Source organism: Saccharothrix sp. NBAS 001, from assembly GCF_056640475.1.
This window is the reverse complement of the sequence record NZ_CM153251.1, coordinates 3084577-3199919: the sequence shown is the minus strand read 5'-3', so window position 1 is coordinate 3199919 and position 115343 is coordinate 3084577. Positions and strand designations below refer to the sequence as shown.

General features: G+C 74.4%; 97 protein-coding genes (1 of these 97 running past the window's edge). 57 read left to right on the top strand and 40 right to left on the bottom strand.

The window, feature by feature from the left end; translation table 11 throughout:
* Positions 1 to 15: 15 nt before the first annotated feature.
* Entirely contained in the window at positions 16 to 1188 is a 1173-nt protein-coding gene (locus tag AC0HI0_RS13480) for an MFS transporter (protein ID WP_480932676.1), read from the bottom strand.
* A gap of 264 nt (positions 1189 to 1452) precedes the next feature.
* On the opposite strand from AC0HI0_RS13480, the gene AC0HI0_RS13475 reads away from it, so the two are divergent.
* Positions 1453 to 2598 (top strand): ROK family transcriptional regulator, encoded by a 1146-nt coding sequence (locus tag AC0HI0_RS13475; protein ID WP_480932675.1) that lies wholly within the window; start codon positions 1453 to 1455, stop codon positions 2596 to 2598.
* Positions 2599 to 2601: 3 nt separating this feature from the next.
* Here AC0HI0_RS13475 and AC0HI0_RS13470 read toward each other — a convergent pair whose 3' ends face one another.
* Positions 2602 to 3705: a cytochrome P450 family protein gene (locus AC0HI0_RS13470; RefSeq protein WP_480932674.1), complete on the bottom strand. Its 1104-nt coding sequence runs from the start codon at positions 3703 to 3705 to the stop codon at positions 2602 to 2604.
* Between the two features lie 99 nt (positions 3706 to 3804).
* Between AC0HI0_RS13470 and AC0HI0_RS13465 the strand changes: the two genes are divergently transcribed.
* The 8 genes from AC0HI0_RS13465 to AC0HI0_RS13430 all read left to right on the top strand — a co-directional run bounded on the left by AC0HI0_RS13465 (position 3805) and on the right by AC0HI0_RS13430 (position 12789).
* Complete coding sequence (locus AC0HI0_RS13465) at positions 3805 to 4299, top strand: MarR family winged helix-turn-helix transcriptional regulator (protein ID WP_480932673.1); 495 nt, start codon at positions 3805 to 3807, stop codon at positions 4297 to 4299.
* Positions 4300 to 4329: 30 nt separating this feature from the next.
* Positions 4330 to 5160 carry a class I SAM-dependent methyltransferase gene (locus AC0HI0_RS13460; protein ID WP_480932672.1) on the top strand — a complete coding sequence of 277 codons (831 nt, stop codon included), beginning with the start codon at positions 4330 to 4332 and terminating at the stop codon, positions 5158 to 5160.
* A 188-nt stretch (positions 5161 to 5348) separates the two neighbouring features.
* Entirely contained in the window at positions 5349 to 6674 is a 1326-nt protein-coding gene (locus tag AC0HI0_RS13455) for a purine-cytosine permease family protein (RefSeq protein WP_480932671.1), read from the top strand.
* 31 nt (positions 6675 to 6705) lie between these two features.
* Positions 6706 to 8280: a hydantoinase/oxoprolinase N-terminal domain-containing protein gene (locus AC0HI0_RS13450; protein ID WP_480932670.1), complete on the top strand. Its 1575-nt coding sequence runs from the start codon at positions 6706 to 6708 to the stop codon at positions 8278 to 8280.
* A gap of 3 nt (positions 8281 to 8283) precedes the next feature.
* Entirely contained in the window at positions 8284 to 9354 is a 1071-nt protein-coding gene (locus AC0HI0_RS13445) for a DUF917 domain-containing protein (RefSeq protein ID WP_480932669.1), read from the top strand.
* A gap of 17 nt (positions 9355 to 9371) precedes the next feature.
* Positions 9372 to 10091 (top strand): SDR family oxidoreductase, encoded by a 720-nt coding sequence (locus AC0HI0_RS13440; protein ID WP_480932668.1) that lies wholly within the window; start codon positions 9372 to 9374, stop codon positions 10089 to 10091.
* A gap of 11 nt (positions 10092 to 10102) precedes the next feature.
* On the top strand, positions 10103 to 11176 hold the full coding sequence (locus tag AC0HI0_RS13435; protein ID WP_480932667.1) for a DUF917 domain-containing protein: 1074 nt from the start codon (positions 10103 to 10105) through the stop codon (positions 11174 to 11176).
* Positions 11173 to 12789 carry a helix-turn-helix domain-containing protein gene (locus AC0HI0_RS13430; protein WP_480932666.1) on the top strand — a complete coding sequence of 539 codons (1617 nt, stop codon included), beginning with the start codon at positions 11173 to 11175 and terminating at the stop codon, positions 12787 to 12789. Before AC0HI0_RS13435 ends, AC0HI0_RS13430 begins: the two co-directional genes overlap by 4 nt.
* Before the next feature lie 979 nt (positions 12790 to 13768).
* Here the strand turns inward: AC0HI0_RS13430 and AC0HI0_RS13425 are convergent.
* The 5 genes from AC0HI0_RS13425 to AC0HI0_RS13405 all read right to left on the bottom strand — a co-directional run bounded on the left by AC0HI0_RS13425 (position 13769) and on the right by AC0HI0_RS13405 (position 20238).
* On the bottom strand, positions 13769 to 14167 hold the full coding sequence (locus tag AC0HI0_RS13425) for a restriction endonuclease (RefSeq protein ID WP_480932665.1): 399 nt from the start codon (positions 14165 to 14167) through the stop codon (positions 13769 to 13771).
* On the bottom strand, positions 14079 to 15293 hold the full coding sequence (locus tag AC0HI0_RS13420; protein WP_480932664.1) for a PLP-dependent cysteine synthase family protein: 1215 nt from the start codon (positions 15291 to 15293) through the stop codon (positions 14079 to 14081). The genes AC0HI0_RS13425 and AC0HI0_RS13420 overlap by 89 nt, the downstream gene beginning before the upstream one ends.
* Positions 15290 to 17062: an ABC transporter ATP-binding protein gene (locus tag AC0HI0_RS13415; RefSeq protein WP_480932663.1), complete on the bottom strand. Its 1773-nt coding sequence runs from the start codon at positions 17060 to 17062 to the stop codon at positions 15290 to 15292. The genes AC0HI0_RS13420 and AC0HI0_RS13415 overlap by 4 nt, the downstream gene beginning before the upstream one ends.
* Positions 17063 to 17248: 186 nt before the next feature.
* A complete protein-coding gene (locus AC0HI0_RS13410) occupies positions 17249 to 19561 on the bottom strand; it encodes an FtsX-like permease family protein (RefSeq protein ID WP_480932662.1) in 2313 nt (770 codons plus the stop codon).
* Positions 19558 to 20238 (bottom strand): ABC transporter ATP-binding protein, encoded by a 681-nt coding sequence (locus tag AC0HI0_RS13405; RefSeq protein ID WP_480932661.1) that lies wholly within the window; start codon positions 20236 to 20238, stop codon positions 19558 to 19560. Before AC0HI0_RS13405 ends, AC0HI0_RS13410 begins: the two co-directional genes overlap by 4 nt.
* A 206-nt stretch (positions 20239 to 20444) precedes the next feature.
* On the opposite strand from AC0HI0_RS13405, the gene AC0HI0_RS13400 reads away from it, so the two are divergent.
* Together AC0HI0_RS13400 and AC0HI0_RS13395 are read left to right on the top strand one after the other, a co-directional pair.
* Complete coding sequence (locus AC0HI0_RS13400) at positions 20445 to 21701, top strand: sensor histidine kinase (protein ID WP_480932660.1); 1257 nt, start codon at positions 20445 to 20447, stop codon at positions 21699 to 21701.
* Complete coding sequence (locus AC0HI0_RS13395; RefSeq protein WP_480932659.1) at positions 21698 to 22354, top strand: response regulator; 657 nt, start codon at positions 21698 to 21700, stop codon at positions 22352 to 22354. Before AC0HI0_RS13400 ends, AC0HI0_RS13395 begins: the two co-directional genes overlap by 4 nt.
* Here AC0HI0_RS13395 and AC0HI0_RS13390 read toward each other — a convergent pair.
* The 5 genes from AC0HI0_RS13390 to AC0HI0_RS13370 all read right to left on the bottom strand — a co-directional run bounded on the left by AC0HI0_RS13390 (position 22332) and on the right by AC0HI0_RS13370 (position 25168).
* The gene (locus AC0HI0_RS13390; protein ID WP_480932658.1) at positions 22332 to 22877 is read right to left on the bottom strand and encodes an AAA family ATPase; all 546 of its coding nucleotides are present in this window, start codon (positions 22875 to 22877) and stop codon (positions 22332 to 22334) included. The two genes, AC0HI0_RS13395 and AC0HI0_RS13390, sit on opposite strands and share 23 nt — an antisense overlap.
* A 69-nt stretch (positions 22878 to 22946) precedes the next feature.
* Positions 22947 to 23153 carry a DUF4287 domain-containing protein gene (locus AC0HI0_RS13385; RefSeq protein WP_480932657.1) on the bottom strand — a complete coding sequence of 69 codons (207 nt, stop codon included), beginning with the start codon at positions 23151 to 23153 and terminating at the stop codon, positions 22947 to 22949.
* Positions 23150 to 23965 (bottom strand): siderophore-interacting protein, encoded by an 816-nt coding sequence (locus AC0HI0_RS13380; protein WP_480932656.1) that lies wholly within the window; start codon positions 23963 to 23965, stop codon positions 23150 to 23152. The genes AC0HI0_RS13385 and AC0HI0_RS13380 overlap by 4 nt, the downstream gene beginning before the upstream one ends.
* Before the next feature lie 129 nt (positions 23966 to 24094).
* Positions 24095 to 24664 (bottom strand): hypothetical protein, encoded by a 570-nt coding sequence (locus AC0HI0_RS13375; RefSeq protein WP_480932655.1) that lies wholly within the window; start codon positions 24662 to 24664, stop codon positions 24095 to 24097.
* 96 nt (positions 24665 to 24760) lie between these two features.
* The gene (locus AC0HI0_RS13370; protein ID WP_480932654.1) at positions 24761 to 25168 is read right to left on the bottom strand and encodes an MmcQ/YjbR family DNA-binding protein; all 408 of its coding nucleotides are present in this window, start codon (positions 25166 to 25168) and stop codon (positions 24761 to 24763) included.
* Positions 25169 to 25420: 252 nt separating this feature from the next.
* Here AC0HI0_RS13370 and AC0HI0_RS13365 point away from each other — a divergent pair, with 252 nt between their 5' ends.
* Positions 25421 to 26539 carry a hypothetical protein gene (locus tag AC0HI0_RS13365; RefSeq protein WP_480932653.1) on the top strand — a complete coding sequence of 373 codons (1119 nt, stop codon included), beginning with the start codon at positions 25421 to 25423 and terminating at the stop codon, positions 26537 to 26539.
* Between the two features lie 3 nt (positions 26540 to 26542).
* On the opposite strand, the gene AC0HI0_RS13360 is transcribed toward AC0HI0_RS13365, so the two are convergent.
* Positions 26543 to 27712 carry a Fic family protein gene (locus AC0HI0_RS13360; RefSeq protein ID WP_480932652.1) on the bottom strand — a complete coding sequence of 390 codons (1170 nt, stop codon included), beginning with the start codon at positions 27710 to 27712 and terminating at the stop codon, positions 26543 to 26545.
* Positions 27713 to 28422: 710 nt separating this feature from the next.
* Between AC0HI0_RS13360 and AC0HI0_RS13355 the strand changes: the two genes are divergently transcribed.
* The 29 genes from AC0HI0_RS13355 (at position 28423) to AC0HI0_RS13215 (ending at position 66543) form a co-directional block, all read left to right on the top strand.
* Positions 28423 to 29271: a DUF4132 domain-containing protein gene (locus AC0HI0_RS13355; RefSeq protein ID WP_480932651.1), complete on the top strand. Its 849-nt coding sequence runs from the start codon at positions 28423 to 28425 to the stop codon at positions 29269 to 29271.
* A complete protein-coding gene (locus AC0HI0_RS13350) occupies positions 29268 to 34070 on the top strand; it encodes a hypothetical protein (RefSeq protein WP_480932650.1) in 4803 nt (1600 codons plus the stop codon). Before AC0HI0_RS13355 ends, AC0HI0_RS13350 begins: the two co-directional genes overlap by 4 nt.
* Positions 34067 to 35209, top strand: a complete 1143-nt coding sequence (locus tag AC0HI0_RS13345) for an ATP-binding protein (RefSeq protein ID WP_480932649.1) — start codon at positions 34067 to 34069, stop codon at positions 35207 to 35209. Before AC0HI0_RS13350 ends, AC0HI0_RS13345 begins: the two co-directional genes overlap by 4 nt.
* Positions 35190 to 38861: a DUF5682 family protein gene (locus AC0HI0_RS13340; protein ID WP_480932648.1), complete on the top strand. Its 3672-nt coding sequence runs from the start codon at positions 35190 to 35192 to the stop codon at positions 38859 to 38861. Before AC0HI0_RS13345 ends, AC0HI0_RS13340 begins: the two co-directional genes overlap by 20 nt.
* Positions 38858 to 40735, top strand: coding sequence for a hypothetical protein (locus tag AC0HI0_RS13335; RefSeq protein ID WP_480932647.1), 1878 nt, complete (start codon positions 38858 to 38860; stop codon positions 40733 to 40735). The genes AC0HI0_RS13340 and AC0HI0_RS13335 overlap by 4 nt, the downstream gene beginning before the upstream one ends.
* A gap of 616 nt (positions 40736 to 41351) precedes the next feature.
* A complete protein-coding gene (locus AC0HI0_RS13330) occupies positions 41352 to 42602 on the top strand; it encodes a putative glycoside hydrolase family 15 protein (protein WP_480932646.1) in 1251 nt (416 codons plus the stop codon).
* Between the two features lie 49 nt (positions 42603 to 42651).
* Positions 42652 to 43608: a VOC family protein gene (locus AC0HI0_RS13325; protein ID WP_480932645.1), complete on the top strand. Its 957-nt coding sequence runs from the start codon at positions 42652 to 42654 to the stop codon at positions 43606 to 43608.
* Positions 43609 to 43876: 268 nt separating this feature from the next.
* Positions 43877 to 45097 (top strand): helix-turn-helix transcriptional regulator, encoded by a 1221-nt coding sequence (locus AC0HI0_RS13320; protein ID WP_480932644.1) that lies wholly within the window; start codon positions 43877 to 43879, stop codon positions 45095 to 45097.
* Between the two features lie 291 nt (positions 45098 to 45388).
* The gene (locus tag AC0HI0_RS13315) at positions 45389 to 45883 is read left to right on the top strand and encodes a nuclear transport factor 2 family protein (RefSeq protein ID WP_480932643.1); all 495 of its coding nucleotides are present in this window, start codon (positions 45389 to 45391) and stop codon (positions 45881 to 45883) included.
* Between the two features lie 128 nt (positions 45884 to 46011).
* Complete coding sequence (locus AC0HI0_RS13310) at positions 46012 to 46446, top strand: hypothetical protein (RefSeq protein ID WP_480932642.1); 435 nt, start codon at positions 46012 to 46014, stop codon at positions 46444 to 46446.
* Positions 46447 to 46577: 131 nt separating this feature from the next.
* Complete coding sequence (locus AC0HI0_RS13305; protein WP_480932641.1) at positions 46578 to 48308, top strand: acetyl/propionyl/methylcrotonyl-CoA carboxylase subunit alpha; 1731 nt, start codon at positions 46578 to 46580, stop codon at positions 48306 to 48308.
* A gap of 35 nt (positions 48309 to 48343) precedes the next feature.
* Complete coding sequence (locus AC0HI0_RS13300; protein WP_480932640.1) at positions 48344 to 49795, top strand: FAD-dependent monooxygenase; 1452 nt, start codon at positions 48344 to 48346, stop codon at positions 49793 to 49795.
* Positions 49796 to 49810: 15 nt separating this feature from the next.
* The gene (locus AC0HI0_RS13295) at positions 49811 to 50137 is read left to right on the top strand and encodes a TcmI family type II polyketide cyclase (RefSeq protein ID WP_480932639.1); all 327 of its coding nucleotides are present in this window, start codon (positions 49811 to 49813) and stop codon (positions 50135 to 50137) included.
* Positions 50134 to 51402, top strand: a complete 1269-nt coding sequence (locus tag AC0HI0_RS13290; protein WP_480932638.1) for a beta-ketoacyl-[acyl-carrier-protein] synthase family protein — start codon at positions 50134 to 50136, stop codon at positions 51400 to 51402. The genes AC0HI0_RS13295 and AC0HI0_RS13290 overlap by 4 nt, the downstream gene beginning before the upstream one ends.
* A complete protein-coding gene (locus tag AC0HI0_RS13285; protein WP_480932637.1) occupies positions 51399 to 52610 on the top strand; it encodes a ketosynthase chain-length factor in 1212 nt (403 codons plus the stop codon). The genes AC0HI0_RS13290 and AC0HI0_RS13285 overlap by 4 nt, the downstream gene beginning before the upstream one ends.
* A gap of 19 nt (positions 52611 to 52629) precedes the next feature.
* Positions 52630 to 52893, top strand: a complete 264-nt coding sequence (locus tag AC0HI0_RS13280; protein ID WP_480932636.1) for an acyl carrier protein — start codon at positions 52630 to 52632, stop codon at positions 52891 to 52893.
* Positions 52894 to 52912: 19 nt separating this feature from the next.
* Positions 52913 to 53695: an SDR family NAD(P)-dependent oxidoreductase gene (locus AC0HI0_RS13275; RefSeq protein ID WP_480932635.1), complete on the top strand. Its 783-nt coding sequence runs from the start codon at positions 52913 to 52915 to the stop codon at positions 53693 to 53695.
* 26 nt (positions 53696 to 53721) lie between these two features.
* Positions 53722 to 54669, top strand: a complete 948-nt coding sequence (locus AC0HI0_RS13270; RefSeq protein ID WP_480932634.1) for an aromatase/cyclase — start codon at positions 53722 to 53724, stop codon at positions 54667 to 54669.
* Positions 54670 to 54673: 4 nt separating this feature from the next.
* A complete protein-coding gene (locus AC0HI0_RS13265; RefSeq protein WP_480932633.1) occupies positions 54674 to 56584 on the top strand; it encodes an SDR family oxidoreductase in 1911 nt (636 codons plus the stop codon).
* 34 nt (positions 56585 to 56618) lie between these two features.
* Positions 56619 to 58190, top strand: coding sequence for an acyl-CoA carboxylase subunit beta (locus tag AC0HI0_RS13260; RefSeq protein WP_480932632.1), 1572 nt, complete (start codon positions 56619 to 56621; stop codon positions 58188 to 58190).
* Positions 58187 to 58381, top strand: a complete 195-nt coding sequence (locus tag AC0HI0_RS13255) for an acyl-CoA carboxylase epsilon subunit (protein ID WP_480932631.1) — start codon at positions 58187 to 58189, stop codon at positions 58379 to 58381. Before AC0HI0_RS13260 ends, AC0HI0_RS13255 begins: the two co-directional genes overlap by 4 nt.
* A gap of 13 nt (positions 58382 to 58394) precedes the next feature.
* Complete coding sequence (locus AC0HI0_RS13250; protein WP_480932630.1) at positions 58395 to 59381, top strand: LLM class flavin-dependent oxidoreductase; 987 nt, start codon at positions 58395 to 58397, stop codon at positions 59379 to 59381.
* Positions 59374 to 60540 carry an MFS transporter gene (locus tag AC0HI0_RS13245; RefSeq protein WP_480932629.1) on the top strand — a complete coding sequence of 389 codons (1167 nt, stop codon included), beginning with the start codon at positions 59374 to 59376 and terminating at the stop codon, positions 60538 to 60540. Before AC0HI0_RS13250 ends, AC0HI0_RS13245 begins: the two co-directional genes overlap by 8 nt.
* The gene (locus AC0HI0_RS13240) at positions 60537 to 61121 is read left to right on the top strand and encodes an NADPH-dependent FMN reductase (protein ID WP_480932628.1); all 585 of its coding nucleotides are present in this window, start codon (positions 60537 to 60539) and stop codon (positions 61119 to 61121) included. Before AC0HI0_RS13245 ends, AC0HI0_RS13240 begins: the two co-directional genes overlap by 4 nt.
* A gap of 18 nt (positions 61122 to 61139) precedes the next feature.
* Complete coding sequence (locus AC0HI0_RS13235; RefSeq protein WP_480932627.1) at positions 61140 to 61988, top strand: TIGR03621 family F420-dependent LLM class oxidoreductase; 849 nt, start codon at positions 61140 to 61142, stop codon at positions 61986 to 61988.
* A gap of 64 nt (positions 61989 to 62052) precedes the next feature.
* Positions 62053 to 62880: an SDR family NAD(P)-dependent oxidoreductase gene (locus AC0HI0_RS13230; protein ID WP_480932626.1), complete on the top strand. Its 828-nt coding sequence runs from the start codon at positions 62053 to 62055 to the stop codon at positions 62878 to 62880.
* 104 nt (positions 62881 to 62984) lie between these two features.
* Positions 62985 to 63782 carry an SDR family NAD(P)-dependent oxidoreductase gene (locus tag AC0HI0_RS13225; RefSeq protein WP_480932625.1) on the top strand — a complete coding sequence of 266 codons (798 nt, stop codon included), beginning with the start codon at positions 62985 to 62987 and terminating at the stop codon, positions 63780 to 63782.
* A gap of 101 nt (positions 63783 to 63883) precedes the next feature.
* Positions 63884 to 64942, top strand: coding sequence for a methyltransferase (locus AC0HI0_RS13220; RefSeq protein WP_480932624.1), 1059 nt, complete (start codon positions 63884 to 63886; stop codon positions 64940 to 64942).
* Between the two features lie 149 nt (positions 64943 to 65091).
* Positions 65092 to 66543 (top strand): LuxR C-terminal-related transcriptional regulator, encoded by a 1452-nt coding sequence (locus AC0HI0_RS13215; RefSeq protein ID WP_480932623.1) that lies wholly within the window; start codon positions 65092 to 65094, stop codon positions 66541 to 66543.
* Here the strand turns inward: AC0HI0_RS13215 and AC0HI0_RS13210 are convergent.
* From AC0HI0_RS13210 to AC0HI0_RS13195, 4 genes are all read right to left on the bottom strand, one after another.
* Positions 66515 to 67525 carry an AraC-like ligand-binding domain-containing protein gene (locus AC0HI0_RS13210; protein ID WP_480932622.1) on the bottom strand — a complete coding sequence of 337 codons (1011 nt, stop codon included), beginning with the start codon at positions 67523 to 67525 and terminating at the stop codon, positions 66515 to 66517. The two genes, AC0HI0_RS13215 and AC0HI0_RS13210, sit on opposite strands and share 29 nt — an antisense overlap.
* 203 nt (positions 67526 to 67728) lie before the next feature.
* Positions 67729 to 69891, bottom strand: coding sequence for a hypothetical protein (locus AC0HI0_RS13205; RefSeq protein ID WP_480932621.1), 2163 nt, complete (start codon positions 69889 to 69891; stop codon positions 67729 to 67731).
* Complete coding sequence (locus AC0HI0_RS13200; RefSeq protein ID WP_480932620.1) at positions 69888 to 70304, bottom strand: GtrA family protein; 417 nt, start codon at positions 70302 to 70304, stop codon at positions 69888 to 69890. The genes AC0HI0_RS13205 and AC0HI0_RS13200 overlap by 4 nt, the downstream gene beginning before the upstream one ends.
* A complete protein-coding gene (locus tag AC0HI0_RS13195; protein WP_480932619.1) occupies positions 70301 to 71326 on the bottom strand; it encodes a glycosyltransferase family 2 protein in 1026 nt (341 codons plus the stop codon). Before AC0HI0_RS13195 ends, AC0HI0_RS13200 begins: the two co-directional genes overlap by 4 nt.
* Positions 71327 to 71500: 174 nt before the next feature.
* Here AC0HI0_RS13195 and AC0HI0_RS13190 point away from each other — a divergent pair, with 174 nt between their 5' ends.
* Complete coding sequence (locus AC0HI0_RS13190; RefSeq protein ID WP_480932618.1) at positions 71501 to 73360, top strand: PIG-L family deacetylase; 1860 nt, start codon at positions 71501 to 71503, stop codon at positions 73358 to 73360.
* Between the two features lie 97 nt (positions 73361 to 73457).
* Here the strand turns inward: AC0HI0_RS13190 and thpD are convergent, their stop codons facing one another.
* From thpD to AC0HI0_RS13160, 6 genes are read right to left on the bottom strand one after another with little or no spacing between them, the layout of a single operon-like run.
* A complete protein-coding gene (thpD, locus tag AC0HI0_RS13185) occupies positions 73458 to 74357 on the bottom strand; it encodes an ectoine hydroxylase (protein ID WP_480932617.1) in 900 nt (299 codons plus the stop codon).
* A 32-nt stretch (positions 74358 to 74389) separates the two neighbouring features.
* Positions 74390 to 75862 carry an MFS transporter gene (locus AC0HI0_RS13180; RefSeq protein ID WP_480932616.1) on the bottom strand — a complete coding sequence of 491 codons (1473 nt, stop codon included), beginning with the start codon at positions 75860 to 75862 and terminating at the stop codon, positions 74390 to 74392.
* A 41-nt stretch (positions 75863 to 75903) separates the two neighbouring features.
* Entirely contained in the window at positions 75904 to 77235 is a 1332-nt protein-coding gene (locus tag AC0HI0_RS13175) for an ATP-grasp domain-containing protein (protein WP_480932615.1), read from the bottom strand.
* Positions 77232 to 78092 (bottom strand): creatininase family protein, encoded by an 861-nt coding sequence (locus AC0HI0_RS13170; RefSeq protein WP_480932614.1) that lies wholly within the window; start codon positions 78090 to 78092, stop codon positions 77232 to 77234. Before AC0HI0_RS13170 ends, AC0HI0_RS13175 begins: the two co-directional genes overlap by 4 nt.
* Entirely contained in the window at positions 78089 to 78952 is an 864-nt protein-coding gene (locus AC0HI0_RS13165) for a beta/alpha barrel domain-containing protein (RefSeq protein ID WP_480932613.1), read from the bottom strand. The genes AC0HI0_RS13170 and AC0HI0_RS13165 overlap by 4 nt, the downstream gene beginning before the upstream one ends.
* Before the next feature lie 15 nt (positions 78953 to 78967).
* Positions 78968 to 79492, bottom strand: coding sequence for a nucleoside 2-deoxyribosyltransferase (locus AC0HI0_RS13160; protein ID WP_480932612.1), 525 nt, complete (start codon positions 79490 to 79492; stop codon positions 78968 to 78970).
* A 590-nt stretch (positions 79493 to 80082) separates the two neighbouring features.
* Here AC0HI0_RS13160 and AC0HI0_RS13155 point away from each other — a divergent pair.
* Positions 80083 to 80457 carry an ectoine synthase gene (locus AC0HI0_RS13155; protein WP_480932611.1) on the top strand — a complete coding sequence of 125 codons (375 nt, stop codon included), beginning with the start codon at positions 80083 to 80085 and terminating at the stop codon, positions 80455 to 80457.
* Positions 80458 to 80545: 88 nt separating this feature from the next.
* Here the strand turns inward: AC0HI0_RS13155 and AC0HI0_RS13150 are convergent, their stop codons facing one another.
* Entirely contained in the window at positions 80546 to 81061 is a 516-nt protein-coding gene (locus AC0HI0_RS13150) for an NUDIX hydrolase (RefSeq protein WP_480932610.1), read from the bottom strand.
* Between the two features lie 74 nt (positions 81062 to 81135).
* A complete protein-coding gene (locus AC0HI0_RS13145; RefSeq protein ID WP_480932609.1) occupies positions 81136 to 81690 on the bottom strand; it encodes a hypothetical protein in 555 nt (184 codons plus the stop codon).
* Positions 81691 to 82478: 788 nt separating this feature from the next.
* Here AC0HI0_RS13145 and AC0HI0_RS13140 point away from each other — a divergent pair.
* On the top strand, positions 82479 to 83525 hold the full coding sequence (locus AC0HI0_RS13140; protein ID WP_480932608.1) for a streptomycin biosynthesis protein: 1047 nt from the start codon (positions 82479 to 82481) through the stop codon (positions 83523 to 83525).
* Between the two features lie 259 nt (positions 83526 to 83784).
* On the opposite strand, the gene AC0HI0_RS13135 is transcribed toward AC0HI0_RS13140, so the two are convergent.
* Complete coding sequence (locus tag AC0HI0_RS13135; protein WP_480932607.1) at positions 83785 to 84603, bottom strand: TIGR02569 family protein; 819 nt, start codon at positions 84601 to 84603, stop codon at positions 83785 to 83787.
* A gap of 173 nt (positions 84604 to 84776) precedes the next feature.
* Between AC0HI0_RS13135 and ligD the strand changes: the two genes are divergently transcribed.
* A complete protein-coding gene (gene ligD, locus AC0HI0_RS13130; protein WP_480932606.1) occupies positions 84777 to 86828 on the top strand; it encodes a DNA ligase D in 2052 nt (683 codons plus the stop codon).
* A 65-nt stretch (positions 86829 to 86893) separates the two neighbouring features.
* Here the strand turns inward: ligD and AC0HI0_RS13125 are convergent, their stop codons facing one another.
* The 5 genes from AC0HI0_RS13125 to AC0HI0_RS13105 form a co-directional block, all read right to left on the bottom strand.
* On the bottom strand, positions 86894 to 89614 hold the full coding sequence (locus AC0HI0_RS13125) for an ABC transporter substrate-binding protein (protein ID WP_480932605.1): 2721 nt from the start codon (positions 89612 to 89614) through the stop codon (positions 86894 to 86896).
* Positions 89615 to 90577: 963 nt separating this feature from the next.
* Positions 90578 to 91042 (bottom strand): cupin domain-containing protein, encoded by a 465-nt coding sequence (locus AC0HI0_RS13120; protein ID WP_480932604.1) that lies wholly within the window; start codon positions 91040 to 91042, stop codon positions 90578 to 90580.
* Between the two features lie 176 nt (positions 91043 to 91218).
* Complete coding sequence (locus tag AC0HI0_RS13115; protein WP_480932603.1) at positions 91219 to 91503, bottom strand: hypothetical protein; 285 nt, start codon at positions 91501 to 91503, stop codon at positions 91219 to 91221.
* A gap of 95 nt (positions 91504 to 91598) precedes the next feature.
* Positions 91599 to 91748 carry a hypothetical protein gene (locus AC0HI0_RS13110; protein WP_480932602.1) on the bottom strand — a complete coding sequence of 50 codons (150 nt, stop codon included), beginning with the start codon at positions 91746 to 91748 and terminating at the stop codon, positions 91599 to 91601.
* A gap of 444 nt (positions 91749 to 92192) precedes the next feature.
* Positions 92193 to 94793 (bottom strand): CHAT domain-containing protein, encoded by a 2601-nt coding sequence (locus AC0HI0_RS13105; RefSeq protein ID WP_480932601.1) that lies wholly within the window; start codon positions 94791 to 94793, stop codon positions 92193 to 92195.
* 100 nt (positions 94794 to 94893) lie between these two features.
* Here AC0HI0_RS13105 and AC0HI0_RS13100 point away from each other — a divergent pair, with 100 nt between their 5' ends.
* The 3 genes from AC0HI0_RS13100 (at position 94894) to AC0HI0_RS13090 (ending at position 97589) form a co-directional block, all read left to right on the top strand.
* Positions 94894 to 96063, top strand: a complete 1170-nt coding sequence (locus AC0HI0_RS13100; RefSeq protein ID WP_480932600.1) for a S8 family peptidase — start codon at positions 94894 to 94896, stop codon at positions 96061 to 96063.
* Positions 96064 to 96085: 22 nt separating this feature from the next.
* Positions 96086 to 96499, top strand: coding sequence for a hypothetical protein (locus AC0HI0_RS13095; protein ID WP_480932599.1), 414 nt, complete (start codon positions 96086 to 96088; stop codon positions 96497 to 96499).
* Between the two features lie 109 nt (positions 96500 to 96608).
* On the top strand, positions 96609 to 97589 hold the full coding sequence (locus tag AC0HI0_RS13090) for a pirin family protein (RefSeq protein ID WP_480932598.1): 981 nt from the start codon (positions 96609 to 96611) through the stop codon (positions 97587 to 97589).
* A 46-nt stretch (positions 97590 to 97635) separates the two neighbouring features.
* On the opposite strand, the gene AC0HI0_RS13085 is transcribed toward AC0HI0_RS13090, so the two are convergent.
* On the bottom strand, positions 97636 to 99255 hold the full coding sequence (locus AC0HI0_RS13085) for a sulfatase-like hydrolase/transferase (protein ID WP_480932597.1): 1620 nt from the start codon (positions 99253 to 99255) through the stop codon (positions 97636 to 97638).
* Positions 99256 to 99332: 77 nt separating this feature from the next.
* Between AC0HI0_RS13085 and AC0HI0_RS13080 the strand changes: the two genes are divergently transcribed.
* On the top strand, positions 99333 to 100013 hold the full coding sequence (locus AC0HI0_RS13080; protein WP_480932596.1) for a RibD family protein: 681 nt from the start codon (positions 99333 to 99335) through the stop codon (positions 100011 to 100013).
* Here the strand turns inward: AC0HI0_RS13080 and AC0HI0_RS13075 are convergent.
* Together AC0HI0_RS13075 and AC0HI0_RS13070 are read right to left on the bottom strand one after the other, a co-directional pair.
* Positions 99986 to 100402: a DoxX family protein gene (locus tag AC0HI0_RS13075; RefSeq protein ID WP_480932595.1), complete on the bottom strand. Its 417-nt coding sequence runs from the start codon at positions 100400 to 100402 to the stop codon at positions 99986 to 99988. The two genes, AC0HI0_RS13080 and AC0HI0_RS13075, sit on opposite strands and share 28 nt — an antisense overlap.
* A complete protein-coding gene (locus AC0HI0_RS13070) occupies positions 100395 to 101144 on the bottom strand; it encodes a CDP-alcohol phosphatidyltransferase family protein (RefSeq protein ID WP_480932594.1) in 750 nt (249 codons plus the stop codon). The genes AC0HI0_RS13075 and AC0HI0_RS13070 overlap by 8 nt, the downstream gene beginning before the upstream one ends.
* Positions 101145 to 101181: 37 nt before the next feature.
* On the opposite strand from AC0HI0_RS13070, the gene AC0HI0_RS13065 reads away from it, so the two are divergent.
* Both AC0HI0_RS13065 and AC0HI0_RS13060 read left to right on the top strand, forming a co-directional pair.
* A complete protein-coding gene (locus AC0HI0_RS13065; protein ID WP_480932593.1) occupies positions 101182 to 102162 on the top strand; it encodes a zinc-dependent alcohol dehydrogenase in 981 nt (326 codons plus the stop codon).
* Positions 102152 to 102841: a creatininase family protein gene (locus tag AC0HI0_RS13060; RefSeq protein ID WP_480932592.1), complete on the top strand. Its 690-nt coding sequence runs from the start codon at positions 102152 to 102154 to the stop codon at positions 102839 to 102841. Before AC0HI0_RS13065 ends, AC0HI0_RS13060 begins: the two co-directional genes overlap by 11 nt.
* Here AC0HI0_RS13060 and AC0HI0_RS13055 read toward each other — a convergent pair.
* From AC0HI0_RS13055 to AC0HI0_RS13040, 4 genes are read right to left on the bottom strand one after another with little or no spacing between them, the layout of a single operon-like run.
* Positions 102770 to 103714, bottom strand: coding sequence for a lysylphosphatidylglycerol synthase transmembrane domain-containing protein (locus AC0HI0_RS13055; RefSeq protein WP_480932591.1), 945 nt, complete (start codon positions 103712 to 103714; stop codon positions 102770 to 102772). The two genes, AC0HI0_RS13060 and AC0HI0_RS13055, sit on opposite strands and share 72 nt — an antisense overlap.
* A complete protein-coding gene (locus tag AC0HI0_RS13050; protein WP_480932590.1) occupies positions 103711 to 104487 on the bottom strand; it encodes a class I SAM-dependent methyltransferase in 777 nt (258 codons plus the stop codon). The genes AC0HI0_RS13055 and AC0HI0_RS13050 overlap by 4 nt, the downstream gene beginning before the upstream one ends.
* Positions 104484 to 105482 (bottom strand): glycosyltransferase family 4 protein, encoded by a 999-nt coding sequence (locus tag AC0HI0_RS13045; RefSeq protein ID WP_480932589.1) that lies wholly within the window; start codon positions 105480 to 105482, stop codon positions 104484 to 104486. The genes AC0HI0_RS13050 and AC0HI0_RS13045 overlap by 4 nt, the downstream gene beginning before the upstream one ends.
* Complete coding sequence (locus AC0HI0_RS13040; protein ID WP_480934298.1) at positions 105479 to 105877, bottom strand: 6-pyruvoyl trahydropterin synthase family protein; 399 nt, start codon at positions 105875 to 105877, stop codon at positions 105479 to 105481. The genes AC0HI0_RS13045 and AC0HI0_RS13040 overlap by 4 nt, the downstream gene beginning before the upstream one ends.
* A gap of 87 nt (positions 105878 to 105964) precedes the next feature.
* Between AC0HI0_RS13040 and AC0HI0_RS13035 the strand changes: the two genes are divergently transcribed.
* Together AC0HI0_RS13035 and AC0HI0_RS13030 are read left to right on the top strand one after the other, a co-directional pair.
* Positions 105965 to 106609 (top strand): GTP cyclohydrolase II, encoded by a 645-nt coding sequence (locus AC0HI0_RS13035; protein WP_480932588.1) that lies wholly within the window; start codon positions 105965 to 105967, stop codon positions 106607 to 106609.
* Positions 106610 to 106816: 207 nt separating this feature from the next.
* On the top strand, positions 106817 to 107260 hold the full coding sequence (locus AC0HI0_RS13030; RefSeq protein ID WP_480932587.1) for an NUDIX domain-containing protein: 444 nt from the start codon (positions 106817 to 106819) through the stop codon (positions 107258 to 107260).
* 16 nt (positions 107261 to 107276) lie between these two features.
* Here AC0HI0_RS13030 and AC0HI0_RS13025 read toward each other — a convergent pair whose 3' ends face one another.
* On the bottom strand, positions 107277 to 107942 hold the full coding sequence (locus AC0HI0_RS13025) for a FadR/GntR family transcriptional regulator (RefSeq protein WP_480932586.1): 666 nt from the start codon (positions 107940 to 107942) through the stop codon (positions 107277 to 107279).
* Positions 107943 to 108044: 102 nt separating this feature from the next.
* On the bottom strand, positions 108045 to 108440 hold the full coding sequence (locus tag AC0HI0_RS13020; protein ID WP_480932585.1) for a BlaI/MecI/CopY family transcriptional regulator: 396 nt from the start codon (positions 108438 to 108440) through the stop codon (positions 108045 to 108047).
* Between the two features lie 80 nt (positions 108441 to 108520).
* Between AC0HI0_RS13020 and AC0HI0_RS13015 the strand changes: the two genes are divergently transcribed.
* From AC0HI0_RS13015 to AC0HI0_RS13000, 4 genes are all read left to right on the top strand, one after another.
* Positions 108521 to 109459, top strand: coding sequence for a M56 family metallopeptidase (locus AC0HI0_RS13015; protein WP_480932584.1), 939 nt, complete (start codon positions 108521 to 108523; stop codon positions 109457 to 109459).
* Between the two features lie 396 nt (positions 109460 to 109855).
* On the top strand, positions 109856 to 110086 hold the full coding sequence (locus AC0HI0_RS13010) for an MbtH family protein (protein ID WP_480932583.1): 231 nt from the start codon (positions 109856 to 109858) through the stop codon (positions 110084 to 110086).
* Between the two features lie 5 nt (positions 110087 to 110091).
* Positions 110092 to 114885, top strand: coding sequence for a salicylate synthase (locus AC0HI0_RS13005; RefSeq protein WP_480934297.1), 4794 nt, complete (start codon positions 110092 to 110094; stop codon positions 114883 to 114885).
* On the top strand, positions 114882 to 115343 hold the start of the coding sequence (locus AC0HI0_RS13000) for a (2,3-dihydroxybenzoyl)adenylate synthase (RefSeq protein ID WP_480932582.1). Its footprint extends 1146 nt past the window's final position; the window shows 462 of its 1608 coding nt (coding positions 1-462); the start codon lies at positions 114882 to 114884; its stop codon lies off the right edge, out of view. Before AC0HI0_RS13005 ends, AC0HI0_RS13000 begins: the two co-directional genes overlap by 4 nt.

Sequence of the window (115343 nt, the reverse complement as noted above, 5' to 3'; positions counted from 1 at the left end):
AGCGGTGTCGCGCGGTCATTTCGCCCCGTTCGCCGGGCGCAGCACGCCGGCGAACGCGACCAGGCCGCACGCCAGCGCGGTGACCACGATGAACGACACGGTCAGCGAGGTCGCCTGGGCGATCCCGCCGATCAGCGACGGGGCGACCAGGCTGGAGGTGTAGGTGACGGTCGCGACGCCCGCGATCGCCCGGCTCGGGTTGGCCCCGCTGCGGCCGGCGGCGGCGAACGCCAGCGGCACCACGACCGCGATGCCCAGCCCCAGCAGGCCGAAGCCGCCGATCGCGGGCAGCGGGCCCGGTGCCAGGACCACCAGCACGCCGCCCGCCGCGGCGACCAGCCCGCCGAGCCGGACTGCGCGCACCGCGCCGATCCGGTCGACCACGGCGTCGCCCGCGATCCGGGCCACCGCCATGGTCAGCGCGAACCCGGTGGTCGAGGCCGCCGCCACGCCGGCCGAGGTGCCCAGCACGTCGCGCAGGTAGACCGCCGACCAGTCCAGGCTCGCGCCCTCGGCGAACACCGCGCAGAACCCGACCGCGCCGATCAGCAGCGCGGACTTCGGCGGCAGGGTGAACCTCGGCGGCGGCTCCTCGTCGTGCGCGGGGCGCACGTCGAGCACGCGCCGGGTCGCCACGAGCCCGGCGGCGGTCAGCACCAGGGCCGCGACCAGGTGGTGCAGCGGGGCGGGCACCTCGAAGTGCGCGGCGGCGGTGCCGGCGGCCGAGCCGAGCAGCGCGCCGACGCTCCACATCCCGTGCAGGCCGGACATGATCGAGCGGCCCAGCCGCTGCTCGACCTCCACGCCGATGGCGTTCATCGTCACGTCGGAGGTGCCCGCGCACGCGCCGAACACGAACAGCGCCGCGCACAGCGTGAGCAGGTTCGGGGCCAGCGCGGGCAAGGTCAGCGCCAGCGTCCACAGCGCGAGCAGGCCGCGCAGCGTCGCCTTGCTGCCGAACCGGTGGCCGAGCCGGGCGGCGAACGGCATGACCAGCGCCGAGCCGATCGCCGGGAACGCCAGCGCGAGCCCCAGTTGGCCCGCGCCGAGCGAGGCGTGCTCCTGGATCCACGGGACCCGCGTGGCGAACGACCCGAGCACCGCGCCGTGCACCAGGAACACCGCCGCGATCGCGAACCTGGCGCGCCGCACGGTCGGTGCGTCGCCCTCCACCACTGTCTCGCCCACGTGCCCACCCTCCCCGAGTGCCGACTTCCCGTCCCCGGCGGCGTCGCGTGCCCGTGGCCGTGACGCCGCGCCGCCGGTCGCCGCCGGCCCGCTGCCTGCCGGATACCCGCTGACCGATCCCTCGACCGGGCGACTTCCGGTCGCCCGGACCGCCGTGGCCGGTTTCGCGGTGCCGGGCGGGTGGCCGGGCGACGGTTGCCGAAATTATCAGGAAGGTTTCCTGAAAGAAAGGGTGTCGGGTTCCGGTCTGCGAAGATCCCCGGTATGCCCGCATCACCGAGCGCCGCTCGTGCGATCAACGACCGGGAGGCGCTGCGCCTCCTGCGGTCCGGCCCGTTGACGGCCGGCGACCTCACCCGGCTCACCGGCCTGTCCCGCCCGACCATCGCCGACCTGGTCCGCCGCCTCGGCGACGCGGGCCTGGTCACCGTGGTCGGCGAGGCCGACGTGCGGCGGCGCGGCCCGAACGCCCAGCTCTACGGCATCGTCCGGACCCGCGCGCACGTGGCCGCGCTGGACGTCCGCACGCACAGCGTGTCCGTCGTGGTGGCCGACCTGCTCGGCGAGGTGCTGGCCGAGGCGTCGACCCCGATCGGCCCGGCGACGACGACCGAGCACGCGGTGGCCCGGACGCTCACCCTGCTCACCGACACCGCGTTCGAGGCGGGCGCGCCGACGCTGCACTCGGTGGGCATCGGCGTGCCGGGCGTGGTCGACCCGCGCACCGGCGGGCTGCGCGGCACCGCCGGCCTGCCCCGCTGGCACGGCGAGGTGCTGGCCGAGCTGCGCGCCCGCCTCGACGGCCGGCTGCTGGTGGAGAACGAGACCAGCGTGGCCGCGGTCGCCGAGCACCGCCTGGGCGCGACCCGCGACCTCGACACGTTCGCCCTGCTCTGGCTCGGCCACGGCACGGGCGCGGCGCTGGTGGTCGGCGGCGGCCTGCACCGGGGCGCGTCCGGCGGGGCGGGCGAACTCGGCTTCCTGCCGGTACCCGGCCGGCCGTGGCCGACCGGCGGCGGGTTCCACGGCCTGGCCTCCTCCTCGGCGATCGCGGAGCTGGCGGCCGGACACGGGATCGTGCCGTCGTCGGCGGACCTGGCGGGCGCGGCGGCGGTGCGCGAGGCGGTCGCGGCCGGTGCGGCCGGGTTCCTGGACGCCCTCGCCGACCGGGTAGCGGTGGGCGCGGCGTCGATCGCGGCCGTCCTCGACCCGGGGTGCGTGGTGCTGGGGGGCGAGGTCGGCCGCGCGGGCGGCGAGGAGCTGGCGTCCCGGGTGGCCGACCGGCTGGCGGCGGCCTCACCCGTCACGACCGAGGTGCGGCCGAGCGCTTTGGGCGGTGAGGCGGTGCTGCGCGGTGCGCTGCTGGCGGCGTGCGAGTCGGCGCAGGAGGACGTGTTCGTCACCGCCTGACCTCTACCTCCTCCCGGTCCGGCCCCGCTCCAGCACCACGGGGAGCGCGGTGAGCCGGCTGCCCATGATCCCGCCGGGGCCGGTGTGCCGGAGTTCGGCCGGCGGCACGGCCAGGCGCGCCTGCGGGTAGTCCTCGCGCAGCACGGCGACGACCGCGCGCAGTTCCAGCAGCGCGAGCTGGGCGCCGACGCAGAAGTGGGGGCCCGCGCCGAAGGTCAGGTCGTCGGCGCGGGCCGGGTCGGCGTTGACCGCCGCGATGTCGACCAGCACGGGGGAGCGCGCGGGCAGGTGCTCGCCGGCCAGGTCGAGCGCGGTGGTGGTGAAGCGCCACAGCGAGTACGGGGCGGGCGGGTGCCGGCGCAGGACGTCCCGGACGAAGTCGGCTTCGGCGGCGGCGGAGGGCCGCTCGGCGAGCGCGTGCGCGACGGTGGACCCCAGCGCCGCGTCGGTGGTGAGCTGACCGGCGAAGATCAGGCTGAACAGGTGGTAGCGCAGTTCGGCCCGGGTGGTGCCGGGCGGGACGCGGTCGCGCAGCCCGGCGGCCAGGCCGGCCCCGTCCACCCCGTGGTCGGCGACGGCTTCGAGTTCGGCGATCGCGACCGCCGGGTCGCCCTGGACCAGCAGCCGGCACGCGGCGGCGGCCCGGTCGACCTGCACCAGGGGGATGCCGAGCAGGTCGAGCAGCACGGTCAGCGGGTAGCGGGTGGTGAACTCGGCCATCAGGTCGACCTCGCGGGGCAGCTCGGCGAGCAGCCGGCGGGCGGTGGCGTGGACGCGGTCGGCGTTCTCCGCCACGCGTTTCGCGCTCAGCAGCGGGGCGTGGGCGCGGCGCAGGCGGGCGTGCTCGGGGCCGTCGAGCGTGGTCAGGGACGGTTGTTCGGCGGCGGTCCGCTCCAGCCCGGCCCGGCGCGGGTCCCACGGCGCGGCGGCCGGGTCTTTGACGATGCGCGGGTCCGCGAGCACCTCGCGGGCCAGTTCGGCGTCGGTGACGATCCAGACCGGCCCGCCGGCCGGTGCTTCGGCGCGGACGACGGGCCCGGCGTGCGGCCCGGGGCGGTCCGGACCGGTCCCGGTGAGGCGGCGGTCGGTGGCGGCGAAGTGGCGCACGAGAACTCCCCCAAGTTGGCTTCATGCTGAAGTGGCTTCACTGTGAAGCTAGATTGAGGGTCGGTAGGTTGTCAACGCACGCGATCAAGGGGAGTGGCGATGGACGAGGCCGGCGAGCGCGCCGCGCGACTGCTGGACGGGCTGCGGTCGTTCGGCGCGAACTACACCGAGTTCACCGGCCGGTTCGCGCACTGGCTCGGCCTGCACTCCACCGACGCCACCGCACTCGCCGAGATCCTCTACGCCGAGGACCAGGGCACCCCGCTGACCCCGACCAGGCTCAGCGAACGCCTGTCGCTGACCACCGGGGCGACCACCAACCTGCTCAACCGGCTGGAGAAGCTCGGCCACGTCGTGCGCACCCGCGAGCACACCGACCGGCGCGTGGTCACCCTGCGCAGCAGCCCCGACATCGAGGCGCCCGCCCGCCGGTTCTTCGGCCCGCTCGCCGGCCACCTCGACGCCCTGGTCGCCCAGTGCCCACCCGGCCAGCTGGACCTGGTCGAGGACTTCCTGGACCGCCTGCGCGACACCATGCGCACCGCGCTGGCCGACCCGCCGCCGCAGCGCCCGACGCCCGGCGCGACGCCGTAGCGGGGCGAGGGGTTGCGCTAGCGTGGCAGCATGACCGGCACGGGTGGAGTTCCTGCGGGCCAAGCGTTCCTGCGCGCCTACCACGACCGGACGCCCGGCACGATGGCGAGCAGCGTCCTGGCGAACCCGGCGGCCGACGGGCGCACCAGCTACCAGGTCGTGGCCGACCACGTGGCCGGCGCCCGGCGGGTGCTCGACCTGGGCTGCGCCGACGGCACGCTGCTCGCGCTGCTGCCCGGCGCGGACCTGCTGGCCGGGATCGACCTGTCCGAGGGCGAGCTGGCCCTGGCGCGCCGGCGGCCCGGACTGGCCGACGCCGACCTGCGCGTCGGACGCGCCCAGGAGCTGCCGTTCGCGGACGGCTCGTTCGACGCGGTCGTGTCGCACCTCGCGCTCATGCTGATGTCCGACGTCGACCGGGTCGTCGCCGAGGCGGCCCGGGTGCTGGTGCCGGGCGGGCGGCTCGCGGTCGCGGTCGGCGTCGGCCCGGTCCCGGGCGGCGTGCTCGACCTGTTCCTGTCACTGGCCCGGCCGTACTTCGCGGCGGTGCCGCCGGAGCGGCGGGTCCCGCCCCTGGGCGACCGGCGCGCCCGCAGCCGCGAAGGGCTCGACGGGCTGCTGACCGGCGTCGGTTTCGCGCCGGTCTCCTGGCAGGAGGTCGACCTGGAGCTGACCGGCACCCCCGAACAGCTCTGGGCCGCCGCCGTGCCGAGCTACTACGACATGACGACCCTGGACGACGCGCAGCTCACGCGGCTGCACGACGAGTTCGTCGGCCGGGTCGCCGCCCTGGCCGAGACCGGTCCGCCCGCCGGCGGCGCACGCGTCGGCGTGGCCACGACCCGGCTCGCCACGCCCTGACCCCCGACCCGGGCACCTTCCGCCACACCGGGTGACGGCCGCTCCCGCGTGCGGTGAACGCGCGCCCGCCGACTGTGCACAGTCCACAGCCGGCGGACCCCACCTGTGCTCTCTGCACACTGACGCGGCCACGAACTGCTCTTACGGTTACCGGCTAATCGCTCCTCCCGCAGATCAAGGGGGTTGGCATGGCCTCGTCCGTCGCTGTCGACGACTACGCGTCGACCAGGGTGCCCCGGCACGCCCGCTACCCGTGGTGGTCGATCGCCGTGCAGCGGTTCGGCCAGATGTCCGCGCTCAGCCAGTTCCTGCTCGGCTCGACCCTCGGCTTCGGCATGTCCTTCGGTGACGCCTTCCTCGCCCTCACCCTGGGCGCGGTCATCCTGGAGGTCGTCGCCGTGTTCGTCGGGATCATCGGCGTCCGCGAAGGACTGTCCACCTCGGTGCTCACCCGCTGGACCGGGTTCGGCCGCGCCGGGTCGGCGGTGATCGGGCTGGCCATCGGGATCAGCCTGATCGGGTGGTTCGGCATCCAGACCGCCGTGTCGGCGCGCGGGCTGTCCGCCCTGGTCGGTGGACTGCCCGAATGGGGTTGGGCACTGGTGTTCGGGCTGGTCGTCACCGCGATCGTGCTGCGCGGCTTCCACTCGATGGCGTGGACCGCCTACCTGACCGTGCCCGCGTTCCTGGTGCTGGTCGGCTGGTCGGTGATCAGCGAGCTGTCCCGGCACGACCTGGGCGCGCTGGCGACCTCCGCGCCGCCGGGCCCGCAGCTGAGCCTGCTGCAGGGCACCACGCTGGTCGCCGGCGGGTTCATCGTCGGCGCGCTGATCACCCCGGACATGACCCGGTTCAACCGCTCCGCGCGGGACGTGGTCAAGCAGACCCTGGTCGGCGTCACGCTCGGCGAGTACGTCATCGGCCTGTCCGGGGTGCTGCTCGCGCACGCCGTCGGCACCGCCGACGTCACCCTGATCGTCACCTCGTCGGTCGGCTGGGTCGGCGTGCTGGTCGTGGTCGCCGGCACCCTCAAGATCAACGACTGGAACCTGTACTCGTCCGGCCTGGGCCTGGTCAACTTCGTCGGCACGGTGTTCGGCAGGCACGTCGACCGGGGCCTGGCCACCGCCCTGGTCGGCCTGGTCGGCAGCGTGCTCGCGGCGGCCGGGATCCTCGACGGGTTCACCGAGTTCCTGATCGTGCTCGGCGTCGCGTTCCCGCCGATCGCCGGGATCATGGTCGCCGAGTACTTCGTCGTCCGGCGCTGGCGCGGCGACCTCGACGCCGCCCGCGCCGCCGGCACCCTGCCGCCCGAAGCGCCGCTGTGGGTGCCCGCGACGCTGGTCGTCTGGGTCGCCTCGGCCCTGGTCGGCCGGTTCGTCGAAGTCGGCCTGGGCAGCGTGAACTCGCTGGTGGTCGCCTTCGTGCTCTACGTCGTCGCGGGCCGGCTCGGCCTGGTGCGCGGGATCGGCCGCAGCCGCACCGACGACGCGCCGCCCGCACCCACGCACTGATCCGCAACCCGCAGAAACCGGAGGCCCGCCCGTGCGCATCGGCATCGACGTCGGCGGCACGAACACCGACGCCGTCCTTCTGGCCGGCACCCCCGGCGACACCCCCGGCGACACCGCCGTGCTCGCCGCCGTCAAGACCGGCACCACCCCCGACGTCACCTCCGGCATCGTCGCCGCGATCGACGGGCTGCACCGGCAGCACCCGTTCGACCCGGCCGCCGTGCGCGCCGTGATGATCGGCACCACCCACTTCATCAACGCCCTGGTCGAAGCCCGCCGGCTGGCCCCGACCGCGGCCGTCCGGCTCAGCCTGCCCGCCGGCTCCTCCCTGCCGCCCATGGTCGACTGGCCCGACCGGCTGGTCACCGCCATCAGCGGACGCGGCTACCCGGTGCACGGCGGCCACGAGTTCGACGGCCGCCACATCGCCGAACTCGACGAGGCCGAACTGCGCGCGGCCGCCGACGACATGGGCCGCGCCGGCATCCGCAGCGTCGCCATCACCTCGGTGTTCTCCCCGGTCAACGCCGAGTTCGAGATCCGCGCGGCGGAGATCATCGCCGCCGAGCTGCCCGACGTGGCCATCTCGCTGTCCCACGAGATCGGCCGGATCGGCCTGCTGGAACGGGAGAACGCCACCATCGTCAACGCCGCCCTGCGCGAACTGGCGGCCGGCATCGTGGACGGGCTCGCGGCCTCGGTCGCCGGCGCGGGCATCACCGCGCCGCTCTACCTCAGCCAGAACGACGGCACCCTGATGGACGTCGACTTCGCCCGCCGCTACCCGGTCGCCACGTTCGCGTCCGGGCCCACCAACTCGATGCGCGGCGCGGCCGTGCTGTCGGGCCTGGACACCTGCGCGGTGGTCGACGTCGGCGGCACCACCAGCGACGTCGGCGTGCTCAACCAGGGGTTCCCGCGCGAGGCCACCACCGAGGTCAGCGTCGCCGGCATCCGCACCAACTTCCGGATGCCCGACGTGCTCTCGGTCGGCGTCGGCGGCGGCAGCCTGGTGCGCGGCGGGCCCGCGCGGGTCACCGTCGGCCCCGACTCGGTCGGCTACCAGCTCACCGCGAAAGCCCTGGTGTTCGGCGGCGACACGCTCACCGCCACCGACCTCGCGGTCGCCGCCGGACGCGCCGACATCGGCGACAAGAGCCTGGTCGCGCACCTGGACCCCGACCTCGTCCGGGCCGCGCTGGAGCGGATCGCCGCCGACACGGCCGACGCCGTCGAGCGGATGCGGACCTCCGCCGAGCCGCTGCCGGTCGTCGCGGTCGGCGGCGGGTCGATCCTGCTGCCCGACGAGTTCCCCGGCGTCGGCGCGGTCCGCCGGCCGGACCACCACGCGGTGGCCAACGCGATCGGCGCGGCCATCGCCCAGGTCGGCGGCGAGGTCGACCGGGTGTACGCGATCGAACCCGGCCGCCGCGACGCCGTCGTGGACGAGGCCAAGCAGGAAGCGGTGGACCGCGCCGTCGCGGCCGGCGCCCGACCGTCCACAGTGGACATCGTCGACTTCGACGAGGTCCCGATCCCCTACCTGCCGGGCAACGCCACCCGGATCCGGGTCAAGGCGGTCGGCGACCTCCAGATGGGGAGCTGAGACATGCGGGAGATCACCGAAACCGACCTGGCCGACCTCGCGCGCGGAGCGGCCGTCCTGGGCACGGGCGGCGGCGGCGACCCGTACATCGGCCGGCTGCTGGCCGCCTCGGCGGTCCGCGCCCACGGCCCCGTGCCCCTGGTCACGCTGGACGACCTGCCCGACGACGCCACCGTGCTGCCGGTCGCGATGATGGGCGCACCCACCGTGATGGTGGAAAAACTGCCGTCCACCGACGAGATCGCCACCGCCGCCCGGACCCTCGCCGGCTACCTCGGCCGCGAACTCACCCACATCGCCTGCGCCGAAGCCGGCGGCGTCAACTCGCTGATCCCGGTCGCCGCCGCCGCGCAACTCGGCCTGCCGCTGCTGGACGCCGACGGCATGGGCCGGGCGTTCCCGGAGATCCAGATGGTCCTGCCCACCCTCTACGGGGTGCGCGCCACCCCGATGGCCATCGCCGACGACAAGGGCAACAAAGGCGTCCTGGACACCGTCGACAACCTCTGGGCCGAACGGCTCGCCCGCAGCGCCACCATCGACATGGGGTGCTCGGCGATGATCGCCTCGTTCGCCATGACCGGCCGCCAGGCCCGCGAGGCGCTCGTGCCCGCAACCCTGTCGCTGTGCGTCGAACTCGGCGAACTCGTCCGCACCGCACGCGCCGCCCACGCCGACCCCGTCGCCGCCCTGGTGACCCGGCTCGGCGGGCGCGAGCTGTTCTCCGGCAAGGTGGTCGACGTGCGCCGGCGCACCGCCTCCGGGTTCGCGCGCGGCGACGCCCGACTGTCCGGAATGGACGGTGACGCCGGGTCGTCACTGGTGCTCAGGTTCCAGAACGAACACCTGGTCGCCGAGCGCGACGGCGTCGTCCAGGTGTCCGTACCCGACCTGATCTGCGTGCTGGACCGCGAATCCGGCGAGGCGGTGACCACCGAGAGCCTCCGGTTCGGGCAGCGCGTCGCGGTGATCGCCGCGCCCGCCGACCCGCGCTGGCACACCCCCGAGGGCCTGGCCCTGGCCGGCCCCCGCTACTTCGGCTACGACCACGACCCGGTCCGGGTCACGGCGTGAACCACCCAGGAGGACAGATGGGCACGCTCGACGGCCGGACCGTCGTCGTCATCGGCGGCGGTACCGGCATCGGCCTCGAAGTGGCCCGGCGCTCCGTCGCGGCCGGCGCGCGAGTCGTGCTCGGCGGGCGCACCGAGACCACCCTCGCCGCCGCCACCCGCGAACTCGGCGTCGCCGCGCGCCACCACGTCGTCGACACCGGCGACCAAGCCTCGCTCGCCGCGTTCTTCGCCGAGGTGAACCAGGTCGACCACCTGTTCACCACCGCCGCGACCTACCGGGTCGGGCCGATGCTCGCGCTCACCGACGAAGACGCGGAAAGCCCGTTCACCTCCAAGTTCTGGGGCCAGTACTACGCGGTCAAGCACGCCGCGCCGAAACTCGCCCAGGACGGCTCGATCGTGCTCATGGCCGGCGCGGCGAGCGTCCGGCCACCCGCCGCCGCACCCGCGTACGTGGCGTGCAACGCCGCCGTCGAAGGACTCGGCCGGGGCCTGGCCGTCGAACTCGCACCGGTCCGGGTGAACGTCATCTCACCCGGCACCACCGCCGGCAACCTGTGGTCCCAGCGGCCCGAAGAGGCGCGCGCGGCGGCGTTCGGGCAGTACGAGCGGGACACCCTGCTGCACCGGGTCGGCACCGAGGCCGAGGTGGCCGACGCCGTCCTCTACCTGTTCGGCAACCGCTACACCACCGGCTCGACCCTCTACCCGGACGGCGGCTACGCCCTGCGCTGACCACTTCCGCCGTGCACCTGCCCGACCCCGGCCCGCGCCGGACCGACCCGGACTCGCCGGACATGGGCGAGACTGTCCACATGCGCATCGACCGGGACGACGTCGCCGCGCTGGAACTGGGCGCCACCCTGCTCGGCTCCGGCGGCGGCGGCGACACCGTGTGGGCGGCCACCGTGCTGCGCCGACGGCTCGCGGCCGGCCGCCGCCTCACCGTCACCCCGCCCGACGACCTGCCGCCGGACACCCCGGTCGTGCCCGTCGGCGTCGTCGGCGCGACCGCCGTGCTGTCCGAGAAACCACCCGGCGGCGAGGAGTTCCGCACCGCCGTGGCGGCCGTCGAGCGGTGGACCGGCGACCGCGCGGGCGCGCTGATGACCATCGAGATCGGCGGCCTCAACGGACTGCTCCCGCTGCTCGCCGCCGACGACCTCGACCTGCCCTACGTCGACGCCGACCTCGCCGGGCGCGGCCTGCCCCGGCTCGACCAGCTCACCACGGCCGCCGCCGGGCGCGGCGTCGCGCCCGCCGCGCTCGCCGCACCCGGCGGACAGGTCCTGGTGCTCGCCGGCGGCTCGCCGTCGGACGTCGAACGCGCCGTACGCGGGTTCCTGACCGTGATCGGCGGGTGGGCGGTGCTCGCCCTGCACCCGATCCGCGCGGCCGAACTGCCCGCGTGCGCGGTCGTCGGCAGCGTCGGCGGCGCGCTGGACCTCGGCCGGCGGGCGGACGCCGGAGACGTCCTCGCCACCGGCCGCGTGGTCGAAGTCGCCCGCCGGCACGGACCGGGCTTCGGCCGGGGCAGCGTCACCGTCCGGGACCACGGGACCGGCGCGTTGCTGCGCCTGGAGATGGAGAACGAGTACCTGCTGGCGTTGCGCGACGGCGCGCCCGTCGCGGGCACGCCCGACGTGCTGACCGTGCGCGACCGCCGGACCGGCGCGCCGATCTCGTGCTACCACGTGCGGCAAGGCGCGGAGGTCGTCGTGGCGCGGCTGGCCGGGCCCGCGTTCTGGCACGACCCCCGGCACCTGCCGGTGGTCGAGCCCAGGGCGTTCGGCATCGACAGCGACCCGGTGCCCGCGTGACCACCGTGCGCGGGCTGCTGGCCCTGCCGGAATGGGCCGGAACCACCCTGCTGGCCGGTGGCGAGGGCGTCGAGCGGCAGGTGCGGTCGGTGCGCCCGGCGCTCGACCTCACCCCCGACCACCCGATCGCGCCCGGTGAACTCGTCGTCCTGGCCCGGCCGCCGGCACCGGGGGACTGGCGGATCGACGCCCTGCTCCGCCGCATCGCCGACGCGGCCGGCGCGGGCGTCCTCCTGTCCGGCCCCGACACCCCGCTGCACGCCACCCGCCTGCTGGCCGACCGGCTGGGCGTCCCCCTGCTGTCCACCCGGTCCGAACCGCTGGACCTCCTGGTGGCCGCCCGCCTGACCCTGGCCGCCCCGGACCTGGCCCGCGCCGAGCTGGTCCTGGCCGTGCAGCGGGCCCTGGACTCGCGGCTGCGCACGCCGGAGGAGATCGTCACGACCCTGCAAGACCGGCTCGACGTGCCGGTAGCCCTCCTGGACGACCGGGGCGACCCGCTGGCCGGTGCCCCGATCGCCGCGCCCGTGCGCGTGCACGAGCCGGTCCCGCAACGCATCGACGCCCCGGACACCGTCCTGCTGGCCCACCCCGTCCTGTTGCCCCACCCGTCGCCGCCGGCGCACCCGACCCTGCCTCCCCACCCGAACCTGCCTCCCCACCCGAACGCCCCGGCGCACCCGAACCTCCCGGCACACCCACCCCACCCCGCCGCACCGCCCCGACCCCGCCCGAGCCTCTGGCTGGTCGCCGAGCTGCGCGGCGCGGCCACCGCCCGCGCCGACGTCATACCGCCCGCACTGGCGCTGGCGTCCGGCGCGGTCCAACGGTGGCTGCTGGCCAACCGCCTGGAACTCGAACGCGACGCGCGATCCCGGACCGCCCTCCTGGGCGACCTCCTCCGCCTGGACGGCGAGCCCACCGCCGACCTGCGTCGCCGAACCGCCGACGCCGGCTGGCCGTTGGGCGGGTGGCACGTCGGCATCCGGATCGGCGTACCGTCCACAGTGGACACGGTGGCGCGTCGCCCCGACGTGGCAACCGCCCTGCGCGCCGCCGGGGTCGAAGCCGTGGTCGTGGAACACGGCGACGGCTGGACCGCCTGGACCACGTTCGACCAGGAACCCACCGCAGCCCGCGTGCGCGCCCTGGGCGTCAGCCTGCGCGCGGCACAACGCGACCTGCGCCGAACCGTGCACGCGCACATGGGCGTCGGCCGGCCACACGCACGTTCCGACGGCCTCGCGAAAACCGTCGGCGAGGCCACCGACGCCGCCCACCTGGCCGCGACCCGCACCGAAGGCGGCAACTTCCTGCACGTCGACCAGTTGGGCATGGCCCAACTCCTGCTGGAATGGACCCGCACCGACACGTTCGAACCCGCCGCCCGCGCACTGCTGGCCGGCCTGTCGCCAGAGGCGGTGCGGACCCTGGCCACCTACCTGGACGCCGAGTCCTCCATCGCCGAGACAGCCGCAACCCTCGGCGTCCACCGCAACACCGTGGCATCCCGCATCGCACGAATCGAACAGGACCTGGGCGTCGACCTCTCACATCGCGACGAGCGCCTGGCCCTCCACCTGGCCTGCCGAACCGTGCTGCCACCCACCTGACCCCGGTCCACGCCTGCGCCCACCACGCTGCTCCGCATCCCTGGCCCCGCATCGTTGGCCCACATGCCTGGCCCCACACCCCTCAGCGCCGGATCTCGCGCCGACGCTGCGCCCGCTCACATACCCTGCCGCACCCTCGTCACAGCCTCGACCGCCGTCACCGGAGACCATCACCCACGACCATCACCCACGACCATCACCCACGACCATCACCCGCGACCGCCGACCGCGACCGCCGACCGCGACCCCGGTGGGGCCGCCCGGTGGGGACTGACGGCCCGGACTGATTGGCGGGGACTGACAGCCAGGACCGCCTTCGCGATCGCCTGGCGCGCACCTGCCCAGCGGCGTGCCGTGCGAGCGGCTGCGCCGTGCTATGCGGGCGACCGCGCACTGCGGCGCGCGGCGTGGTGAGCCCCGGCGCGCTCCCGCCGTGCCTGGTGCCTGGTGTGCGCCGCCGTGTGCGCGTTCGGAGCGGGATCGCATTGCTGTGGCTTGGGCATCGTGGTTCGCGGGGTGGTTCGCGGGTTTGGACCGCTGGCACCTCGGAGTTGTAGGTCGCCAGAGTCGCCTCCGTGCCTATTTAGGCTCATGCTTTGAACCCGTGATCAGGTTGTCATGAAATCGCTTCTTCACCTGATTCGGCGACAACCTGCGAAGAAAGCAGGGGGCGAGTGGCCGATGGGGGACAGTCTAGCCGATGGGTCCGTTCCGGCGCGGCAATCCGTTCTGGTCGGGAGTTTCGCGCTTGGCCGTTATCGGGGAATGTCGAGGCGTCGGTCCGGAGCGGCTCGGGTCGGTCTGCGGTAGCTGTGGGTGGGTTGCTGGCGCTGTTCGGTTGTCGGCGTCGAATGGGGTGTTGGTGCGGGATCTGCGGGGTGCAATAGCCCGGAGCCCGGAGCGGGAGGCTGGGGAGCGGGAGGCTGGGGAGCGGAGGCGGGGGAGCGGAGGCGGGGGAGCGGAGGCGGGGGAGCGGGGTTTAAGGTCGGGGGAGGGGTACAGGTGGTAGGCCGGTGGTGGGTGGCGCGGTTCCGGTTCTGGCCCATTCGGCTAGTTGGGTGCGATCGATCAGGGTTATGCCGGTTGCGTCGGCTATTTCGCGCGCCGGTTTGGTGTAGGTCGTCGTGGTGATGATCAGGGCGTGGTGGGCACCGTGCACGGCTCGGGCGGTGCCGGCGAAGCGTTGTACGTCCGGACTGCTTACTTTTGCGGTTTCCGGGTTGTAGCGTTTGCATTGCACGACTATTCGGGCACCCGAGGGGCTTCTCGCGACCACGTCCGCGCCCGCGTCACCCGACCGGCCGACTACGTGCACGTCCCTGCAACCCGATCGGCGCAGTAAGCGAGCTGTCCAGTGTTCGAACTCGGGGCCGGTCATACCGTCCGTCACCGTGATCAGGCGGTCTCGTTCGGCCTGGAGACGTCGTTGTGCCGCACGATCGCGCCACCACCAGATGCCGCCGGCGGTGCCGACCGACGCCAGCAGGCCGGCGCCCACGGCGAACGGGACGGGGTGTTCGGCGACCAACCTCGGCAGTTGCGCCAGCACGATGATCGCGACCGCGATCCCGGCCACGGCCCACCCGGATACCCGCTTCTTCTTCCGACGTCCCATCGCGCAGCACGACCGGCCCTGCCGGTCCCGTCCGGTGCAGCAGTTGGCACGCTCCCCACAGCGCGGCACCGGTCGACGGGCCGGCCCGCAGGCCCGCCGCCGCCAGGTGCCGCATCGCCGCGACGGCGGCCGCGTCCGGCACCGGGATCACCAGGTCGACCACCGAGGGGTCGAACGGGGGCTCGATCCGGGGCCGCCCGATGCCCTCGACGCGGGACGGCATCCCGGTGCCGTAGTCGGGGCTGTCGGTGACCCAGCCGGGGAAGTAGGCCGAGTTCTCCGGGTCGACCACGGCCACCCGGGTGGCGGCTCCGAGCCGCCGCAGGTGCCGGCCGACCACGCGGGAACTCGCGCCGGTGCCGACGCCGAGCACGATCCACGCGGGCTCGGGCACCTCGCGCAGGATCTCGACCACCAGCTCCGACGGCTCGTGCGCGTCGGTCGCGGGTCCGAGCCGGTTCAGGTGGTCGAGGTAGTGGCCGCCTGCGGCCAGGTCGCGGGCCCGGTCGTACACCGCGAGTGGCGGGTCCACCGGGACGCACACGCCGCCGTGCTCCTCGATCCGGGCCCGCTTGGCGGCCGGGGTGCGCGCGGGCACGACGGCGGTGAACGGCAACCCGAGCAGGCGGGCGAAGTAGGCCTCGGCCACGGCGATGTTGCCGCTGGCCGCGTCGACGAGCGGGGTGCTCTCGGTGATCAGGCCGCGTGCCGGCCCGTCGAGGAACAGGCTGCGCGCGAACCCGTGCTTGATGCTGCCGGTCGGCCGGGCCGACTCGTCCTTGACGAACAGCCCGTCCACCAGCGCCGGGACCAGCGGGGTCGCCGTGCCGGCCGCCTGTTCGGCGGTCAGCGCGGCGACCGCGCGGCCGGGCCCGTCCGCGTCGCTCACGTGACGGCGTCGGTCAGCTTGTCGTCGTCGGCGAGGAAGCCGCCCGACTGGTGGTGCCACAGGCGGGAGTACGGGCCGCGTGCGCGCAGCAGTTCGTCGTGCGTGCCCTGTTCCAGCACGCGGCCTTCGTCGAGCACGATCAGCCGGTCCATGCGCACGACGGTGCTCAACCGGTGGGCGACGACGAGCGCGGTGCGGTCCTCCATCAGCCGCCACAGGGCTTCCTGGACCAGGACCTCGTTCTCCGAGTCCAGCGCGCTGGTCGCCTCGTCGAGCAGCAGGATCGGGGCGTCGCGCAGGATCGCGCGGGCCAGGGCCACCCGCTGCCGCTGGCCGCCGGACAGCTTCACGCCGCGCTCGCCGACCAGGGTGTCGAAGCCGTCGGGCAGGTCGTCGGCGAAGTCCGCGACGTGCGCGGCTTCGGCGGCGCGCCGGATGTCGGCCTCGGTCGCGCCGGGGCGGGCGAACGCGATGTTCTCGCGCAGCGTCCGGTGGAACATGGCGGGTTCCTGGGGCACGTAGGCGATCAGGCTGCGCAGGTCTTCCTGGCGCAGGCCCGCGATGTCCTGGCCGCCGACCAGGATGCGGCCGCCGTCGACGTCCATGAGCCGCAGCAGCAGGCGGGTGAGCGTGGTCTTGCCGCCGCCGGAGCGGCCGACCAGGCCGACCCGGTGGCCGCTGGGGATGTCGAGTTCCAGGCCGTCGAACAGCGGGCGGCCGGCGCTGTGCGCGAAGGTGACCCGGTCGAACCGGACGTCGGCGCCCTTGGGCCGCAACGGCTCCGGCGTCGGCGGGTCGAGCACCGTGGGCGGCTCCAGCAGCAGTTCGGTGAACTGGGCGGCTTCGGTGAGCGAGCTTTCCAGCCGGCGGTAGACCTGGTTGAACTCGAACATGATCCGGGTGGCGTTGGAGAAGTAGGCGAAGGTGACCATGATCGCCTCGACGCCCAGCCGGCCGTCGCTCAGGCCGACCGCGACCAGCAGGCCCAGCGCGTTGGTGAGCACCGACATGGGCGCGACCACCGTGTCGATGCGCAGGTTGCCGTAGTCCCAGGACCGCAGCATCAGCGTGCGCTGCTCGGCGACGCGGGCCCGGTGCTCGGCGGCCTCGCGGCGTTCGGCGGCGAACGCGCGGACGGTCTCCATGTTGGTCAGGGTGTCGGCGACGTGGCCGGACACCCGGGCGATGGCGGCCTCCCGGTCGTCCACCAGTTTCTGCCGGCGGCGCACGAGCGGCGCGATGACCAGGCCGGTGATCGCGATCAGGCCGACCAGGATCGCGACCAGCAGCGGGTCGTACTGCCACAGCACCACCGAGGCGAACGCGAGCGGCACGACGTTCGCGATCACCGAGAACGCCAGGGTGTCGACGAACTCCTCGAACCGGGACGAGAAGCTGAGCACGCGTTTGGTCAGCGAGCCGGCGAAGTTGTCGTGGAAGAACGCCGCGTCCTTGGCCAGCAGTTCTTCCATGCCGTCCACGCACAGCCGCTCGATGCCCCGGCCGTCGGTGCGGTTGAGGCAGTGCAGGCCGATCCGCCACAGGACTTCGGCGAGCAGCAGCAGCCCGGCGAAGCCGAGCACGTAGGGCAGGACGGTCGCCAGGTCGCCGGACGCGCCGCCGGCCAGCGCGCCGACCAGGGAGGCGACCACCAGCGGGGCGAGGTAGAGCATCGCGGTGTTGCCCAGCGCGGGCAGCAGCAGGCCGGGGACGGAGGTGCGCCGCTGGCGCGCCAACTCCCGGCTGTAGCGGCGCAGCGCCAGCAGCATCGCCTTCCTGCGGGTAGGGGATCCTCGATCGGCGCCGGAGATTCCGGGCACGGCCATCTGTCGCCCTCCAGGACGTGTCAGCGGCTGTTACCCGTACATGCTGCCCCAGCGACGGCGCGCGCGGCGATCGAATATCCGGCGAGTCCTTTGTGGACGGTGCCGGGCGGGGGTGCCCGGCACCGTCGTTCACTCGGCGCGCAGCGCGTTCGCGGTGCGGGTGCGCGCGGCCCACCCGGCGGGCAGCAGCGACCCGAGGACCGCGATCAGCAGGCCGCCGAGCACGAACAGCGCGAGTTCGGCCGGCTGGTAGGCCGCGTAGGCCGAGGCCGGCAGCGCGGTGCCCGCGCCCTCGCCCATGGCGGGCAGGATCGCCTCGTGCAGGGCCACCCCGACCGGCACGCCGATCGCCCCGCCGACGAGCCCGGCAGGCACGACCGAGCACACCACCAGCGCCACGGTCTGCCGGGGCGTCATGCCCAGTGCCTTGTGGACACCGAGGTCGCGCACCCGTTCGCGGGTGTCGAGCACCACCGTGTTGAGCACGCCCAGCCCGGCGACCACGACCAGCATCGTGGTCAGGATCGCGGTGAGCCCGCCGATCAGGGCCAGCGTGTCGCTGAACCCGGTGTCGCGGCCCGGCCGGGCCGCGGAGCCCAGCGGCTCCAGCGCGGCGTTGAGCCCGTCGAGGTAGGCGGTCGGGTCGGTGCCCGGGCGGGTGGCGATGTGGTAGCTGGTGGGTGCGAGGTCGGTGAACGCCGCCGCGTCGGCGAGGAGCTGGTGGCCGTCGTTGCGGGTGTCGAACACCTCGCCGACGATCCGGAACTCCAGCGCCCGGCCCCGGTCCTCGACCGTCAGGGTGTCGCCGAGCCGTTTGCCGGTGGCGAACAGCATCGTGGACGGCACGACGGCTTCGCCCGGCCCGTGGAACCACGTCCCGGAGATCAGCTGGTAGCCGCTGTGCGAGGTGTCGCCGGAGAACCCGAGCGCCACCACCGCCCCGGGCACCCCCGGTACGGACGTGCGGGTGCGGCCGATGCCGTAGTAGGCCGCCGTGCCGGGCTGCGCGTCGATCGCGGACGCCACCGCGACGGCGTCCACCTGCCGCGCGCTCGCCGGCGGGGTGCCGCCCGGCGCGCGGGGTTCGGGCGGGGGAGCCAGTCCCGCGGGGCCGCGTCCGCCGATCACGGCGTCCGCCGCGTCGGGGGTGCGGGCGGTCTGCACCGCGCTCAGCGACGTCCCGAGCCCGATCGCGAAGGTGACCGCCGTCGTCCCGAACACCACCGCCGCGACCAGGCCCGCGGCGCGCGCGGGCCGGGCGAACGGGCGGGTCAGGCCCAGGCCGACCGGGCGGGGCAGCGGCAGCCGCGCGAACAGCCGGGCGGCGCGGCGGCCCCGGCCCGGCCGGGGCGTGCGGCCGACCGCGATCGCGTCGACGGTGCGCAGCCGCCCGGCCCGCCACGCCGCCGCCAGCCCGGCCGCCGCGACCACGCCCAGCGCGCCGGCCACCACCACGGCGTCCACCAGGGGGTCGACCGGCCGCACCGGCGCGCCCAGCGCCTCGGCGGCGTCCGCCAGCACCGGGATCGCCAGCAGGTTCCCGGCGACCAGGCCGAGCGCGGTGCCGGCCGCCGCCGGGATCAGCGCCTGCGCCAGGTAGGCCCACACGACCTGCGCCGGGGTGAACCCGAGCGCTTTGAGGATCCCGATCCGGCGGGTGCCCGACGCGACCGCGCCCGCCACCACGTTGCCGACCACCAGCACCGACATCACCAGCCCGAGCACCCCGAAGGCGACCAGGAACGGCACGAACACGGCCGCCTCGCGCACCACCTCCAGCCGCACCACCAGCCACGACCGGGCCTCCGCCACCCCGGGCCCGGCGGCCTTGATCGCGGCGATCCCGGCGTCGACCCGGTCGGTGGTGTCGGCGGCGGCGAGCCGGTAGAGCACCTGGTAGCCCTCGGGCGAGGGCAGCGCGGCCGGCAGCACCCACGCCTCGGCGGACCGGCCGACCGAGCGCGCCACGCCGACCACGGTCAGCGTGGCGCCCAGCTCGGGGAACCCGATCCGCCTGCCCAGCAGGAACTCCGCGCCCGCACCCCCGGCGGCCAGCACGATCTCGCCGGGCCCGGACACCCACCGCCCGGCCGACACGGTGACCGCGTCCACCGGTCCGCCGGGGTCGGCGCGGCCCACCAGCGCCAGCGGCGCGCTGTCCACGCCGACCGCCTCGGGCGTGGCGGTCGTGGTCGGGAACGGGCCGGCCGTCGCGGTCACCCCCGGCACCGCCGGGACGCGGGGTTCGGTCGAGTAGCGGGCGGTGACGTGCGCGCCGCGCTGCTCGACGAACGACGTGTCGAACGGTTCGCCGGCCGCCACCAGCAGCGACCCGCCGAGCACGGACGCCGTCACCGCCATCGTCGTGGCCAGACCGATCACCGCCACCTGCACGCGCCGCCGCCCCACCCCGGAGCGCACCACGCGGCCCAGCGCGCTCATCGGGCGTCCTCCTCGGTGACGTGCCCGTCCACGATCCGGATCGTGCGGTTCGTGCACGACTTGGCCAGCTCCAGGTCGTGGGTGACCACGACCAGCGTCTGGCCCTCGGCGTTCAGCCCGGACAGCAGGGCGCCGACGTCCTCGCCGGACGCCGAGTCCAGCGCCCCGGTCGGCTCGTCGGCCAGCAGCAGCGCCGGCCGGTTCACCAGGGCGCGGGCCACCGCGACCCGCTGCCGCTCGCCGCCGGACAGCCGGCCCGGGTAGGCGTCGGCGTGCCGGTCCACGCCCAGCGCCGCGAGCAGTTCCGCCGAGCGCCGCCGCGCCCGGGCGCGGGAGGTGCCCGCGAGCTGGGCGGGCAGCGCCACGTTGTCCGCCACGGTCAGGTCGTCGAGCAGGTTGAAGAACTGGAACACCAGCCCGACCCGGGCCCGCCGGTAGCGGGCGGCGGCGGCCTCGCCCAGCCGGTCGACCCGCACCCCGTCGACGGTCACCGTGCCCTCGTCCGGCCGGTCCAGGCCCGCGATCAGGTTGAGCAGGGTCGACTTGCCGCTGCCGGACGGCCCGAGCACCGCGACGGCCTCGCCCGGCCGGACGGTCAGCGACGCCCCGTGCAGGGCGGGTGGTCCGCCGTCGTACCTGCGGCTCACGTCGCGCAGTTCGATCACCGGCGTGGTCATGCGTTTCTCCCGTGGTCCGAGCCGTTGGTGGGCGCGGTCGAAGCTAGGAGCGGGACGGGTCGGGCCGCGTCGGTCGGCGGAGCGGTTTCCGCTACCGCACGGGGATGACGGCCGGCGTTGTCATCCCTGCGGCGTAGTCCGGGGGAGCGGCCGAACCGCCTGCGGTGCCGATGCCCGGTGGTGCCGGGGTCGGTGAGAATGGCCCGGTGCAGAGGTGGCTGGTGGACCGGGCGGCGGCCGGGTGGACGGCGCTGTCCCGGGCGTCCGGGCCGCAGCCCCGGCCGACCACCCGCAACCGGGTGTTCGACGTGCTGTTCGCGCTGCTCGTCGCCGTGCTGTCGATCGAGTACGCGGTCAGCGGCGTGGACGTGCCCGAGCCCGGTTTCCCGCAGCCGCCCCTGATCGGGTTCCCGCTGCTGCTGCCCGAGCACGCGGAGGAACCCGTCGGGCCGGTGCTGATCGCGCTGGTCGCGTCGGTGTCGCTGACCGCGCGCCGGCGCTACCCGCTGGCCGTGCTGTGGATCGTGACCGCGATGACCGTGCTCGCTTCCGGCGACGAGGCCCGGCTGACCTTCTACGCCGTCGTGATCGCCGTCTACAGCGCCGCCGTCTACTCGCCTTACCGGGTGGCGACGCTGCTCGGCGTGGTCGCGGCGGCGGTGGCGGCGAACGCGCTCGGCGACTCGCGGCTGCCGGCCGTGCCCCAGCAGTACGTCGCGCTGCTGATCGTGGTGCCGATCGCGTTCGCCGCGAACGGGATGCGCACCTGGAAGCTGCGCACCGACGAAGGGCTGGCGCAGATGTCGGCGCTGGAGCAGGAGCAGGCCGAGGCGCTGCGCCGCGCGGTCGAGCACGAACGCGCCCGGATCGCCCGCGAACTGCACGACGTGGTGACCCACAACGTGAGCGTGATGGTCATCCAGGCGGGCGCGGCCCGCAAGGTCATGGCCGCCGACCCAGACCAGGCCCGGGAGGCGCTGCTCGCGGTCGAGGCCGGCGGGCGGGCGGCGATGTCCGAGCTGCGGCACGTGATGGGCCTGCTCACCTCCGCCGACGAGGCGGCCGACCCGCTGGCCCCGCAGCCGGGCCTGGACCAGGTGGCGGCGCTGGTGGAACGGGTGCGCGGCACCGGCGTGCCGGTGCGGGTGGCGGTCGTCGGCACGCCGCGCGCCCTGCCGTCCGGGATCGAGCTGACCGCCTACCGGGTGGTGCAGGAAGCGTTGACCAACACCGTGAAGCACGCGGCCGGCGCGTCCGCGTCGGTGCTCGTGGAGTACCGGCCCGACCGGCTGAAGGTGGAGGTCACCGACACCGGGGGCGGTCCCGGCGGGCCCGCCGGCAGCGGCCGGGGCCTGATCGGGCTGCGCGAACGGCTCAGCGTCTACGGTGGCACCCTGCGGGCCGGACCGCCGGCCGCGGGCGGGTTCCGGGTCACCGCACTGATCCCCCTGGAGGCGTCGTGACCCGCGTGGTGATCGCGGACGACCAACTGCTGGTGCGCACCGGTTTCCGGATGATCCTCACCGCGGACGGCCTCGACGTCGTCGGCGAGGCGACCAACGGCGCGCAGGCCGTGGACGCGGTCCGCCGCACACGGCCCGACGTGGTGCTGATGGACATCCGGATGCCCGAGCTGGACGGCCTGGAGGCGACCCGCCGCATCCTCACCGGAGCGCCGGGGGAGCCCCGGGTGGTCATCCTGACCACGTTCGACCTGGACCACTACGTGTACGCGGCGCTGTCGGCGGGCGCGAGCGGGTTCCTGCTCAAGGACGTGACGCCGGAGCACCTGGTTGCCGCTATCCGCATGGTCCGCGCCGGTGACGCCCTGCTCGCGCCGACCATCACCCGGCGGCTCGTGGAGCGCTTCGCGCACCGCGACTCCGGGGTCGTGCACCGGGACCTGGCCTCGCTCACGCCGCGCGAACTGGAGGTGCTGCGGCTGCTGGCGCAGGGGTTGAGCAACGCGGAACTGGCCGCGCGGCTGCACCTGTCCGAGGCGACGGTGAAGACGCACGTCGCCCGGATCCTGGCCAAGCTCGACCTGCGCGACCGGGTGCAGGCGGTGATCGTCGCCTACGAGACCGGCCTGGTCACCCCGACCGGTGCGGCGTGAGGGCGCCGCCGGCCGCCGCCACGACCAGGGCGGCGCGTTCGGCCACCGGGCCCGGCGGGACCTCGACCAGGTCGAAGCCGAGTTCGCGGTAGGCGCGTTCGTGGACGCGCTCGAACTCCACCGCGTCCTGGTAGCTGATCCGGCGGGCGGCGGTGGGCACGACGAACCCCTGGGTGCGGACGAAGAACACGGTCCGGTGGTAGACGCCGGCCGTGACGACCCGGTCGAGTTCGGCGGTCAGCAGCGGGGTCGGCGGGCGGCCGAGGAAGCGGCTCAGGGCCAGCGTGCAGACCGGGGAGCGGTCGAAGAAGGCGTCCGCCGGGCGTTCGCGGCGGGCCTGCAGCTCCAGCACGCGGTCGATGAACCCGTCGTCCTGCCAGGGCTGCGCACAGCCCTCGGCCTGGCGCAGGGCGATCACGTCGGTGGCCGCCTCCTCCACCACGCGGTGGCCGTCGACCTCCAGCCGCCGCAGGACCGCGGTCTTGCCGGAGCCCGGCGTGCCGGTCAGGACGTGCCTGGGCACCGCGCCTCCCCCTCCCCGGATCCCGCCGGCCTCGACGGGATCCGCCCCCGGTCCACCGCTACCGGCCGGTCACGCGCCTTCGGCGAGCGTGTGGGCGACCAGGGCGTTGGCGTGGCCGTGGCCCAGGCCGTGCTCGGACTTCAGCCACGCGACCAGTTCCATGTGCTTGGTCAGCGGCGAGGACCGGATCAGCTCCCGCCAGTGCGCGATCGGCTCGCCGTACTTCTTCTCGATCGACGGGAAGTAGCTCGCCGGGCCCTTGACCGGTTCGCTCACGCCCGGCCCTCCTGCTCCTGCTCGACCTGCCGGTTCCAGTCGGTCTTGGTCGACTGCCACCCGTCCTCGTCCTTGCCCAGCCGCCAGTAGCCCGAGATGGACAGCTGGTCGCGCTCCAGCCCGCGGTCGATCCGCAGGTGGCCGCGCAGGCCCTTGACCATGTTCGCCTCGCCGTGCACGAACACGTGCGCCCGGCCGGGCGGGAACTCCAGCTCGCGCACCGCCGCCACCACGGCCTCGCCGCGCGGGCCGCCGGCGCGGTGCAGCCACACCACGTCGAAGGGCGCGTCCTGCTCGTCGGCCGGGCCCTCGACCTCGGCGAACACCCGCACCACGGCGTCGGCGGGCAGCGCGTCCAGGGCCGCGGCGATGGCGGGCCACGCGCTCTCGTCACCGGCCAGCAGGTGCCAGTCCGCGGTCGGGTCCGGCGCGTAGCCACCGCCGGGGCCGGAGAAGTGCAGCACGTCGCCGGGCTGGGCCTTCTTGGCCCACGGCCCCGCCACACCCGAGTCACCGTGCGTGACGAAGTCGATCCACAGTTCGCGGGCCTGTTCATCCCAACGGCGGATCGTGTACGTGCGGGTGCGCGGCCACTGCTCGCGCGGCATCGTCTCGCGGATCGCCGTCGGGTCGAACGGCTCGGGGTAGGCCACGTCCTCCTGCGGGAACTGGAGCTTGACGTAGCTGTCGGTGAACGGACCCACCGCCAGCTCGGCCAACCCGTCCCCGCCGAGCACGACCCGCACCATGTCGGGTGAGATCTGCTCGGTCCGCAGCACGCGACCGCTCTTCGCCCGGGATCGCTCGGCCATCGGTTCTCCTGCTCTGTGCGTCACAACACTCCCGGTGCCCACCGTACGTGTCGGCGTCCACCGTCCGGCGTAGCGGCCGCCGTTTTCCGGCACCGCCCGGTACCCGGCCGTGAGTCTACGGCCGTAGCCTCACCGGTCGCGGTGCTCGGCGGCCGTGCCGTCGCGGACCCACCCGCGCACCTCGGCGAGGTGCGCGGCGCCGAGACCGCGACCCGGGTCGACCGCGCAGAGCAGCGTCGGCGCCGTCCGCCCCGCCTCGAACTCCACCCGGGCGTCGGTCCAGCCGTCCAGCTCGTCGTCCAGCCACGCCGGCGGCCGGTCGCCCGCGAACGCCGGCCACTTCCAGCCCCCGTCCGCCCGCCACCCCTGGCCGGGCACGAGGTCGCGCTCCGGGAACTCGACCACCGGCAGCTCGGGCAGGCCGAGCACCGGGCCGACCAGCTCGTTGGCCAGGTGCATCCACGTGGTGGCCCACGCCGGCTCCAGCCCGGTCTCCTCGGCCGGCGCGCGCAGCATCGGCCCGTGCTCCGGGTTGAGCCACACCCGCAGCCCCCGGTGCTCGCGGGCGGCCTTGCCCGAGTACCAGCGGCCGTTCGCGGTGTGCCGGAACGTCCGGTAGCCCGGCGGGCGTCGATGCGGTCTCGCGGCGTACGGGTTCAACGGGCCGTCCACGTCCAGCAGCAGCAGTCCGCGGGTCATCCGCCCCACCTCCTCGTAGATCGGATCGTCGCGTCGCGGGCCGCGCCGCGTCGACCCGATTTCGACCCGGGGGACGTCGAGCAGGCGGACGGGTGGTCAGGCCGGCCGGTCGACCCGGTCGGCGAGCCTCTTCGGCGCGGACGCGCAGAAGCTCTCCACGAGCAGCTCGCCGACCTCGTCCCAGTCGGTGTCGGCGTCGAGGAGCAGCCCGACGACGTGCGCCGACCACCGGGGCTTGAAGAAGGGGTGCGGAGCGACGCTCAACGCGACCAGTTCCGGCCCGGCGGCGCGGAAGGTCAACACGCTACCCGAGTCCACCCCCGACGCCTCGGCGTAGGACGCGGGTTTGCCGCCGTCGACCTCCAGCAGGTGCGCGAAGCCCCGCTTGCCGACCCGCCACCGGGTGCCCCGCCAGGCCCGCTCCTCGCACACCTCCGGCAGCGCCAGGCACCGCGCCCGCACCTGCGCCAGGATCTCCTCCGGCACGTCCGGGTAGTCCGCCACGTGATCCCCCCGTCATCGCCCGCCGATCATCCCACCCGGCGGCCTCCCGGCGGGCGCCGACGCCGTGACCGGGTAGCCCGGATGGCTGAAGTTCGGGCCTCGACGGGCCGGCGGGCCGATCGGAGCCGCTGGTCACGGCCGGTGCGGGTGCGGGGCCGGCGGATCGGCGCACCACGGGTCGTCGGAAGGCTGCATGATCGGGCCGGATGGCGGATCGGAAGGCGGCACGGGACGGCTGGGGAGTGGTTGCGGGTGGGTCGAGGGTCGGACGGTCCGGCGGTCCGGGGCGATCTGCTGCGCGCGTTCCAGGTCCTCGGGACGGACGTGCTGCCGGTGCGGGTGCTGGCGGTCGCGGCCGATGTCGACCTGTGGCGGATCGACGGGGTGCTGGCCCGCCTCGCGGCGGCGGAGCCGCGCGGCGCGCTGCGGGCGGTCGGCGACGGCCGGTTCGCGGTGCGGCCCGCGCCGGCCCTGGTCGCCCGGCCGGGGGAGGACCGCGCGGTGCGGGTGGCCCGGCGGATCGGCGACGACTTCCTGGTCGCGCTGGACACCTGTCGCGAGGCCCTCGGGGGCGCCCTGCGCGGGTTCGACCACGAACCGGCCCGGCTGGTGCTGCCCGCCGTCGGGTTCGTCGGCCGGGCCGCCGCCTCGGCGTGGTTCGCCGCGCACCGCGACCTGCTCGCGGCCGCGGTCCGGGCGTGCGGCCGGTCGGGCCGCCACGACCTGGCGGTGGCGGTGGCCGCCCGGGTCTGGGCGCTGCCGGCGCCGGAGGGCGACCTGGCGTGGGCGCACGAGGTGTCCCGGTGGGGCGCGGACTCGGCGATCGAGACCCGCCGGCCGGAAACCCTGGCCGGGCTGCTCGCGGCGGCGGCGCGGTGGTTCGCGGACGCGGGCGACTTCGTCACCGCCGAACTGCACGGGATCCGCGAGTCGCGGACCCGCAGGCGGATCGGCGCGCCGTTCGGGATCGCCGACGCGCTGTGGCGGCGGGCCGGGATCTACCGGCGCTGGGGTCGGCCGCACTTCGCGTTGGACTGCTACCGCGAACTCGCGGCGGACTACCTGGAGCAGGGCGACCGGCAGGGTTCGGCCCGGGTGTCCGCGGCGACCGGCGTGACGCTGCTGGAGTCCCGCCGGCCGGAAGCCGCGACCGAGCAGTTCGAGCAGGCGCTGCGGCTCTACGACGGCCTTCCCGGCGCTCCGCCGCTCGAACGGTCCTCGGTGCTGGAGCACTTCGGGCGCGCGCTGTGGGCGTTGGGGGAGCACGCGGTGGCGCTGCGGCGGCTGGACCAGGCGTTGAGCCTGCTGGTCGACGTGGACGAGTCCGCCGCCGAGCGGATCCGCCGATTACGCGCCGACCTGAAGCGCTGACGGTCACCCGAACACCGCGCCGTCGCGTTCGGACTGCTCGACCGGCCGTTCCGTGGTGAGCAGCCGGACCACCGGCCGGCACACGAAGACCTTGTTGTACAGCCGGTCGTCCAGGCTGGTGAGGACGCCGAGTTCGACCAGCCGGCGGGTGACCTGGGTGGCCGTCTTGACGGTGATCCCGTACCGGTCGACCAGCGTCCGGTGGGTCAGCATCGGCGTGGTCACCAGGTCGCCCGCGACCCGGTGGAGGCTCGGCGGCTTCGGCGCGACGGCCAGGTGCGCGCGCCGCAGCCGGTCCAGCTCGTCCACCAGGCTGACCTGGGCGAGCGCCTGCGCGCGCAGGCCGTCGGCGTAGAACCGGATCCACTCGTGCAGCGGCCCGCCGTGCACCACCGCCCGGATCCGCTCGTGGTACTCGTGGTGGTGCGTGTCGAGCCAGAACGACATGGGCAGGATCTGGTCGCGCAGCAGTCCCGTGCGCACCATCTCCAGCGAGCTGAACAGCCGTGCCACGTGCCCGTTGGCCTCGGGGTAGGGCTGGAGCAGTTCCAGGTGCAGGTGGGCGAGGGCGATCCGGGCCACGCGGGACAGCGGGCCCGGCGCGCGCACGCCGTCGGCCCACGCGGCCAGCGCGGCCCGCAGCGGCGCGCCCGGCGGGGTGGTGAGCAGGTAGGCGTCGTCGGCGGTGCGCCCGCCCAGCCAGCCCTGGTGCCGGCGCAGCCCGGTCGAGTGCGAGCGGGTGAGGATGGCGCTGATCTCGCCGAGCAGCACCGGGTCGATCGGCGCGCCCGCGGCGACCCGTTCGGTGCCGTGCGCGGAGGCGAGGATGAACCGGCCGATCGGGTACCGGCCGAGCAGTTCGGCCAGGGCGGCGCGGTCGTCGGGCGCGCGGCGGGCCAGCAGGTGGAACATCAGCGCTTCCACGAGGTCGGCGTCCTCGCCGGCCAGCGCGCCGGAGCTGCGCGCGTCGCGGATGCGACCGCACAGCACGAGGGTGGAGCGGTCCGCGACCCGTTGCGCGCTCTCGTTGAGGCTGCCCAACGCGTGCTCGGCCTCGGCCAGCGCACGGTGCGTGCGGGTGGGCAGCAGGAGGTCGGTGGGTATGGGGTTGGGGAGGTAGGCGCGCATCCCCCGCAGGGCTTTGGGGAGCGTCGTGGGGTCCGCGGGTGCCACCCAGGTTCCGTGTACGGGTGGTGCGTTGTCCATCCGCGCAGAATGGCCTATGCGGGGCGACCGCATCAAATTCCGGAATGGGTGTCCGGAGATCGGGCAAGTGGTTGGTGGGCGTGCATTTGCACGTGCAGGTGCACATGCGTTTACCGGTGGTCGGGATTCACGCTGGTGGCGCGGGTGCGAGTGACGGGTCACCTCGGTCGGCTGGATGGAATGCTTGGCGATCTTGACTGGTGAGGGCTGGTTCCCGGGGTCGGTCCGGGGCTCATTCGCGATCTTCGGCGGCTGCGGTTCACTCGGTCGGGCGGAGCCTGTCTCAATTCGTCCGGGAGATTCTCCCGGCAGCCGGTCCGCAATGGTTTCCGCAAAGCTGCGGAAAGATCGGAATTGTCGATTCAGGACACAAAGGGAACGGGTCGGACGTCCCGGGATTCCATTCGCGCGGCGGAATCGGCGGCCCCTCGTGCGGTGTCTCGGCGTGGGCGGGCGCGCCAGGCGCGGGCCGCCGAAGTCGGCCACGCCGCCGGAGATCGCGGCGGTTCCCGACGAAACCGTTCGCCCCGTGGGTGCGTCGAACCCGCGCGCGGCGCTGCCGCGAGCCCCGCCGGTGATCACGGCGGGGTTGCGAAACGGCTGGTACGCGGCTTTTGTCGGTGCTCGTCGTTAGCCTCCGCGCATCAACTCGATCACGACATCTCGCAGGAGGAAACGTGGGCTGGCTGGACGCCGCGTCCGGGTACCAGGTGCGGCTTGGGGAGGGTGGACGCGTCCAGGCCCGCAACGGCAAGGGCAAACTGCTGTCCTCGGTGCCCGCGTCCATCAAGGACGATCCGCAAGTGGTGCAGCTGCGCCAACTCGTGGAGTGGCTGGCGCGGCACGAGGCGGAGTGCCTGTCCGCTGTGGACGGCTGGATGGTGCGGTCGCTGCCCGTGCCCTCCGCGCTGATCGCCGAGGTGTGGCCGGACGAGGCGTGGGCCGCGGCGCTGCGCGACCTGGTGGTCGTGGCCGACGGCGAGGTCGGGTTCCTGCGCGACGCGGACACCGAGCGCGGCCTGGGTGTGGTCACTTTGGACGGTGACACCGTGCGGCTGCGGCCGGCGGCGGTGTCCATTCCGCACCCGGTGCTGTTGGAGGACCTGGAGGAGCTGCGCGAGTTCGGCGCGGAGCTGGGCGTCGAGCAGAAGGCGCAGCAGCTGTTCCGGCAGACCTTCCCGCGCCGGCCGCACGCGGCGGGCAAGACCTCTGTGGACGATTTCTCCGGCGGCAAGTTCGAGCAGCTCAACCACGCGCTGGGCCGGTGCCGCACGCTCGGCTACCCGGTGCGCGGCGGCGAGGCGGTCTACTCGGCGTTCGAGGGCGGCCGGGTGGTCGAGGCGCGGTACTGGATCGGCTCGGACTACCCCGAGGGCGAGAGCTGGACCGGGGAGCTGCACTGGACCCTGGACAACGGGGTCGGCCTGCCCCTGTCGGAGGTCGGACCGGTCGCCTGGTCCGAGGGAATGCGCATGGCCTCGGCGATCCACGCCGGGCGCGTCGTCGAGGAAGTGGTGGCCCAGTGAGCGAGCACGACGAGAAGGCGCTCATCGGCGCGGGCGCGGTGCTGCCGGGCACGACCGCGGAGGGCGAGGACCGCGACACGATCACCGCCCGCCGGTACCGGCACTCCGCCCTGCAGGACCGGGTCGTGGTCCGCCTGGTGCCCGCCGTCCTCGGCCGCGCCGAGGACTTGACCTGCGAGTACCTCGGGTTCGACGCGCCGGAGCAGGTGGCCGGGGTGGGCACCGGCCGGCGCGAGGCGCTGGGCTTCCCGGCCTGGGCGCTGGTCAACGACCCGGCCAACGCCCACCACGCGCTCAACCTGGTCAAGGACGTCGAGCGGCTGGCCCGCACCGCGAAGTCCCGGGCCGGCGCGGCCAAGGACGGCTTCACCGCGCTGGGCGAGATGCTCGGCCGCTCCGCGCCGCACTTCCTGCCCACGTTCTACGAGCAGGCCGGCCGGATCTTCCTCCAGCACGGCAACGACACCTACGCCGCGAGCATGTTCGGCAAGGCGCGCGAGGCGGAGGAGGTGCACGACCTGGCGGTCGACCCGGAGCGCATCCGCGAGGTGTTCCTGGAGTTCGCGTTCGCCGGCGCGCTGACCGCCAAGGCGCTGTCCGCGCACTCCAAGGGCCTGGCCCGCAAGTACGAGCCGGGCCCGGCGTACGAGCTGTTCGTGACGCTGTGCGTGGAGCGCACCCGAGGCGGCCTGCCCCCGTACACCGGGATGCCCGAAGACCTGCGCCGGCTGGCCAAGGCCGCGAAGCGCGACCTGAAGGAAGAGGACGAGCGGCTGCTGCGCGCGGTGCTGGACAGCGCCTCGGTCAGCCGCGCGGGCGTGGCGTTCTGGAAGTCCTACCGGGAATCCCTGGTGGGGCTGGCGAAGCGGGACGAGGAAATCCGGGCCCGCCTGCTGACCTTCGTGCCCGCGTCGGTCTCCGCGCTGGACACCTGGATCGGCATCCTGACCGCGTGCGGCGCCGACCGCGACCTGATCGAGCCCGGCAGCGCGGTGGACGCCGCGCAGTGGCTCGCGTCGGTGATCTCGGTCCGCGACAGCGGCTGGCGCGCGACCGGCCGGTCGAAGGTCGTGCTGGACCTGGTCGAAGCGATGGCGCCCCGGCTGGCCGCCGACGGCGTGCCGGTGCGCGCCCTGGTCGGCTGGCGTCAGGACGAGCTGGACCTGCTGGACCTGCTGGTGGCGCACCGCGTGCCGATCAAGCCGGTCGACCGCGCCGAGGTCACCATGAACGTGTCGGACTGGCTGTCCGACGAGGGCGAGGGCGTGCGCGACCTCGCGGCGCTCGCCCAGGACGAGTTCCTCGGCCGGGGCCTGGGCAACGGCCTGGTCGACTACTTCCGCAACACCGCGCGCAAGGGCGTCGTCTCCGTCGAGGTGCTCGCCGCCACGGTGTCCGTGCCCGGCCTGCGCGTCGCGCTGCGCGACTGGATCACCCGCAAGACCGGGCAGTCCGCCGCCGGCCTGCCCGCGCTGGGCGACCACCTGAACGCGCTGACCGTGGTCCGGCTGCCCGAGGCGTTCGCCGACGTGCCCGAGGCCGCCGACGCGGTGGCCGCGACCGACGTCGCCGCCGCCCTGCACCACACGCTGCGCACCGGCCTGCTCGACGAGCTGGGCTGGCCCGCGCTGGAGGAGGCGGTCGCCCGCCTGTCGGCCGGGCAGCCGGTGAAGGACGAGGACACCGGGATGGCCGGCGAGGGCTGGCCCGCGCTGGTGCTGCGGCGCGGCGAGACGTTCGTGGTGGCCGGTCCGGACGGGGTGCTCGCCGAGCACGTCGCGCGCATCCCGGCCGACGACCGGCACTCCTGGGGCTACAGCCCCAACGCCGGGTGGTTCGACGGGAAGCTGCTGGTCCGCTGGCACGGCGAGGACGCCGGCCGGGCGTACTGGAGCGACGCGCCCGACCACGTCTTCGACCCGGACCCCGGGACGAGCCCGTACTACCGGCGCGACCTCGACGTGCCGTCGATCGGCCTGCCCGACGGGTCCCGGTTCGCCGGGCGGCGGGCCGTGCGGCCGGGCGACACCCAGGCCCGCCAGGGGCACCGGGCCTTCGGCGACGGCACGTCGCTGTGGACCTACCTCTACCGCGACAACGAGTGGCGCTGGGGCGAGGTCGACCCGGCGACCGGCGAGGTCGGCCGCTCCAGCCTGCCCCGGTTCCTGGAGGACTTCGCCGCCGACGGCGCGAAGCTCGAACTCGGGCGGTGCGACCTGCGCCCGGCCGTCGCGGCGACGCAGGGCAGCCCGCTCGGCGCGGCCGACGGGCTGCACGGCTGGCGGGTGCGCCGGGAGGCCGACGGCTCCTGGCTGGGGGAGGGTGTCGACGGTCGCCGGGTCCGGCTGCCCAAGGGCGCGCGCCGGCCGTCCGGCGTGCTCGACCTGCCGGGTGGCCGGCTGGTGCTCGACGCCGACGACGAGACGGTGAACCTGCTCGACGACGAGGGCGTCCTGCTCGGCACGGTCCGGGTCGGCAACCGGCACGAGAAGTACGCCGCGGGCACGCCGATGGTGCCGCCGCTGCACTGGTGGCACCTGCTGCGGCCGCGTGACGAGGCCGGTTCCGCCGCGCTGCGCGCCGTGACGCGCAAGGCCGTGGACAAGATGCTCGAAGCGGCCCTGGCCGAGGACGGCGAGAAGCCGAGCCGCCGCAAGCGGCTGCTCGCGCTGGTCCGCGGCGAGCGCGACGACCTGGCGGCCGCCGTCGCCTCGGCGCTGCCCGGCCTGACCGACCCCGCGCTGCTCGCGGGCGTGCTGGACGTGGTCCGGCGGGCCGCCGGGCTGCTGCGCGGGTACCGGGGCTACGCCGAGATCGCGCAGGGCGCGCGCCGGGTCGACACGTCGATCTTCACCCCGGCCGGGCCGGCGGTGAGCGAGGACGACGTGGCCGCCGCGCTGAACTGGTTCGGCGACCGGCGGTCCAGCCGCACCACCCTGCGCACCGCGCTGCCCGAACTGCTCGCCGCGCTGGCCTCGGCGGCGGCGCAGCCGAAGCCCCAGGGCAGCGCGCTGCCCGAGGCGGGCAACACCGACTGGTTCGGCCTGCTGCCGGTGCTGGGCGCGGTCGCGCACCGCGCGGCGTCCCCGCTCACCCCGGACGAGGTCCGCGCGGCGGCGGCGCTGGTGCTGCGGTCGGTCGCGGACAGCGGCCTGGTCGACGGCACCGGCCACTGGCGCACGGTCGGCGTGCTCGTGCCGGACGGCGAGGCGAAGCCCGTCAACCGGGTCACCCCGGTCAAGGACGGGTTCGTCGCGGTGTTCGCCGAGCAGTGGCGGCGCGACGCGCCCAACCGCTACGACGGCGTGCAGTTCACCCGCACCCCCGGCACGTTCGACCTGCCGCGCAAGTGGCAGGTCGAGTACGCCGAGGAGATCCGCCCGGCGTTCGGCCGGGACCGGGTCGACCGGTTCCTGGCGGTGCTGGCCGAACGCGGCCCCGCGCCGTGGCGCCCCGAGTCGGTGCCGGTGCTGGCCTCGGCGACCGGGCTGGGCACCGCCGAGTCGGTCGTGCTGCTGGCCGGCATGGTCGGCATCGACCGGTGGGACGCCTCCTACCTGAGCACCGCGCACCGCAAGCTGCTCGACCTGTCGGCGGCCGGCGCGAAGACGGCCAAGGAGCGGCTGGGCCCGCTGCACGGCGACTTCCGCCGCCGCCTGCTGGCCGCCTCGGTGCCCGCCGACCCGGCCGACCTGTGGACCACCGGCCCGGACGCGGCGGCGGTCGCCGAGGTGTGGGTGGCCGAGAAGGGCCGGCGCGACCCGACCCCGGACGACGTGCTGGCCGACGCGGCGAAACTGCTGCCGCAGTCCACCTCGGGCGAGTACGTGACCGGCGTGCTCAACCCGACCACCACGGCGTGGCTCACCGAGGACGCCGACATGCGGGTCAAGGGCACCGCCCTGGAGACCCGCAACTGGTCCGGCTTCACCGAGTCGACGCTGAAGGCGGTGCCGGACGTCCTGCTGTGGCTGGCCCACCGGCTGCCGGCGGGCTCGCCGCTGCGGGCCAACCTGCCCGGGGCGCTGGCGCTGGCCCGGCAGCGGGTGGCCGACCCGGGGTTCGCGATCGACCTGGGCGGCTGGGTCTCGCACGAGTCGCTGCACGCGCTGCTCGGGGTGGACCTGCCCGTCGTGGACGCGGCCGCCGACCACAAGGGCTGGCTGCACCTGCTCGGCACCTACGAGGGGTACTGCCGGGTGGTGGTGCGTCCGGGCCTGGTCGGGCCGGAGGACCGCGACGTGTTCGCCGCCCTGGTCGAGATCACCAACTCGCAGGACGTCGGCCGGGCGCTGGACCTGCTCGCCGACGAGGGCGTGGCCGCCGCCTGCGCGGTGCCGCCCACCGGCGACCCGGAGGCCTACCACCAGGTGCCGGCCCAGGAGCTGGTCGCCGAGGTGGCCGGGAAGACCGGCCTCGGCGAGGACGCCGCCGCGCTCTACCTCCAGCTGCTGTCGCTGCCCGACCCGACCGACGCGAACGTGGCCCGGTGGACCGGCTGGAAGCCCGCGCGGCTGCGCAAGGCGCGGGCCGAGCTGGCCGAGACCGACCTGGTGCTGACCGCGAAGCGGGCCCGCGCGGGCCGCTCGCTGTTCCTGCCCGGCGGGTGGCTCCCGCTGCCCGGCCCGCACCTGCCGCTGGAGTCGTGGAAGGCGCCGATGTTCGGCTTCACCCGCCACCCGGCCGGCGTCGTGGTGCCCCGGGAACCCGTCGCCGACCTGTTCGCCCGTGCCTGGCGGCGCGTGCTCGACGGCGACGCGCCCGCCTACGAAGAGCTCAAGACCGGAGGACGCAGGTGACCGCCGCACGGCAGATCGACCCGGCCGAGGACGCGCACGCCGAGGAGCTGGCGTTCCTGGCCGCCTACGACGACGGCCGCAAGCCGCCCGGCTGGCGGCTCACCCCGCGCGCGGTCGTCATGTTCATCACCGGCAGCGGGGGCGACGCGCTGGCGCTGCCCGCGCCGGTGGCGGGCCTGCCGACCCGGCTGGTGATCGGCGCCAAGTTCGTCGGGGAGCGCGCGCTGGTGGAGCGCGCGGTGGTGACCCTGGCGGGCGAGCGCGGCCTGCTGCTGGTCGGTGAGCCCGGCACGGCGAAGTCGATGCTGTCCGAGCTGCTCGCCGCCGCCGTGTGCGGCAGCAGCCAGCTCGTGGTGCAGGGCACCGCCGGCACGACGGAGGACCAGCTGCGCTACGGCTGGAACTACGCCATGCTGCTCGCCGAGGGGCCGAGCCCACGGGCACTGGTCCCCTCGCCCGTGCTGACCGCGATGCGGACCGGCGGGGTGGTGCGCGTGGAAGAGGTCACCCGCTGCCTGCCGGAGGTGCAGGACGCCCTGGTGTCCATCCTGTCCGACCGGCGGATCGCGGTGCCGGAGCTGTCCGGCACGGACGGGGCGACGGTGCACGCCGCGCCGGGCTTCACCGTGATCGCGACGGCGAACCTGCGCGACCGGGGCGTGTCGGAGATGTCGGCCGCCCTCAAGCGCCGGTTCAACTTCGAGGCGGTCGGCCCCATCGGCGACCTGGCCGCCGAGACCGACCTGGTCCGGCGCCAGGCGACGGCGGCGCTGGACCGCGTCCAAGCGCCGTTCGCGGTGGACGACGTGGTGCTGGAGGTGCTGGTCACGGCGTTCCGCGACCTGCGCAACGGGGTGTCCGAGGAGGGCTGGGCGGTCGAGCGGCCGTCCACCGTGATGAGCACCGCCGAGGCGGTCTCGGTGGCGACCTCGCTGGGCCTGGCGGACGCCTACTTCCCCGGCGACCGCGACCCGTTGTCGCTGCTGCCCGGCCACCTGCTGGGCGTGGTCCGCAAGGACGACCCCGGCGACGCGGCCCGGCTGCTGGGCTACTGGGACGGCGCGGTGCGCCGGCGCGCCGAGTCCGGCGCGCGCACCTGGCGACGGCTGTGGGAACTCCGTGACGTCCTCGACGCCTGACCCCGCCCCGGCCCACGACGGCCTGCGGGCCGCCGACGCGAACCCCGCGTCGGCGGCCCGCCCGCCCGCGCGCGATCCCGCGCCGGCGGTGTCCGCCACCGCCGACGGCCCGGCGTCCGGGTCGTTCGTCGGCGGTGCGCCGCAAGACGACCTGGCGGTCGCCGAACGGCTCGCCGGCCACCGCGAGCCGTTCCTGATCGGCGTGCGGCACCACTCGCCGGCGCTGGCCGCCGTGATGCCCGAACTGCTCGCCGCGGCCGATCCCGAGGTGCTGCTGATCGAGCTTCCCGAGGAACTCGGCGAGTGGCTGCCGCACCTCGCGGACCCGCGGCTCACCGCGCCGGTCGCGCTGTCCGGGGCCCGCAAGGACGGCGGGAGCCTGGCGTTCTACCCGTTCGCCGACTTCTCGCCCGAACTCGCCGCGATCCGCTGGGCCTACCGCAACGGCGTCGAGGTCCGCCCGTGCGACCTGCCGCTCGCGGCCCGCGCCGGCGGCCACCAGGGCTCCGGCCCGGGTGCCTCGCCGCTGGCCGACGCCCTGCGCCGGGCGGTCACCGGGCGCGACGGCGACGACCTGTGGGACCGCCTGGTGGAGGCGTCCGCCCCCGGGCAGGCCGCCGAGGCGGTCCGGCGGGCGGCGCTGCTGGTCGGCTGGGCGCTGCGCCGCGACGCGTCCGGCGGCTCCGGCGTGGACCCGTACGACCTGCGGCGCGAGGAGTGGATGAGGCGCGCCGTGGCCCGTGCGGACGGCCGCCGGGTCGCCGCCGTGGTCGGCTCGTTCCACGCGGCCGCGCTGCTGGAGGGCCCGGCCGCGCCGGAGGACCCGCCGGCCGACGACGGCGTGGTGACCTCCCTCGTGCCGTACGGCTTCGCGCTGCTGGACGAGCGGTCCGGCTACCCGGCGGGCATCCGCGACCCGGAGTGGCAGCAGGCGGTCCTGGAGGCGGGGGGCGATCCGGCCGCGGTCGAGGTCGCCGCCGCGTCGGTGATCGTCCGGATCTGCTCGCGGGTGCGCGAACTGGGCCACCCGGCCGGTCCCGGCGAGGCCCGCGAGGCGCTGCGGCTGGCCGTCGACCTGGCCCGGCTGCGGGGGCTGCCCGCGCCGGGGCGCGGCGAGGTGGTGGAGGCGGTGCAGAGCGTGCTGACCCACGCCGAACCGCTCGGGCGCGGCCGGGTCGTCGCCCGCGCCGCCGGCGACGTGCTGGTCGGCCGGCGGTCGGGCGCGCTCGCGCCGGGCACACCGCGTTCCGGCCTGGCCCCGGCGGTCGAGGCGCTGCTGGCCGAACTCCGGCTGCCCGGCCCGGACGCGCGGGAACCGGCGGTGCTCCGCCTGGACCCGCTGCGCTCGGACCTGGACGCGCGCCGCGAGATCACCCTGCGGCGCCTGGGTGTGCTCGGTGTTCCCTACGCCGAGCGGACCGCGACCACGGGCGTCGGCGGCGGTGACGCGCTGACCACCCGCTGGACCGCGACGTGGACCCCGTCGACGGCCGCCACGCTGCCGGTGGCCGGGCTGTGGGGCGCGACGCTCCCGCAGGCCGCCCTCGGGCGGCTGCGGGCCCGGCGCGCGGACCGCGAGCGGGCCGGCGGCCACACGCCGGCGGACGTGCTGGCCGACCTGGCGGACGCCGCCGCGTGCGGCCTGCCCGAACTGGTCGGCGAGGTGCTGGCGGACGTCGGGACGGTGCTGCCGTCCGCCGGGACGCTGCGCGACCTGCTCGCGGGCCTGGACCTGCTGGACCGGCTGCGCGCGGGCCACGTGCCCGGCACCCCCTCCGGCGTGCTCGACGAGCACCCGCTGCTCGCCCGGGAGCTGGAGACGGCGGCCGTCGCCCAGGTGGCGGGTCTGGCGGGCTCCGAGGACCCGGCGGACGCGCACGCCCTGGTCGAGCTGGGCCAGCGGCACGACGCGCACGGCACCGGCATCCGGCTGTCGGCGACCTTGCGGCAGCTGGCCGACGAGGGCGTGCCGATGATCGCGGGCGCGGCGGGAGCGGCGCGGGTCCTGCTCGGGCTCACGACACCCGCCGAGCTGGGCGAGCGCATCGCGTCCTGGATCGACACCGCCACCACGCCGGAACGCCGGCTGGTGCTCCGACAGGGCCTGACCGGCGTGCTGGCGGCGGCGACCCCGCTGCTGGAGACGACCGAAGCCCTGGAGCCGCTGTTGACCCGGGTGGAAGCGCTGGGGGACAAGGACTTCCTGCAACGCCTGCCCGCGTTGCGGGGAGCGTTCACCTCCGTCGGCCCGGCCGCGCGGGCGCGCGTCCTGGCGGTGGTCGAGCAGCGCACCGGCGACCGGGTGGACGCCGCCGGAGCCCCGGACCCGGAGCTGCTCGCCGGCTGGCTGGACGCCGAGCAGGCGGCCGCGGAAGCACTGCGCCACCACAACCTCGCCCGTCCCGCGCTGTCCACACCGGACGGTGCACTCGCGGAACCCGGACCGACACCTCCCGCACCGGCTGCTCCCGGACCGACAGCGCCGGAACCGACAGCGCCGGAACCGACAGCGCCGGAACCGGCTGCGGTCGCGGACGGCGTTCCCGACCCCGGTTCGCTGACCACCGCCGTGCGCTGGCGGCTGGTCCTCGGCGCGCGTGGCGACCGGCCGGCCGGGGGAGCGCGGTACGCCGCCGCCCTGGACGAGCTGTACGGCCGCGACCGGGGCGAGGGCGCGGCGGCCGGCGGCGGTCTCGGCGCGGACCTGTCCTCGCCGTTCCCGGACGTCCGGGAGTGGTCGGACGAACTGGTCGCGCTGTTCGGGGACCGGGTCCGGGAAGAGGTCCTGGCCGCGGCGGCCGAGGGCGGCCGGCTGGAGGCCGCGCTGGAGATCGACGCGGCGTCGGTGCGCCCGTCGGTGGACCTGCTGCGCACCGTCCTGTCGCTGGCCGGCGGGCTGTCCGAGCACGCGCTGGCCCGGCTGCGGCCGCTGGTGCAACGCCTGGTCCGGGAACTCACCGCGCAGCTGGCCGTCCGGGTGCGCCCGGCGCTGACCGGCATCCAGCTGCCGGTGCCGACCCGTCGGCCCGGCGGGAAGCTCGACCTGCCGCGCACCTTGCGGGCCAACCTGGCCACGGCCCGCCGCGACCAGGACGGGCGCGTGCTGGTCGTGCCCGAGCGCCCGGTGTTCCGCACCAGGGGCAAGCGGTCCATGGACTGGCGGCTCGTGCTCGTGGTGGACGTGTCGGGCTCGATGGAGGCCTCGACGGTCTGGTCGGCGCTCACCGCCGCGGTCTTCGCCGGGGTGCCGTCGCTGTCGACGCACTTCCTGGCGTTCTCCACGGAGGTGGTCGACCTCAGCGACCGGGTGGCCGATCCGCTGTCGCTGCTGCTGGAGGTGCGGGTCGGCGGTGGCACGCACATCGCGGGCGCGCTGCGGCACGCCCGCTCGATGGTGACCGTGCCGGAACGGACGATGGTCGTGCTGGTCAGCGACTTCGAGGAGGGAGGGCCGGTGTCGTCGCTGGTCGGTCAGGTGCGCGAACTGGTGGCGTCCGGGGTGACCGTGCTGGGCTGCGCGAGCCTGGACGACAAGGGCATCGCGCGGTACTCGACGGCCGTGGCGGGCGCGCTGGTGGCGGCCGGGATGCCGGTGGCCGCGCTGAGCCCGTCGGAACTGGCCCGCTGGGTGGGGGAGAAGGTGCGCGGATGACCCTGCCCCCGGTGGCCCCCGCCGTGGTGGCCGACGTGCTCGACGCGCTCCCGCCCCGGCTGCGCAAGCGGATCGACGCCGCGCTGGACAAGGCGGCGGCGTGGGAGGTGACGTCGTCGGACGGCTCGGCCCGCGCCGAACTGGACGCCGACACCACCCTGACCTGGACCCTCGTCGGCGGGGCGCTGGTCGACCCCGACGGCCTGGTGTGCAGCTGCCTGCTCGCGCCCCGGTGCCTGCACCGCGGCGTGGCGGTGGCGGCGGCTCCCATCGCCGACGCCCCGCCTGTGGACGACCCGACCGCCGACGACCCGACCGCCGACGGCCAGACCGGCGGACCGGCGACGACGGGCGGCGCGACAGCGCCGGCCGGCGCACCCGGCACGGCGGACGTCGACGCCGCCGGTTCGACATCGCCCCGCCCGGTGGGCGGCGGTGCCGGATCGGCGGGCGGGGTGGCCGACGCCCTGCCCGAATCGCCGGTCGCGGTGGTGGCCGGCGAACGCGCCGCCGCCACGGCGCTGTGGGAGGCGTGCGCGACCGTCCTGCGGGCGGGGGCGCAGGGCAGCGGCGCGGTGGTGCGGGCCGAACTGCTGCGGGCCGTGCACACCGCGCGGGTGGCCGGCCTGCACCGGGCGTCGGCGGCCGGGCTGCGCATCGCCTCGGCGCTGGCCGGGGCGCGGTCGGGCGATTCGACGTTCGACCGCGAGGTGCTCACCGCAGAACTGGTCGACCTGCTGCTGCTGTGCCACGACCTGCGCACCTGCCCGGAAGCGACGTCCGAACTGCGCGGCACGGCCCGCCGCGAGTACCGCCCGGTCGGCTCGCTGCGGCTGTACGGGCTGTGCACCGAGGCGGTGGTCACCACCTCCGGCTACAGCGGCGTGGTCACGCACCTGGTGGACGACTCGGGCGGCCTGTGGACCGTCCCGGCGATCATGCCGGGCGGACCGGAACGCGTGACGGCCGCCGCGGGCGGTCCGGTGGCGGTCGGCGAGTCCGGGCTCAGCCACCGCGAACTGGGGCGGGTGGGCCTGCTGCTGTCCGGCGGCACGGCCTCCGCCGACCGCAGGCTGGGCGCGGGCAAGGCGGTGCGCGCGGTGCGGGCGTCGGGTGCGGCGTGGGACGCCGACCCGCTGTCCCGGCTGTGGGCCGAGCCGGTGGCCGAGCAGGTGGCCCGCGCGTTCCACGCCGGCACCCGCCCGGACACCCACCGCCCGGCGGGCGCGGACCTGCTGTTCGTCGAGGGCGCGGTGCTCGGCGCGGCGGGCACCGCGCTGCGCGTGGCGACCGGGTCCGGGACGCTCGACCTGGTCGGTGCCGACGACCGGGCGCGGGAGAACCTGCGGGTGCTGGCCGACTCGGCCGGGGTCGACCTGCGGTTCGTGGCCCGGCTGCGGCCGGACCACCCGGGCACGGCGGTGGCGCTGGCCGTCGCCGGCGACCTGGTGCTGCCCGCCGACCTGCACGGGCACGTCGACCTGGGGCTGGACCGGCTGCAACGCTCGCACGTCGCGGGCGGCGCGCGGGACCTGCCGCCGCGCCCCGAGCCGGCCGACCGGGTGCCCCCGCCGCTGCGTCCGCTGGAGAACGTGCTGCACCGGGTGACCCTGGGCGGTCGGGCGGTGGCGGCGGTCGCGTCGGCGTCGCGCGAGGTCACCACGTTGTCCCGCAACGGTCTCACCACCACCGCCGAACTCCTGGCCGATCTCGCGCTGTCCTCCCGGGACCGCGAGCGCGACGTGTTCGGCCGGGTGGTGCGGGACGCGGGCGACGCGTTCCCGACCGCGTGGCTGCGGGCGGGCCTGCACGTCCGCGAGTTCACCCGCACCGTGGCGCGGCGGGCGTGGTTGGACGCGGTGGGCCAGGTCTAGCCGGAAGGACCCCGGGGTTCCTCCCCGCCCGATCACCGGGCGGGGAGGAACCCCGGGGCGTCCCGTCCGGTGCCGACGCGCCATTCACGCGGCCGTTCCCGCCTTGCCATGCATATTCGCCCTCGCGGCCAAGTCGTGGGCCGCTCTCGGTATCACCGTCAGTGGGCCGAACGCGGTAGTCCGGCGCTTGTCGCGCAATCCCCGGTCAACTCCGGGTAGCCCGCCCCGGTGCGCGGCCGATCGGCTCCGGAGTTCGCGCACCCCGTCGCACCAGGTGTTGTTCCGAGTCGGGCCGCCCGGTCCGGCCGGTCGCGGGTTCAAACCGCTTTCCCGGCGATTGTCCACTGAAGTGGGAACCGCTTCCGCATTGCCGCGCGGGCGGTTCCGGGGAAGTCCACCCGGGTATCCGTTCTACTGTGGACAAGGCGGGTCCAGTGCGCCGGGGTGTGAGGATCGACACGCGCCCATGCCCTCTGACCTGCGTCATCAGCAAAGGCGCACAGAGTCTCACGTTCGCCGCGGGTGGTCGCGGAAATCGTGTGGCGAGCGTTCGGCGAGGTGAACCATGACCAATATCCGATCCGAGGCAGTGGGCGGGCGACGGACCCGTGGGCGGATGACCGGAGTGCTCGCGGTGGTGTGCGTCACGGCCGCGCTGCTGGTCGCCCCCGGGTCGACCGCGAATGCGGTGGATACTCCCGGCATGGACGACCCAGCGGGCAGCTATACCGGAGTCGGGGAGGCGCAGTCGTTCTGGCTGCACCTCAACAGCACGCCGGTCGGCGATTCGATGCTGGCCACCGAGGCCAAGCGGCACAAGTACGTGGTGCTCAACGCCTGGGAAGGCGGCATCCTCAAGAAGCTCAAGGCGAGCAATCCGGACGTCCAGGTGTACGTCTACAAGGACCTCTCCTCGACCCGCAGCTACGCGTGCAAGAACGGCGTGGACGACAAGTACCTGCCCGCCGGGGTCGGCTACTGCGCCGCCGACGACGACCACCCCGACTGGTTCCTGCTCGGGCCGGGCGGCAAGCGCCTGGAGTACGGCGGGTACGCCGGGCACTGGCAGATGGACGTCGGCAACACCTCCTACCAGAACGCCTGGGCCGCCAACGTGATCGCCGACGCCCGGGTGACCGGGTTCGACGGCGTGTTCATGGACAACGCGCTGTTCCCGTGCGACGCCTACCACTCCGGCGTGTGCCCGACGAAGTACCCGACGAACGCGAAGTTCCAGAGCGCCTACAAGTCGATGCTGTCCAACATGAAGGCCCGCTTCGCCGCGGCGAACCTGACGACGGTCGCGAACCTCTCCAACGCCCGCCTGTACAACGGCGCGTGGGACGCCTACATGCAGCACCTCGACGGCGGCTTCGACGAGTGGTGGCTGGCCTTCGACAACAAGAACCTGCTGCCCGAGTACGACCAGGGCTGGAGCCGCCAGGTCGCGGAGATCTCCGCCAACGAGGCCAACGGCAAGATCACCCTGGTCCAGCCGCACTTCGGCCCCGGCCAGGACAAGCCGCAGCGCTACGCGATGGCCAGCTACTTCATGGCGGTGGGCGATCAGGCCGCGATCTCCGAGATGGAGACCACGGACGACTACGGCGACCCCACCGCGCGCAGCGTCATGTACGACTGGGACCTGGGCACCGCGTCCAGCGCGTACCGACAGGTGTCGCCCAACGTGTTCCGCCGCGACTTCACCTGTGGCACGGTGATCGTCAACGCCAACACCGACAAGGTCGGCCCGGCGCGGGTCAAGCTCGGCGCGACCTACCTCGACGAGCGCGGCGCGCGGGTGTCCTCGGTGACGCTGGCGGGCACGTCGGGGACGATCCTGCGCAAGTCCTGCGCGCAGTCCTGATCCTGCCGGTCGCGGCACGCGCGGGCGGTGTCGGGATACGTTGGCGAGCATGGGTTCCGACATCACCGGCCTGCACCACGTCGGGCACGTCGTCCGGGACATGGCCGTGGCGCTGGAGCTGTACCGGCGCCTCGGTTTCGCCGTGCCGCCGCCCGCGTACCCGGCGATGGCGCCGCACGAGGGCGCCGCGCCCGTGCCGTTCGGGGCGGCCAACGCGCACGCCGACTTCGCCCGCGATTTCGTGGAGGTGGCGACCGTCCTGGGCGAGGGCGCGCGCGTTCCCGCCGACGCGGAACTGGTCGAGCTGCACGCCCCGCCGGACGTGCTGCCCGTGCTGCTCGACCGGATCGCCGCGACCGGCGCGGCCCTCGCGGTGTGCCTGGAGCGGTTCGAGGGCCTGCACGTGCTGATGTTCTCCTCCTCGGACGTCGACGGCACCGCCGCGCGCCTGGGCGAGGCGGGCGTGCGGCACGGCGGCGTGCACACCGTGCGCCGCCCGGTGCGGCCGGGCGTGGTGGAAACCGTGCGGTACCTGGAGATCGACGGGGACCGGCCGGGGCTGGAGGCCGAGGGCCGCGTCGGCGTGGTGGCCGACCTCGACCCGCGGATCCAGCGTTCCCGCGTGCCGGAGCACCCCAACGGCGCGGTGGCGCTGCTGGAGGCCGTGCTGTGCGCCCCCGCCGCGGAGCTGGCCGAGGTGGAGCGGCGGTACACCCGCTACCTCGACGTCGAGCCGGTGCGCGCCGGCGCGGCCCGGGTGTTCCCGCTCGGCCCGGCCCGGCTCACCCTGGTCGCGGACACCGACGCCGACCGGTGGCCGGCCGGCGAACGGCCGGTGGCGTCGCCGGCGCTGGTGGCGTTCACGGTCGGCGTGGTCGACCGATCGGTCACCGCGCGCCACCTCCGAGCGCACGGAATTCCTTTCGTGCTAGCCGATTCGGGTGACCTGGTGGTGCCGGCCGAGTCCGCGCTCGGTGTCGCGGTGTGCTTTCGCGGGCCGGCCTGAGAGCGAGACCACACGGCCCGGTCGAACCGGCGGAGAACCGGCCCTAGCAGGTCCCGGCCGCGCTCCCACCAAGCGGTCGCGGACCGGCGGGGCGCTGGAAGTTGGGGTCGGATGGACCTACGGTGAGCAATAGGGGGCCGACTGAGGGTGACCGATCGGGTGAGTGGCCGGCTCGACCCGGGAGCGGCGCGGCCGGCCGTCCAGACTGGTACGAGGGGGGAGCGGAATGGGTGATCCGGGGGTACGGCTACCGCCGTCGGCGGGAGGCGTGGCAGCGCCGTTCGAGGCCATCCTGCCCCTGGCGCGAAGTCGGCGGCACACCGTCGTCGAGGCCCGCCCGCCGACGCGGTGCGCCGCCGAGCAGGCGGTGTGCCTGCTGCTGGCGGGCCGGGACTGGGTGGGCGCGGTCCGGTGCGCGGAGGAGGCGCTGGAGGACGACGTGTGCCGGCACGACGAGCTGTGCGTCGCGCGGGCGTTGTCGACGTTGATCTACGGCGGCGAGCTGGTGACCGCCGACGAGTACAGCCTGGGGCTCGCCGACCGGCCGGAGACCGCCGACGTGGTCGCGCTGCTGCGCGCCCGGCTGGCCCGGCAGTGCGGCGACGTCGACCGGGCGCACGACCTGCTCGTCGCGGTGGCCGCCTCGGACGCGGCGTTCGCGATCCGGGTCGTCGCGGCCGGCTGGGCGGTCGAGCTGCTGGCCGAGTCCGGCGAGGTGGACCGGGCACGGGCGCTGGCGGCCGAGTACGACCTCGACGGGGAGCTGGCCACCGGTCTGGCGTGCCGCCCGGTGCTGCTGGCCGCGCGCGGCGCGCTGGCGGCGGCGTCGGGCCGGTTCGCCGACGCGGTCGCGGACTACCTGGCGTGCGGGCACGAGCTGACCGACCGGGGCGTGGCGAACCCGGCGGTGCTGCCGTGGCGCAGCGAGGCGGCGCTGGGGGCGTTCGCCACCGGGCAGCGGGGGCTGGCGTCCACGCTGGCCCGGCAGGAGTACGCGGCGGCGGTGGCGTGGGGCGAGTCGCGGACCGTGGGGCGGGCGCTGTCGGCGGTGGCGATCGTCGACCCGGACGGCCAGCAGGTCGAGCTGCTCGGCGAGGCGGGCGAACTGCTGGAACTCGCGCAGGCGTGGCCCGAACTGGCCCGGGTCGACTACGAACTGGGCGTCCGGCTGGCCGCGCGCGGCGACGTGGCGGCGGCCCGCAAGCGGCTGGACCAGGCCCGCGCGCTGGCCCGCCGGGTCGGTGCCGCGGACCAGGTCGCGCGGGCGGAACGGGCGCTGGTCGGCCTCGCGCCACCGCGCCGCCCGACGCTGACCCGGCAACAGGCCCGGATCGCCCGGCTGGCCAACGCCGGCTACTCCAACAAGGAGATCGCCGCGAAACTGTTCCTGGCGCTGCGCACCGTGGAGTTCCACCTTTCCAGCGCCTACGACAAGCTCGGTATCACCGGGCGGGAGGAACTGCGCACCGCGCTCGCGGACTGCGCCTGAACAGCTCGGACACCGACGGGACGAGCCCGCGGCTTCGGGGTCGCGCAATACCGCGACGACCCCGTCGCCGCGGGTTCGCCGCTTTTCCGGGGCGGTCGCGTGGCCTGCGCCACAACGGCGCGACTGCGGTTTGCGGGTCACCCGTAGGTTCCCGGCCCGACCCTTGTCGCCGGCGGAGCGACCGTGCCAGCATCGGTGTCGGGGAAAGCGGTGGGGGCCCTTCTCCGGGAATCCATTCCACCGCAGCGCGAAATCGGTGTTCTCCGCAAAAATCGGATGAAGGGGGCGGCTGTGTCCGATGAACCGGATCTGGCCACTCAGGTGCGACTGCTCACCCGCCGGGTGGGCGAGCTGGAGGACGTGCGGGCGCTCAACGCCCTGCGGTACGGGCTGCCCCGACTGGTCAACGACGACGCCTGGGAGCGCATCGGCGCGCTGTTCACCGAGGACGCCCACCTCGACTACGGCGAGGTCGGCAAGGCGGACGGCCGGGAGGCGATCACCGCGTACTTCGCCGGCCTGCCCGCGCGGATCGAGGCGGACAGCCCGGTCGCCTCGGGCGTGCTGGTCAAGCAGTTCGTGCACGGCCACGACGTCGAGGTGCGGGGGGACCGGGCGACCGGCGTCTGCTACTTCGAGGAGAAGGTGGTCTTCGACCGGGAGAGCCACCTGGTGGCCGGGAAGTTCGACGACGAGTACGCCCGGGTCGACGGCCGCTGGCTGTTCGCCCGGATCACCCTCACCACGTTCTGGGTGATCCCGTACGACAAGGGCCACACCCGCTAGACCTCGCCGGTCGGGCGCCGCACCTCGACCGGGCGCATTCCACGGGACGCAGTCCACTGGGCGCATTCCACTGGGCGAATTCCATTGGGTGCATTCCACTGGGCAGAATTTCCACTGGGGGAAAACCGATGCTCCAGCAGAACACCACCAAGCGGATCGGCTACTGGCTGCTCCTGCTCCACCAGGGCTTCGACGCGGCCACCACGCGGGCGCTGCGCGAGGTCGGGCTCGACCGCCGGCAGTGGCAGGTGCTGCACGCGATCAGCATCGGCGTGCCGACCGTGGCCGAGGTGGACGAGGCGTTCCGGCCGTTCCTGGTGGCCGACCGCGAACAGTCCTACCGGCCGGTCGTGGAGGATTTCGCGGCCCGCGGCTGGGTCGAACTCGACGGGGACGCGATCACCCGCACCGCGGCGGGCGCGACCGCGCACGAGAACGCCGAAGCACTGGTCAACGCGCACGCCGGCAAACAGCTGCGCGGAATCACCCAGGAAGAGTTCCTGGCCGCGAACGACGTGCTGCGCCGGATCGCCGAAAACCTGGCGGAGAACGAACCCGGCTGATCTTCCGACGGTCACGCGCCACCGGCTCGGGTCGAGCCGGTCGATCGGCCACGCGGTGAACGCGTGCGCCGGCCGGTTGCGGCCGTCCTGGTGGGAATTGTCTTTCTCGGGCGTCAGATGGGGGTTCTGCCGTGCGAAAAGTACTGATCGCCAATCGTGGCGAAATCGCGGTGCGGGTGGTCCGCGCGTGCCGCGACGAGGGCATCGCGAGCGTCGCGGTCTACGCCGACCCGGACCGGGACGCGCCGCACGTGCGGCTGGCGGACGAGGCGTTCGCGTTGGGCGGTGACACGCCCGCGACGAGTTATCTCGACGTGGGCAAGGTGTTGGCGGCGGCTCGGGCGGCGGGTGCGGACGCGGTGCACCCCGGCTACGGGTTCCTGTCCGAGAACGCGGGGTTCGCCCAGGCCGTGCTGGACGCGGGCCTGATCTGGATCGGGCCGCCCCCGGACGCCGTCCGCGCGCTCGGCGACAAGGTGGAGGCCCGCCGGATCGCCCGCGCGGCGGGCGCGCCGCTGGTGGCCGGCACGCCCGAGCCGGTGGCGGGCGCGGCGGAGGCGGGCGCGTTCGCCGCCGCGCACGGCCTGCCGATCGCGATCAAGGCCGCGTTCGGCGGCGGCGGACGCGGTCTGAAGGTCGCCCGCACGGCCGAGGAGATCCCGGAGTTGTTCGACAGCGCGGTGCGGGAGGCGACGGCGGCGTTCGGGCGGGGCGAGTGCTTCGTGGAGCGCTACCTGGACCGGCCTCGGCACGTGGAGACGCAGTGCCTGGCGGACCGGTACGGGACGGTCGTGGTCGTGTCCACAAGGGACTGCTCGCTCCAGCGGCGGCACCAGAAGCTGGTCGAGGAGGCGCCCGCGCCGTTCCTCACCGAGGAGCAGAACGCCGAACTCTACCGGGCGTCCAAGGAGATCCTGGCGCGCGCCGGGTACGTGGGCGCGGGCACCTGCGAGTTCCTGGTGGCCGAGGACGGCACCATCTCGTTCCTGGAGGTCAACACCCGGCTCCAGGTCGAGCACCCGGTCACCGAGGAGGTCACCGGCATCGACCTGGTGCGCGAGCAGTTCCGGATCGCCCGGGGGGAACGGCTGGACTACCCGGACCCGGTGCCGCGCGGGCACTCGGTCGAGTTCCGGATCAACAGCGAGGACCCCGGCCGGGGCTTCCTGCCCGCGCCGGGCACGGTCACCGCGTTCGACCCGCCGTCGGGCCCGGGGATCCGGCTGGACGCGGGCGTGGCCGCCGGCACGGTGGTCGGCGCGGCCTGGGACTCGTTGCTGGCCAAGCTGATCGTCACCGGCGCGACCCGCGAGCAGGCGCTGCGCCGGGCCGCCCGCGCGCTCGCCGAGTTCCGGGTGGACGGGGTGCCCACCACGATCCCGTTCCACCGCGCGGCGGTGGCCGACCCGGCCTTCGCCGAGGACTTCACCGTCCACACGCGCTGGATCGAGACCGGGTTCGACAACCGCGTCCCGCCCTACGAGGACGCGACCGCGCCGACCGCCGAGCCGCCGCGCGAGACCGTCGTGGTGGAGATCGACCGGCGACGCCTGGAGATCTCGCTGCCCGCCGCGGTGCCCGCGCCGCGCGGCGGGGTCGCCACGGCGGTGCGCAAACCGCGTGCCGCCCGGCGGGCCGCGCCGAGCGGCGAGCACCTGGTGTCGCCGATGCAGGGCACCGTCGTGAAGGTCGCGGTCGAGGAGGGGCAGCACGTCGACATCGGCGACCCGGTGGTCGTCGTGGAGGCGATGAAGATGGAACAGCCCCTGGTCGCGCACCGGGCGGGCCGGGTCCGCGAGCTGGCCGCCGAGGTGGGCGCGGCCGTCGCGGCCGGTGCCGCGCTCTGCCGCATCGCCGACTGAGCGGTGCGGTCCACGAACTGCCCGGGGAGGGACTGATGGACGCTTCGGTGATCGTCGTGGGGGCAGGCCCCGCCGGTCTCGTGCTGGCCGGCGAACTGCGCCTGGCCGGGATCGACGTGATCGTGCTGGACCGGCTGCCCGAGCGGACCGGCGAGTCGCGCGGCATCGGGTTCACCATCCGCACCGCGGAGGTGTTCGACCAACGCGGCCTGCTGCCGAGGTTCGGGGAGATCGAGACCGGGACGTTCGGGCACTTCGGCGGCATCCCGCTGGACTTGGGCGTGCTGGGCACGGTCCGCGAGTCGGCCAAGACCGTGCCGCAGTCCGCCACCGAGGCCGTGCTGGAGGGCTGGGCGCACGGGCTGGGCGTGGACGTCCGGCGCGGCGTGGAGTTCGTCGGGTTCACCGAGGACGCCGACGGGGTGACCGTCACCGTGGCGGGCACCAGCCGCTCGCTGCGGGCCCGCTACCTGGTCGGCTGCGACGGCGGCCGCAGCACCGTGCGCAAGCTCGCCGGGTTCGACTTCCCCGGCACCGACGCCACCACCGAGCTGTTCCTGGCCGACGTGCGCGGGGTGGAGATCGAGCCGAGGATGATCGGCGAGCAGGTGCCCGGCGGGATGGTGATGGCCGCCCGGCTGCCCGACGGGACGCACCGGATCATCGTCGGCGAACGCGGCACGCCGCCGCGCCGCCGGTCCGGCCCGCCGGCGTTCGCCGAGGTCGCCGACATCTGGAAGCGGCTCACCGACACCGACATCTCGCACGCCGAACCGGTGTGGGTGAGCGCGTTCGGCGACGCCGCCCGCCTGGTGACCGAGTACCGGCGCGGCCGGGTGCTGCTCGCGGGCGACGCCGCCCACGTGCACCTGCCCGCCGGCGGGCAGGGCATGAACACCGGCATCCAGGACTCGGTGAACCTGGGCTGGAAGCTCGCCGCCGTGCTGCGCGGCACCGCGCCGCCGTCGCTGCTGGACAGCTACCACGAGGAGCGGCACGCGGTCGGCGAGGCGCTGCTGGCCAACACCCGCGCGCAGAGCGCGTTCATCCTGGGTGGCGCGGAGGTCGCGCCGGTCCGCGCGGTGCTGGCCGAGCTGCTGCGCTACCCGGAGGTGCAGGCGCACCTGGCCGCCCGGGTGAGCGGCCTGGACATCCGCTACGACGTGGGCGGCGGCGCGAACCCGCTGCTCGGCCTGCGGATGCCGCACCTGGAACTGACCCGCGGCGGCCACCGCACGCACAGCGCCGCGCTGCTGCGGTCCGGCCGCGGTGTCCTGCTCGACCTGGGGGACAACGCAGTCCTGCGCCGCCGGGCGGCGCCCTGGTCGGACCGGATCGACATCGTCACGGCGACCCCGCTGTCGACGCCCGCCGGGGACACCTCGGCGGTGCTGATCCGGCCCGACGGCCACGTGGCCTGGGCCGCGCCCGGAAGCCACCACGACCTGCCGTCGGCCCTGGACCGCTGGTTCGGGCCGGCCGGCTGACCTGACGGAGACAGCATGCACAGCACCCTGATCGTGGCCCGAATGCGGCCGGAGTCGGCGGAGGACGTCGCCGCCCTGTTCCACGCGTTCGACCAGTCCGAGATGCCGCACCGGATGGGCACCCGCCGGCGGCAGCTCTTCTCCTACCGGGGCCTGTACTTCCACCTGCAGGACTTCGACGGGGACAACGGCGGCGAGCTGATCGAGGAGGCCAAGACCGATCCGCGGTTCGTCGCGATCAGCCAGGACCTCAAGCCGTTCATCGACGCCTACGACCCGCAGACCTGGCGCTCGCCCGCCGACGCGATGGCGAGCCGGTTCTACCACTGGAGCACACCGTGACCCGTCGCGTGGTGATCACCGGGGTGGGCGTGACCGCGCCCGGCACACCCGGTGTGAAGAGCTTCTGGGACCTGCTGACCGCCGGGCGCACCGCGACCCGCCGCATCTCGTTCTTCGACCCCTCGCCGTTCCGCTCGCAGGTGGCGGCCGAGGTCGACTTCGACGCCGAGGCGCACGGCCTGACCCCGCAGGAGATCCGGCGGATGGACCGGGCCGCCCAGTTCGCGGTGGTCACCGCGCGGGAGGCGATCGAGGACAGCGGCCTGGAGTTCCAGGTGCTGGACCCGGGCCGGGTCGGCGTGACGATCGGCAGCGCGGTCGGCGCGACCACCGGGCTCGACCGCGAGTACCGGACGGTCAGCGACGGCGGCCGGCTCGACCTCGTGGACCACGAGTACGCCGTGCCGCACCTCTACAACTACCTGGTGCCCAGCTCGTTCGCGACCGAGGTGGCGTGGGCGGTGGGCGCGGAAGGGCCCAGCACGGTCGTGTCCACCGGCTGCACGTCCGGCCTGGACGCGATCGGGTACGCGGCCGACGTGATCCGGGACGGCGCGGCGGACGTGATGGTCGCGGGTGCGACCGACGCGCCGATCTCGCCGATCACCGTGGCCTGCTTCGACGCCATCAAGGCCACCACCCCGCGCAACGACGACCCGGAGCACGCCTCGCGCCCGTTCGACGCCTCCCGCAACGGGTTCGTGATGGGCGAGGGCGCGGCGGTGTTCGTGCTGGAGGAGCTGGAGAGCGCCCGCCGGCGCGGTGCCAAGGTCTACGCCGAGGTGGCGGGCTACGCGACCCGCTCCAACGCGTTCCACATGACCGGGCTGCGGCCGGACGGCCGGGAGATGGCCGAGGCGATCCGGGTGGCGCTGGCCGAGGCCCGGCTCGACCCCGACCAGGTCGACTACGTCAACGCGCACGGCTCGGGCACCAAGCAGAACGACCGCCACGAGACCGCCGCGTTCAAGCGCGCGCTCGGCGAGCACGCCTACCGCGTGCCGGTCAGCTCGATCAAGTCCATGGTGGGCCACTCGCTGGGCGCGATCGGTTCCATCGAGGTGGCCGCGTCGGTGCTGGCCATGCAGCACGACGTGGTGCCGCCGACGGCCAACCTGCACACCCCCGACCCGGAGTGCGACCTGGACTACGTGCCGCTGGTCGCGCGGGACTGGAAGACCGACGCGGTGCTGTCGGTGGGCAGCGGGTTCGGCGGGTTCCAGAGCGCGGTCGTGCTGGCCGACCCCGAGCGGGGCGACCGGTGACCCGGGTCGTGGTGACCGGGCTGGGCGTCACCGCCCCGACCGGCCTGGGCGTCGAGCGGTACTGGGCGAACACCCTGGCCGGGGTGAGCGGGCTGGGCCGGATCACCCGGTTCGACCCGTCGCGGTACCCGGCCCGGCTGGCGGGCGAGATCCACGACTTCGCCGCCGAGGACCTGCTGCCGGGCCGGCTGCTGCCGCAGACCGACCGGATGACCCGGATCGCGCTGGTCGGCGCGGACTGGGCGTTCGCCGACGCCGACCTGGTGCCGGCCGACCTGCCGGACTACGACGTCGGCGTGATCACCGCGAGCCACTCCGGCGGGTTCGAGTTCGGCCAGAACGAGCTGAAGGCGTTGTGGAGCAAGGGCGGCCAGTACGTCAGCGCCTACCAGTCCTTCGCCTGGTTCTACGCGGTCAACAGCGGCCAGATCTCCATCCGCAACGGGCTGCGCGGCCCGAGCAGCGTGGTCGTCTCCGACCAGGCGGGCGGTCTGGACGCGGTGGCGCAGGCCCGCCGGCAGATCCGCAAGGGCACCTCGGTGGTGCTGGCGGGCGCGGTCGACGCGTCGATCTGCCCGTGGGGCTGGGTGGCGCAGCTGGCGGGCGGGCGGCTCAGCGAGCAGGACGACCCGACGCGGGCCTACCTGCCGTTCGACGACCACGCCGCCGGGCACGTCCCCGGCGAGGGCGGCGCGCTGCTGGTGCTGGAGGACGCGGAGCACGCCCGTGCGCGGGGTACCCGGGTCTACGGCGAGATCGCCGGCCACGCGTCCACGGTGGACCCCGCGCCGGGCAGCGGCCGCGCGCCCACGCTGCGCAAGGCGATCGAGCTGGCGCTGGCCGACGCGGACGCGACACCCGACGAGATCGGCGTGGTGTTCGCCGACGCGGCGGCCGTGCCGGAACTGGACCGGGCCGAGGCGGAGGCGGTCGCCGAGGTGTTCGGGCCGCGCGCGGTCCCGGTGACCGCGCCGAAGACCGCCACCGGCCGGCTGTACTCGGGGGCCGCGCCGCTGGACCTGTCCGCCGCGCTGCTGGCCATCCGGGACGGCGTGATCCCGCCGACCGTCCACACCTCCGCTTCCGAACGCTACGAACTCGACCTGGTGACCGGCGCGCCGCGCCGCGCGGAGCTGTCCGCCGCGCTCGTGGTGGCCCGGGGCCAAGGCGGCTTCAACTCGGCGATGGTCGTGCGCGCCGCGCGCTGACCCACACGAAAGGACGACCATGTCGGTCGAATTCACCATCGAAGACCTCAAGCGGATCCTCCGCGAGGGCGCGGGCGCCGACGAGGGCGTCGACCTCGACGGCGACATCGCCGCCGCCGACTTCGAGGAGCTGGGCTACGAGTCGCTGGCGCTGCTGGAGACCGGCGGCCGGATCGAGCGCGAGTACGGCATCACGCTCGACGAGGAGGCGCTGGCCGAGGCCCGCACCCCCGCCGCGCTGGTGGACCTCGTCAACGCACACCTCGCCGCGCACGCGGTCTGAACTCACCGGGGGAGTGGACATGACCAACGACGGCAGGGTTGCCCTGGTCACCGGGGCGACCAGCGGTATCGGCCTGGCTTCGGCCCGGCAGCTCGGCGCGCAGGGGCACCGGGTGTTCCTCTGCGCCCGGGGCGAGGAGGCGCTGGAGCGCACCGTCGAAGACCTCCGGGGCGAGGGCCTGGACGTCGACGGGATCACCGGTGACGTGCGGGAGAAGGACGACATCGCCAACGTCGTCCAGTCCGCGGTGGACCGGTTCGGTCCGGTGGACGTGCTGGTCAACAACGCGGGTCGCAGCGGTGGCGGGGTCACCGCCGACATCGCCGACGACCTGTGGCTCGACGTCATCGCCACCAACCTCACCAGCGTCTTCCTGGTCACCCGCGAGGTGCTCAACGCGGGCGGGATGCGGGCCAAGGAACGCGGCCGGATCATCAACATCGCGTCGACGGCGGGCAAGCAGGGTGTGGTGCTGGGTGCGCCGTACTCGGCGTCGAAGCACGGTGTCGTGGGGTTCACCAAGGCGTTGGGCAACGAGTTGGCGCCGACCGGGATCACGGTGAACGCGGTGTGCCCGGGTTATGTGGAAACGCCGATGGCGCAGCGGGTCCGGCAGGGGTACGCGGCGGCCTACGACACCACCGAGGACGCGATCCTGGAGAAGTTCCAGGCGAAGATCCCGCTCGGCCGCTACTCCACGCCCGACGAGGTCGCCGGCCTGGTCGGCTACCTGGCCTCGGACATCGCCGGTTCGATCACCGCGCAGGCGCTCAACGTCTGCGGCGGCCTGGGCAACTTCTGACCCCCGACTCTCGTGAGGAGACCCGCATGACCGGCCACCCCGTCCGCGAGGTCGAGCACGGCATCACCGTGCAGGCCGCGCCCGAGGACGTCTACCGGCTGCTGGCCGAGGTGGAGAACTGGCCGCGCCTGTTCCCGCCCTCGGTCTACGTCGACTACCTGGAGCGCGACGGCGACCACGAGCGGATCCGGATCTGGGCCACCGCCAACGGCGAGCCGAAGAACTGGGCGTCGCGGCGCGTGCTCGACCCGGCGAACCTGCGCATCACCTTCACCCAGGAGGTGTCCGCGCCGCCGATCGCCGAGATGAGCGGCACGTGGATCATCGAACCGCTGGGCCAGGACGAGACCCGGCTGCGGCTGCTGCACACCTACCGCGCGATCGACGACGACCCCGAGGGGCTGGCGTGGATCGACGAGGCGGTGGACCGCAACAGCAACGCCGAGCTGCCCTCGTTGAAGGCCAACGTGGAGCTGGCCACCCGGACCGCCGAACTCACGCTGTCCTTTGTGGACAGCGTGCGGATCGACGGCTCGGCCAAGGACGTCTACGACTTCGTCAACGACGCCGCGCGGTGGCAGGAACGCCTGCCGCACGTGGCGTCGGTGACGCTGACCGAGGACACCCCGGGCCTCCAGGTGCTGCGCATGGAGACCTTGACCAAGGACGGCTCGTCGCACACCACCGAGTCGGTCCGGGTCTGCTTCCCGCACCAGAAGATCGCCTACAAGCAGACCACCCTGCCCGCCCTGATGAGCCTGCACACCGGCTACTGGACGTTCGAGGAGGGCGAGGACGGCGTCACCACGGCGAGTTCGCAGCACACCGTGATCCTCAACGCCGACAACATCGCCGCGGTCCTCGGGCCGGACGCGGGCGTGCCCGAGGCGCGGCAGTTCATCCGGGACGCGCTGGGCAACAACAGCCGGGCGACCCTGGGCCACGCCAAGGTCTACGCGGAAGCGCGGCGCTAGGCGGATGGACACCGACGTCGTGGTGGTGGGCGCGGGCCCGGTCGGCCTGCTGCTGGCGGGCGACCTGTGCGCGGGCGGCGCGCGGGTCACCGTCGTGGAACGGCTGGCCGCGCCCACCACCGAGTCCCGCGCCTCGACGCTGCACGCCCGGACCATGGACGTGCTGGCCGAGCGGGACGTGCTGGGCCGGCTCGGCCGGCTGCCCGGCGGCGGGCCCGGCCACTTCGGCGGCCTGCCGCTGGACCTGACCCTGGCCGACCCCGGGCACCGGTTCGCCGGCCAGTGGAAGTGCCCGCAGACCCTGCTGGAACGGGTGCTGCACGAGCGGGCCGTGGAATCGGGCGCGCGGGTGCGGCGGGGCGCGGAGCTGCTCGGCCTGACCGAGGTGGACGACGGGGTCGAGGCCGAGGTGGCCGAGGGCGGCCGACGCCGCCGGATCACCGCGTCCTACCTGGTCGGCTGCGACGGCGAGGACAGCGCGGTGCGCGTGCTGGGCGGGTTCGACTTCCCCGGCGCGGACGCGACCCGGGAGATGCTGCGGGCCGACGTCGAGGGCCTGGACATCCCGAACCGGCGGTTCGAGCGGCACCCGAACGGACTGGCCACCGCGCTGCGCTGGCCCGACGGCAGCACGCGGGTGATGGTCCACGTGTTCGGCGCGGCCCCGCGACCGCGCACCCCGGACTTCGCCGAGATCGCCGCCGCCTGGCGGCACGTGACCGGCGAGGACATCGCGCACGGCACACCGACCTGGCTCAACGCGTTCGACGACACCAGCCGGCAGGCCCGGCACTACCGGCGCGGCCGGGTGCTGCTCGCGGGCGACGCCGCGCACCGCCAGATGCCGGTCGGCGGCCAGGCGCTCAACCTGGGCCTCCAGGACGCCGCCGAACTCGGCGGCCGGCTGCTCGGGGCACTGGCCGGGCGGCCGGACCTGGCCCGCTACGACACCGCCCGGCACGCGGTCGGTGCGCGCACGCTGACCAACATCCGGGCGCAGTCGCTGCTGCTGCTCGGCGGGCCGGAGGTGGAGCCGCTGCGCGACGTGGTGGCCGACCTCATGCGGTTCGACGTCGTCCGCGCGCACCTGGCCCGCATGATCAGCGGCCTCGACGGGCCGCCCACCGCAGACCTGGAGGAGACCACCATGGGCAAGCTCGACGGGAAGACCGCGCTGGTCACCGGCTCCAGCCGGGGCATCGGCCGGGCCACCGCGCAACGGCTCGCGGAGGAGGGCGCGCTGGTCGCGGTCCACTACGCGGCCAACGAGGACGCCGCGAACGAGACCGTGGCGCTGATCGAGAAGGACGGCGGCCGGGCGTTCGCGGTGCGCGCCGAACTCGGCAAGCCGGGCGACGTGCACGAGTTGTTCCTCGGCCTGGAGGAGGGCCTGCGCGAGCGGACCGGCGGCACCACGCTGGACGTGGTGGTCAACAACGCGGGCGCGCAGACCGCGGCCGGGGTCGCGCCCGAGGACGTGACCCCGGAGGAGTTCGACCGGCTGTTCGCGGTCAACGCCAAGGCCCCGTTCTTCATCGTGCAGCGGGCGCTGGCGCTGCTGCCCGACGGCGGCCGGATCGTCAACATCTCCTCCGGCCTGACCCGGTTCGCCAACCCCGAGCAGGTGGCGTACTCGATGACCAAGGGCGCGATCGAGCAGATCACCCTGCACTTCGCCCGCCACCTCGCGCCGCGCGGCATCACCGTGAACACGGTCGCGCCCGGCATCACCGACAACGGCAGCCCGGTGTTCGACATCCCCGAGGCGGTCGAGGCGATGGCGCAGCTGTCGGCCTTCAAGCGGGTCGGCAAGGCCCGCGACGTGGCCGACGTGGTGGCGTTCCTGGCCACCGACGACGCCCGGTGGATCACCGGCGCGTTCATCGACGCCAGCGGCGGCACGCTGCTCGGCTGACCGCCCGTCGCGACCGCAGTGGGGGAGGCAGACCATGACCACCGTCCGCGAACCGACCGGGTTCGCCGAGCAGATCGACGCGCTGACCGCGCTCAAGGAGCTGACCAGGACCGGCGCCGACCCGCGCGCCACGCAACGCCAGCACGCCAAGGGCAAGCTCACCGCGCACGAGCGGATCGGGCTGCTGCTGGACAAGGACAGCTTCACCGAGATCGAGCCGCTGCGCCGGCACCGCGCCACCGGGTTCGGCCTGGAGGCCAAGCGCCCGCACGGCGACGGCGTGGTCACCGGGTGGGGCACCGTCGAAGGTCGCCGCGTCTTCGTCTACGCGCACGACTTCCGGGTGTTCGGCGGCGCGCTCGGCGAAGCGCACGCGGAGAAGATCCACAAGGTGATGGACCTCGCCGTCTCGGCCGGCGCGCCGCTGGTGTCGCTCAACGACGGCGCGGGCGCGCGGATCCAGGAAGGCGTGTCGGCGCTGGCCGGCTACGGCGGGATCTTCCGCCGCAACGTCCGGGCGTCCGGGGTGATCCCGCAGATCAGCGTGATGCTCGGGCCGTGCGCGGGCGGCGCGGCGTACTCGCCGGCGCTGACCGACTTCGTGTTCGCGGTCCGCGAGGTCTCGCAGATGTTCATCACCGGGCCGGACGTGGTGCGGGCGGTGACCGGCGAAGAGGTCTCGATGGAGGACCTGGGCGGCGCGGACGTGCACGGCGGCGTGTCCGGGGTGGCGCACTTCGTCCACCCGGACGAGGAGTCGTGCCTGGCGGACGTGCGGCTGCTGCTGTCCATGCTGCCCGCCAACAACCGCGAGCTGCCGCCCGTGGTGCGCGGGGACGACCCGGCCGACCGGCGCGCCCCCGCGCTGCTGGACACCGTCCCGGTCGACGCGTCGCGCGCCTACGACGTGCGGGACGTGATCGAGGAGATCGTCGACGACGGCGACCTGCTCGAAGTGCACGCGCTGTGGGCCCCGAACCTGGTGTGCGCGTTCGCCCGGCTGGACGGCCGGCCGGTCGGGATCGTCGCGAGCCAGCCCGCCGCGCTGGCCGGCGTGCTCGACATCAAGGCCAGCGAGAAGGGCGCGCGGTTCGTCCAGTTCTGCGACTCCTTCAACATCCCGCTGCTGACCCTGGTCGACGTGCCGGGGTTCCTGCCGGGCGTGGACCAGGAGCACGACGGCATCATCCGGCGCGGCGCGAAGCTGCTCTACGCGTACTGCAACGCGACCGTGCCCAGGGTGTCCGTGGTGCTGCGCAAGGCTTACGGCGGCGCGTACATCGTGATGGACTCGCGTTCCATCGGTGCCGACGTCGCGTTGGCGTGGCCCACCAACGAGATCGCGGTGATGGGCGCGGAAGCCGCCGCCGACGTGGTGTTCCGGCGGGAGATCGCCGCCGCCGACGACCCGGAGCGCACCCGCCGGGAGCGGATCGACCAGTACCGCGAGGAGCTGGTGCACCCGTTCTACGCCGCCGAGCGCGGCCTGGTGGACGACGTGATCGACCCGCGCGACACCCGCCCGGCGCTGATCGGCGCGTTCGCCATGTTGGAGACCAAGGACGCGGACCTGCCGCGCCGCAAGCACGGGAACCCGCCCCAGTGACCGGCCCGCGCCCCGCGCTGCTGCGGGTGGAGAAGGGCGAGCCGGACCTGCTGGAACTCGCCGCGCTGGCCGCCGTGCTGCGCCGGGCCCTCGACCCGCCCGACCCGGTGGACCGGGCGCCGAGGCGGGCCGGGTGGCGGCGACCGGAACGCGCCCCCGGGTCGGCCGGGGCCGGGGGCTGGCGGAACTGAAATGGAGACCACGATGGACGTCGGATTCCTCTTCGACCTGCGCAACCCCGCCCGGTGGGCCCGGCCGTGGGCCGACCACTACGCGCGCTCGCTGGAGCTGTGCGAGGAGGCGGACCTGCGCGGCGCGGGTGGGGTGTGGTTCACCGAGCACCACCTGTTCGACGACGGCTACCTCCCGCAGCCGCTGACGTTCGCGGCGGCCGCGGCGGCCCGCACCCGCACCGCCCGGATCGGCACGGCCGTGGTGCTGCCCGCGCTGCGCAAGCCGGCGCAGCTCGCCGAGGAGGCCGCGGTGGTCGACCTGATCAGCGGCGGCCGGCTGGAACTCGGGCTCGGTGCGGGGTACCGGGTGCCCGAGTTCGAGCTGTTCGGCGCGGACCACGGGCGCAAGTTCGCGGAGACCGAGCGGGTGATCCGGGAGGTGCGCCGGCTGTGGGACGAGGGTGGCGTCACGCCCGGCCCGGTGCAGGACCCGGTGCCGCTGTGGGGCGGTTTCTACGGGCCGCGCGGCGCGCGGCTGGCGGGCCGGCTGGGCATGGGGCTGCTGCACATCTCGCCGGAGATGTTCGGGCACTACCGGGAGGGCCTGGTCGAGGGCGGCCACGACCCGGCGAGCGCGCGGGTCGCCGACCTGCTGCCGGTGCTGCTGGCCGACGACCCGGACGCGGCGTGGCCCCGGATCGCGCCGCACCTGGCGCACCAGCAGAACACCTACCGCCGGGCGTCGGTCGAGGGCACCGACCACCCGGTGCCGCCGCTGCTGGAGCCCGGCGGGTCCCGCGACCGGCGCGAGACCGGGCCGTGGGGCGCGCTGGAGGTCATGACCCCGCAGGAGGCCGCCGACCGGATCCGCGAACGCACCCACGGGCTGCCGGTGCGCCACGTGGTGTTCTGGGCGACCGTCGCGGCCATGCCGGACGACCTGGTCACCCGGCACATCGAGCTGGCGAGCCAACAGCTCGCGCCGCTGCTCAACGCGCGGGAACCCGCCCGTGCCTGAGGGGACGGGGTGGGACCGCCGGGCCTGGGCGCTGCTGTTCGTGCTGTCCGGGAACATGCTGCTCGACGCCGTCGAGGTGGCGGTGGTGCTGCCCGCGCTCGCGCCGATCGGCGCGGAGTTCGGCCTGCCGCCGGCCGGCGCGCAGTGGGTGATGAGCGGGTTCGCGCTCGGCTTCGCCCTGCTGCTGGTGCCCGGCCCCCGGCTGGCCGCCCGGTTCGGCCGCCGCGAGGTCTACCTGGCCGCCCTGCTGGGGTTCGCGGCGGTCTCGGTGGTCGGCGGCCTGGCCGGCTCGCCCGAGGTGCTGATCGCGAGCCGCGTGGTCAAGGGGTTCTGCGCCGCGCTCACCGCGCCCGCGGGCCTGGCGATCATCGTGGCGGTGTTCGACGGGCCGGCGCGGCGGCGCGCGGTCTCGGTGTACTCGCTGTTCGGCGCGGCCGGGTTCACCGTGGGCCTGCTGCTGTCGGGGGTGCTGTCCGGCATCAGCTGGCACTGGACGTTCCTGTTCCCCGCGCCGATCGCGCTGGTGCTGTTCGCCGCCGGGCTGCGGGTGATCCCGCGCGCGCCGGCGAGCGCGCCGCCGCCGTCGGCGTCGTCGGCCGTGCTGCGCGACGGCTCGCTGCTGCGGGCCGGGGTCGGCGCGTTCGTGCTGAACGGGACCTACATCGGCCTGCTGCTGCTGGTCACCGTGCAGTTGCGGGAGGTGGAGCCCTGGCTGCTCGCGGTCGCGCTGCTGCCCGCCAGCCTGCCGCTGGTGTTCGCCGCGCCGCACGGGGCCCGGCTGGTGCGGCGGTTCGGCACCGGCCGGCTGATCGCGGCCGGCGCGCTGTGCTCGTTGGCGGGCAACGCTTTCTACCTCGTGCGGCCGCAGCCGTACGCGACCGGCGTGCTGCCGGTGCTGCTGCTGGTCGAGGCGGGGTTCGTGCTGTCGTTCGTGGCGCTCAACGTGCAGGCGACGGCGACCGTGCCGGCCGACCTGCGCGGTGCCGCCGTGCCGGTCTACCAGACGTTCGTCCAGTTCGGCTCGGTCGTGTTCCTGCCCCTGGCGGCGTTCCTGCCGGTCCCGGCGGCGACCGCGCTGCTCACCTCGGCGGCGGCGGTCGGCGCGGTCGTGGCGCTCACCGGCCTCCGCGCCCCCACCACCGGAAAGGTCCCGTCATGAGCCCGCTCACGCTCGTGGTGGTCGTCGGCAGCGTCCGCGACACCAGGTTCGCGCCCACCGCCGCCGAGTGGTTCGCCGACCAGGCCCGCCACCACCCGGACTTCCGGGTCGAGGTCGTCGACCTGCTCGACCACCCGTTGCCGCTGGTGCTGCCCGCGCCCGGCCACGAACCCGACGAGGCCACCGCGCGCGTCCGGGACGCGCTGGGCGCGCGCCTGGCCGCCGCCGACGCGTTCGTGCTCGTCACGCCCGAGTACAACCACGCGCCGCCCGCCGCGCTCAAGAACGCGATCGACTGGTTCAACGCCGAGTGGAACGCCAAACCGGTCGGGTTCGTGTCCTACGGCGGGATGAGCGGCGGCCTGCGCGCGGTCGAGCACCTGCGGCACGTGTTCGCCGAACTGCACGCCACGACCGTGCGCGAGTCGGTCAGCTTCACCAACGTGTGGAACGTCTTCCAGGACGGCGCGCCCCGCGACGGCGGGGAGAGCGCGATCGCCGCCAAGGTGCTGCTCGACCGCCTGGCGTGGTGGGGCCAGGCCCTGCGCGCCGCCCGCGCCGAACGCCCCTACCAGCGCTGAACCCGAGAGGTGAGTCCCGTGACCGCTGTCCACGACCGGCCGTTCCGCTTCGGCCTGTGCCTGTTCAGCCCCGTCGAACGCGCCGACTGGGTGCGGAAGGTGAAGCTGGCCGAGGAACTGGGCTACGACGTGGTGTCGGTGTCCGACCACCTCGGGATGCCCGCACCGCTGCCCACACTGGTGCTCGCGGCCGAGGCCACCGAACGGGTGCGGATCGGGACCCTCGTCCTGAACACCACCTTCTACCAGCCGGAGGTGCTGGCCCGCGACGTCGAGACGATCGACCGGTACTCCGGCGGCCGGGTCGAGGTCGGCCTGGGCGCGGGCTACGACCGGCGGCAGTTCGACGCGGCGGGCCTGCCGTGGACCTCCGCCGCGGACCGGGTCGCGCACCTGGAGCGGACCGTCGAGCGGCTCAAGGCGCGGCCCGGACCGCCGGTGCTGATCGCCGGCCGAGGCGACCGGGTGCTCCGGCTGGCCGCCGCCCGCGCCGACGTCGTGGCGTTCACCGGCACGGTCCGGGTGCGCGACGGCGAGGGCCTGCGGCTGGGCGGCGTGGACGAGCTGGCCGCGCGGGTCGAATTCGTCCGGGAACTGCTCGGTGACCGAATCGACGAGGTCGAGCTGAACATTCCGGTGCACCGGGTTCTGCTGCCCGGCAGTGAACACGTGATCGCCGATGTGTGGCAGAATGATCTCGACCTCACCACCGACCAGCTGGTCGAGTTGCCGTCATTGCTGGTCGGCACGCCGGAGGAATGCGCGGAGCAGTTGCACCAGGCGCGGAAGCGATTCGGAATCAGCTACTTCAGCGTCCTGGAACCCGAGATGACGGCGTTCGCCCGGGTCATCGAGGCGCTGCGTTGAGACAGGCGTGCCGCGGTCACCGGAATAACCCGACCCACCCGAAACCATAACCAGGGAGCATGGCTTGACGAGGACATACGTGATCACGGGCGCCAGTGACGGCATCGGTGCGGCCGTGGCGCGCGAACTGTTCTCCCGGGGCGACCACGTGGTCGCGCTCGGGACCAACCAGGACAAGGGCGACGCGCTGGTCCGCGCGGCGGAGTCGGCACCGGGCAGCGTCGAGTTCATCCGGGCCGACCTGAGCCTGGTGTCGAACAACCGGCGGGTGGTCGAGTCGATCCTCGACGCCCACCCGAGCATCGACGGCCTGGTGCTGTGCGCGCGGTTCTTCCGCACCTACCGGTCGGTCACCGCCGAGGGCTTCGAGGACAACTTCGCCCTGTTCTACCTGAGCAGGCTGCTGTTCGGGTACGGGCTGCGGCCGGCGCTGGAGAAGGCCGACCGGCCGGTGATCGTCAACGTGGCCGGGCCCGGCCACGACACCCCGGTCGAGTGGCACGACCTGCAGAGCGCGCGCGGCTACGACGGCGTCCGCGCGATGTTCATGACCGGCCGGCTCGACGACCTGCACGGCGTGACCTTCGCGCAGCGCTACGGCGACGGGCCGGTCCGCTACGTCCTGTTCCACCCCGGCACGACCTCCACCGGATTCGTCGGCGAGTTCGACCCGCCGACCGCGGCGTACATCGAACAGCAGAAGGCATTGGCGAAACCGGCCACCGCGGTCGTGCCGCCGATCATCCGGCTGCTGGACAACCCGCCGAAAGAGCCGTTGAGCGCGTTCAACATGTACAGCGAACTCGGCCTGGGCGGCGGACTGTTCTCGCCGGCCGACGCCGAGCGGTTGGCGACGATCACCGACGAACTGCTGGAACGCGTTCGCGGATAGCCCACCGCGGCCCTCGACCGGCCCGCGCCGCATTCGGCGGCACGACCGCTCGGGGGCCGTTCGACAACCGAGAAAATCGATATCCGACACAATCGGGGGTGTCCGTGGATCTGCGATTGACCGGCCGGCGCGCGCTGGTCACCGGGTCGAGTTCCGGGATCGGCGCGGCGATCGCGGAACTGCTCGCCGCCGAGGGCGCGGACGTGGTGGTGCACGGGCGCGACCGGGCCCGTGCCGAGGCGCTCGCGGAGAAGCTGCGCGACCACGGCCGCCGGGTGGACGTGGCGCTCGGCGACCTGGCCACCGACGAGGGCGCGCAGGCCGTGGTCCGCGCGGTCGCCGAGGGCGGCGGGGTCGACGTGCTGGTGAACAACGCGGGCGGCACCGACCTGGTCCCGTGGAGCGCCGCGACGCCCGAGCTGTGGGCGAAGTCCTACCAGGTGAACGTGGTGTCCGCGGTGCGGATGATCCACGCGTTCGTGCCCGGGATGCGGGAGCGCGGCTGGGGCCGGGTGGTCCAGGTCGGCGGCGGGCTCGCGGTGCAGCCCATGCCGATGCAGCCGCAGTACTCCGCCGCGCTGGCCGCGCGGCACAACCTCGCGGTCTCCCTCGCCCGCGACCTCAAGGGCACCGGGGTGACCTCGAACGTGGTCGCGCCGGGCGCGATCATGGTCGAGTACATGCGGGACTGGCTGCGCGGGATCGGCCCCGACCGGGGCTGGGGCACCGACCTGGCCGGGATCGAGCGGCGGGCCGCGGAGGAGTGGGTGCCCAACGACATCGGGCGGTACGGGACGCCGGCGGAGGTGGCGGGCGCGGTGGGCTACCTGGTGAGCCCGCTCGCGGATTACGTGAACGGTGCCGTGCTCCGGGTGGACGGCGGGCACGTGCGGTCCTACTGAGTTCGAGCCGAGGTCGTGCCGGGTTCGCGCGGAGTGGTTCCGCGCGGGTTTTTCAGGGTTCGGATCCGGATTGTCGGGAACCAGTGGAGTGGAGACCGGAAATGGGTGGCGAACAGCAATCGGACGATCGGGGTCACGCGCCGCTGCTGCCCCGTGCGGCACTGGCCGACCCGCGCGGACTGGTCCAGCACCTGGCCGCCCTGAAATGGGCGTTCGGTGCCATCCGGGCATTCGTGGAACTCGGCGTGCCGGACCACCTGGCGGCCGGGCCGGCCACCGCCGCCGAACTCGCCGAGGCGCTCGACGTGGACGCGTCCCGGCTCGGCCGGGTGCTGGCGGCGGTCGCGTCGGCGGGCGTGCTGGACGAGGACGCGGCCGGCCGGTTCGCCCTCACCCCGGCCGCCGAGGGGCTGCGGACCGGGGACGCGGGCGGGTTCCGGGACGTGTTCCTGTTCTTCACCGACCCGCTGATGTGGCGCCCGCACGAGAACGTCGCGCACACCGTGCGGACCGGCCGGCCGGCGTTCGAGCACACCTTCGGCGGGCCGTTCTACGACCACCTGCGCGCCGACCCGGCGGCCTCCGGGCTGTTCGACCGGGCGATGGCGCAGAACGACGGCCCGGACACCTTCGCGCTGTTCGAGGGGCTGGAGTTCCGGCGGATCGCGGACGTCGGCGGCGGGCGCGGCAGCTTCCTGGCCGAACTGCTGCGGCGCAACCCCGGCCGGGAAGGCGCGGTGTGCGACCACCCGCTCGCGGTGGCCGGCGCGGCCGAGGAATTCCACCGGCACGGGGTCGCGGACCGGGCGGTCGCGATCGAGGCGGATTTCTTCCGGGAAATACCGTCGGGATTCGACGCCTACCTGGTGAAGCGCTCGTTGCAGAATTGGGACGACGCGTCGGCGGTGCGCGCGCTGTCGACCATTCGGCGGGCCATCGGCGACGACTCGGCGGCCCGCCTGCTGGTCGTCAACCACGTTCTCACCCGATCAGGCGTACCCGATCTCGGTAAGCTGTCGGATATCGAGATGATGGCCGTTCTCGGCGGTCGGGAAAGGGGGTGGTCGGACTGGACCAGGCTCGCCGCCGACGCGGGGTTCGCCCCGGTCGCCGAGCCCGAACCCGGCCGGCTGTCCCTGTTGACCTTCCGTCCGGCCTGACCGCCCGCCGAGGCGGCCCCCGGCGTGGCGGGCCGCGCCGGCCCGCCGACGCCCGTGCGGGCCCTTGGCACGCGCGGCGGGCGAGGTCGTCCCACACACGCGAACCCCCGGCCGGTACCGCGCGGCCGGGGGAATTTGGGGGGTACGTGGTGAAGCACGACGTCCAACCGGTCGGCCTCGCGTCGGCACCGGTCGAGCGCGGGCTGCCCGCCGGAACCGGCGGGCAGGTCCCGTCGCTGGACCGGGTGCGCCGGGCGCGGGCCGAACTCGTCGAACGCGGGCGCTGGGGCGAGGCCGACGAGATCGTGCGCGAGGTGATCGAGATGGTGCTCGCCACGCCGACCGGCGCGCGCGGCCCGCAGCTGGGCGGCCTGGTCTACGTGCCGGGCAGCCCAGCCCCGGACAGCGCCGACTGCGCGAGCGCCGACCTCACCGGCATCCCCGAGGAGCAGCGGCTGGCCATCCTGGCCGTCCAGCTCGCCAACCGGGGCACCGACCGGGCGCAGACCCTGGCCACCGCGCGGCGGCTGCTCGCCCTGCCGGGGTGGCGCGGCGCGGGCGCGCTGTGGTGCGGCGTGCTCGCCCTCGGCTACGGCGACCGGCTCGACGAGGCGATGGACCGGTGCGTGCGGGCCATGCGCGAGACCGGGCCGGGCGGTTCCGCCGACACGCGCGGCGTGGTCGCCCTGCTGATGGCCCGGCTGATGTGGCTGGCGGGCGACCCGGCGGGCGCGGCCCGGGTGCTGACGGGTTCGTTGCGGCACAACGTCTGCGAGCAGGTGCGCGGCGTCGCGGTCGCCTGGCTGGTGGCCGCCCTGGTCGACCTGGGCGAACTCGACCGCGCGCAAGACCTGCTGCTGGAGCACGATTTCGGCGGCCGGCTGATCGGCGTGCAGGACCGCGCCGAGCTGTTCCTGGCGCGCGGCGCGCTGCACTTCGCGCTCGGCCAGTTCGAGCGCGCCCTGGAGGACTTCCTGGACTGCGGCCGGGAGCTGGCCCGCTGGGGCGTGAACAACCCGGCGGTCTCCCCGTGGCGGTCCAAGGCGGCGGTGTGCGCGAACGCGCTGGGCCGCACCGACCTGGCCCGCGCGCTGGTGTCCAAGGAGATGGCGGCGGCCCGGCGCTGGGGCAACCCCCGGCTGGTGGGCCTGGCGACCCACGCGGCGGCCGTGGTGGCGGGCTCGGACCCGGAGGCGTTGCGCGCCGCGGCGGCCGTGCTGGAGGACAACCACGCGCTCGGCGAGTCCCTCGGCGCGCGTTACGACCTGGCGCTGGCGCTGGGCACGCACGACCGGTACGACGAGGCCAGGGTGACCTTGGAGCAGGTGCGCGACACCGCCCGGCGCACCGGCTACCGGCTGTTCGCCGGCCGCGCCGAGGCCGCGCTGACCAGGATGACCACCCTGGACGGCGCGGGCGGGCTCACCAGGCAGGAGCGCAAGATCGGCGAACTGGCCCGCACCGGGCGCAGCAACCGGCAGATCGCCGAGGAGCAGTACCTCACCGTGCGCACGGTCGAGTTCCACCTGTCGCGGGTGTACCGCAAGCTCGGCATCGCGGGCCGGCGCGACCTCAAGACGATCCTGACACCGCTGTCCTGAGCGCCGGGACGACGGCGGCGCGCGTGCGCAGCGCGTGCCGCCGGTACTCGGCCGGGCCGATCCCGTACGCGGCCCGGAACGCCCGGCTGACGTGCGGGGCGTCCAGCAGCCCCCAGCGGGCGGCGAGGGCGGCCACCGTGCGGCCCGCCAGGCGCGGGTCCTCCAGGTCCTGGCGGAGCCGGTCCAGCCGCCGGGCCCGGATCCACGAGGACAGCGGCTGGTCCTGCCCGGTGAACAGCCGGTGCACGTACCGCACCGAGACGCGGTGCGCCCGCGCGACCGTGCGCGGGGAGAGGTCGGGGTCGGACAGGTTCGCCTCGCAGTAGGCGAGCATCCGGTCCAGCAGCGGCGCCCGGCCGTCCACCGGAGCCTCCCGGCCGGTGAACACCAGCGCGATCATGTCCACCAGCGAGTCGGCCAGCCGCTGCCCGCCGTGCGCCACCCCGACGTCGAGTTCGTCGGCCAACCCGGTGAAGAAGCCCGCCACCAGCCGCCGCACACCCCGCCCGGTCGCCTTGGGCGTGGCGACGGCCAGGCGCAGCGCGTCGGCGTCGGCGGCGAAGTACTCGCGGGGGCAGGTGACCACGATGGTCCGGAAGTCGTCCTGCGGGCGCAGCGCCGGGTCGCTGTGGACGAGGGTGTAAGGCCGGGTCGTGTCGTAGACGGCCATGTCGCCGGGCAGCATCACGTTGCGCCGGTCGTCCTGCGCGACCACCATCCGGCCCGAGACCTGCAACGCCACCTTGTACACGTCGTTGTCGGTCGAGCTGATCCGCCGGTGGTCGCGGCGCACCGTCAGCGCCGACGTCCGCAGGTCCGAGACCAGCAGCCCGCCGACGTGCTCGGCGCGGATGGCCGCCCGCATCGACCCGGGGTCGTTGGCGGTGATGGCCAGCGGCGCGAACGCGGTCGACGCGGCGTTCTGGAACTCCTCCAGGCGCTGCCGCGGTGTGCCGGCGGGATCCGTGGCGAAGTCGGTCAACTCGTCACCTGCCTCCGTACCGTTCGCACCACGGTACTGCGCGTGACCGGACGAGTACGCGGAACGACAAGAACCGGTGCACCCGCCGGCGGTCCGGCACCGGGAACGGCCCGTACGGTGGTCGTCCGGTCGGCCGTCCCGAGGGCGACCGCGACCGGGCGGCACCGGCGGTCGAGGGGTTCGCCGGTGCCACCCGGGAACGGCTACGCGTTGGCCGGTTCCCGCTCGGCGTCGACCTGCGGCACCGGCGCGGGCGTGCGGGCCCGCCACCGGAGGAACCCGGCGTAGGCCAGCGCGCACAACAGACCCAGCACCGCGAGCACGCTGCCCAGCGGCAGTCCCGGCGGCGTCCAGCGGATCGCGACCTGCCCGCCGTCGACGTCGGCCGGCAGGTCGACCACGAGCAGCCCGGCCGGACCCTGCCGGGTGGCCAGCTCGCGCCCGTCCAACTCCGCCCGGTAACCCGGCCACGCCAGCCGCGCGAACACCAGCGACCCGGCCCGCCCGCGCGGCTTGGTGAACCGCACCGACTCGTCCCGGTCGTCCGGCATGGCGTTCTCGGTGACCCGGACGCCTTCCGTGGCGTGCGAGAGCCGCCCGTCCGGCCACGGCAGCGGCTGCTCGCGGGTGAGCACCGTCTCCTTGTCCGACCGGAACGACACCCGCCAGCCGGCCGGCGGCTGGGCGTCCGGGCGGATCTCGTTCTCCACGATGACGCTGCGCACCCGGATCAGGTCGGCCAGGGTGCGCCCGTCGAGGTCGGTCGGCGCGAAGATCCGGTCGAGGCTGCCCGCGCACGTGCCGCCGTGGTAGGCCATGCAGGTCGCGTTGGCGAAATCGCGGAACTGCAACCCGGTGTACGAGCCGACCGACGACAGCCCCGCGACCAGCCCGACGTTGCCGGGCAGCACGGTGCCGACCGGGAACGTGGTGCCCTCGTGCGGCGGGAGCTGCGCGCGCAGCTCGTTGATCGAGCGGGGGAACTTGTGCTCCGCCACGTCGCCGTTGAACGGGAACCACGCCGTCTGCGCCACCAGCGCGGCGGCCACGCCGAGCACCAGCACCCCGTACATCGCCACCACCCGTCGGCGCGCCAGCCAGATCGCCAGCGTGGTGCCGACCACCAGCAGGCCGAGGGCGATCACGTGGTGCCGCCACTGCCACGGCCCGGCCGAGAACGTCAGGTACGCGGTGAGCGCCAGCGCGCCCGCGGTGATCAGCACCCGCCGCCGGAAGTGGTCCAGCCTGGGCCCGCCGGTCAGCAGGACCGCGAACAGCACGCCCGACGCCAGGTACACGACCTCCAGGTGCCGCAACGGGAACCGGAACATCCACATGTTCGACGGCCCGATCGCGAGCAGCAGGTAGACCGCCGCCACCGCGAACACCCCGGCCAGCGGACGCCACCGCTCGCGCAGCCGGCTCCAGTGCAGCCACGGCAGCAGCGGCAGGACGAACCACGCGAAGTACACCGACGGCGTGATCATCCGGATGCTGTGGCCGAAGCCGCGGATCATCGGCTGGTGGCTGGCCATGCTCAGGTTCAGCAGCTCCGACAGCCGGGGCATCAGCACGCCGTCGCTGGCGAAGCCCTGGCCCGCCCGCACGGTCACCGCCGAGCTGCCCAGCAGCGGCAGGTACACCAGCGGCACCAGCAGCGCCACCAGCCCGCCCACCACGAGCAGCCGCACCAGCGCCGGCCGGTCGTGCCTGACCCAGGACTCGACCAGCAGCGCGGACATCACCACGCACACGCCGACCAGCCCGTAGGGGTTGCCGGTGGTCACCGCGAGCGCCCCGAACAGGAACGCCCACAGCGGGCTGCCCGCGCCGCGCGCCATCCGCCGCGCCGCCCACCAGGTGAACGGCAACCAGGTGAACGCCATCAGACCGGCGGCCCACGTCGCGGTGTCGTAGTAGAGCGTGAACCCGCTGAACGGCAGCGCGATCGCGATCACCGCGGCCGGTCCGCGCCCCGCGCCGTACTCCCGGCACAGCAGGTAGACGCCCAGCGCCAGCAGCACCAGGAACTCGGTCTTCACCACGACCGCGGCCACCGCGAGGTCCTCGAACTGGTGGACCAGCACGAAGTTCGCCAGGTTGACCGGGTTCCAGAGGCCGAACAGCGCTTCGGCGGCGAGGTTGCCGCCCATCCAGTTGTCCACGTCCAGCAGCGGCGGCCAGTCGCCCTCCAGCAGCCGCCCGCCCAGGTCGTGCCAGGTGGGCAGGAACTGGACCGCGCTGTCGTCCCACACGTAGAACAGCCGGTTGCGCAGGAACGGGATCTGCGCGATCAGCACCACCGCGGCACAAACACCGAAGGCGACCAGCGGACCCCGCGCCGATCGTCGGACGAGCGTCGTCACGGCGTCCGTTCCTCTTCCTTGACCCGGGGCGCCGCCGTCCCGGGACGTCCCAGGAGCACGAGCTGCGCGACGATGAACGTGAACGGGATCGCCACCACCGCCGCGAGCAGCGGCGCGACCCCCTGGTCCACGTGCAGCCACGTGACCAGCGCGTACAGGCCCGCCGTGGTGACCACGAAGTTGGTCACGTTCGACAGCGGGAACAGCAGGAACGTCCGCAGCGACGGCTTCGTGCGGAACGTGAAGTAGCAGTTGAGGAAGTACGACCCGACCATGGCCAGCACGAACGCGGCCACGTGCGCCACCAGGTACGGCAACGCCAGGCGCAGCAGCACGTACAGGCCGTAGTAGACGCCGGTGTTGACCACGCCGACGAGTCCGAAGCGGACGATCCGCCCGAGCCGTGCGGTCACCGCGTGGTCCGCTCCGTGAACGGTCCGGACACCACGTCGCCCATGACCTCCACCGCGTGCTCGGCCACCGCGCGGCCCAGCGGCAGGGTGACCGGCGTCGGCCCGGTGCCGGCGGACTCCTTGACCAGGAAGTGCGGCCGGCGCTTGGCCTCGGAGTAGATGCGGCCGACGTACTCGCCGATCACGCCCAGGAACAGCAGTTGCAGGCCGCCCAGGACGAGCACGCCGCACATCAGCGTGACGTAGCCGGGCACGTCGACGCCGTGCCACACGGCGTTGACCAGCACCCAGATCGCGTACCCGAAGGCGATCGCGGTGACCAGCGCGCCGAGGTAGATGGCGATGCGCAGCGGTTTGGAGTTGAACGACACCACTCCGTCGATGCCGTAGTTGAGCAGTTTGCGCAGCGTCCAGCTGCTGTTGCCGTTCTGGCGCACCACGTTGTCGTAGTCGATGACCGCGGTGTCGAACCCGATCCAGGAGAACAGGCCCTTGGAGAACCGGTTGTACTCGCCCAGCGACAACAGCGCCTGCACCGCGCGCCGGCTGAGCACCCGGAAATCGCCGACGCCGTTCTGGAGTTCGACGTCGATGACCTTGTTGATCAGCTTGTAGTACACGTTCGACACGAGCTTGCGCAGCGGTGCCTCGCCGCGCCGGGTGCGGCGGGCGATCACCTGGTCGTAGCCGGTGCCGATCAGGGCGACCATCCGCTCCAGCAGCTCGGGCGGGTGCTGGAGGTCCGCGTCCATGATCGCCACGAGGTCGCCGGTCGCGTGGCCGAGGCCCGCCAGCATGGCGGCCTCCTTGCCGAAGTTCCGGCTCAGCGCCAGGTATTTGAAGCGCCCGTCACGTTCCGCGAGCAGGCGCAGCCGGGGCAGGGTGCCGTCCGTGCTGCCGTCGTCGACGAGCAGGACCTCGAAATCCTCGCTCACCGCCGGGAGCGTGCGCATCAGCGCCGCGAAAAGATCTTCCAGCCCGGCTTCCTCGTTGAAGCACGGGACCACCACCGAGATGCGCACAAGTCCCCTCGAAACCCCTCAAGACACTGCCGTGCCGATCGAACTCAAACGACGTGGAATCCCACCTGTCAACGACGCGCGACATCGCCGTCGCGTTGCACGGCGTCGCGTTGGTCACCGGTTTCTGCGCTGTCGCCTTCCTGTCGGTAGCCTGTCGGTCGCAGCAGGGGTGGAATGCGACTTGGGGGCACTGGTTCCATGGCGGGTGCACGGCCGTTCGCACTGCTCGTGGCGTCGACGCTGGCGGTACTGGTGGCCTGCGGCGACCCTACCGCACCGCCCGCGGCGCTCGACGAGGTCGCGTACATGCAGGTGGTCGCCCACCACGACGACGATCTATTGTTCATGAATCCGGATGTCCGCGACGGGGTCCGTTCCGGAAACCGGCTGATGACGGTGTTCCTCACCGCGGGCGAGGCGGAGGAACCGGACGCCAACGGCTACTCGGCGGCCCGGCAGCGGGGGGCCCGCGCCGCGTACGCGCGGATGGCGGGCGTGCCGGACGAATGGGACGGCTCGGCCCTGGCGCTGCCGGGCGGGCGCACCGCCGAGCGGTACTCGCTGAAGTCCCGGCCGAGGGTGGAACTGGTCTTCCTGAACCTGCCCGAGGACGCCGACCCGCGCGCGGCCGGCGGCAAGGGCGCGCTGAGCCGGCTGTGGCGCGACCGCGCCGGCCTGGTGTCGGTCGACACGCTGGTGCCGACCGGCGGCCAGGTGTCCGAGCCGTCCGACTACACCGGCAACGGCCTGATCACCGTGCTCGCCCGGCTGATGGCGGACTTCCGGCCGACCGTGCTGCGCACCCAGGACTCCGACCCGGACCCGGACTACCCGTTCTGGCAGCCGTTGCACGACCACCCCGACCACGTGATGAGCGCCCGGTTCGCCGAGGCGGCGGCCCAGGTCCACCGGCGTTCGCCGGACCACCCGGCGCTGTCGGTGGTCGGCTACCGGGACTACAACACCGAGAGCGCCCCGGTGAACCTGAGCCCGGCGCAGCAGGACGACAAGATCGGCCACTTCGGCGAGTACCAGAAGCACGACAAGCTCGCGCACGGCCCGACCGCGTACGACCGCTGGCCGCGCCGGATGTACTACCGGTGGGATCGCGGCACGTCGTGGGTCGGCCGGGCGCGGGACGGGCGGCTGCACGCGTTCGCCGTGCGCGGCCGCGACGTGGTCGGCTGGCGGCAGGCGGGGGAGCGGTGGGAGGGCGTCGACCCGGACCGCGCGGACGGCCCGCTCGCGGCGGGCCTGGCGGTCGGCGCGGGCGTCGGCGGGCTCACCGTGTGCGGGCGGCGGCTGGACAACCGGGAGTTGACCTGCCGCGACGACCGGGGGTGGGTGGGCCTGGGCAGCCCGGACCCCGGTGACGCGCGGGTGGGCGTGCCGGCCGTGGCCGCGCACCGCGACGGGCGGCTGGCGCTGTTCGTGCGCGACGGGCGCGGCGGGGTGAGCCGGGCCGAGCAGGACGGCGACGGCCGGTGGGGGCGGTGGGACCGGCTCGGCGGTGCGGACGTGCGCGACGGGTTGAGCGCCGTGCCCGGCCCGGACGGCGCGCCGGAGGTGTACGCGAGCACGGCCAAGTCCGTGCTGCGGTGGGCGGGCCGCTGGGACGAGTCGTTCCCGGCGGTCGCGCCGGGCGGTGCCCCGGTCGCGGTGGCCGGCGACGGCGGGACGACGACCGTCGTGGTGCCGGTGGCCGACACCGGCGAGGTGCTGCGCTCGACGCGTTCCGGCGGGTCCTGGTCGGCCCCGCTGCGCGGGCCGGGGCCGGGCGGCCCGGGAGGTCCGGCGGCGGTGGCCGCGCACGGCGACGTGGTCGTGGTCGGCCGGGCCGACGACGGCACGGTGACCACGGACGCGTCCGGGGCGTGGGTCGGGATCGGCGGCACGCCGCTGGACCACCCGGCGGCGGCGGTCGACTCGGCGGGCCGGCTGGTCGTGCTGCTGGTCGGCCCGGACGGGCGGCTGTACACCAGCGTCCAGGCGCAGCGGCACGGCTCGTTCGGCCGGTGGCAGCCCGCGTCCTGACGGGGGTGGTCCGGGCATCCGGCCGGACTCCGCCGCTCCCGGCCCGACCCGGTCCGCGGACCGGGTGGACCGGAAAGCCCGCGGAGTCCGGCCGCGGTCATCGCCGGGACATCTGCCCGATCGGCGTGAAGTCCCTGGCTCCCAGGTATTCCGGACGCCTCTCCTGCGACCCGAACGGCTCCACCAGTGTGTTGTGGACGCTGTTGTAGACGACGAACACGTTCGACCTCGCGAACGGGGTGATGTTGGCGTTCGAGCCGTGCATGATGTTGCAGTCGAACATGATCGCGTCGCCCGCCGACCCGGTGAACTGCACGATCCCGTGCCTGGCCGCGAGTTCGGTCAGCATCGCCTGGTCGGGGACGCCGACTTCCTGGTTGCGCAACGACGTCCGGTAGTTCTCCCGCCGCGTCTCGCCGATGCCGGTGACGAACGTCGCGTGGGAACCCGGCATCACCATCAGCGGGCCGTTGTACTCGTAGTTGTCGGTCAGCGCGATCGAGACGCTCAGGGCGCGCATCCCCGGCATGCCGTCCTCGCTGTGCCAGGTCTCGAAGTCGGAGTGCCAGTAGAAGTCGGTGCCGGTGAAGCCGGGCTTCACGTTGGCCCGGGTCTGGTGCAGGTAGACCTCCGAGCCCAGGATCTGCCGCGCCCGGTCGACGAACCGGCGGTCCTCGGTCAGTTCCCGCACCACCTCGCTGACCGCCTGGACCTGGAAGATGGACTTCACCGCGACGCCGTCGGCCTCGGCGATCCGCAGGTCCGACTCGGCCAGGTGGTCGGCCCGGGTCAGCCGCCGCACCTCGGCGATCAGCTCGGCGACCTCGTCCCGGTCCAGCACGCCGCGCAGGACGGTGAACCCGTCGCGTTCGTACCGGGCGAGTTCGGCCGCGTCGAACGGCCCGTCCTCGGCGCTGCCGTAGACGATCCGGTCGTGCCTCGGGATCTCTCGCGACGGGCCTCCGGTGCGCGTCGCGTAAGGGTCTTCCTCTGTCATGTTCCACACTCCGTTCGACGATGGTGCGCTGATCACCTCGACCGGGAGAACCGACGCCGGCGCGCGCCCTCCTTCCTCGGCACGGCCACGGCGGTGGTGACGACGACGGCGATCCCGCACGCGACGGCGACCGCCTGGAAGCTCGTGGTGAACGCCTCCTTCGCGGCCTCGGCGATGCCCCGGCCCGCTTCGCCGCCGACCTCGTCGGCCGCCGAGATCGCCTTGGCGATCGAGTTCGACACCCCGGTCGCGGTGTCGTCGGGCAGGTAGTGCCGGTAGGCCAGTCCGGCGAACGCGCCGATCACGGCGACGCCCAGGCCCGCGCCCGCCTCGAACGACACCGACTCGACCGCCGCCGCGGCACCGGCCTGCTCGGCACTGGCCCCGGTCATGATGAGGTCGGACGCGATCATCTGGACCGCGCCGTGGCCCGCGCCGACCAGCACGAGACCGGTGCCGAACAGCAGTTCGCGGTGCCCGGCGGCGGCGGTGGCGACCAGGGCGTAGCCGATCGCGGCCAGCGCCAGGCCGGCCCAGACCCCCGCACGGGCGCCGATCCGGGGCACGATCGCGCCCGCGACCGGTCCCGCGACGAGCGCCGCCAGGGGCATGGGCAGCAGGCCGATCGCCGCGTCGCGCGGGGACAGGCCCAGGGCGAACTGCAGGTACTGCACGAGCTGCAACTCGAACCCGACCATCACCAGCACCGGCAGGACCGAGGCCACGGCACCCGCCCGGAAGCGCGGAACCCGGAACAGGCTCAGGTCGAGCATGGGGTGGCGCATCCGCCACTGCCGCCGCACGAAGAGCACGGTCGCCACGACGCCGAGCAGCCCCGGGCCCGCGACCTCGATCGGGGACACCTGCTCGTGCGCGAGGGCGATGAAGCCGTAGGCCACGCCCATCGAGCCGACGATGGCCAACGTCGGGGAGGTCATCTCCCACGGCTGCTTGACCTCCGGCACCTGGTTGCGCAGCAGGAAGGCGACGATCGGCAGCGCGATCACCGCGATCGGGACGTTGACCAGGAAGATCGAACCCCACCAGAAGTGGTTGAGCAGGAACCCCCCGGCGACCGGGCCCAGCGCGGACGCCCCGGCGGCGACCGCGCTCCACGCGCCGACGGCGATCGAGTGCCCGCGGCCCGCGGGGAAGGTCTGCCGGATGACCGCGAGCGTGGCCGGGATGATCATGGCCGAGCCGATGGCCACCGCCACCCGGCCGGCGATCAGCTCGGCCGGGTTGGTGGCCAGCGAGGACAGCCCGGACGCGGCCCCGAACACGGCGAGCCCGACGAGCAGCAGCCGCTTGTGCCCGATCCGGTCGCCGAGCGGTCCGGTGACCAGCACGAGCCCGATCATGGTGAGTGAGTAGACGTCGACGATCCACAGCATCTCCAGCGCGGAAATCCGCATTTGCGCGCTGAGCGAGGGGACCGCGATGTTGAGGATGGTGACGTCGATCGCGGCGGGGAGGAAACAGAACAGGACGGTGGCCAGGACCATCCAGCGATATGCCGCACCCCGGTCCGCGGAAACGGCGGACGTCACTTGTGTTCGCTTGGGTGTTCGCGCAAAGCGGCGCGAGCCTTGTTGATCACGTCGTGAAACCCTACCAGGTCCGGTGCGAACACCAGGCTGCTCAGCCTCCCCTGCGACAAGCCGGTCAACTCGGCGGGGAGCAGTCCGGAGTCCGCATTTTTCGGGGAACGGACGAGTGGTCCCCAGGCGGCGCGCACCTGGTCGGCGGTGAGGTCGGTGGGCAGTTCGTAGTAGTCGAAGTGGCCGATCACGTGGCTGTCCAGGTAGTCGGTTCCGATTATTTGCCGGCCGAATTCGTGCAAGTGGGTCGATCCGGTGCGGCGGGCGTTGAGGTCGAGCAGGAATACCTCGCGGTCCCGGGCGACCGCGTCTATCCCGAAGTGCCCCCGGTAGCCGCGCGCCTGTATTGCCGCGGCGATCCGCAGCCCGCCGTCGACCAGCGGGTCGTACCAGTGCTCCGATTCCAGCTCCCGGGCCGTCACGTTGCCCTGCACCCGGGTCTCCGCGCCGAACAGCATGCTGGTCACGGAGAACAGGCGGGGCAGCTCGGCCGGATTCGCGGGCACCACGTACTCCACGGCGGGAAAGGTGGTGTCACCGTCGACGAACTCCTCCACGACCACCGGGTCCTCCCCGTAGAACGGGCTGCGCAGGACCTCCTCGGCGATCGTCGAGCGGTCGTGCCCGGGGCGGAAGACGAGCAGCCCGACACTGGCCTCCCCCCGGTCGGCCTTGACGATGCAGGGCGTGCCCCGGTCGAGGAACTCCTGGACCGCCCGCACCGCCTCGGCCGCGTCGGCGCAGTGCACGCCGTCGGGGATGCGGCACGGCCCGGTGGTCAGGCCCAGGTCGGCGGCCAGCCGGCGCAGCCCGGTCTTGGTGTCCAGCAGGTCGCGCAGACCCTGGTCGGCGGTGCTCTCCGGGAGGTCCACCCGGATCCCGTGCTCGCGCTCCAGCACGGTGACGAACTCCCAGAGCGCGGGCGTCGTCGTGTGCGGCACCAGGCGGAGCCTGCGGTCCGGGCCGGCGTGGTCGACCACCGCCTTGATCAGCCGCTCGTCGTCCAGCAGGTCGGCGAACAGCGAACCGCTGGTCCGCGCGGGGCTGAGGTTGACCACGTCCGCCAGGCCCAGGAAGTCCGCTTGCCAGGCCAGGTCCCGGATCGGCTCGTAGGTGACGATCAGCTTGTCGAGGGGCTCCCAGTAGAGCGCCTGGTCCTGCTGCGGGTAGCACTCCGCCACCAGCTCCTCGGCGTCCGCCGAGCGCGCCGCGAGGTCGTGCAGGGTGTCGATCGCGTTGCACACGCAGACCGTCGGGACTTCCTCGTGGGTGCTCACACCAGGTCCTTCGAACGGTGTCCGTCCGCATCGGCCAGGTCCGCGTCGGCCAGGTCCGGTCCGGCCAGGTCCGCGTCGGTCTGGTCCGGGCGGACGAGCCCGGTGCCCTTGGTCACCAGCGCCACGGCCTGCGAGACCACGTGCCAGAACAGGTCCCGGCCGAGTTCCGGCCCGGCTCCGGACGTCGAGGACAGCACGCCGCGGTTGGTGCTGCTCGCCACGTCGGCCGGGTGCAGGTAGATCCCGGCGGGCGGCGGGTTGTCGTGGTCCGGCCGCAGGTCCGCGACCAGCGCCGGTTGCAGGAACATCATCAGGCTCGTCTCGGTCAGCCCGGCGTGCTCGGCGTGCCAGCCGGGGAAGTCCGGCAGGCGCTCGTGCAGCCACTCCTGGTCCACCAGGGACCACCAGCTCGCCGCGATGAACTCCTTGCCGCGCGCCTGCGGCGACCCCGCGACCTGGTCCAGGGCCTCGAAGAGGAACGGCTCGTTCTCGAAGTGGCCGTTGACCACCACGAGCCTGCCGAACGGCAGGGCGCACAACGACCGCACCGCGTCGGCGACGAAGTCGATGAGCGCGCCGCCGCGCACGTAGACCGTGCCGGGGAAGGCCAGGCCGCCGCCGCTCTGGGGCAGCGACCGCGCGCCGACGGCCTGGACGGGCAGCGTCAGCCCGTTCAGCTCGTAGGCGATCTGCTGGGCCAGGGATTCGGCGATGACCAGGTCGACCGACAGCGGCAGGTGCGGACCGTGCTGCTCGATCGCCCCGATCGGCCACACCAGCGTCTGGCCGTCCACCCCGTCGGCGACCTCCGGGCTGCGCAGGTCCGCCAGGCCGAGGGCGATGGACCGGGGCGTCACGACGACACCCGGGCGTCGCGGTCGCCGGCGAGCGCGACCGCGTCGGAGACGATCTGGTCCAGCGTGCGGTACATGTCGTTGTGCAGCGCCGTGTACACCTGCACGGCGGTCGAGCCGACCGCGAGGTAGTCGTGGACGTCCTCGCCGGAGGTGACGCCGCCGCAGCCGAAGATCGGCAACGCGAACCCGTGGTTGCGCAGCTCCCAGATGGACGCCAGGACCAGCGGCTTGATCGCCGGGCCGGAGTAGCCGTAGACACCGCCCAGTTCGAGCCGGCCGGTGGCGCGGTCCACCGACGCGCCGGGGATCGTGTCGCTCAGGGTGATGGCGTCCGCCCCGCCCGACGCCGCCGCGGCGGCCCGGTCCCGCAGCCCCTCGCCGCTCGCGAGCTTGACCGAGAACGGCAGGCCGGTGGCCGCGCGGGTCTTGCTGGTGTAGTCGAACACCCGTTGCGGGGTGTCGACCGGGCCGTCGCCTTCGTTCAGGCACGAGATCCCCAGCTCCAGCGCCGCGCACCCGGTGCCCTCGACCCGCGCGGCCAGCGCGGCGAGTTCGTCGGGGGTGTCGGCGTGCACCGAGGCGATCACCGGGAGCCGCTCCTGCGCGAACCTCCGCAGCGCGAGCAGCCAGCGGTCGACCGGGCGCTTGGTGTAGGTGGTGCTGTTGAGCATGCCGTTGGGCAGCCGGACGATGCGCTCGTCGAGGTGCGTCGGCGGGTTCGGGTGGATCGTCTTGGTGACGACCGCCCCCGCGCCCACGTCCAGCAGCTTGCGGATGTTGCGCTCCTGGTCGGTGAGCAGCCCCGACGCGACGACCACCGGGTTCGCCAGCTCCAGACCGAGCACGGTCACACCGGACACGGGTTCCTCCTCTTCTCAGCGCGCGCTGGTGGCCGCGACCGGTTCGAGCGCGGCGGCGACGGCGTCGACCAGGCGCGCGGGCTCGGCGACGAACTCGACCAGGTCGATGAACCGGGCGCGGGCCACCTGGTCGAGCCCCTTGAGCAGGTGGCTGGCCGATTCGGCGAACGGCTGGTCGGTGATCCCGATGATCGGCCGGCCGAGCGCGCTGGCCCAGCCCAGCTCGATGTGCGTGCCGTCGGTCCGGAGCAGGCCCCGGTCGTCCAGCACCGGCAGCACCGGCACGAAGACGTCGCACGCCCGCATCCAGCCGAAATCGCGCACGGCGACCTGGTTGGGGGTGAAGTGCGGGGTGTCCGCGCCGAAGTTCTCGGCGACGTGCGCGGAGAACACCGTGCCCCCCGCTCGGCGCACCACGTCGATGGCGGTGCGCAGGGTCGACTCCAGCCGTTCCTGGAAGCCCTCGGGGAGGATCGCGTGCTGGATCGGTCCCCCGATGAACACCTTGACATCCGCGAGAGCGGTTTTGGAAATGCCCACGTTGCTCGTCCCACCTCATAGCCGGTTGTGGAGTCCGCGGCGCGGAATGCGCTGCCGCGAAAGAGGGAATCGCCGATCCGGCGACCGGGAAGTGCCGATCCGACCGGCCGGTGCGTCGTTGCGGGCTCGGTCCACGTGCCGGGGGAGTTTCGATTTCACCGCGGCCGCCGGGTAAATCGGCGGCAGGTCGATCCTGGCCCCTCGATCGAAGTTAGCAGCCGTGTTCGGAGTTGGGCAAGAACGCTCCCTGGATGGCTCAGCGAATCGGAACGCGGCTGCCGGTGGGCGTTCTTGGTCCAGGTCGCCGGGTCTGGCCGGTGCCGCAGTTGAACGGTCTTGACGCGTCGCGCGCGGCGTGACAGCGTCACCGGTCGGATTCCGGGATCGACGTCGTCCGAGTCGGGCGCGATCCGGGCCGTGTCGACCGGTGTGCTGAACCGGTGAACCCTTCCGCATTCGATTGCGTCGAATCACGCAGCCACCACGGACCGCGTCCCGCCTTCGTGGGCGGAAAAGCACGGCCCGGACCGCCGGCCCGGACCGGTCGGCGCACCCTCCTACGCGCACGCCCAAACCGCAAGGAGTTGACCGTGATCATTCGCAGCATCGACGAGGCCAAGACCGTGGAATGGGGCAACGGCCTGTCCCGCAGATTCCTGATCGAGGCCGACGGCATGGGCTACACGCTCACCGACACGCTGGTGCGGGCCGGCACGACCTCGCGCCTGGAGTACCGCAACCACCTCGAAGCCTGCTACTGCATCGAGGGTTCCGGGGAGGTGGTCGACACCGCGGGGCACTGTTTTCCGATCACCCCGGGCGTGATGTACGCCCTGGACAAGCACGACCCGCACTGGCTGGTCGCGAGCCCGCACGAGGACCTGCGCCTGGTCTGCATGTTCGCCCCGGCGTTGCGCGGCGACGAGTCGCACGACCTGGCCGCCGGCGAGTTCTCCGTGTATTGAGAGGACCGGCTGGAGCACGACGTGCGGCGGTGTCCCCGATCGGGACACCGCCGCTGCCGGACCGGACCCGGCACCGCCGGGCCGGGGTTCACCGCAGGGTGCTGATCCGGAGCTGGTCGTGCACCAGGGTTTCGACGAGCACGTCCGCCGGCACGTCCACCAGCCCGGCGTCGGCGAGGATCTGGTGGTCCGTCGAGTGCACCCGGAGCCGGTCCGGGTGCAGTTGCGCGACCCCGCCCCCGTTGTCGCCGACGAACCCCGGCGGCAGCGTGTAGTGGCCGCGCGCCCGGAACGCGAACATCAGCACGTGGTACGGGGCCGTCGCGCCGATGATCTCGTAGCCGCCGATCACGTCGACGGCGTCGACCGGCACGTGGATGCCGGTCTCCTCCGCCAGTTCCCGCACGGCGGCGTCCCGCGCGAACTCCCCGCGTTCGATGGAACCGCCGGGCAGCATCCACCGGCCCGCGAACGGGCCGCCCTTCTGGCGCACGAACGTCGGTGCGCCGTCCGGCCCGCAGGCCACGAGGACCGCGGCGGGCACGATGGCCGCGTACCTCGGGTCGTTGCGCCAGTCCACTTCGTACAGCCCAGTGGTGAGCATGAGACTCCAGACCTGGTCAGGACGCGGAACACACCGCTCGGAGGCCGGGCGCGGACACCGCCGCGACCGTCCACTCAGGACGGGAAGGGCGCGCGGCCGGCGCGCAGCGCCTCCCGCTGCCGACTGGTCGCCCGCAGCACGCACTCGACGAGCAGGAACGGCGCGCGGGCGAACCGGTCCGGGTCCAGCACCTGGACGTCGCCGATCCGGTGCAGCACCTGGAGCACGTGGCCGGCCTCGACCACCGGCCGGCGGGTGATGATCACGACGGGCCTGCCCAAGGCCGTGGCCCAGCCCAGTTCGAGGTTCGGGTAGCCGGTCCCCGCCGGCTCGGCCTCGCCGGACGCCGGCAGCACCGGCACGAACGCGTCGCACTTGGACATCCAGCGCAGGCCGAGCGCGCCGGCCCGTTCGGGGGAGCAGTGCGCGCTCCGCCCGCCGGACGGCCCGACGACGTGCGCGGAGAACACGGTGGCGCCGTAGTCGCGCAGGACGTCGGTCGCCAGGGCGCACACCTCGCGCGGGCGCGGGGTGGGTTCGGTGGTCGGCCCCGTCGCGGGGAGGGGGCAGCCGACGAACAGGTCGAGGCCGTCGAGGACTGGGGAACCGTTCCGGGGATCGGGGTGCATGACTGCCCTTCGCTGCGTTCACGGGTCGGGGTTCGACCGCGGCAATCGGAAGTGCATTCGCCGCCGAATCATGACCGCGGCGGCGAGTCGGCCGCAGCCACCGTTCGGGTGTACTGCGCGCGGCGCAAACCGCGGCGGAAAAGCCGCCCGAATCCGGGAGGCCGCTGCCTGGTGACGTGGCGCGGCCGGACAACGGTATATCACTTCGGCTCGGCACTGTCGAACGAGTCCGATCACCGGTCGGCTCACTCGTCCAGTGGAAGCCCCTATTAGTGGCCGCTGGGTACGTTGGTGATCGAACCATCCGTTGATCCGACCGTTTCCAGGGGAACTCGCATGACGCTGCCGGTCGAGCGGCCCGGCCCCGGCCGTCCTGGCCCGGATGTCGGAGAAACAGCAGTTCACCGAGGTCTGAGTGGCTGTCTTCGGGGGTGGTTCCCGTCCCGTCCGGCGCGGTCCGCAGTGGTGGGCCTGGTCGGCGGCGGCCGGTGGGCGGGGCCGCGCCCGGTACCGGATCGGCCGGCACCCGATCGCCCGGCACCCGGTTGCTCGGTGGGAAGGAATTCCCTCGGGTGCCGACGGGTGGCAATTCAGGGGTGCCCGGCGCGGCGCGCCGGATTGCGGAGTTCGTCCGAATTCGTGGTGACCCGGTCGTCTTCGACAGAGGGTCTCCGGGTGGTTTGCGTCTCATTTCCGACAGGCGTGGTCGAGTGCGCTATTGCGGATATCTCTGCCGGGTGCGGACCCGGTCGTCGATTGCGGCGGTCATGGGCTCTGAAAGGATGAGGATGTCGATTCGGTCGGAGAGCGGCACCGACGGCGTGGCGGACGGTGAGGCCGGGGACGCGGCGGTCGGCCGGTACGCGCGGCGCGGCGACGTCCACGACGAGATGGTGGAGCGGATCCCGATATCCGTGCTGGTCCCGGCGGACTCGCCGCGCACGGAGGGCGAGGACCCCCGGCACGTGCACCGGCTCGCGGAGTCCGAGACCCCGTTCCCGCCGATCACGGTGCACCAGGGCACCATGCGCGTCATCGACGGGATGCACCGGGTGCGCGCGTCGGTGCTGCGCGGCGCCTCGCACATCCTGGTGCGGTTCTTCAGCGGGGGCGAGGCCGACGCCTTCGCGCTCGCCGTCCGGCTCAACGCCGCGCACGGCCTGCCGCTGTCGCGGGCCGACCGGGTCAACGCGGCGCGCCGCATCCTGCTGTCCCACCCGCAGTGGTCCGACCGGACGATCGCGGCGATCACGGGCCTGGGCGGCAAGGCGGTGGGCGCGCTGCGCCGGCGTTCAAGCGAGGCGCTGCCGCAGTTGAACACCAGGACCGGGCGGGACGGGCGGGTGCGCCCCCTGGACCCGGCGAAGGGCCGGCGGGCCGCCGCCGAGCTGATCACCGCCAACCCGGGCGCCTCGCTGCGGGAGATCGCGCAGGGCGCGGGGATCGCCGTCGCCACGGCGAGGGACGTGCGCGAACGCCTCCGACTCGGCCAGGACGTGGTGCCCAGGCCGGGTGCGGGCGGGCGACGCCGCAAGCGGGCCGACGAACCCACCGCGCTCGCCCCGCCGCCTCCCACCCGGCCGGCGCGCGGCCTGGGCATTCTCAAGAACGATCCGTCACTGCGGTACAACGAGCAGGGCCGCAGCCTGCTCCGCCTGCTCGACGTCAGCTCGGTCGGCCTGGACCTGTCCGCCCGCCTCGTGGACAGCGTGCCCGCGCACTGCGTGGACGCGGTGGTCGACGCGGCGCGGTACTTCGCCAACCGTTGGCACGACTTGGCCGCGGAGCTGGAGCGGCGTCACGCGGGCGTCGAGCGCCAGCGGCCCACGGGATAGGTCCCGTCGCGACGCCGACCCACCAGTACGCCGACCCGCGGACGCCTGTCGGCGGCCCCGCACCTCGCCCGGCTCGACGACCAGCGGGCCGGTGCCGCGCTCGCCGACCTCGCGGGGTCCGGTCGAAGAGGGTTTGGCCGCGCGGTTCTCCGCAGCCGTCGAGCTGAGCTTGTCGGGGGACAAGGGGTCTTGCCCGACAAGGCCGCGTTGGACGCATCGGCGCGCCTGCCGGGCCCTCCGGCGAGCGTGCCGACCCGGCTCAGCGCCCGGCGTGGGCCACGGCCAGGTCGACCACCGGCCGGTACGCCTCGACCTGGTCGGGCGTCCACCCGTCGGGCCCGAAGGCAGTGTCGTGGGTGGTGATCCGGTAGACCAGGGCCCGGATCAGCATCTGGCCCCACTCGGGCAGGTGCGACCACCGTGCGGCCAGGTCGGGTGAGGCGCCGTACCAGCACAACGCGTCGGCGACCGCGACCGCCGACGCCCACGACGTCGGCCGCCAGTAGGCGGGCCAGTCGATGATCGCCGGTGGCAGGCCGTCCGCGAACAGCACGTTGCCGGGCAGGTCGCCGTGCACCACCTGCGAGACGAGGTCGACCGGGCGGCGGGCGGCGACCAGCGGCGTCACCAGGTCCAGGGCCGCCGGGCTCGCCCGGACGGGGAGTTCGTCCCAGGCGACGCGGTCCCCGATGGCCCACGGGTCGTCCCGGAGGTCCAGGAACGCCGGCCGGGGCTGGTCCGCGATGGCCGCGTGGAAGGCGATCCCGGCGCGCAGCACGTCGTCCTGCCTGCGCACGTCCGGGTCGCCCTCGACGAGTCGGGTCGCCTCCCAGCCGTGCGCCACCCAGCCGCCGTCCGACGCCCGGACCGGGCGGGCGACCCGGAACCGCGTCGAGTCGGGCAGTCGGGCGAGCACCTCGGCGCGCCAGAGCGTTTCCGCCGGGAACTCCACCGGCTTGAGGACCAGTCGGCCCGCCCGCCACGTCCCGCCCTTGCCGCCGGCCAACCTGACCGGGGCCTCCGTGACGCCGAACGCCGCCCGCACGGCGTCCGGCACGCTCGCAACCGACGGTGCCATTCCCACGATCGTAGGTTCGACCCGGGCGACGTTGCGATCGGGTTGTGCGCTGACGCCCGTCGAGCGCGCCGGTGTGCTCACGTCGCCGAGCCTCGCTGGGCCGAACGAGTTACCGTCGGCCTGGGTGCACGGGCACACGGGAGCCCGTCCGACGACCTGGGCCGGAGGTCGCGATGGCCGCCACTGCGGACCAGGGGGCCGCGTCGGGCGTCCCGGCGTGGGTGGAGCCCATGCTGGCCACGTCGGACGGGGGGCGGTTGCCGTCCGGGTCGGGGTGGCGCTACGAGGACAAGTTGGACGGCTACCGCTGCGCGGTGCGGGTCGCCGCGGCCGGCACGGTGGCCCTGACCAGCCGCAACGGCCTGGACCTGGCCGAGGAGTTCGCCGAGTTGGTCGCCCCGCTCGCCGAGGTGCTCGCCGGGCGGGTCGGGGTGCTCGACGGGGAGATCGTCGCCTACGACGAGAGCGGGCGGATCGACTTCGGACTGTTGCAGGAACGGCGCGGCCGGCATCGGCGTCGGCTCGCCGTGACCCGTCCCGGCGGCGGAGCGGGCGGCGCGGGCGAGCGGGTGGACGTGCGGTTCATGGCTTTCGACCTGCTGCGCCTGGATGCGACCGGGCTGCTGGGCGCGCCCTACGACGAACGCCGCGGCCTGCTGGCGGAGCTGCCGATGCCGGACCCGTACCGGGTCGGCGTCGTCCGGGCCATCCACCACGACCGGCTGCGCGCGGACCGGCTCACCCCCGAGACCCTGCTGCGCCGCACGGCCGACGCGGGGTACGAGGGTCTCGTCGCGAAGCTCGGCACCTCGACCTACCAGCCGGGTCGGCGGTCGGACGCGTGGCTCAAACACCCGGTGACCGACACCGCCGAGGTGGTGGTGTGCGGGTGGCGGCCGGGCCGCAGCGGGTTGTCGGGCCTGGTCGGCGGGCTGCTGCTCGGAGCGCACGACCCGGTCACCGGCGACCTGGTCTACATCGGCGACGTGGGCACCGGGTTCACCCGAGCCCAGCGCGCCGACCTGCGGGCCGCGCTCGCGCCCGTCGAGCGCGGGACGCACCCGTTCGCCGTCGATCCGCCGCGTGAGGACGTGGTCGGTGCCCGGTGGGTCGAACCGAGGCTGGTCGGCGAGGTCGTGTTCCGCAACCTCACCCGGGCCGGCCGGGTGCGGCACACGGCGTGGCGCGGTCTGCGCGAGGACCGCGTGCCGGACGAGGTCCTGCTGCCCGGCTCCGCGAATCGCGCTGCCCGGGCCGTGGACGGGACCGACGGCTCGGCGGCCGCCGCGGAGCCGTCCTCCGGGCACGGCGGGCGGATCACCGTCCAGGTCGAGGGAAGACTGCTGCGACTGTCCAATCTGGACAAGGTGCTGTACCCGGTGGACGGTTTCACCAAGGGCGAGGTCGTCAACTACTACACCGCGATCGCCCCGCTGCTGCTGCCGCACCTGCGGGGCCGGCCGGTCACCGTCGTGCGCTGGCCCGACGGCGTCGACGGCCAGTCCTGGTTCGCCAAGAACACACCGGCCGGAGCGCCCGACTGGCTGCGCACCGTCCGGCTGGCCGGCACCGGTTCGCGCGGGTCCGGCGAGCCGGTCGAGTACCCGGTGGTCGACGACCTGCCGTCGCTGGTGTGGGTGGCGAACCTGGCCGCGCTCGAACTGCACGTTCCCCAGTGGACGGTCGGCCCCGACGGGACACCGCGCCTGCCGGACCGGCTGGTGGTCGACCTCGACCCGGGCGAGGGCACGACGGTCGTGGACTGCTGCCGCGTCGCCGAACGCGTCCGCGCGCTGCTGGCCGGGGACGGCCTGACCGCGCTGGCCAAGACCTCCGGGTCCAAGGGCCTGCAGCTCTACGCCGCCATCGACACCCGTGACGCCGCCGCGCCGTCCGCCTACGCGAAACAGGTGGCGCGCCGGCTGGCCGACGAGACCCCGGACACCGTCACCGCCGTCATGGCCAAGGCGCACCGCAAGGGCCGCGTGCTGCTCGACTGGTCGCAGAACAACCCGGCCAAGACGACCATCGCCCCGTACTCGCTGCGCGGCCGCGCCCACCCGACCGTGTCCACCCCGGTCACCTGGGACGAGGTGCACGCCTGCCGCGACCCCGCCGACCTGACCTTCACCGCCGAGGACGTCATGATCCGCGCCGCCGAACAGGGCGACTTGTCGGCCGGGCTGGACCGCACCCGGGCACCCCTGCCGGACCGGCTGTCCTGACGGCACAACGAGATCCCGGCCGAAGTCCACAGAGGACGGAGCGCGGCCGTCGACGGCCGGACCGGTCAGGGAGCGGGTTTGACGCAGGTCTCGTCGCAGGTCGCGCGGATCACGGGAGGGTCGCCCTGCGTCACGCGCAGCACCGAGATCCGCTTCTGGCGCGGAACCTGCCCACCCTCGAAGTTGATCTTCCCGCTCTTGCCCTCCAGCACCGGCCGGCTGCTCCGGTCGGGACGGCCCGGCGGGCGGCCGATGTCGCTGATCGTCTTCCACAGGTCGCCGGAGGACGGCCTGATGACGGGGGACAGCTCCTTCATGGCGTGCGAGTAGAGGTCGAGGGCGTCGTAGGCCAGGGTCGCCTGCCCGTCGACGAACGAGTGCTGGTCGGCGTCGCACTCGGCCTTGAAGATCTGCTGCATCTTCCGGTAGATGTCCTCCTTCGCCTGGCAGTACTCGGCTCCGACGGCGAAGGACAGCACGTCGTACTGGACGCCCGGGTGCTTCCTGCGGAGGTCCGCGTCGGCGGCGTGCCGCATGACGTCGTCGCCGGCCAGCAGGGTCAGGTCCTTGGGGCACGTGCCGTCGATGCCGTCCAGGAGGTCGGAGAACTCGCCGGGCCGGCCCGCGTAGACGACCAGCGTGTCCGCCGTGCTCTCGCAGAGCTGCTGCCCGATGGCGCGTGCGTCGGTGTGCTCCTTCTCGGTGGTGGGCTGGTAGCGCAGGTCGTCCAGCACCTTCCTCGGCCTTTCCTGCGCCGGGTCGGTGAACCGGGCGCGGAGGCTCTCGGCGAGGTCGGCGGAGTAGAGGTCCTTGTCGTCCGCCGAACGCACGATCGTGACCTTTTGCTTGTCCTTGTACTCCAGGTTCGCGTACTCGACGGCGACCTGCGCCTCCCGGTTGTTCGTCGGCGAGATCTGGAAGTACCGCGACGAGTTGCCGGGGAACTGGTTCGCCGACAGGGTGGCGGCGACGGTGGGCAGGCCCTGCCGGTCCAGCTTGATGATCGTGTCGAGGGTCGTCTGGCGGCTCTGCGCCAGGCCGAGCACGCCCACGATCGTCTGGTCGCGGCGCATCCAGGTCTTCAGGTGCTCGACCAGCTGGTCGCCGTACTGCATGGACCGGCCGGCGTTGCCCAGCAGCACCCGGATCAGCGGGTGGCCGTTGCCCCGGTCGTCCAGCAGCCGGGCCTGCCGCGCCGCCACGCCCATGAGCCGGGCGGTGTTCGTGGCCAGCAGCTCGGGCTGGCCGCTCATCGCCGACACGTAGACGACCGTCGCGTAGGGCCGCTCCGGGTTGTCGCCGATGGCCTCCTCCACCTCCTCGTTCTGCTCGGCGATCTGGTCCTGCACGCGCATGAAGCGGTCCCTGAGCGCGCTGCTCCCGGAGTCGAGCAGGGGGATCGCCCTGCTGCTCACGCCGACGCAGTCGGCCGGGTCGAGCCTGGTCAGCGTCTCGAAGTCGGAGTCGCCCGGCGACAACCCGCAGTGCCGGTCGCTCTCCTCGGCGGCGGTGGTGATCCGCCAGTACCCGCCCGCCGCCACCGCGCCCAGCAGGAGCACGACCACCACCGCGAGGACCGACGTGCGCGACCAGATCGGGGCCGGCCGCACGGTCAGCGTCGCCAGCGGCGGCACCTCGCCGGGCTCGACCTCGACCGGCGGCACCCGCAGCGGCAGGAACCACGCCGTGGGCCGGCGCGCCCGGCTGTTGGTGGCGAGCTTGCGGGTCCAGGTCTCGTAGGCGCGCCCGGCGTTCTCCACCCACGCCGGCGCCCGCTCGTCGGCCGCCGCCGCGTCGGGCGGCACCTTCTCGCTGCCGCTGATGATGATCAGCGGGTCGAACGACCCGGTGTCGTTGCGCACGTCGTTGATCAGCTTCAGCAGGGCGTAGCCGCCGTTGTCGCGGCGGATGCCGTCGAGCAGCACCACCGGGTAGACGGTGCGCCGGGCCGAGCGGACCCGCCACAGCGAACGGCGGTAGCCCCGGCGCACGTCCTCCAGGAACGCGTTGACCAGGAGCTTGGCGAGCTGGCCGGTGTCCTCGTGCGGCTCCGCGCCCCGGCCGGGCGCGAGCGTGCCGGTGAGCCGTTCGGCGAAACCGAGGAACGTGCCGGGGTCGTGCGGCGCGAGGTAGGGCTGGCGCAGCAGCCACCGGTACTCCCGGCCCGGCACCAGACCGCGCAGCTTCGCCCGGAACAGGAACGAGGGCAACAGCTTCAGCGCCACGCGCGCCCACCACGGCGCGGCGTCGGCGGCGGTGTCGAACGCTTCCCGGGGGATCAGGTCGTCCTCGCTGCGGCCCCGCAGGTCGCGTTCGCGCAGCCGGGTGAGCAGGCTCGTGGTCGACTCGTGCTCGCCGCCCTCGGCGCGCTGGTTCATCAGCCAGTAGACGAGCCGGAAACGCGGGAACACGTGCCGCCCGTAGCGCCCGTTGGCCGCGCCGGACAGCTCGCGCGCCACCTCCGCCAGCACCGCGCCCACCGCCGCGACCGGGTCCGGCGACGGGGTTTCCTCCTCGGCGTCGGGGAACCGGTGGTAGGCGTGCGGAACCCGGCCCGGGTACGCACCGCGCAGGTGCGCGCGCAGGACCTTGAGCAGCCCGGCCGACCTGGGCTCGCGGACCAGGCAGACCAGGGGGATGCCCCGGTCGTCCCCGGCGCGGGCACCCGGCCGTCCGCCGGGCAGTTCGCCGAACCTGGGGCGCTCGGTCAGGTCCTGCACCAGCTTCACGAGTTCGTCCATGACCTCGACGGACGACGTCGGCTCGGCGGCGTGGAGTTCGGTCACCGTTCTCCTCTGACGTGAGGTCGACTCCCGAATGGGGGAATCCGACTGTATCCCGCGCACCGCACCTGTGCCGGTGGAAGGAAGAATGCGGCCCGCGATTTCCGCAGAACTGCGGAATGTGCTGTTCGCTGGTCGAGTACTGGTGACGGGATTTCGCCGGATTCCTCCACTCGGGCGATACGTGCGCCGGTTCGTGACAGCGCGTGCCGGATGTGTAGGAGGTAAGACGAGGGGGTTCGCAGATACATGTCCCAGGATGCGGTACCCCGCTGTACTCCGGTTGGGCCGGATGCCGATGCCGGACCGTGGTGGTGATCAGTCCGGAATGGGTTTGCGCGGGTGGTTGATCGAGTAGGCGGGTCGGTCGAGGCCCGAGTGTGGCACGTGGAGGGCGGTCATCCGGGTGACGCGCCGAGAGCGGAAGGTGATCGTTCGGGGGTCATTTGTGCGGGGTCAATGGGCGGGTGGCGGTTCGTCGCGACGCATCTCGCAATGTTCGCGGGCCTCGCTTTCACGCGACACGGATTGGTTCGACGCGTCGGTGTGCGCGAGGAGCGGCCGTCCATCCGACGCCCGCACTCGCTTCTGCGGCATGATTTCCCCGTGGACGGTTCTTCCGAGCGCGGTGGCGACGAACCGGCCGTCGGGCCGGTCGAGTGGAGGACCGTGCGGTGAAACACGACTGCACGGACTCGCCGGTCCCGCTTCAAGTGAAACTCGGCGTACGCGGTCGTGGCCAGGACGAGCGCGGCAGAGCACGCTGTTGTGCACGCCCAGCCGCCCGGCCCTCGTAGCGGCCGGGTCGACGGGCACTTCTCCGCCGGCAGCCCGAACACGCCGCCGACCGCCTTGGGGCGAAAGCGGTCTTCTGTCGTGAGGACGGGCACTGGCGCCTATCGCCGGATCGCGGGCCGGCTCGCCCACGACCTCGTCCGGGTCGAGCCTGGGCCGTTCGAGTCGACGTCAGGTGGGCGGCGGGTCGTCCAGGAGCACCACTCCGTAGCGGGCCAGGAGGTCGACGTGCTCGGAGTCGTGACGCGCGTCGTCGGCACCGACGGCTTGGAAGTAGCCCTCGATGGCTCCGGGGTTGTTGATCACCAGGACGTCGGCGGTGTCCGTGATGGGCTGGAACGTGTGGGGGACCAGTCGGGGACCGTAGACGTAGGCACCGGGCCCGGCGTCGTGCACGTCGCACCCGGCGAGCGTGTTCGCGCCCACCCAGAAGCGGACGCGGCCGGACAGGACCACCCAGCTCTCGTCCTCGCGGCTGTGGCTGTGCAGGGGTGGCGCGGTGTCGCGGCGCGCGGTGAGGCGCAGGACGCTGACCGCGCCGTTGGTCTCGGTGGTCGACACGACCTGCTCGTTCACGTTGTTGTAGTAGTGGTAGATCCTGCCTTCGCCCGGGTTGCGCACCAAGGCAATGCTCATGTGAGGGTCCTTCTCGGTCGTGTTGCACGAGAGTTGCCTGCACGTCGACGTTCGTTCAAAACCAACCACCGGCGTCCCCTTGATCACAACCGCCAGGGTGTGGGTTGCAGCTACAGGGTTTCCCGCCACGATCACCAGGTTGCGCCACAGCCGACCAGCACGTCCGGAGGTAGTCCTCACCGGGCGCGTTTCGCGCCCATTCCTCCTCGGTGAAGCCACCTTCGGCCATCACGCAACTGCTTGGACGGGGCGTAGAGGACGCCACCGTCGTCGGAGAAGCGGACGAGGGTCGGTCCGCTCAGCGTGACGAGACGTCGTGGTGCCGGATCAAGCGACCACAGCTCGGTTTTGGCGCGGTCGGGCTTTCTGATCAGCGTATTCCTGTCGCGTGCCACGGTGATCCCGCTGTCCACCGCGAATGGCAGCGTGATCGCGGCGACATCGGCGGCGAGTGACCGCAACTCCGTGCGGTTGTCGGCTGTGGGGACCGGAAGGTGCGCGCGGTCCTCGCTGAAGCGGGTGTGCGGTGGGAGCGTCCGGCCAGGGTCCTGCGTGGTCAGGTCACCATGTCCGGGTACTCCTGGTGGACCCGTCGCGCCGGCCAGTCCCACAGGCCCACGTCGGGGTCCCGGCCCGCGACCGGCAGCAGCACCGGGACCGGCACGTCCGCGCCCGCCGAGTCGAGCAGGCCGACGGTGAACCGCATCGCCGGCACGGACTCGCGCCCGCGCGCCCGGTTCCCCCGGCACGACCAACTGCTCGGACGGCAGCCGGCGGACCGCGCCGACCAGCGCCGCCGCCGGGTGGTCGTCGGCGGCCGGCGCGAGACTGCCCGAGGGCGCGGGCGCACCGACCGCGCCCACCGCCGACCACCAGGCTGGACACGCTCGCGGCCGAGTCGAGGGTCTGCGGGGCGTCGGCGCTGCGCGTGAGCAGGAACCACCACAACCCGGCCGCCGACCACGAACGCGATGCCGGACACCACGGGCCCACCGACCCGTGCGGCGGATCACGGCCGACGTCCCGGACCGCCCGGCACCGGGTCGTCGGCGCACGACCCGTTCGGCCCAATCACCCGCGCCCGAGGCCGTTTCCGGGCGACGATCGCGACCGGCCGGCCGGTTTGCCGGTGCGAGGGCGGTGGGTGGCGTCAGCCCGCGCCGACGCACACGAAGCCGGCGGCGGCCGGGTTGTCGGCGGCCACGGCGTGCTGGGCCGCGGCGAGGGCGTGCGCGGGCGGTTCGCCGGCGGCCAGTCCGCGGTGGACGGCGGTCATCAGGGTCTTGGTGTCGGCGTCCGGTACGGGGACCACGGAGGCGATCACGCGGGCCGCGCCGCGTTCGATGAACGTCGCGGCCAGGCCGAGCAGTTCGTCTCCGGTGCACACGACGGACCGGCCTACGTCGCACGCGGCCAGCAGCACGGTGTCGGGCACCTGTGCCAACTGCTGCACGTCGTGCACGATGAGCCGCCCGTCGTGCAGCCGCAGCGCCGAGAACAGCGGGTTGTCCGACGTCAGCACGCCGTGCGCGGCCAGGTGCGCGGTCCGGGCGCCGGACAGCGCGGCGAGCACCGCGTCCACCGTCGCCGCCTCGTCCACCAGCGCGCCGACGCCGTGCACCGCCGCGACGGCGAGCGCCTCCTCCCGCGCGCCGGGCAGCCCCGGACCGCCGGCCACCACCACGCCGCCGTCGCCGGGCGGCCGGGTCGCTGCCCGGTGCCACAGCGCGGCGGACGGCGACACCGAGACCGGGCGGCCCGCGCACGACGGCAGCACCGACCACGGCAGGCTGTGCAGGACCCCGGTCGGCACCACCACCAGCGGCCGGTCGCCGACCTCGACGGGGTCCAGCAGCAGGCGTTCCAGGCGGGCGGCGGTGTCGCGGAGCAGCTTCGCCGCGCGCGGTCCGGTGCGGCGCAGCGCGAACGGCACCCGGTCCAGCAGGTCGGCCACCTCGGCGGCCGGGCCGAGCGGGTGCGCGCGCAGCCGGCCCGCCACCAGCGACAGCGCCAGCAGCCGCCCGTCGACCTGGACGTACTCCACCAGGGCCCGCTCGCCCAGCACCGCGCTCAGCTCGGCCGGCGACACCTGCCTGCCCGGCGTGGACTCGGCGCGGAGCAGGCGGCTGCGGTCGCGGATCCGCCGTTCCAGGCCGACCTGGCGGGCGACCAGCCGGGCGGTCGGGGTGCCCTCGGCGCGGGCCCGTTCGAGTTCGCCGGTGGTGGCGCGCAGCCGGGGGAGCAGTTCGGCGAGCGCGGGGTCGGCGGGCGGGCGGACCGGGCGGTGCAGCAGCCGGCTGGCCCGGCCGCGTTCCGCCCACTCGAACACCGCGCCGGCCCGGCCGCCCGCCAACGCCACCCGCAGGCCCAGCTCGACCAGGTCGGCGCGGTGCGCGGCGGAGTGGGCGCGCAGGTCGCCCGCGCCGAGCGCGGCGTGGTGCTCGTCGAGCACCCGCAGGCCGGTCCGGGCGGCGGACGCCGCGCCGCGCGGGTCGCCGGACCGCTCGCGCAGCAGGGCCGTCGCGTACCAGCCCCGGGCGCGCAGGGCCGCCGGGCCGTGCCGGCGGGAGCGGGCCGCCTCGGTCAGGTGCCCGACCGCGAGCGCGGGCCGGCCCCGGAGGTCGGCGAGGCGGGCGGCGTCCAGCCGGGCCTGCACGGCGGCGGACGGCCGGCCGTTCGCGGCGAGCGTCGCGACCATCGCCTCCGCCTGCGGCACGGTGGTCGGTCGGGCGGCCGTGCCCGGCGCGGTACCCGATTCCGCGCCCAGTTCCGCGCGCAGCACGCAGGAGCGGGCCAGCGCGGCCCACTGCGGCCGGCTCTGCCGGGTGAACGCGCGCAGCGCGCCGGTCCCGTGCTCGGCGGCTGTCGCCCAGTCGCGTTCCAGCAACGCGGCCTGCGCGAGCAGCAGCAGCATCTCCGGCACCCGCAGCCGGCGGTTCTCCCGGCGGAACGCCTCGGCGGCGCGTTCCGCGGCGAACCGGGCCTCGGTCACCAGGCCCACCGACAGCAGCAGTTCGGCCCGGTCCAGCAGCACCGGGGCGGTCTGCCCGCCGTGCCGGCCGATCACCTCCTCGGCGTGGTCGAGGTGCGCCAGGGCCGCCGGGACGTCGCCGCGCAGCCCCGCGACGAACCCGAGGTTCTCCGCGACGATCCCGACCACCAGGTGCCGGCCCAGCTCGCGGGCCAGCGCGCCCGCCTCGGCCAGGTCGCGCTCGGCGGCGTCGAAGTCGTGCCGCTCGGCTTGCAGGATGCCCCGGTTGAGCAGCACGCGTTGCAGCGCCAACCGGTCCTCGCCGCGCCGCAGCACCGCCTCCGCCGCCTGGTAGTCCTCGAACGCCGCGTCGAGCCGCCCCACGTGGTAGCGGATCACCGCCCGCTGCGCCCGCGCCTTCGCCCCGGCGTGCCCGGTGAGGACGGTGAGCGCCGCGTCGATCTCGCGCAGCGCCGACCGCGTGTCACCGTGCTGCGCCAAGGCGAAGGCGAGCTTCATGCGGCTTTCCGCGGCGAGTTCGGGCCGGCCGCGCGCGCCGTGCCGCACCGAGCTGCGCAGGTGCCGGATCGCCGAGCCGACCTCGCCGCACTGCTGGAGCGCGTGCCCCCACGCCTGCTCGGCCAGCGCGGACGCCTCGCTGTCGCGTTCCCGCACCGCGCGCAGCAGCGCCCGCTCGGCGGCGGCTGCCGCGCGGGCCGGGTCCCGGTCGGCCAACCGGACCGCGTCGTGCGCCTGCTGGAGGGCGGAGTCCGGCGGCATCCGCCAAGACTGCCCGCCGGAAATCCCGGCCGCCAGCGCATTTCAGGGGGACGATGCGGCATCCACACCGCACAGACGCGCCAACCGCGAGAGGATCGCCATGGACGACCTACGCCCTGATCTACCGCTCGCCACCGTGCCGGACGAGCTGATCGTCGACCTGCGGGAGATCGACCTGGTGGAGGAGGCGGTCGGGGCGCTGAACCTCGACTCGCTGCGGGTGTCCGAGCTGGCCGCGTTCGACCTGGCCCGGTTGCGGCTGTGGCACCGCCCGCGCGTGGCCGGCGCGGATCCGGTGCCGGTGGTCGACGTCGACCCGGTGCTGTTCGAGCTGCGCCGGCGGTTCGCGGCGGACTGCGGCGGCTGGCACCCGGTGCTGGGCAAGAACCGGTTCGTCAGCGGCCAGTTCGGCGCCTACCCGCAGACCCGGTCGATGGCCGCGGACTTCGACCCGGAGCCCGCCGACCGACCGGTCCCGGTGCCCGAGGCGCGGCCGGACGGCGGTGCCGGGGTGCGGGTCGGGGTGCTCGACACCCGGCTGTACCGGCACCCCGACCTGGCCGGGCACTACGAGACGCCCGACGCGGGAACGGGGTTCGACCGGCACGACGTCGACCCGATCCCGTGGGAGGACGGGCACGCCGCGTTCATCACCGGGGTGATCGCGGCGCACGCGCCCAAGGCCACCGTCGTGGTGCGGGACGTGCTGGACTCGGACGGCCGCGCCACCGCGTGGGACACCGTCGCGGCGATGGCCCGGTTCCTGGAGGACGGGGTCCACGTGCTGAACCTGGCGCTGGGTTGCCGTGCGCACCACGGGCCGCCGCTGGTGGTGCAACGGGCCGTGGAGCGGCTCAGCCCGCACATGCTCGTGGTCGCGGCGGCGGGCAACCACGGGCAGGTGGAAGGACTGTGGCACGACATCACGCGGACCTCGGCGACGTGGCCGGCGGCGCTGCCCGGCGTGGTCGCGGTCGGCGGCGACGGCCCGGACGGGACGCTCGCGCCGTACAGCCCGCAGGTGCCGTGGGTGACGTGCACCGCGCCCGGTGCGGCGGTCGGCCCCTACCTGGACGGGCGGGTGCGGCGGCGGTACGACATCGCCGAGTTCCACGGCTACGCCGCCTGGAAGGGCACGTCGGTCGCCACGGCCGCGGTGAGCGGGATGGTCGCGGCCCGCACCGATCCCGCGTCGGACGCCCGGCTTCCCGCTGCGGCGGCGCTGTCCTTCCTGCTGGACGAGAGGGGCGCGGTGCGGCGGACCGGGTGACCGCCCTGCTAAACCGTGAGGTGTGGATCAACGGGTGTGGCAGGCGGTGGCGGGCGGGTGCACGGTGGCGGCGTTGGCGGTGCCGTGGGCGTCGGCGGGACAGGTTTCGATCCGGGTGACGAGCCTGCCGTGGTGGCCGCTCTACGTGGGCCTCGCGGCGGTCATGCACGTGATCGCGGTCCGGCGGCCGCCGGCGGTGGTCGCCGGGCTCACCGCGTGCTTCGCCACGGCGGCCGCCGCGACGTTCGTGTTCGTCGGCTACCCGGACGTGCACCCGCTGTCCGACAGCGGGGTGAGTTCGCTGATGCCCACCCGCCCGGGGCTCGGGTGGGTGCTCGCCCTGGTGGCGGTGCTGGTCTCGGCCTGGCCGTCGGCGCGCGCCCGCCGTCGCCGCCGCCGCAACGGAGACACCGCGCCCGGAGGCGGCGCGCGCTGAAGCCGGACGACGGGCCGGCGCGACGTGACCGGGACGGGTGGAGGTCCGGCGGGGTGTTTCCCGCCGCAACTACAGTGGGCCGCGTGACGCGGCGAGCGAGGACGACCCGATGAGCAACACCGAGACCAGCCCCGCCGAGGTGGTGTGCGCCGCCACGGCCGGCGCGGAGTCGGAGGTCGAGGTCCTCGAACCCCGGGCCGTGCCGCTGGGCGGCCCGCGCGCGATGACCGTCCGCCGCACGCTGCCGCAGCGCGCCCGGTCCATGATCGGCGCGTGGTGCTTCGCCGACCACTACGGCCCCGAAGACGTGTCGGTGACCGGCGGGATGGACGTCGCGCCGCACCCGCACACCGGGTTGCAGACCGCGAGCTGGCTGTTCAGCGGCGAGATCGAGCACCGCGACAGCCTGGGCGTGCACGCCGTCGTGCGGCCGGGCGAGCTGAACCTGATGACCGGCGGCCGGGGCATCTGCCACTCCGAGGTGTCCCTGCCGGAGACCACCGTGCTGCACGGCGTCCAGCTGTGGATCGCCCTGCCCGACGCCCACCGCGAGGCGCCCCGCGACTTCCAGCACCACCGCCCGGACCCGATCGCCCTGCCCGGCGCGACCGCGCGGGTGTTCCTCGGCACGCTGGCCGGCCACACGTCCCCGGTGCGCACCTTCACGCCGCTGCTCGGCGCGGAACTCGTGCTCGACCCGGGCGCGACCCTGGAGCTGGCCGTCGACCCGTCCCACGAGCACGGGGTGCTGGTGGACCAGGGCGAGGTCGAGCTGTCCGGCGTCCGCCTGGCCGGTGCCGAACTCGGCTACACCGCCCCGCGCGCCGCCACCCTCGTCCTGGCCAACCCCGCCCGGTCGCCCGCCCGGGTGATGCTGCTCGGCGGGGTGCCGTTCGGCGAGGAGATCGTGATGTGGTGGAACTTCGTGGCCCGCGACCACGACGAGATCGTCCGGTTCCGAGACGAGTGGCAGGCCGCGACCGACCGGTTCGGCGAGGTGACCGGCTACCCCGGCGACCGCCTGCCGGCCCCGCCGCTGCCCACCGGCCGCCTGCGCCCGCGCGGCAACCCGCCGCTGCCCGGCGGCTGACCCGGTCGGCCCGCGCCGTCGGGCCGGGTTGCGCACTCCGCCGGGCTCACCGGGCCGGGGTGCGGTCGGGGCCGAACGCGGTCAGGAAGCGGTCGCGGAAGGAGTCCATCGGCCAGACCGGGGCGTCCGGGCCGGGTTTCAGGCCGGGGTCCCAGCCCCAGCCGGCGATGCGGTCGAGCACGGCCGGGTCGCGGGCCACGACGCCGATCGGCACGTCCCGGCTCGCACCGGACCCGGTGACCATCTGGGCCGGCTGGTGGTCGCCGAGGAACACCACCACCAGGTCGTCGTCGCGGTGGTCCGCCACGTACGACACCAGCGCGCCCAGCGAGTACTCGATCGACCGCCGGTAGTCCGCCCGCACGTCCGCCGGATCGCGGGTGAAGATCGATTCCGGCGTGCCCGGCCCGGACGGCATCGAGCGGTACACCGAGCCGTCGCCCAGCTCCGCCGGGTCCACCGGCGCGGGCACCGGCGTCCACGGCGCGTGGCTGCCGACCAGCGCGACCGTCGCCATCACCGGCTCCGCCGAGGTGCCCTCGGCCCGGTCGAACGCGGCCAGCGTGAACTGGTCGGGCGTGGTCGCGTAGCCGAACCTCGGCCCCCGGTAGCCGAGGTCGGCCGCCGCCATGATCCGCCGGTAGCCGAAGAAGTCGCCTTCCGGCCACGCCTGCGTGATGCCCGGCATCACGCCCACCGTCCGCAGGCCCGCCTCCCGGAACGCCCCGGGCAGCGTCAGCCGGTCGCCGCCGACCAGGTTGCGGTAGCGCTGCTGGTTGTCGATGCGCAGCCCGGACAGCAGGGTCGCCTGCGCCAGCCAGCTGCCGCCGCCGGCCGTGGGCGAGGTGAGGAAACCGCTGCGCGCGGCGAACCCGGCCGCCGCCAGCCGACGGGTGCCCTCGTCGAGCACCCGCGCCACCGGCGGCCCCAGTTCCGGGTCTTCGACCGCGCAGCGCCCGTAGCTCTCCACGAACACCAGCACGACCTTCTTGCCCCGCAACGCGGTCAGCAGCCGGTCGCCCGGGACGTCGCGGAACGCGTCCACCGCCGCCTCGGCCGCGAACGCCTCCCGGTCGCCCAGCCCGTCGCGCACCCTCCGCGCGTGGTTGTAGACGAACTCCGCCGCACTGGTCGAGGTCACCGGCACGCCCGTCCCGGCCAGCGTGATCCACACCGCCGAGAGCACCAGCACGACCCGCGTGGCGAGCAGCCGCCGCCGGTCGGCCAGCCGCGCCAGCCGCACCACCGACACCGCCACCAGCGCGACCAGGCCGAGCGCCACCAGCACCGCCGCGAGGACGACGCCGACCGCGCCCGCCGGTCCCGCCGACACCGCCACGAAATCCACCGCCGGCCCCAGCAGCGGCCAGTCCAGCACCAGGTCGAACGGCCGGTACAGCACCACGTCGAACCCGATGTCGAGCACCTTGAGCACGGCCAGCAGCCCCAGCAGCACCCCGCCCGCCCACGCCGCGACCCACCGCCACCGCCCCGGCAGCACCAGCACCGCCATCACGCCCAGCAGCGCCTCGACCGGCACCCGGAGGAACGCCGACCAGGTGAAGCGCTCCAGGTCGTCCGGCGCGAGCAGGACGACCGCCACCAGCAGCGCGGCGCACCCGGTGGCCGCCCACCACCCGACCCGCCGCCACGCGCCACCCGTCATCGCCCGTCCTCCCCGTCGACCACGAAGGGAGAACGGATCGGCGGCCCGTCCGGTTCAGGGGTCGGTACGGTGGGCCGGTGACCCGTCCGCACGTGCTGCTCAGCGTCGCCGTCAGCGTCGACGGCTACATCGACGACCGCGGCGCGGACCGGTTCCCGCTGTCCAACGCCGAGGACTTCGACCACGTGGACCGGCTGCGCGCGCAGTACGACGCGATCCTGGTGGGCGCGGAGACGATCCGCCGCGACAACCCGCGCCTGCTGGTGAACTGCCCGCGACGCCGGGCCGAGCGGGTCGCGGCCGGACTGCCCGAGTACCCGCTCAAGGTCACCGTCACCCGGTCCGGTGATCTCGCACCGGACCTGAAGTTCTGGCACCACGGCGGCGAGAAGCGGGTCTACACCGCCGACGCCGGCTACCCGGTCGCCTCGGCCGCGCTGGCGGGCCTCGCGTCGGTCGCCTCGCTCGGCCCGGTGGTCGACTTCGCCGCCCTGCTCGACGACCTCGGCGCGCGCGGCGTGGCGAGGCTGATGGTGGAGGGCGGCGGGCACGTGCACACCGCGTTCCTGGCCGCCGGGCTGGCCGACGAGATCCGGATGGCCGTCGCGCCCATGCTGATCGGCCAGGCCGCCGCGCCGAGGTTCGTGCACCCGGCGGCGTTTCCCGGCGGCCCGGCCCGGCGCTTCCACCTCGACGGCGTCGAGGTGCTGGGCGACGTCGCGGTGCTGCGCTACTTCCCGAAGCGCGCCGCGACCTGAGCGAGCGCGGCGCGGATCGTGTCGCGCCGGAGGAACGCGACCGCGGCCGCCGCGACCAGGAGGATCAGCGGCAGCTTCGCGTCGCCCTTGGCCGGCAGGAACAACTCCGTGCCGGCCGCGCCCGCCATCACCCCGACCAGGCCGAGCGCGGCGAGCCCGCACAGCCGGGGCACCAGCAGCCCCAGCGCGCCCGCGATCTCCACCGCGCCGGTGAGGTGGCGCAGCCACTGCCCGAACCCGATCTCGTCGAACTTCTTCACCAACCCGTCGCCGAACAGCAGGTACCCGCTGTGGACGAAGTAGGCGGCCAGCGCGATCTGCAAGCCCCACAACACGATCCCGCCCACGCGGGCCGGTCCGGAGTGGACGGGCGCGGTCTGCTCAGACATGGGTGTACTCCTCCACCGCGACGGCCTCGGCGGCCACCCGATCCCGGTTGCGCCACAGCCCCACCACATCGCGGCCGAACGACCACACGAGGGCGGCCAGCGCCAGCCCGACCAGGACAGTCCCGAACGGCACGACCCCGGACGCGGCGACGACGAGCAGCACACCCTGCACCGCCGCGACGGCCTTGCGCGCGAAGCTCGGCGGAAGCTCCCCGCGCAGCCACGGCGCGACCCACGACGCCGCGACGAACGCGTAACGCATCAACCCGATCGCCAGCACCCACGGCCCGGACGCCAGTGCCACGTGGACGCTGAGCACGAGGATCAGGAACGCGTCGACCTCCATGTCGAACCGCGCACCCAACGGCGAGGCGGTGCCGGTGCCCCGGGCCACCCGGCCGTCCACGAAGTCCAGCGACAGCGCCACGGCGGCGAACACCACCAGCAGCGCGACCGGGACGTCCTCGCCCGCCCGGTCGGCCACGAGCGCGGTCACCCCGCCCACCAGGACGCCCCGGGCCAGCGTGACCCGGTCGGCGGGCCCGGGGGAGCGGACGCCGGCGCGCAGCATCGCGGCGGCCAGCAGCGTCCACGTGGCCAGGGCGTGGGCGACGCCGACCGCCCAGCCCAGCGGCCCGAGCCCGACGGTGCCGCCGAGCACGCCCAGCAGCAGGACCTGCGCGCCCGCCCAGGCGGTCCGTTCCGGCACGGCCGGCGCGGCGGTGTGCTGAAGTGTGATCATCGGTTGCCCCTCATGACCCGTTTTCGGAGGTTGCCGGATGACACGCGTCGCACGGGCACTTTGGTTCACCTCGGCCGGGAATTGCTCGATCCGGTCCGGACCGCTGCCCGAACCCGGGCCGGGCGAGCTGGTCGTGCGCACCCTGCACAGCGCGGTCAGCCGGGGCACCGAGACCCTGGTCCTGCGGGGGTCGGTGCCGGTCAACCAGCACGCGGTGATGCGCGCGCCGTTCCAGGAGGGCGATTTCCCGTTCCCGGTGAAGTACGGGTACCTCAACGTGGGGGTGGTCGAACACGGCCCGGCGGCGCTGCTGGGCCGCACGGTGTTCTGCCTGTACCCGCACCAGACCCGGTACGTGGTGCCGGAGCACGCCGTCACGCCCGTCCCGGACGCCGTCCCGCCGGCGCGCGCGGTGCTCGCCGGCACGGTCGAGACCGCGGTGAACGCCCTGTGGGACGCCCGGCCGATGGTCGGCGACCGGATCGCGGTGGTCGGCGGCGGCATGGTCGGCTGCGCGGTCGCGGCCGTGCTCGCCGGGTTCCCCGGCGCGCGGGTCCAGCTGGTCGACCTCGACCCGGCCCGCCGCGCGACCGCCGACGCGCTCGGCGTGGCCTTCGCGACCCCTGAGGAGGCCGTGGGCGGCCTCGACCTGGTGGTGCACGCCAGCGCGTCGGAAGCGGGCCTGGAGACGTCCCTGGGGCTGCTGGCGGCGGAAGGGACGGTGGTGGAGCTGAGCTGGTACGGCGCGCGGCGGGTCGGCGTCCCGCTGGGGGAGCACTTCCACTCCCGCCGGCTCACCGTGCGGGCCAGCCAGGTCGGTGTGGTCGCCCGCCCCGACCGCAGCCACGCCGAACGCCTGGCGCTCGCCCTCGACCTGCTCGCCGACCCGGTGTTCGACGCGCTGATCACCGGTTCGAGCCCGTTCGACGACCTGCCCGACGTGCTGCCCCGGCTGGCGGACGGCACGCTCTCCGCGCTGTGCCACCGGATTGACTACGGTCGGGCCGGTGACCGATGACATCCTGCCCAGCACCACCACGGTCGACGCCCGGGACCAGGGCGCGCGGGTCGCGGTGCTGCCGGTGGGCAGCTTCGAACAGCACGGCCCACACCTGCCGCTGATCACCGACACCGTCGTGGCCTGCGCGATCGCGGGCGGGATCGCCGCCCGGCACGCCGTCCTGCTGCTGCCGCCGGTCACGGTCTCCTGCTCGCACGAGCACGCCGCCTGGCCGGGCACCGTCAGCATCTCGGCCCGGACCCTGTACGCCGTGGTCACCGACATCGCCGAGTCGCTGCGCCGGTCCGGCGTGCCGAAGCTGGTGGTGGTCAACGCGCACGGCGGCAACTACGTGCTGTCCAACGTCGTGCAGGAGAACGAGGGCCTGTCGCTGTTCCCGGGCCGGTCCGACTGGCACACCGCCCGCACCGCCGCCGGCCTGGAGACCTCGGGCCAGACCGACATGCACGCCGGCGAGCTGGAGACGTCGATCCTGCTGCACGTCCGGCCCGACCTGGTCGGCCCGGCCCGGATCGACCACGTGGCCGACGAGCGCCCGCACCTGCTGACCCACGGCCTGCGCCAGTACACCGGCTCCGGCGTGGTCGGCCGTCCGTCGCGGGCCTCAGCCGACAAGGGCAGGCACCTGCTGGCGAGCCTGGTCGCCGCGTTCGCCGGGCACCTCGCGGCGCTCTGAGCGGGGGATCAGGGCGAGCACCCCGGGCAGCGCGGCGACCAGCGCCAGCACCCCGTAGACCACGGCGGTGGTGACCCCCTGCGCCGCGCCCAGCCCGGCCGACCCGAACGCCACCGCCAGGAACGCCTCGCGCGGCCCGAACCCGCCGACGTTCACCGGCACCGCCATCACCAGCAGCGCGAGCACGACCAGCGGGACCAGCTGCCCGAGCGACGCCGTCGAACCGGCCGCCCGCGCGGCGACCACGAACAACGCGACGTGCCCCGCCACCGTCACCGCCGACAGGGCGACGACCCTGGGCAGCGCGTACCGGGTCAGCAGCGCGCCGCGCGCGTCGGACAACGTCCGGACCACCGCGCCCCGGACCTTCGGCACCCGGCTCGCGAGCACCGCGCCGACCACCAGGACGGCCGCCGCGCCGACCACGGCACCGGGCCGGACGTCGACCGCCACCGGCCGCACGGCCAGCACCGCCACCCCGACCAGCACCAGCACGACCTGCCCGGCGAAGCGCTCGAACACCACCGCCCGCACACCCCGCCCGACATCGCCGGAACGCCGGCCGTGGCGCACCGCGCGGTGCACGTCGCCGAGCACGCCGGCGGGCAGCACCGCGTTGAGCAGCAGCCCCCGGTAGTAGTCCGCCACGGCCGCGCGCAGCGTCAGCGGCAGCCCGAGGCCGCGCGCCACCACGCACCACCGCCACGCGCTGCACACCGTGGTCAGCAGCCCGATCCCGAGCGCCGCGACCACCGCCGACGAGTGCACCGCGCGCAGCCCGTCCACGAAGGCGTCCGACCCCAGCCGCCACGCCAGGACCGCCAGGATGCCGATCGCCGCGCCCAGCCGCAGCCACGGCCACACCCGGCTCACGACGGCACCGCGAGCAGGTCCGTGTGGTGCACCGAGGCCCGCACCCCACCGCTCCTGCGCCGCAGGTAGTCGGGCGCGTCGGCGGCCAGCGCGGGGTCCTGCTCGACCGCCGCGCCGACCCAGCCGCGCAGCCACTCGGCGGTCAGCGCGGCCTGGCCGGGCCCCAGCCGCCACGGGCTCCGCGCGGTCTCGACCCGCGCGCCGAGCCGCGTGAACGCCTCTTCGGCCGCCCGCGCCGCGTCGGGCCCGAGCAGTCCGCCCCGGCGCTGGTGGGCGTTGAACGCGTCCTGGAACCGCGCGTCGAGCGGGTCGGCCGGGTCGAGTTCGACGCGGCCGGCCACGGAGAGGGTCAGCAGTGCGGGCACACCCGCTTCTACGCACGCCGCCGCCAACCCGTTCACCTGCTCCCGGGTGAGCACGTCGAGCAGGGCCGACGCGGTCACCAGCGACGCGCCCCGCAGGTCCGACGCGGTCAGCGCGGTCAGGTCGCCCTCGTGCGTCCGCGCCGTCACGCCCGGCCCGGTCACCGTCGCACCCGCCACGGCCAGCAGCCGGGGGTCCCGGTCGTGCAGCACCCAGTGCTGCGCGCCGCCCAGTCGTGCGCAGAGCCATCGTCCCATCGATCCCGTGCCACACCCGAGGTCACGGATGACGACCGGGTTCCGGTTCACCACGATCTCGCGGACCCGGTCCGCCAGTCCGGCGGAGCGGGCGGCGGCGTCCGCCGGTTCGCGCAGGGCCAGCCACTCCGGGGCGAATCCAGGCTCGGTCATGGCCGCAGACTAGCCAGCACCCGCTCCAGCCCGAGGGTCGTCGCGTCCCAGGTGGACAGCTCGCCACGCCGCCGGCGCGCGGCTTCGCGCAGGTCGGCGCGGGTCCGGGCGGAGGTGAACCAGCGGCGCAGCGCGTCGGCCAGCGCGGCCGCGTCGCCGGGCGGCACCGACCACCCGCCCTCGCCCAAGGCGTCCGGGACGGCGCTGGCCACGACCGGGATCCCGCGCGCCAGCGCCTCGGTCACCACCATCCCGTAGGTCTCGGCCCGCGACGGCAGCACGAACAGGTCGGCCGCCGCGTAGGCCGCGTCCAGCCCGGCCCCGACCAGCGGCCCGACCAGGGCGATCCGGTCGTCCAGCCGGTGCCGGGCGATCGCGGCGCGCACCGACGCCGCGTGGCCCGGGTCCTGCGGCCCGACGCACACGCACCGCCACCGCGCGCCGGAAACCCGGGCCAACGCCTCGACCAGCACGTCGTGGCCTTTGCGCGGGGTCACCGACGCCACGCAGAGCAGGCTCGACACCCCGTCGGCGCCGGTCGCGAGCGGCGCCGGGTCGACCCCCGGCGCGACCACGTGCACCCGCCCCAGCCCGTGGTGGGCCGCCAGCCGCTCCGCCGCCGCCCGGCCGGTCGCCACCACCGCGTGCACGGCGTGCAGGCACGCCCGCTCGGCCGCGTCCAGCGCCGCCGCGACCGCCGGGTCCAGCCCGGTCTCGTCGGCCAGCGGCAGGTGCACCAGCACCGCGAGGCGCAACCGCGCGGCGTGCGGCGCGACCACCTCGGGCACCCCGCACGCCACCAGGCCGTCGAGCAGCGCGGTCGCGCCGTCGGGCAGCCCGGCCAGCGCCCGGTGCAGCGCCGCGCGCGCCACGCCGTCCGGCCGTGGCCAGGAACCGGCCACGACCACCTCCCGGAGGCCGCCGCGGGCCCGCCGGTCGTAGGTGTTGCCGCCGCTGGGCGTGCTGCTGTCCGGGACGACGAAGTACCCGGTCACAGCGCCCGTTCGTAGCTCGCCCAGGCCACGTGCGACTCGTGCAGCGAGACCTCGATGCCGGACAGCCCCCGGGCACCCTCGCCGAGCGCGCCCGCGTGCACCCGGTCGGCCAGCCGGTCGGCGACGTGCCTGGCCAGGAACTCGGTCGAGGTGTTGATCCCGGCGAACTCGGGCACCTCGTCGAGGTTGCGGTAGTTCAGGTCGGCCAGGACCGCCCGGAGTTCCTGTGTGGCCAGTCCGATGTCGACCACGATGTTGTCCCGATCGAGTTCGTTTCGTTTGAACCGGGCGTCCACGAGGAACGTTGCACCATGCAGGCGTTGTGCCGGACCGAAGACCTCGCCGCGGAAGCTGTGCGCGACCATCACGTGGTCGCGGACGGTGATGCTGTACAGGGTGACCTCCTGGTGAGCGCTACGGGCACAACCTCCGGCCGAGCGTAGTGAAACGCCCGGCCGGTGTCGGGTGGGCGAAGGGATCCCATGTACGAGTCAGTCTTCAGTGACGACGACACCGCCGAATCGGACCTGGTGACACGCCGCGGCACGTTCCGGGCGGTGGCGTTCCGGGCGGACGGGCACGAGCACATGGCGTTGGTGTTCGGCAAGGTCGGGAGGCGGGCGGACGTGCTGGCGCGCGTCCACTCGGAGTGCATGACGGGGGACATCTTCGGCGCGCTGCGCTGCGAGTGCGGCGAACAGCTCGACGCCGCGCTCGACGCCGTCGTCCGCGAGGGCAGCGGCCTGCTGATCTACCTGCGCGGCCACGAGGGCCGGGGGATCGGCCTGGTGGAGAAGGTCCGCACCCACGTGCTCCAGGACGAGTGCGGCCTGGACACCATCGACTCCGCGACCGAGCTGGGCCTGCCGGTGGACACCCGCGACTACCGCCCGGCCGCGCTGGTCCTGCGCCACCTGAAGGTCCGGTCGGTCCGGCTGCTGTCCAACAACCCCGACAAGGTCCGGGCGCTGGAGGACCACGGCATCCCGGTGACCGCCCGGGTGCCCCTGCTGATGCCGCCCAACAAGCACAACATCGGCTACCTGACCGCGAAACGCGACCGCATGGGCCACGACCTGCCCCAGCTCTCCGGACACCCGGCCGTGCCCCACGCCGCCGACCGCTGACGCCGACCGCCGACCCGTGCCGTAGCCCTGGCCGACGTTCGCGCCGTGGTTCGACCCGGTCGGCGACATCGCGCCGATCCCCCCGTGGTCACCTGGCCGTGGCGAGTCCACAGTGGACGCTTCGCCGCCGGGTCGCGGCGGGGAGTACCGGACACCCCGGGCGGGGGATAGGCTTCGTCGGGTTCCGCGCCCGCCGATCGAGGACCGATGACCGACCGTCACCTGATCGACGTCCACGTCCTGCTCGTCCGCGACGTGCACGTCCTGCTGACCCTCCGCCGCGACGCCGATCCCCGGTTCGACGGACGGTGGCACCTGCCCTCGGGCAAGCTCGACGCCGGCGAATCGGTCCCGCGCGCGGCCTCGCGGGAGGTCCGCGAGGAGGTCGGGGTCGAGGTCGACCCCGCCGTGCTGCGGCTGGTCCACACCCTGCACGTCACCGGGTCCGGGCTCGAACCCCGGCTGGGCCTGTTCTTCGAAGCGCGTGAGTGGACCGGCACGCCGGTCAACCGGGAACCGGACAAGTGCTCGGCCGTCGAGTGGTTCCCGCTCGACGGCCTGCCGCACCGGATCATCGAGTACCCGGCCGCCGGCATCCACGCCTACCGCACCGGATCCCCGTTCGGCGTGCTCGGCTGGCCGGACCCGTAGGCGGCGGGCCCGTCGGTCAGGTGTCGGCGGGGACGTCGCGGTCGGCGTGGTCGGCGGCGGCCAGGCGGGCGGCCTGGGGGTCGCCCGCTTCGACGGCCGCGAAGATCCGCAGGTGTTCGGCCTCGCGCCGCTCGGGCAGTGCGGGGTCCATCCGCGTGTAGCGCAGCGCGGCGATGGCGCACTGGTGCAGCTCCGCCAGCAGGGGGTTGCCGGCGGCGGCGAAGACGGTGGTGTGGAAGACGTCCGGGGTGACGTCGGTCCGGGCCGACGCCGCGCGGTAGACCGCCGTCCAGCAGTCCTGGCGCGGTGCGGCCAGTGCCGCGCGGAGGATCGACAGGTGTTCCTCGGTGCGGTTGGCGGCGGCCAGGGCGGCGGCTTCGGCCTCCAGCGAGCGGCGCAGCGCGAGGGTGTGGGCGACGGGTTGGTCGCGCAGGTGTTCGCGCAGCACGGTGTTGACCGCGGTGCGCGCCCGGACGAAGGTGCCGCGCCCTTGCGCGCTCTCCAGCACCCCGTTGGCGGAGAGCACCTTGATCGCCTGGCGCACCGACGACTGCCCCAGGCCCATGATGACGGCCAGTTCCTCCTGGCTGGGGATCCGGGAGTTCAGCGGCCACTCGCCGACCTCGATGCGCCGGGTGATCCACTCGACGGCCTCTTCGAAGCCCGCCCTTCTCAGCGGCATGGTCCGGTTTCCTTCGCGCTGGCGGAGTCGGCTCGACCGAGACCGGTGACTTCTACAAAACTGTAGAAGATCGCCGTGGCCCGCTGTCAAGCGGCCGCGCGGTCAGTCGTCGAGCCTGCCCAGCAGGTCGCGCAGGATCCGCTCGTCCTCCTCGCCCAGCGCGCCGACGAACCTGGTCAGCACGGACGCGTGGTCCGGCTCGCTCTCCAGCAGCCGGCCCATCCGCCACGCGGTCAGCGCCGACGGGTCGGCCGTCGTGGAGTAGCGGTAGGCCCGGCCGTCCCGGACGCGGGTGGCCATGTTCTTCTCGTGCAGCCGGGTCAGGGTCGTGACGACCGTGCTGTAGGACAGCGCGCCCGAGGGGTCGACGCGGTCGCGGACCTCGGCCGGGGTGAGGGCCTCGGCGGCGTCGCCCAGGACCTGGAGCACCTCGGCGGCCAGTGCCCCGGGTTGGCGTCGGGCAGGCGGTTCTCCCACCGCGTCGGGCTCCCTGGTCACGGGGGGAATGGTACGACGACTGGTCCGGGCCGCCGGCCGGGCGTGGCAGACTGGTGGCTCCGCGCGCGGGAGGGGCACGCATGTTCGACCACTTCGCCTGGTCCGTCCTGGCGACCCCGGTCCTGGTGCTGCTCGGCACGTGGCTGCTCGCCGACCGGTTGCGGCCCGACCTCGCGGTGCGGGTGTTCGCGTGGTCCGCCGTCGTGGCGGCGTGGGCGGGCACGGTGAACCTGGTGGTGTTCGCGCTCAAGGCGCTGGCCGAGCTGCCGGCCGTGGCCGCGCTGGGCGACTGGTCCGCCGACGTGGTCGTCGCCGACACCGCGCACGTGCCGTGGGTGTCCTGGGGTTCGTTCGCGTGGGTGGTCGTGGCCGCGGTGGCGGTCGCGGTCCAGGCGGTGCGGCGGCGTCGGCTGCTGCGCGCGGTGCGGGCCGAGGTGGACTGGCTGGAGCCGCGCGGGGACGTGGTGACGGTGGCCGACGAGCGGGTCGACGCGTTCGCGCTGCCGGGCACGCGGAGCGTCCCGGGCCGGATCGTGCTGACCACCGGGATGGTCGACCTGCTCGACGAGCACCAGCGCGGCGCGGTCGTCGCGCACGAGCGCGCGCACCTCGCGGGCGACCACCACCGCCTGGTGTGGCTCACCCGGCTCGCCGCGACCGTCCACCCGGTGCTCTGGCCGGTCGCCTGGAAGGTCGCGTTCCTGGCGGAGCGGGCGGCCGACGAGGTCGCGGCGGCGGAGCTGGGCGACCGTCGGCACGTGGCGCGCGCCATCGGGTTCGCGGCGCTGGCCGCCGGGAAGCGGGGCGCGGTGCGCGCCGGCGGTGCGCACGGCCCGCTGGCCGCGCTCGGGTCCGCGCCCGGCGCGGTTCCCCGGCGGGTGTCGGCGCTGATGGTCCCGCGCGAAGGCCGCCGCTGGCCGGGCGTGGTGCCGGTGGCGCTCGCGATCGGCACCGTGGTGTGGACCGGCGAGTGCGTGTACGACCTCCACGAGCTGCTCACGTTCGCGTCGCTGCGTTAGTCGCTGCGTTAGTCGCTGAGTCAGGTGCTGGGTCAGGCGCTGCCCCGGCGGGTGCGTGACCGCTGGTGCGCCGTCGACCCGCGCTGTCCGGCGTCCGCCGGTTTTCGTTGCGGTCGCGGGACTTCTCCGCCGGTGGTCGGTGTGACGATCATCCTCCCCCTTGACAGTCCGGGGCGTTCTTCTACAGTCTAGTAGAAGAAAATTTAGCCTAACCTAACTGCGGGAGGTTGTCGCGGTGCGTGACCGCACGTCGTCGTTCGGCGACCCCGTCCGCGGTGTGGTGACACCGGCGCGCGCCGGGTAGTCGACCCCGTTCCCGAATCCCTTCGGCCGGTCACCTCGTGGTGGCCGGTCGGTCGAGCGCGCCCACGCGGCCTTCCCTGGAGGTTCCCCGCCATGTCCGGCAACCCCTTCGACGACGAGAACGGCGAATTCCACGCCCTGGTCAACGACGAGGGCCAGTACTCGCTGTGGCCCGTGTTCGCCGAGGTTCCCGCCGGGTGGACGGTCGTGCACGCGAACGCGACCCGCGCCTGCTGCCTGGACTACATCGAGAGCCGCTGGACCGACATGCGCCCGGCGAGCCTGATCGCGGCGATGGACTCGACCGCCGACTCCCGGGCGTGACCGCGATGTCGGTCCACGAGTGGCGTTCCCGCGCCCACACCGGCCCGGTCGACCCGCTGACCGCCGCCGCGACCCTGGCGCGCCGGGCGGAGGGCCCGTTCGTGGTCTACGAGCGCGACGGGCGCTGGGCGTTCGCCGCCGGCGCGGTCGCCGAGCTGCGCCTGACCCGGCACGGGATCACCGTCGCGCACGGCGGGCTGGTGCGCGAGGTGGCGCTGTCCGACGACCCGCCGGCGCAGGTCTCGACGCTGCTCGCGGAACTGCCCGTGCCGTGGCGCAGGGCCTACGGCTGGGCCGCGTTCGAGCTGGCCCACCTGCTGCACGGCACCCCCGAGGCCGCCGGCGACGGCCCGCTGCTGCACCTGGTCGTGCCCGCCGAGGAAGTCCTCTTCGACGGCGGCGGGGCACACCTGGTCGCGCCCGACGAGCGGGCGCTGGACCGGCTCGCGGCGGTGCTCGGCGACCCGGCCGGCCGGTGGGGCGCGCCGCAGACCGGGGTCGACCTGGCCGAGGCCGACGACCCGCGCTACCGCGAGGTGGTCGCGGCGGCGGTCGCCGACATCCGCGCCGAGCGGTTGCAGAAGGTCATCCTGTCCCGGGTCGTGCCGGTGCCGCTGGAGGTCGACCTGGTCGCGACCTACGTCGCGGGTCGGCGCGGCAACACGCCCGCCCGGTCGTTCCTGCTGGACCTGGGCGGCCTGCGGGCCACCGGGTTCAGCCCGGAGACGGTCGTCGAGGTCTCCGCCGACGGCCGGGTGTCCACCCAGCCGCTGGCGGGCACCCGGAGCCTGGTCGGCGACCCGGCGAGCGACCTGGCGGGCCGGGTCGAGCTGCTCGGCGACCCCAAGGAGGTCTTCGAGCACGCCATCTCCGTCCGCCTCGCCCAGGACGAGCTGCACGCCATGTGCCGCCCGGGAACCGTGGGCGTGGACGAGTTCATGACGGTCAAGGAGCGCGGCAGCGTCCAGCACCTCGCCTCGCGGGTGAGCGGCCGGCTGGCCGAGGGCAACGGTCCGTGGCACGCGTTCGCCGCGCTGTTCCCGGCGATCACCGCGTCCGGGATCCCGAAGCCCGAGGCGTTCGAGCTGATCTCGCGCCACGAGGAGCCGCGCGGCCTCTACAGCGGCGCGGTGCTGGCGATCGACGCGGACGGCGGCCTCGACGCCGCTTTGGTGCTGCGCACCGTGTTCACCCAGGACGGCCGGACGTGGCTGCGCGCGGGCGCGGGGATCGTCGGCCTGTCCACCCCCGAGCGGGAGCTGGAGGAGACCCGCGAGAAGCTGCGCAGCATCTCCCGGTTCCTGGTCCCGGCGTCGGCACCGGAGGTGCGAGTGTCCACATCGGACGGTCCGGACCTGAGCCTGTCGGGCCTGCGGCACCTCGCGGCCGACCTGACCGAGGAGGAACCGGCCGCGATCGACGCCGACGCCAACCTCTTCGAGCTGGGCCTGGAGTCCATCGCGCTGATGAAGCTGGTGAGCACCTGGCGGCGGGCCGGCATCGAGGTGAACTTCGCCGAACTGGCCGGGAACCCGACCTTGGACGGCTGGTCCAAGCTGCTCGCCGAGCGCCGTTCGGCGCAGGCCCCGCAGGCCCCCGCAGCCGAGGTCGCCGACGACCCGGCCGACCCGGACGACACCTTCGGCCTGGCCGTGCTCCAGCACGCCTACTGGATCGGCCGGACCGCCGGCCACCGGCTGGGCGGCGTCGCCGCGCACCTGTACTCGGAGTTCGACGGCGTCGGCGTGGACCCGCAGCGGTTGCGGGCGGCGATCGGCCTGCTGGTCGAGCGGCACCCGATGCTGCGGGTGGTCGTCACCGACGACGGGCGGCAGCGGATCGCCGACACGTCGGGCTGGCGCGGCCTGGCCGTGCACGACCTGCGCGAGGTCCCCGAGGACGAGCGGGCCGCGCGGCTCGCGGCGGTCCGGGACGCGAACTCCCACCGGGTGCTGGACATCGAGGCCGGCGAGGTCTTCGCGACCGGGCTGACCCTGCTGCCCGAGGGCCGCACCCGGCTGCACCTGGACGTGGACATGGTCGCCGCCGACGCGGTGAGCTACCGGATCATGCTCGCCGACCTGGCCGAGCTGTACGCGGGGCGGACCCTGCCGGAGCCCGGCTACACCTACCGCCAGTACCGCGCGGCCCGCCCGCAGGCCCGCCGCGCCGCCGCCGCCGAGGCCGCCGCGTGGTGGCGCGACCGGCTGCCGGACCTGCCGGGCGCGCCGGACCTGCCCGCCGCGATCGGCCCCGCCCCGCGGACGCCCCGCGTCGCCCGCCGTGCCACGACCCTGTCCCCGCAGCAGCGCGCCGCGCTCGCCGACCGGGCCCGCGCGCACGGCATCACGCCCGCGATGGCGGTGGCCACGGCGTTCGCCGAGACGATCGGGCACTGGAGCGCCGCGCCCCGGTTCCTGCTCAACGTCCCGCTGTTCGACCGCGAGCCGGTGCACCCGGAGGTCGCCGACGTGGTGGGCGACTTCACCAGCTCCGTGCTGCTGGAGGTCGACCTGTCGCGGCCCGCGACGTTCGCCGAGCGCGCCCGCCAGGTCCAGTCCCGGATGCACGCCGACGCCGCGCACGCCGACCACTCCGGCGTCGAGGTGCTGCGCGACCTGACCCGGCTGCGCGGCGAGCAGGTGCTCGCGCCCGTGGTGTTCACCAGCGCGTTGAGCCTGGGCGAGCTGTTCGACCAGGGCGTGCGGCGGCACTTCGGCGACGCGGTCTGGATCATCTCGCAGGGCCCGCAGGTGCTGCTGGACGCCCAGGTGACCGAACTCGACGGCGGCCTGCTGGTCAACTGGGACTCCCGCGACGGCGAGTTCGCCGAGGGCGTGGTGGACGCGATGTTCGCCGCGTTCTCGGCCCTGGTGCACGCGCTGGCCGCCGGCCCGGACGCGTGGACCTCGCCGGTGCCCGATCTGCTGCCCGCCGCCCAGCGGGAGCGCCGCGCCCTGGCCAACGCCACGGACGGCCCGCGCTCCGGGCGGCTGCTGCACGAGGGGTTCTTCGCCGAGGCGGCCCGCACGCCCGACGCGCCCGCGCTGTCCGGTGCCGAGCCGCTGTCCTACGGCGAGCTGGCCGACCGCGCGCTGCGCGTGGCCGCCACGCTCGTCGACCGGGGCGTGCGGCCCGGCGACGCGGTCGGCGTGACCCTGCCCAAGGGCGCGGACCAGGTCGTGGCGGTGCTCGGCGTGCTCGCGGCGGGCGGGACGTACGTGCCGGTCGGCGTCGAGCAGCCGCCGGCCCGTGCGGCGCGGATCGCCGCGGTCGCGGGCTACCGGGTGCTGCTGGGCGAAGGCGACGGCGCGGTGACCATCGCGCGGGCGTGCGCCGCGCCGCCGCTGGCGGCCCCGGTGCGCTGCGACGAGGAGCAGACGGCCTACGTGCTGTTCACGTCCGGCTCGACCGGCGAGCCGAAGGGCGTCGAGGTGCCGCACCGCGCGGCCATGTCCACCGTGGACGACCTGATCGACCGGTTCGGGATCGGCGCGGGGGACCGGACGCTCGCGTTGTCCGCGCTCGACTTCGACCTCTCGGTGTTCGACCTGTTCGCGCCGCTGTCGGTGGGCGGCGCGGTGGTGACCGTGCCGCAGGACCGGCGCGACGCCGCGTCCTGGGCGGAACTCGTGGCCGCGCACCGGGTCACGATCGTCAACTGCGTGCCCGCGTTGCTGGACATGCTGCTCGCCTCCGGCGTCCCGCTGGGCGACTCGCTGCGGCTGGTGCTGCTCGGCGGCGACCGGGTGGGCGTGGACCTGCCGTCCCGGCTGGCCGACGCGGTGCCGGGTTGCCGGTTCGTCGGGTTGGGCGGCACCACGGAGACCGCGATCCACTCCACGGTGTGCGAGGTGAGCTTGCCGGTGCCCGCGCACTGGCACGCGGTGCCCTACGGCACGCCGTTGCGCGGCGTCCGCTGCCGCGTGGTCGACGCGGTCGGCCGGGACTGCCCGGACTGGGTGCCCGGCGAGCTGTGGATCGGCGGCGACGGCGTGGCGCACGGCTACCGGGGCGACCCGGAGCGCACCGCCGACCGGTTCGTCACGCACGAGGGGCTGCGCTGGTACCGGACCGGCGACCTGGCGCGCTACCAGGGCGACGGGACGGTCGAGTTCCTCGGCCGGCGCGACGACCAGGTCAAGATCCGGGGCTACCGCGTCGAACCGGGCGAAGTGGAGGCGGCGCTGCTGGCCGACCCGACGGTGCGCGAGGCGGTCGCCGTGGTGGTCGGCGGCGCGCGGCCGGTGCTGGTCGCCGGCGTCGTGCCCGCCGACCTCGGGTCGGGCAGCGGGCTGGACCCGGTGGCGGTCGTCCAACGGCTGCGCGGTGCGCTGCCCGCCCACATGGTGCCCGACCGGATCGCCGTGCTCGACGCGATTCCGTTGAGCGCCAACGGGAAGGTCGACCGCAAGGCGGTCCGCGCGCTGGTCGGCGACCTCGCCCGGGACGACGCGGCCGGGCCGCGCACGCCGCTGGAGAAGGTCGTGGACCTGGCCTGGCGGGAAGTCCTGGGGCTGCCCCGGATCGGTCGCGACGAGGAGCTGTTCGCGGTCGGCGGCGATTCCGTGGTCGCCACCGCGATCGTGGCGCGGCTGCGCGAACTGCTCGACACCCGCGCGGTGTCGGCGCGGTCGCTGTTCGCCGCGCCCACCGTCGCCGGGCTCGCCGCCGAGCTGGCCCGCGCCCAGGACCGGCCGGGCCGGCTGGAAGCGGTGGCGGAACTGGTGTGGGAGATCGAGTCGATGAGCGACGCCGACGTGCTGGCCGAGGTCGACGGGACGGGGGAGCGGGCATGAGCGCGCTGGACGGGGCGGTCGGCTGGCCCGCCGACGTGGCCGACCGGTACCGGGCCGAGGGGTACTGGCGCGGCGTGACCCTGGGCGGGCTGCTGCGCGAGTGGGCGGAGCGGTCCGGCGACGCGGTCGCGGTCGTGGACGGGGACCGCCGGATCGGGTACCGCGAGCTGGACCGGCGGGCCGACGTGGTGGCCGCCGGGCTGCTGGCGCGCGGGATCGCCCGGGGCGACCGGCTGGTCGTGCAGCTGCCCAACGTGGCCGAGTTCGCGGTCCTGCTGTTCGCGCTGGCCCGGATCGGCGCGGTGCCGGTGCTGGCGCTGCCCGCCCACCGGCGGACCGAGATCGCGCACCTGGCGGAGCTGTCCGGCGCGGTCGGCTACGTGATCCCCGACCTGCACCAGGGCTTCGACCACCGGGAACTGGCCGCCGGGATCGCCTCGGTGGCCGGGCACGTGCTG

Excerpts from the sequence above, each read along its gene's own strand:
- AC0HI0_RS13015 (WP_480932584.1), top strand. The coding sequence starts at position 108,521 with ATGTTCGACCACTTCGCCTGGTCCGTCCTGGCGACCCCGGTCCTGGTG.
- AC0HI0_RS13425 (WP_480932665.1), bottom strand. The coding sequence starts at position 14,167 with ATGACCGGCCCCGAGTTCGAACACTGGACAGCTCGCTTACTGCGCCGA.
- AC0HI0_RS13010 (WP_480932583.1), top strand. The coding sequence starts at position 109,856 with ATGTCCGGCAACCCCTTCGACGACGAGAACGGCGAATTCCACGCCCTG.
- AC0HI0_RS13085 (WP_480932597.1), bottom strand. The coding sequence starts at position 99,255 with ATGACGGGTGGCGCGTGGCGGCGGGTCGGGTGGTGGGCGGCCACCGGG.
- AC0HI0_RS13270 (WP_480932634.1), top strand. The coding sequence starts at position 53,722 with ATGACCGGCCACCCCGTCCGCGAGGTCGAGCACGGCATCACCGTGCAG.
- AC0HI0_RS13375 (WP_480932655.1), bottom strand. The coding sequence starts at position 24,664 with ATGACCCGCGGACTGCTGCTGCTGGACGTGGACGGCCCGTTGAACCCG.
- thpD (WP_480932617.1), bottom strand. The coding sequence starts at position 74,357 with ATGACAGAGGAAGACCCTTACGCGACGCGCACCGGAGGCCCGTCGCGA.
- ligD (WP_480932606.1), top strand. The coding sequence starts at position 84,777 with ATGGCCGCCACTGCGGACCAGGGGGCCGCGTCGGGCGTCCCGGCGTGG.
- AC0HI0_RS13105 (WP_480932601.1), bottom strand. The coding sequence starts at position 94,793 with ATGCCGCCGGACTCCGCCCTCCAGCAGGCGCACGACGCGGTCCGGTTG.
- AC0HI0_RS13005 (WP_480934297.1), top strand. The coding sequence starts at position 110,092 with ATGTCGGTCCACGAGTGGCGTTCCCGCGCCCACACCGGCCCGGTCGAC.
- AC0HI0_RS13445 (WP_480932669.1), top strand. The coding sequence starts at position 8,284 with ATGCGGGAGATCACCGAAACCGACCTGGCCGACCTCGCGCGCGGAGCG.
- AC0HI0_RS13070 (WP_480932594.1), bottom strand. The coding sequence starts at position 101,144 with ATGATCACACTTCAGCACACCGCCGCGCCGGCCGTGCCGGAACGGACC.
- AC0HI0_RS13265 (WP_480932633.1), top strand. The coding sequence starts at position 54,674 with ATGGACACCGACGTCGTGGTGGTGGGCGCGGGCCCGGTCGGCCTGCTG.
- AC0HI0_RS13460 (WP_480932672.1), top strand. The coding sequence starts at position 4,330 with ATGACCGGCACGGGTGGAGTTCCTGCGGGCCAAGCGTTCCTGCGCGCC.
- AC0HI0_RS13220 (WP_480932624.1), top strand. The coding sequence starts at position 63,884 with ATGGGTGGCGAACAGCAATCGGACGATCGGGGTCACGCGCCGCTGCTG.
- AC0HI0_RS13240 (WP_480932628.1), top strand. The coding sequence starts at position 60,537 with ATGAGCCCGCTCACGCTCGTGGTGGTCGTCGGCAGCGTCCGCGACACC.
- AC0HI0_RS13275 (WP_480932635.1), top strand. The coding sequence starts at position 52,913 with ATGACCAACGACGGCAGGGTTGCCCTGGTCACCGGGGCGACCAGCGGT.
- AC0HI0_RS13310 (WP_480932642.1), top strand. The coding sequence starts at position 46,012 with ATGCTCCAGCAGAACACCACCAAGCGGATCGGCTACTGGCTGCTCCTG.
- AC0HI0_RS13030 (WP_480932587.1), top strand. The coding sequence starts at position 106,817 with ATGACCGACCGTCACCTGATCGACGTCCACGTCCTGCTCGTCCGCGAC.
- AC0HI0_RS13380 (WP_480932656.1), bottom strand. The coding sequence starts at position 23,965 with ATGGCCGAGCGATCCCGGGCGAAGAGCGGTCGCGTGCTGCGGACCGAG.
- AC0HI0_RS13280 (WP_480932636.1), top strand. The coding sequence starts at position 52,630 with ATGTCGGTCGAATTCACCATCGAAGACCTCAAGCGGATCCTCCGCGAG.
- AC0HI0_RS13075 (WP_480932595.1), bottom strand. The coding sequence starts at position 100,402 with ATGTCTGAGCAGACCGCGCCCGTCCACTCCGGACCGGCCCGCGTGGGC.
- AC0HI0_RS13260 (WP_480932632.1), top strand. The coding sequence starts at position 56,619 with ATGACCACCGTCCGCGAACCGACCGGGTTCGCCGAGCAGATCGACGCG.
- AC0HI0_RS13135 (WP_480932607.1), bottom strand. The coding sequence starts at position 84,603 with ATGGCACCGTCGGTTGCGAGCGTGCCGGACGCCGTGCGGGCGGCGTTC.
- AC0HI0_RS13325 (WP_480932645.1), top strand. The coding sequence starts at position 42,652 with ATGGGTTCCGACATCACCGGCCTGCACCACGTCGGGCACGTCGTCCGG.
- AC0HI0_RS13150 (WP_480932610.1), bottom strand. The coding sequence starts at position 81,061 with ATGCTCACCACTGGGCTGTACGAAGTGGACTGGCGCAACGACCCGAGG.
- AC0HI0_RS13465 (WP_480932673.1), top strand. The coding sequence starts at position 3,805 with ATGGACGAGGCCGGCGAGCGCGCCGCGCGACTGCTGGACGGGCTGCGG.
- AC0HI0_RS13475 (WP_480932675.1), top strand. The coding sequence starts at position 1,453 with ATGCCCGCATCACCGAGCGCCGCTCGTGCGATCAACGACCGGGAGGCG.
- AC0HI0_RS13100 (WP_480932600.1), top strand. The coding sequence starts at position 94,894 with ATGGACGACCTACGCCCTGATCTACCGCTCGCCACCGTGCCGGACGAG.
- AC0HI0_RS13335 (WP_480932647.1), top strand. The coding sequence starts at position 38,858 with ATGACCCTGCCCCCGGTGGCCCCCGCCGTGGTGGCCGACGTGCTCGAC.
- AC0HI0_RS13025 (WP_480932586.1), bottom strand. The coding sequence starts at position 107,942 with ATGCCGCTGAGAAGGGCGGGCTTCGAAGAGGCCGTCGAGTGGATCACC.
- AC0HI0_RS13300 (WP_480932640.1), top strand. The coding sequence starts at position 48,344 with ATGGACGCTTCGGTGATCGTCGTGGGGGCAGGCCCCGCCGGTCTCGTG.
- AC0HI0_RS13050 (WP_480932590.1), bottom strand. The coding sequence starts at position 104,487 with ATGACCGAGCCTGGATTCGCCCCGGAGTGGCTGGCCCTGCGCGAACCG.
- AC0HI0_RS13440 (WP_480932668.1), top strand. The coding sequence starts at position 9,372 with ATGGGCACGCTCGACGGCCGGACCGTCGTCGTCATCGGCGGCGGTACC.
- AC0HI0_RS13330 (WP_480932646.1), top strand. The coding sequence starts at position 41,352 with ATGACCGGAGTGCTCGCGGTGGTGTGCGTCACGGCCGCGCTGCTGGTC.
- AC0HI0_RS13410 (WP_480932662.1), bottom strand. The coding sequence starts at position 19,561 with ATGAGCGCGCTGGGCCGCGTGGTGCGCTCCGGGGTGGGGCGGCGGCGC.
- AC0HI0_RS13415 (WP_480932663.1), bottom strand. The coding sequence starts at position 17,062 with ATGCTGCTGGCGCTGCGCCGCTACAGCCGGGAGTTGGCGCGCCAGCGG.
- AC0HI0_RS13295 (WP_480932639.1), top strand. The coding sequence starts at position 49,811 with ATGCACAGCACCCTGATCGTGGCCCGAATGCGGCCGGAGTCGGCGGAG.
- AC0HI0_RS13140 (WP_480932608.1), top strand. The coding sequence starts at position 82,479 with ATGTCGATTCGGTCGGAGAGCGGCACCGACGGCGTGGCGGACGGTGAG.
- AC0HI0_RS13110 (WP_480932602.1), bottom strand. The coding sequence starts at position 91,748 with ATGCGGTTCACCGTCGGCCTGCTCGACTCGGCGGGCGCGGACGTGCCG.
- AC0HI0_RS13455 (WP_480932671.1), top strand. The coding sequence starts at position 5,349 with ATGGCCTCGTCCGTCGCTGTCGACGACTACGCGTCGACCAGGGTGCCC.
- AC0HI0_RS13250 (WP_480932630.1), top strand. The coding sequence starts at position 58,395 with ATGGACGTCGGATTCCTCTTCGACCTGCGCAACCCCGCCCGGTGGGCC.
- AC0HI0_RS13090 (WP_480932598.1), top strand. The coding sequence starts at position 96,609 with ATGAGCAACACCGAGACCAGCCCCGCCGAGGTGGTGTGCGCCGCCACG.
- AC0HI0_RS13120 (WP_480932604.1), bottom strand. The coding sequence starts at position 91,042 with ATGAGCATTGCCTTGGTGCGCAACCCGGGCGAAGGCAGGATCTACCAC.
- AC0HI0_RS13065 (WP_480932593.1), top strand. The coding sequence starts at position 101,182 with ATGACACGCGTCGCACGGGCACTTTGGTTCACCTCGGCCGGGAATTGC.
- AC0HI0_RS13035 (WP_480932588.1), top strand. The coding sequence starts at position 105,965 with ATGTACGAGTCAGTCTTCAGTGACGACGACACCGCCGAATCGGACCTG.
- AC0HI0_RS13190 (WP_480932618.1), top strand. The coding sequence starts at position 71,501 with ATGCGACTTGGGGGCACTGGTTCCATGGCGGGTGCACGGCCGTTCGCA.
- AC0HI0_RS13145 (WP_480932609.1), bottom strand. The coding sequence starts at position 81,690 with ATGCACCCCGATCCCCGGAACGGTTCCCCAGTCCTCGACGGCCTCGAC.
- AC0HI0_RS13405 (WP_480932661.1), bottom strand. The coding sequence starts at position 20,238 with ATGACCACGCCGGTGATCGAACTGCGCGACGTGAGCCGCAGGTACGAC.
- AC0HI0_RS13180 (WP_480932616.1), bottom strand. The coding sequence starts at position 75,862 with ATGGTCCTGGCCACCGTCCTGTTCTGTTTCCTCCCCGCCGCGATCGAC.